The 110,578-nt window shown below is 65.7% G+C and carries 107 protein-coding genes, 1 tRNA gene and 1 pseudogene (2 of these 109 only partly in view); 45 read left to right on the top strand and 64 right to left on the bottom strand.

From position 1 onward, the window contains the following. Window positions 1-1,221: the 5' portion of an ABC transporter substrate-binding protein gene (locus tag AC1ROX_RS01870; RefSeq protein ID WP_493121829.1), read on the bottom strand. It extends 345 nt beyond the left edge of the window; the window shows 1,221 of its 1,566 coding nt (coding positions 1-1,221); the start codon lies at window positions 1,219-1,221; its stop codon lies off the left edge, out of view. An 89-nt stretch (window positions 1,222-1,310) separates the two neighbouring features. On the opposite strand from AC1ROX_RS01870, the gene AC1ROX_RS01875 reads away from it, so the two are divergent. Further along, window positions 1,311-2,759 carry an amidohydrolase family protein gene (locus AC1ROX_RS01875; RefSeq protein WP_493121831.1) on the top strand — a complete coding sequence of 483 codons (1,449 nt, stop codon included), beginning with the start codon at window positions 1,311-1,313 and terminating at the stop codon, window positions 2,757-2,759. A 99-nt stretch (window positions 2,760-2,858) separates the two neighbouring features. Here the strand turns inward: AC1ROX_RS01875 and lon are convergent, their stop codons facing one another. From lon to AC1ROX_RS01900, 5 genes are read right to left on the bottom strand one after another with little or no spacing between them, the layout of a single operon-like run. Further along, on the bottom strand, window positions 2,859-5,237 hold the full coding sequence (gene lon, locus AC1ROX_RS01880) for an endopeptidase La (RefSeq protein WP_493122506.1): 2,379 nt from the start codon (window positions 5,235-5,237) through the stop codon (window positions 2,859-2,861). A gap of 26 nt (window positions 5,238-5,263) precedes the next feature. Next, on the bottom strand, window positions 5,264-5,686 hold the full coding sequence (locus tag AC1ROX_RS01885; RefSeq protein ID WP_493121833.1) for an Hsp20/alpha crystallin family protein: 423 nt from the start codon (window positions 5,684-5,686) through the stop codon (window positions 5,264-5,266). Between the two features lie 54 nt (window positions 5,687-5,740). Then, on the bottom strand, window positions 5,741-6,622 hold the full coding sequence (locus tag AC1ROX_RS01890; protein WP_493121834.1) for a DMT family transporter: 882 nt from the start codon (window positions 6,620-6,622) through the stop codon (window positions 5,741-5,743). A 13-nt stretch (window positions 6,623-6,635) separates the two neighbouring features. After that, window positions 6,636-7,058 (bottom strand): DUF4864 domain-containing protein, encoded by a 423-nt coding sequence (locus AC1ROX_RS01895; RefSeq protein WP_493121835.1) that lies wholly within the window; start codon window positions 7,056-7,058, stop codon window positions 6,636-6,638. A gap of 28 nt (window positions 7,059-7,086) precedes the next feature. Then, on the bottom strand, window positions 7,087-7,785 hold the full coding sequence (locus AC1ROX_RS01900; RefSeq protein WP_493121836.1) for a hypothetical protein: 699 nt from the start codon (window positions 7,783-7,785) through the stop codon (window positions 7,087-7,089). A 339-nt stretch (window positions 7,786-8,124) separates the two neighbouring features. Between AC1ROX_RS01900 and AC1ROX_RS01905 the strand changes: the two genes are divergently transcribed. Beyond that, window positions 8,125-8,201 (top strand) — tRNA-Arg (locus AC1ROX_RS01905). Between the two features lie 915 nt (window positions 8,202-9,116). On the opposite strand, the gene AC1ROX_RS01910 is transcribed toward AC1ROX_RS01905, so the two are convergent. Next, complete coding sequence (locus AC1ROX_RS01910) at window positions 9,117-9,353, bottom strand: hypothetical protein (protein ID WP_493121837.1); 237 nt, start codon at window positions 9,351-9,353, stop codon at window positions 9,117-9,119. Between the two features lie 462 nt (window positions 9,354-9,815). Between AC1ROX_RS01910 and AC1ROX_RS01915 the strand changes: the two genes are divergently transcribed. Further along, a complete protein-coding gene (locus AC1ROX_RS01915) occupies window positions 9,816-10,025 on the top strand; it encodes a hypothetical protein (RefSeq protein ID WP_493122508.1) in 210 nt (69 codons plus the stop codon). A gap of 66 nt (window positions 10,026-10,091) precedes the next feature. Here AC1ROX_RS01915 and AC1ROX_RS01920 read toward each other — a convergent pair whose 3' ends face one another. From AC1ROX_RS01920 to AC1ROX_RS01940, 5 genes are all read right to left on the bottom strand, one after another. Then, window positions 10,092-10,328, bottom strand: coding sequence for a hypothetical protein (locus tag AC1ROX_RS01920; protein WP_493121838.1), 237 nt, complete (start codon window positions 10,326-10,328; stop codon window positions 10,092-10,094). 34 nt (window positions 10,329-10,362) lie between these two features. Further along, on the bottom strand, window positions 10,363-10,689 hold the full coding sequence (locus tag AC1ROX_RS01925; RefSeq protein WP_493121839.1) for a hypothetical protein: 327 nt from the start codon (window positions 10,687-10,689) through the stop codon (window positions 10,363-10,365). Continuing rightward, entirely contained in the window at window positions 10,689-11,012 is a 324-nt protein-coding gene (locus AC1ROX_RS01930; protein WP_493121840.1) for a hypothetical protein, read from the bottom strand. The genes AC1ROX_RS01925 and AC1ROX_RS01930 overlap by 1 nt, the downstream gene beginning before the upstream one ends. 163 nt (window positions 11,013-11,175) lie before the next feature. Continuing rightward, entirely contained in the window at window positions 11,176-11,442 is a 267-nt protein-coding gene (locus AC1ROX_RS01935; RefSeq protein ID WP_493121841.1) for a type II toxin-antitoxin system RelE/ParE family toxin, read from the bottom strand. Beyond that, window positions 11,439-11,708 (bottom strand): CopG family ribbon-helix-helix protein, encoded by a 270-nt coding sequence (locus AC1ROX_RS01940; protein WP_493121844.1) that lies wholly within the window; start codon window positions 11,706-11,708, stop codon window positions 11,439-11,441. The genes AC1ROX_RS01935 and AC1ROX_RS01940 overlap by 4 nt, the downstream gene beginning before the upstream one ends. A gap of 84 nt (window positions 11,709-11,792) precedes the next feature. Here AC1ROX_RS01940 and AC1ROX_RS01945 point away from each other — a divergent pair, with 84 nt between their 5' ends. Genes AC1ROX_RS01945 through AC1ROX_RS01960 form a run of 4 tightly spaced genes read left to right on the top strand, consistent with a single transcriptional unit; the run spans window position 11,793 to window position 16,182 of the window. Then, window positions 11,793-12,917, top strand: coding sequence for a 2OG-Fe(II) oxygenase (locus AC1ROX_RS01945; protein WP_493121846.1), 1,125 nt, complete (start codon window positions 11,793-11,795; stop codon window positions 12,915-12,917). Window position 12,918: 1 nt separating this feature from the next. Then, complete coding sequence (locus AC1ROX_RS01950) at window positions 12,919-14,136, top strand: SGNH/GDSL hydrolase family protein (RefSeq protein ID WP_493121847.1); 1,218 nt, start codon at window positions 12,919-12,921, stop codon at window positions 14,134-14,136. 26 nt (window positions 14,137-14,162) lie between these two features. Next, the gene (locus AC1ROX_RS01955) at window positions 14,163-14,924 is read left to right on the top strand and encodes an SDR family NAD(P)-dependent oxidoreductase (protein WP_493121849.1); all 762 of its coding nucleotides are present in this window, start codon (window positions 14,163-14,165) and stop codon (window positions 14,922-14,924) included. A gap of 16 nt (window positions 14,925-14,940) precedes the next feature. After that, window positions 14,941-16,182: an MFS transporter gene (locus tag AC1ROX_RS01960; protein WP_493121851.1), complete on the top strand. Its 1,242-nt coding sequence runs from the start codon at window positions 14,941-14,943 to the stop codon at window positions 16,180-16,182. On the opposite strand, the gene AC1ROX_RS01965 is transcribed toward AC1ROX_RS01960, so the two are convergent. Continuing rightward, window positions 16,154-17,023 carry a shikimate dehydrogenase family protein gene (locus AC1ROX_RS01965; RefSeq protein WP_493121853.1) on the bottom strand — a complete coding sequence of 290 codons (870 nt, stop codon included), beginning with the start codon at window positions 17,021-17,023 and terminating at the stop codon, window positions 16,154-16,156. The genes AC1ROX_RS01960 and AC1ROX_RS01965 overlap by 29 nt on opposite strands. 67 nt (window positions 17,024-17,090) lie before the next feature. Continuing rightward, on the bottom strand, window positions 17,091-17,573 hold the full coding sequence (locus AC1ROX_RS01970) for a peroxiredoxin (protein ID WP_493121855.1): 483 nt from the start codon (window positions 17,571-17,573) through the stop codon (window positions 17,091-17,093). Between the two features lie 153 nt (window positions 17,574-17,726). On the opposite strand from AC1ROX_RS01970, the gene AC1ROX_RS01975 reads away from it, so the two are divergent. Beyond that, complete coding sequence (locus AC1ROX_RS01975; protein WP_493121856.1) at window positions 17,727-18,323, top strand: YqgE/AlgH family protein; 597 nt, start codon at window positions 17,727-17,729, stop codon at window positions 18,321-18,323. Between the two features lie 65 nt (window positions 18,324-18,388). On the opposite strand, the gene AC1ROX_RS01980 is transcribed toward AC1ROX_RS01975, so the two are convergent. Then, window positions 18,389-18,805 carry a transposase gene (locus AC1ROX_RS01980; RefSeq protein WP_493122510.1) on the bottom strand — a complete coding sequence of 139 codons (417 nt, stop codon included), beginning with the start codon at window positions 18,803-18,805 and terminating at the stop codon, window positions 18,389-18,391. Window positions 18,806-19,270: 465 nt separating this feature from the next. Here AC1ROX_RS01980 and AC1ROX_RS01985 point away from each other — a divergent pair, with 465 nt between their 5' ends. Then, window positions 19,271-19,606, top strand: coding sequence for a hypothetical protein (locus AC1ROX_RS01985; RefSeq protein ID WP_493121859.1), 336 nt, complete (start codon window positions 19,271-19,273; stop codon window positions 19,604-19,606). A 173-nt stretch (window positions 19,607-19,779) separates the two neighbouring features. After that, on the top strand, window positions 19,780-20,907 hold the full coding sequence (locus AC1ROX_RS01990) for a hypothetical protein (protein WP_493121860.1): 1,128 nt from the start codon (window positions 19,780-19,782) through the stop codon (window positions 20,905-20,907). Between the two features lie 103 nt (window positions 20,908-21,010). Here AC1ROX_RS01990 and AC1ROX_RS01995 read toward each other — a convergent pair whose 3' ends face one another. After that, a complete protein-coding gene (locus tag AC1ROX_RS01995) occupies window positions 21,011-21,637 on the bottom strand; it encodes a hypothetical protein (RefSeq protein ID WP_493121862.1) in 627 nt (208 codons plus the stop codon). A gap of 105 nt (window positions 21,638-21,742) precedes the next feature. Between AC1ROX_RS01995 and AC1ROX_RS02000 the strand changes: the two genes are divergently transcribed. The 3 genes from AC1ROX_RS02000 (at window position 21,743) to AC1ROX_RS02010 (ending at window position 25,028) form a co-directional block, all read left to right on the top strand. Beyond that, window positions 21,743-21,991, top strand: a complete 249-nt coding sequence (locus tag AC1ROX_RS02000) for a hypothetical protein (protein ID WP_493121864.1) — start codon at window positions 21,743-21,745, stop codon at window positions 21,989-21,991. Continuing rightward, complete coding sequence (locus AC1ROX_RS02005; RefSeq protein WP_493121866.1) at window positions 21,949-23,910, top strand: transglycosylase SLT domain-containing protein; 1,962 nt, start codon at window positions 21,949-21,951, stop codon at window positions 23,908-23,910. The genes AC1ROX_RS02000 and AC1ROX_RS02005 overlap by 43 nt, the downstream gene beginning before the upstream one ends. A gap of 107 nt (window positions 23,911-24,017) precedes the next feature. Further along, window positions 24,018-25,028: a hypothetical protein gene (locus AC1ROX_RS02010; protein ID WP_493121868.1), complete on the top strand. Its 1,011-nt coding sequence runs from the start codon at window positions 24,018-24,020 to the stop codon at window positions 25,026-25,028. A 462-nt stretch (window positions 25,029-25,490) separates the two neighbouring features. On the opposite strand, the gene AC1ROX_RS02015 is transcribed toward AC1ROX_RS02010, so the two are convergent. The 6 genes from AC1ROX_RS02015 to AC1ROX_RS02040 all read right to left on the bottom strand — a co-directional run bounded on the left by AC1ROX_RS02015 (window position 25,491) and on the right by AC1ROX_RS02040 (window position 33,101). Continuing rightward, window positions 25,491-29,012 carry an indolepyruvate ferredoxin oxidoreductase family protein gene (locus tag AC1ROX_RS02015; RefSeq protein WP_493121870.1) on the bottom strand — a complete coding sequence of 1,174 codons (3,522 nt, stop codon included), beginning with the start codon at window positions 29,010-29,012 and terminating at the stop codon, window positions 25,491-25,493. Window positions 29,013-29,279: 267 nt separating this feature from the next. Next, on the bottom strand, window positions 29,280-29,762 hold the full coding sequence (locus AC1ROX_RS02020) for a tetratricopeptide repeat protein (protein ID WP_493121872.1): 483 nt from the start codon (window positions 29,760-29,762) through the stop codon (window positions 29,280-29,282). Window positions 29,763-29,823: 61 nt separating this feature from the next. Beyond that, entirely contained in the window at window positions 29,824-31,491 is a 1,668-nt protein-coding gene (locus AC1ROX_RS02025) for an adenylate/guanylate cyclase domain-containing protein (protein WP_493121874.1), read from the bottom strand. A gap of 4 nt (window positions 31,492-31,495) precedes the next feature. Continuing rightward, a complete protein-coding gene (gene arsC, locus AC1ROX_RS02030; protein ID WP_493121876.1) occupies window positions 31,496-31,846 on the bottom strand; it encodes an arsenate reductase (glutaredoxin) in 351 nt (116 codons plus the stop codon). 33 nt (window positions 31,847-31,879) lie between these two features. Continuing rightward, on the bottom strand, window positions 31,880-32,431 hold the full coding sequence (locus tag AC1ROX_RS02035; RefSeq protein WP_493121878.1) for a regulatory protein RecX: 552 nt from the start codon (window positions 32,429-32,431) through the stop codon (window positions 31,880-31,882). 4 nt (window positions 32,432-32,435) lie between these two features. Beyond that, the gene (locus AC1ROX_RS02040) at window positions 32,436-33,101 is read right to left on the bottom strand and encodes an HAD-IA family hydrolase (RefSeq protein ID WP_493121880.1); all 666 of its coding nucleotides are present in this window, start codon (window positions 33,099-33,101) and stop codon (window positions 32,436-32,438) included. A 118-nt stretch (window positions 33,102-33,219) separates the two neighbouring features. Here AC1ROX_RS02040 and AC1ROX_RS02045 point away from each other — a divergent pair, with 118 nt between their 5' ends. From AC1ROX_RS02045 to AC1ROX_RS02070, 6 genes are all read left to right on the top strand, one after another. Next, complete coding sequence (locus AC1ROX_RS02045) at window positions 33,220-33,897, top strand: TetR/AcrR family transcriptional regulator (protein WP_493121881.1); 678 nt, start codon at window positions 33,220-33,222, stop codon at window positions 33,895-33,897. Window positions 33,898-33,977: 80 nt separating this feature from the next. Next, a complete protein-coding gene (locus AC1ROX_RS02050; RefSeq protein ID WP_493121883.1) occupies window positions 33,978-34,421 on the top strand; it encodes an SxtJ family membrane protein in 444 nt (147 codons plus the stop codon). Between the two features lie 18 nt (window positions 34,422-34,439). After that, window positions 34,440-34,592 carry a DUF5989 family protein gene (locus tag AC1ROX_RS02055; protein ID WP_216957152.1) on the top strand — a complete coding sequence of 51 codons (153 nt, stop codon included), beginning with the start codon at window positions 34,440-34,442 and terminating at the stop codon, window positions 34,590-34,592. An 18-nt stretch (window positions 34,593-34,610) separates the two neighbouring features. Continuing rightward, complete coding sequence (locus AC1ROX_RS02060) at window positions 34,611-36,446, top strand: carbamoyltransferase family protein (protein ID WP_493121886.1); 1,836 nt, start codon at window positions 34,611-34,613, stop codon at window positions 36,444-36,446. Between the two features lie 9 nt (window positions 36,447-36,455). Beyond that, a complete protein-coding gene (locus AC1ROX_RS02065; RefSeq protein ID WP_493121887.1) occupies window positions 36,456-36,941 on the top strand; it encodes a hypothetical protein in 486 nt (161 codons plus the stop codon). A 4-nt stretch (window positions 36,942-36,945) separates the two neighbouring features. Further along, a complete protein-coding gene (locus AC1ROX_RS02070) occupies window positions 36,946-37,938 on the top strand; it encodes an NADPH:quinone oxidoreductase family protein (RefSeq protein ID WP_493121889.1) in 993 nt (330 codons plus the stop codon). Window positions 37,939-37,982: 44 nt separating this feature from the next. Here the strand turns inward: AC1ROX_RS02070 and AC1ROX_RS02075 are convergent, their stop codons facing one another. From AC1ROX_RS02075 to AC1ROX_RS02105, 7 genes are all read right to left on the bottom strand, one after another. Then, window positions 37,983-38,423 (bottom strand): OmpA family protein, encoded by a 441-nt coding sequence (locus AC1ROX_RS02075; RefSeq protein ID WP_493121891.1) that lies wholly within the window; start codon window positions 38,421-38,423, stop codon window positions 37,983-37,985. Beyond that, window positions 38,420-39,016 carry a 2-hydroxychromene-2-carboxylate isomerase gene (locus tag AC1ROX_RS02080; RefSeq protein ID WP_493121893.1) on the bottom strand — a complete coding sequence of 199 codons (597 nt, stop codon included), beginning with the start codon at window positions 39,014-39,016 and terminating at the stop codon, window positions 38,420-38,422. Before AC1ROX_RS02080 ends, AC1ROX_RS02075 begins: the two co-directional genes overlap by 4 nt. A 219-nt stretch (window positions 39,017-39,235) precedes the next feature. After that, window positions 39,236-39,763, bottom strand: coding sequence for a hypothetical protein (locus AC1ROX_RS02085; RefSeq protein ID WP_493121895.1), 528 nt, complete (start codon window positions 39,761-39,763; stop codon window positions 39,236-39,238). Window positions 39,764-39,819: 56 nt separating this feature from the next. Next, window positions 39,820-40,593: an SDR family NAD(P)-dependent oxidoreductase gene (locus AC1ROX_RS02090; protein ID WP_493108550.1), complete on the bottom strand. Its 774-nt coding sequence runs from the start codon at window positions 40,591-40,593 to the stop codon at window positions 39,820-39,822. A 70-nt stretch (window positions 40,594-40,663) separates the two neighbouring features. After that, window positions 40,664-41,380, bottom strand: a complete 717-nt coding sequence (locus tag AC1ROX_RS02095) for a pirin family protein (protein ID WP_493121897.1) — start codon at window positions 41,378-41,380, stop codon at window positions 40,664-40,666. A gap of 203 nt (window positions 41,381-41,583) precedes the next feature. Next, on the bottom strand, window positions 41,584-42,132 hold the full coding sequence (locus AC1ROX_RS02100) for a VOC family protein (RefSeq protein ID WP_493121899.1): 549 nt from the start codon (window positions 42,130-42,132) through the stop codon (window positions 41,584-41,586). Beyond that, a complete protein-coding gene (locus AC1ROX_RS02105; protein ID WP_493121901.1) occupies window positions 42,129-43,784 on the bottom strand; it encodes a flavin-containing monooxygenase in 1,656 nt (551 codons plus the stop codon). Before AC1ROX_RS02105 ends, AC1ROX_RS02100 begins: the two co-directional genes overlap by 4 nt. 118 nt (window positions 43,785-43,902) lie before the next feature. On the opposite strand from AC1ROX_RS02105, the gene AC1ROX_RS02110 reads away from it, so the two are divergent. From AC1ROX_RS02110 to AC1ROX_RS02120, 3 genes are read left to right on the top strand one after another with little or no spacing between them, the layout of a single operon-like run. Continuing rightward, a complete protein-coding gene (locus AC1ROX_RS02110) occupies window positions 43,903-44,907 on the top strand; it encodes a LacI family DNA-binding transcriptional regulator (protein ID WP_493121902.1) in 1,005 nt (334 codons plus the stop codon). Window positions 44,908-44,930: 23 nt separating this feature from the next. Continuing rightward, a complete protein-coding gene (locus AC1ROX_RS02115; protein WP_493121904.1) occupies window positions 44,931-45,899 on the top strand; it encodes a Bug family tripartite tricarboxylate transporter substrate binding protein in 969 nt (322 codons plus the stop codon). Then, a complete protein-coding gene (locus AC1ROX_RS02120) occupies window positions 45,896-46,633 on the top strand; it encodes an SDR family NAD(P)-dependent oxidoreductase (protein ID WP_493121906.1) in 738 nt (245 codons plus the stop codon). The genes AC1ROX_RS02115 and AC1ROX_RS02120 overlap by 4 nt, the downstream gene beginning before the upstream one ends. A gap of 7 nt (window positions 46,634-46,640) precedes the next feature. Here AC1ROX_RS02120 and AC1ROX_RS02125 read toward each other — a convergent pair whose 3' ends face one another. Then, window positions 46,641-47,552: a LysR family transcriptional regulator gene (locus AC1ROX_RS02125; RefSeq protein WP_493121908.1), complete on the bottom strand. Its 912-nt coding sequence runs from the start codon at window positions 47,550-47,552 to the stop codon at window positions 46,641-46,643. A 146-nt stretch (window positions 47,553-47,698) separates the two neighbouring features. On the opposite strand from AC1ROX_RS02125, the gene AC1ROX_RS02130 reads away from it, so the two are divergent. Next, a complete protein-coding gene (locus AC1ROX_RS02130) occupies window positions 47,699-48,535 on the top strand; it encodes an alpha/beta fold hydrolase (RefSeq protein ID WP_493122512.1) in 837 nt (278 codons plus the stop codon). A gap of 28 nt (window positions 48,536-48,563) precedes the next feature. Continuing rightward, complete coding sequence (locus tag AC1ROX_RS02135) at window positions 48,564-49,304, top strand: 3-oxoacyl-ACP reductase family protein (protein WP_493121910.1); 741 nt, start codon at window positions 48,564-48,566, stop codon at window positions 49,302-49,304. 36 nt (window positions 49,305-49,340) lie between these two features. On the opposite strand, the gene AC1ROX_RS02140 is transcribed toward AC1ROX_RS02135, so the two are convergent. The 4 genes from AC1ROX_RS02140 to AC1ROX_RS02155 are packed head-to-tail and all read right to left on the bottom strand — an operon-like array spanning window position 49,341 to window position 56,162. Next, window positions 49,341-51,419, bottom strand: a complete 2,079-nt coding sequence (locus AC1ROX_RS02140; protein ID WP_493121911.1) for a hypothetical protein — start codon at window positions 51,417-51,419, stop codon at window positions 49,341-49,343. A 2-nt stretch (window positions 51,420-51,421) separates the two neighbouring features. After that, window positions 51,422-54,214, bottom strand: coding sequence for a DUF4159 domain-containing protein (locus AC1ROX_RS02145; protein ID WP_493121913.1), 2,793 nt, complete (start codon window positions 54,212-54,214; stop codon window positions 51,422-51,424). A 4-nt stretch (window positions 54,215-54,218) separates the two neighbouring features. After that, window positions 54,219-55,115, bottom strand: coding sequence for a DUF58 domain-containing protein (locus AC1ROX_RS02150; protein ID WP_493121915.1), 897 nt, complete (start codon window positions 55,113-55,115; stop codon window positions 54,219-54,221). Window positions 55,116-55,148: 33 nt separating this feature from the next. After that, window positions 55,149-56,162, bottom strand: coding sequence for an AAA family ATPase (locus AC1ROX_RS02155; protein WP_493121917.1), 1,014 nt, complete (start codon window positions 56,160-56,162; stop codon window positions 55,149-55,151). 116 nt (window positions 56,163-56,278) lie between these two features. On the opposite strand from AC1ROX_RS02155, the gene AC1ROX_RS02160 reads away from it, so the two are divergent. The 5 genes from AC1ROX_RS02160 to AC1ROX_RS02180 are packed head-to-tail and all read left to right on the top strand — an operon-like array spanning window position 56,279 to window position 59,883. Next, window positions 56,279-56,857 carry a CoA pyrophosphatase gene (locus AC1ROX_RS02160; RefSeq protein WP_493121919.1) on the top strand — a complete coding sequence of 193 codons (579 nt, stop codon included), beginning with the start codon at window positions 56,279-56,281 and terminating at the stop codon, window positions 56,855-56,857. Window positions 56,858-56,875: 18 nt separating this feature from the next. After that, window positions 56,876-57,109: a hypothetical protein gene (locus tag AC1ROX_RS02165; protein ID WP_493121921.1), complete on the top strand. Its 234-nt coding sequence runs from the start codon at window positions 56,876-56,878 to the stop codon at window positions 57,107-57,109. Beyond that, complete coding sequence (locus AC1ROX_RS02170) at window positions 57,106-58,320, top strand: CCA tRNA nucleotidyltransferase (RefSeq protein ID WP_493121923.1); 1,215 nt, start codon at window positions 57,106-57,108, stop codon at window positions 58,318-58,320. Before AC1ROX_RS02165 ends, AC1ROX_RS02170 begins: the two co-directional genes overlap by 4 nt. After that, window positions 58,317-58,721: a hypothetical protein gene (locus tag AC1ROX_RS02175; RefSeq protein WP_493121924.1), complete on the top strand. Its 405-nt coding sequence runs from the start codon at window positions 58,317-58,319 to the stop codon at window positions 58,719-58,721. The genes AC1ROX_RS02170 and AC1ROX_RS02175 overlap by 4 nt, the downstream gene beginning before the upstream one ends. Window positions 58,722-58,734: 13 nt before the next feature. Beyond that, a complete protein-coding gene (locus AC1ROX_RS02180) occupies window positions 58,735-59,883 on the top strand; it encodes an AAA family ATPase (protein WP_493122513.1) in 1,149 nt (382 codons plus the stop codon). Window positions 59,884-60,025: 142 nt separating this feature from the next. On the opposite strand, the gene hemF is transcribed toward AC1ROX_RS02180, so the two are convergent. Together hemF and AC1ROX_RS02190 are read right to left on the bottom strand one after the other, a co-directional pair. Continuing rightward, a complete protein-coding gene (gene hemF / locus AC1ROX_RS02185; protein WP_493121926.1) occupies window positions 60,026-60,952 on the bottom strand; it encodes an oxygen-dependent coproporphyrinogen oxidase in 927 nt (308 codons plus the stop codon). Further along, window positions 60,949-61,407 (bottom strand): annotated as a pseudogene (locus tag AC1ROX_RS02190) (tRNA (cytidine(34)-2'-O)-methyltransferase). The gene hemF and the pseudogene AC1ROX_RS02190 overlap by 4 nt, the downstream one beginning before the upstream one ends. A 161-nt stretch (window positions 61,408-61,568) precedes the next feature. On the opposite strand from AC1ROX_RS02190, the gene petA reads away from it, so the two are divergent. From petA to AC1ROX_RS02205, 3 genes are read left to right on the top strand one after another with little or no spacing between them, the layout of a single operon-like run. Continuing rightward, window positions 61,569-62,135 carry a ubiquinol-cytochrome c reductase iron-sulfur subunit gene (petA, locus tag AC1ROX_RS02195; RefSeq protein ID WP_493121928.1) on the top strand — a complete coding sequence of 189 codons (567 nt, stop codon included), beginning with the start codon at window positions 61,569-61,571 and terminating at the stop codon, window positions 62,133-62,135. Window positions 62,136-62,177: 42 nt separating this feature from the next. Further along, window positions 62,178-63,440 (top strand): cytochrome b, encoded by a 1,263-nt coding sequence (locus tag AC1ROX_RS02200; RefSeq protein WP_493121930.1) that lies wholly within the window; start codon window positions 62,178-62,180, stop codon window positions 63,438-63,440. Between the two features lie 5 nt (window positions 63,441-63,445). Then, window positions 63,446-64,243 carry a cytochrome c1 gene (locus tag AC1ROX_RS02205; protein ID WP_493121932.1) on the top strand — a complete coding sequence of 266 codons (798 nt, stop codon included), beginning with the start codon at window positions 63,446-63,448 and terminating at the stop codon, window positions 64,241-64,243. Between the two features lie 32 nt (window positions 64,244-64,275). Here the strand turns inward: AC1ROX_RS02205 and AC1ROX_RS02210 are convergent, their stop codons facing one another. The 3 genes from AC1ROX_RS02210 to AC1ROX_RS02220 all read right to left on the bottom strand — a co-directional run bounded on the left by AC1ROX_RS02210 (window position 64,276) and on the right by AC1ROX_RS02220 (window position 67,202). Further along, entirely contained in the window at window positions 64,276-65,172 is an 897-nt protein-coding gene (locus AC1ROX_RS02210; RefSeq protein WP_493121934.1) for an HpcH/HpaI aldolase/citrate lyase family protein, read from the bottom strand. After that, window positions 65,169-66,419 carry a CaiB/BaiF CoA transferase family protein gene (locus AC1ROX_RS02215; protein ID WP_493121936.1) on the bottom strand — a complete coding sequence of 417 codons (1,251 nt, stop codon included), beginning with the start codon at window positions 66,417-66,419 and terminating at the stop codon, window positions 65,169-65,171. Before AC1ROX_RS02215 ends, AC1ROX_RS02210 begins: the two co-directional genes overlap by 4 nt. A 111-nt stretch (window positions 66,420-66,530) precedes the next feature. Further along, on the bottom strand, window positions 66,531-67,202 hold the full coding sequence (locus AC1ROX_RS02220) for a dienelactone hydrolase family protein (RefSeq protein ID WP_493121938.1): 672 nt from the start codon (window positions 67,200-67,202) through the stop codon (window positions 66,531-66,533). Between the two features lie 67 nt (window positions 67,203-67,269). Here AC1ROX_RS02220 and AC1ROX_RS02225 point away from each other — a divergent pair, with 67 nt between their 5' ends. Continuing rightward, window positions 67,270-67,893, top strand: coding sequence for an FMN-binding negative transcriptional regulator (locus AC1ROX_RS02225; protein WP_493121940.1), 624 nt, complete (start codon window positions 67,270-67,272; stop codon window positions 67,891-67,893). Here the strand turns inward: AC1ROX_RS02225 and AC1ROX_RS02230 are convergent. Genes AC1ROX_RS02230 through AC1ROX_RS02245 form a run of 4 tightly spaced genes read right to left on the bottom strand, consistent with a single transcriptional unit; the run spans window position 67,890 to window position 70,677 of the window. Continuing rightward, complete coding sequence (locus tag AC1ROX_RS02230; RefSeq protein WP_493121942.1) at window positions 67,890-68,717, bottom strand: ABC transporter ATP-binding protein; 828 nt, start codon at window positions 68,715-68,717, stop codon at window positions 67,890-67,892. The two genes, AC1ROX_RS02225 and AC1ROX_RS02230, sit on opposite strands and share 4 nt — an antisense overlap. Then, entirely contained in the window at window positions 68,701-69,462 is a 762-nt protein-coding gene (locus AC1ROX_RS02235; RefSeq protein ID WP_493121944.1) for an ABC transporter permease, read from the bottom strand. Before AC1ROX_RS02235 ends, AC1ROX_RS02230 begins: the two co-directional genes overlap by 17 nt. A gap of 18 nt (window positions 69,463-69,480) precedes the next feature. Further along, a complete protein-coding gene (locus AC1ROX_RS02240) occupies window positions 69,481-69,894 on the bottom strand; it encodes a VOC family protein (protein ID WP_493121946.1) in 414 nt (137 codons plus the stop codon). 15 nt (window positions 69,895-69,909) lie between these two features. Further along, a complete protein-coding gene (locus tag AC1ROX_RS02245; protein ID WP_493121947.1) occupies window positions 69,910-70,677 on the bottom strand; it encodes an alpha/beta fold hydrolase in 768 nt (255 codons plus the stop codon). 115 nt (window positions 70,678-70,792) lie between these two features. Between AC1ROX_RS02245 and AC1ROX_RS02250 the strand changes: the two genes are divergently transcribed. Further along, window positions 70,793-71,809 carry an ABC transporter substrate-binding protein gene (locus tag AC1ROX_RS02250; protein ID WP_493121949.1) on the top strand — a complete coding sequence of 339 codons (1,017 nt, stop codon included), beginning with the start codon at window positions 70,793-70,795 and terminating at the stop codon, window positions 71,807-71,809. 10 nt (window positions 71,810-71,819) lie between these two features. Next, window positions 71,820-72,584 (top strand): class II aldolase/adducin family protein, encoded by a 765-nt coding sequence (locus AC1ROX_RS02255; RefSeq protein WP_493121951.1) that lies wholly within the window; start codon window positions 71,820-71,822, stop codon window positions 72,582-72,584. Window positions 72,585-72,870: 286 nt separating this feature from the next. On the opposite strand, the gene AC1ROX_RS02260 is transcribed toward AC1ROX_RS02255, so the two are convergent. Then, window positions 72,871-74,241: an esterase-like activity of phytase family protein gene (locus tag AC1ROX_RS02260; RefSeq protein ID WP_493121953.1), complete on the bottom strand. Its 1,371-nt coding sequence runs from the start codon at window positions 74,239-74,241 to the stop codon at window positions 72,871-72,873. 157 nt (window positions 74,242-74,398) lie between these two features. Here AC1ROX_RS02260 and AC1ROX_RS02265 point away from each other — a divergent pair, with 157 nt between their 5' ends. Further along, entirely contained in the window at window positions 74,399-76,333 is a 1,935-nt protein-coding gene (locus AC1ROX_RS02265; protein ID WP_493121955.1) for a PhoX family protein, read from the top strand. 171 nt (window positions 76,334-76,504) lie between these two features. Here the strand turns inward: AC1ROX_RS02265 and ychF are convergent, their stop codons facing one another. The 5 genes from ychF to AC1ROX_RS02290 all read right to left on the bottom strand — a co-directional run bounded on the left by ychF (window position 76,505) and on the right by AC1ROX_RS02290 (window position 81,046). Continuing rightward, complete coding sequence (ychF, locus tag AC1ROX_RS02270) at window positions 76,505-77,602, bottom strand: redox-regulated ATPase YchF (protein WP_493121957.1); 1,098 nt, start codon at window positions 77,600-77,602, stop codon at window positions 76,505-76,507. 20 nt (window positions 77,603-77,622) lie between these two features. Further along, window positions 77,623-78,258 carry an aminoacyl-tRNA hydrolase gene (pth, locus tag AC1ROX_RS02275; RefSeq protein ID WP_493121959.1) on the bottom strand — a complete coding sequence of 212 codons (636 nt, stop codon included), beginning with the start codon at window positions 78,256-78,258 and terminating at the stop codon, window positions 77,623-77,625. Window positions 78,259-78,285: 27 nt separating this feature from the next. Beyond that, entirely contained in the window at window positions 78,286-78,987 is a 702-nt protein-coding gene (locus tag AC1ROX_RS02280) for a 50S ribosomal protein L25/general stress protein Ctc (RefSeq protein WP_493121961.1), read from the bottom strand. An 84-nt stretch (window positions 78,988-79,071) separates the two neighbouring features. Then, window positions 79,072-80,004, bottom strand: coding sequence for a ribose-phosphate pyrophosphokinase (locus tag AC1ROX_RS02285; protein WP_493121963.1), 933 nt, complete (start codon window positions 80,002-80,004; stop codon window positions 79,072-79,074). Between the two features lie 145 nt (window positions 80,005-80,149). After that, window positions 80,150-81,046: a TauD/TfdA dioxygenase family protein gene (locus AC1ROX_RS02290; RefSeq protein WP_493121965.1), complete on the bottom strand. Its 897-nt coding sequence runs from the start codon at window positions 81,044-81,046 to the stop codon at window positions 80,150-80,152. Between the two features lie 129 nt (window positions 81,047-81,175). Here AC1ROX_RS02290 and AC1ROX_RS02295 point away from each other — a divergent pair, with 129 nt between their 5' ends. Together AC1ROX_RS02295 and AC1ROX_RS02300 are read left to right on the top strand one after the other, a co-directional pair. Beyond that, on the top strand, window positions 81,176-82,009 hold the full coding sequence (locus AC1ROX_RS02295) for an ABC transporter substrate-binding protein (RefSeq protein ID WP_493121967.1): 834 nt from the start codon (window positions 81,176-81,178) through the stop codon (window positions 82,007-82,009). Between the two features lie 18 nt (window positions 82,010-82,027). Then, a complete protein-coding gene (locus tag AC1ROX_RS02300; RefSeq protein ID WP_493121970.1) occupies window positions 82,028-82,768 on the top strand; it encodes an amino acid ABC transporter permease in 741 nt (246 codons plus the stop codon). 92 nt (window positions 82,769-82,860) lie between these two features. Here AC1ROX_RS02300 and AC1ROX_RS02305 read toward each other — a convergent pair whose 3' ends face one another. From AC1ROX_RS02305 to AC1ROX_RS02375, 15 genes are all read right to left on the bottom strand, one after another. Next, window positions 82,861-83,295: a RidA family protein gene (locus AC1ROX_RS02305; protein ID WP_493121972.1), complete on the bottom strand. Its 435-nt coding sequence runs from the start codon at window positions 83,293-83,295 to the stop codon at window positions 82,861-82,863. Between the two features lie 23 nt (window positions 83,296-83,318). Continuing rightward, a complete protein-coding gene (locus AC1ROX_RS02310) occupies window positions 83,319-84,788 on the bottom strand; it encodes a M81 family metallopeptidase (RefSeq protein WP_493121974.1) in 1,470 nt (489 codons plus the stop codon). A 93-nt stretch (window positions 84,789-84,881) separates the two neighbouring features. Next, entirely contained in the window at window positions 84,882-85,439 is a 558-nt protein-coding gene (locus AC1ROX_RS02315) for a hypothetical protein (RefSeq protein WP_493121976.1), read from the bottom strand. Window positions 85,440-85,441: 2 nt separating this feature from the next. Beyond that, window positions 85,442-87,067 carry an acyl-CoA dehydrogenase family protein gene (locus tag AC1ROX_RS02320; RefSeq protein WP_493121978.1) on the bottom strand — a complete coding sequence of 542 codons (1,626 nt, stop codon included), beginning with the start codon at window positions 87,065-87,067 and terminating at the stop codon, window positions 85,442-85,444. A gap of 62 nt (window positions 87,068-87,129) precedes the next feature. Further along, entirely contained in the window at window positions 87,130-87,345 is a 216-nt protein-coding gene (locus AC1ROX_RS02325) for a dodecin family protein (RefSeq protein WP_493121980.1), read from the bottom strand. 140 nt (window positions 87,346-87,485) lie between these two features. Then, complete coding sequence (locus AC1ROX_RS02330; RefSeq protein WP_493121982.1) at window positions 87,486-89,117, bottom strand: ABC transporter ATP-binding protein; 1,632 nt, start codon at window positions 89,115-89,117, stop codon at window positions 87,486-87,488. Then, window positions 89,117-90,013 carry an ABC transporter permease gene (locus tag AC1ROX_RS02335; protein WP_493122515.1) on the bottom strand — a complete coding sequence of 299 codons (897 nt, stop codon included), beginning with the start codon at window positions 90,011-90,013 and terminating at the stop codon, window positions 89,117-89,119. The genes AC1ROX_RS02330 and AC1ROX_RS02335 overlap by 1 nt, the downstream gene beginning before the upstream one ends. A 35-nt stretch (window positions 90,014-90,048) precedes the next feature. Next, a complete protein-coding gene (locus tag AC1ROX_RS02340) occupies window positions 90,049-90,990 on the bottom strand; it encodes an ABC transporter permease (protein ID WP_493121984.1) in 942 nt (313 codons plus the stop codon). 75 nt (window positions 90,991-91,065) lie between these two features. Next, window positions 91,066-92,634 carry an ABC transporter substrate-binding protein gene (locus AC1ROX_RS02345; protein WP_493121986.1) on the bottom strand — a complete coding sequence of 523 codons (1,569 nt, stop codon included), beginning with the start codon at window positions 92,632-92,634 and terminating at the stop codon, window positions 91,066-91,068. A gap of 112 nt (window positions 92,635-92,746) precedes the next feature. After that, window positions 92,747-94,333, bottom strand: a complete 1,587-nt coding sequence (locus tag AC1ROX_RS02350) for an ABC transporter substrate-binding protein (protein ID WP_493121988.1) — start codon at window positions 94,331-94,333, stop codon at window positions 92,747-92,749. 128 nt (window positions 94,334-94,461) lie between these two features. After that, entirely contained in the window at window positions 94,462-95,442 is a 981-nt protein-coding gene (locus AC1ROX_RS02355) for a hypothetical protein (protein WP_493121990.1), read from the bottom strand. A 54-nt stretch (window positions 95,443-95,496) separates the two neighbouring features. Beyond that, entirely contained in the window at window positions 95,497-96,264 is a 768-nt protein-coding gene (gene pgeF, locus AC1ROX_RS02360) for a peptidoglycan editing factor PgeF (protein ID WP_493121992.1), read from the bottom strand. Continuing rightward, window positions 96,261-97,340 carry a class I SAM-dependent methyltransferase gene (locus AC1ROX_RS02365; protein WP_493121993.1) on the bottom strand — a complete coding sequence of 360 codons (1,080 nt, stop codon included), beginning with the start codon at window positions 97,338-97,340 and terminating at the stop codon, window positions 96,261-96,263. The genes pgeF and AC1ROX_RS02365 overlap by 4 nt, the downstream gene beginning before the upstream one ends. A 24-nt stretch (window positions 97,341-97,364) precedes the next feature. Next, entirely contained in the window at window positions 97,365-98,186 is an 822-nt protein-coding gene (gene lgt, locus AC1ROX_RS02370; protein ID WP_493121995.1) for a prolipoprotein diacylglyceryl transferase, read from the bottom strand. A gap of 136 nt (window positions 98,187-98,322) precedes the next feature. Then, entirely contained in the window at window positions 98,323-98,832 is a 510-nt protein-coding gene (locus tag AC1ROX_RS02375; protein WP_493121997.1) for a type III secretion system chaperone family protein, read from the bottom strand. Between the two features lie 369 nt (window positions 98,833-99,201). Here AC1ROX_RS02375 and AC1ROX_RS02380 point away from each other — a divergent pair, with 369 nt between their 5' ends. The 7 genes from AC1ROX_RS02380 to AC1ROX_RS02410 form a co-directional block, all read left to right on the top strand. Further along, complete coding sequence (locus AC1ROX_RS02380; protein WP_493121999.1) at window positions 99,202-100,581, top strand: ABC transporter substrate-binding protein; 1,380 nt, start codon at window positions 99,202-99,204, stop codon at window positions 100,579-100,581. 102 nt (window positions 100,582-100,683) lie between these two features. Further along, window positions 100,684-101,529, top strand: coding sequence for a nitrate ABC transporter permease (gene ntrB, locus AC1ROX_RS02385; RefSeq protein ID WP_493122001.1), 846 nt, complete (start codon window positions 100,684-100,686; stop codon window positions 101,527-101,529). Window positions 101,530-101,533: 4 nt separating this feature from the next. Further along, window positions 101,534-102,451, top strand: coding sequence for an ABC transporter ATP-binding protein (locus AC1ROX_RS02390; RefSeq protein WP_493122003.1), 918 nt, complete (start codon window positions 101,534-101,536; stop codon window positions 102,449-102,451). Next, window positions 102,448-102,894, top strand: a complete 447-nt coding sequence (gene cynS, locus AC1ROX_RS02395) for a cyanase (RefSeq protein WP_216957095.1) — start codon at window positions 102,448-102,450, stop codon at window positions 102,892-102,894. The genes AC1ROX_RS02390 and cynS overlap by 4 nt, the downstream gene beginning before the upstream one ends. A gap of 160 nt (window positions 102,895-103,054) precedes the next feature. Further along, the gene (gene proA / locus AC1ROX_RS02400; RefSeq protein WP_493122005.1) at window positions 103,055-109,021 is read left to right on the top strand and encodes an anti-phage protein ProA; all 5,967 of its coding nucleotides are present in this window, start codon (window positions 103,055-103,057) and stop codon (window positions 109,019-109,021) included. A 126-nt stretch (window positions 109,022-109,147) separates the two neighbouring features. After that, window positions 109,148-109,882 (top strand): GntR family transcriptional regulator, encoded by a 735-nt coding sequence (locus tag AC1ROX_RS02405; RefSeq protein WP_493122007.1) that lies wholly within the window; start codon window positions 109,148-109,150, stop codon window positions 109,880-109,882. Further along, window positions 109,879-110,578: the 5' portion of a transporter substrate-binding domain-containing protein gene (locus tag AC1ROX_RS02410; protein ID WP_493122009.1), read on the top strand. The gene runs 134 nt beyond the window's last position; the window shows 700 of its 834 coding nt (coding positions 1-700); its start codon is at window positions 109,879-109,881; its stop codon lies beyond the right edge, outside the window. The genes AC1ROX_RS02405 and AC1ROX_RS02410 overlap by 4 nt, the downstream gene beginning before the upstream one ends.

Here is a 110,578-nt window from a genome sequence, read left to right on the forward strand (position 1 = left end):
GCGCGAGCGGCGCGACAGCACGGTCTGCCAATCCATCGCCTGCATGTCGACGACGAAGCCGCCGCGCTCCAGCAGGGACTTGGCGATCGGCGTCAGGCGGCCGGTGTTGGTGTCGGTCGCGAACAGCAGCACGACCGGCGTGCCGTCATAGCCTTCCTGCTTCAGGATCTCCTTCGACTTGGCGAAGTTGGATTCCAACTTGTCCTCGAAGCCCGCGTTGGTCGCATAGGGCGTGCCGCAGATGAAGAGCGCCTTGCACTCCTTGAAGTATTTCGGATCGTTGATGGCGGCCAGCAGGAAGTCCTTCTGGTTCAGCGCATAGAGGGCGGCCTGGCGGATCTTGGCGTTGTCGAACGGCTTGTGCAGCACGTTGAAGCGCAGGCTGTACTGGCTGCCCAGCGGATTGAGGTCCTTCACCTCGATGTTCTTGTCTTTCTCGATCAGCGGCAGCATCTCGATCAGCGGCTGTTCGAGGATGTCGATCTCGCCGGTCATCAGCGCGTTGGCGGCGGTCTGCGGATCGGGGATGTTCACCCATTCGACCCTGTCGACATAGACGGTCTTGCCGCCGGACAGGGCCGAGGGCGGCTCGGCGCGCGGCTTGTAGTCCTTGAACTTGTCGTAGACGGCCTTCTCGCCCGGCCGCCACAGGTCGGCGCGGAACACGAACGGGCCCGAGCCGATGAATTCCTTGATCTGGGTGTTGCCCGGCGTCTCGGCGACCCTCTTCGGCATGATGAAGGGCACGTTGGACGAGGGCTTGCCGAGCGATTCGATGACCAGGCCGTAGGGCTCGTTGAGGGTGAGCGTGAAGGTCTTGTCGTCGACCGCAGCCAGGCCCTTGGTGAAGCTCATCAGCTTCTGGCCCATCGCATCGCGCGAGGCCCAGCGCTTGATCGAGGCGATGCAGTCCTCGGCCGTCACCGGCGCACCGTCGTGGAACTTCAGCCCGTCGCGCAGGGTGAAGGTGTAGGTGAGCTTGTCATCGCTCACCTTCCAGCCCTCGAGCATCTGCGGCTTGACGTCGAGCTTCTCGTCGACCGCCAGCAGCGTGTCGTAGACCATGTAGCCGTGATTGCGGACGATATAGGCGGTGGTCCAGATCGGATCGACGATCTTCACGTCCGAATGCATCACGACCTTCAAGGTCTGCGCTTCGGCCCCGACCGAAAACAGCGCCGTCGTTGCCGCGGCGAGCGCCAACCATTTCATCTTCCGCATCACCTGCCTCCTTGTTCTCTCGTTTTCCCGATTCTATCGTCCCGTTGCGGTGCCTATGCAACAGGCATGCCTCGCAGGAGCGCAAAATCATGAGTACCCGGCCCGATTCGATCCGAAACGTTTCCTGGGCCGTGGCCCGGGACGGCGCCGAGAATCGGCATGTCTATCGCCGCGACGTCGACCTGCACCTGAAGGACGGGCGCATCGTCGAGATCATGCCGGCCGGCACTCGGCCGTCGGGACCAGGCGAGACCGTGATCGACGGCAGCGGGATGCTGGCCCTGCCGGGCCTGATCAACATTCATTCCCATCCCTCGACCGAGCCCGGCTATCGCGGCGTGCGCGAGGATCATGGCGTCCCCGAACAGCAGATGACCGGGCTGATGGAGCGGCTGCAGGCTTTTCGCCTCGGCGACGACGGCCGCCAGGGTGCCGCGACGATGGCCTATTCCGAAATGCTGCGTGCCGGCACCACGACCGCCTGCGACGTGACCGTGCCGTTCGACGGCTGGCTGGAGACGATGGCGCTGAGTGGCATGCGCTTCTACGCGGCGCCCACTTTCGCGTCGGCGCGCTGGGGCATGGCCGCGCCGCAGACCGTGACCTGGAAATGGGACGAGGCGGCCGGCCTCGCGCAATTCGAGAAGGCCAAGCGGGTCATGGACGAGGCCGAGGCGCACAATTCAGGGCGTCTCGATGCCGTGGTCTTCCCGGCGCAGATCGACACGGTGACGCCGGAACTGTTCGCTGCCGGCCGCAAGCATGCCGACGAGTCGGGCCGCCGCTTCTCGACCCATATCGGCCAGTCGGTCGTCGAGGTGCGCGAGATGATCCGCCGCCACAACATGACGCCGATCCAGTGGGCGGCGGAGAACGGGCTGATGAAGTCGGATACGATCATGGCGCACTGCATCCTGCTCGACGACCATCCGCAGATAAACTGGCACACGCGCAAGGACCTCGACCTGATCGCCGAGGCCGGCGCCTCCGTGGCGCATTGCCCGCAGCCCTTCGCGCGCTACGGCCTCGCCATGGATCATGTCGGCCGCTATCGCGCGCGCGGCGTCAATGTCGGGCTCGGCACCGACTGCGCGCCGCACAATCTGATCGAGGAGATGCGGCTCGCGATCGTCGCCGGCCGCCTGATGAGCGAGGACATTCGCAGCCTCGACACCGCCGGCGCCTTCGAGGCCGCGACCTTCGGCGGTGCGGCGGCGCTCGGCCGCGACGATATCGGCGCGCTGGCACCCGGCATGGCGGCCGACATCGTGCTGGTCGACCTCAACCATCCGCTGATGCAGCCGGCGCGGGACCCGCTGCGCTCCTTCGTCTTCCACGCCGCCGACCGCGCGGTGCGCACAGTGCTGGTCGATGGCGAGGTGGTGCTGAAGGATGGCGATCCCGTGCATCTCGATCCGGTCGCCGCCATGGAGCGCGTGGCCGAGGCGCAGGCCCGCATGCTGCGCGACTCGATCAAGCTCGACTACGCCAACCGCCCCGGCGACGAGATCTCGCCGCTGTCGCTGCGGATTTCTTGACTCTGTCATCCTGAGCGAAGCGAAGGATCTGGCGCAAGCAACGCAGTACTCTGGTCGCTCGGTCAGGTCCTTCGCTGGCGCTCAGGACGACAGTGAGGTCTACCCCTCGTTGCTCTCGTCCGGCGCATCCGGAGTCAGGGCTTGCGCAACGGCGTCGTCGACCTTCTCGAGCCAGATGAACTCGAGCGTGTTGCGCACCTCTTCCGGGATGTCGTCGTAGTCACGCTTGTTGCGGGCCGGCAGCATGACGCGGGTGATGCCCGCCGCCGCGGCGGCCACGACCTTCTCCTTGATGCCGCCGACCGGCAGCACCAGGCCACGCAGGCTGATCTCGCCCGTCATCGCGGTGTCGCTGCGGATGGTGCGGCCGGTCATCAGCGAGGCGAGCGCCATGAACATCGCGACACCGGCGCTCGGCCCGTCCTTGGGCGTCGCCCCGGCCGGCACGTGGACGTGGATGTCGTTCTTCTCGAACAGGGTCGCGTCGATGCCGATCGACTTCGCCTTGTTCTTGATGACGCTCAGCGCCGCCTGCGCGCTCTCCTTCATTACGTCGCCGAGCTGGCCGGTGAGGATCAGCCGGCCGTTGCCGGGCGAGCGAGTCGCCTCGATGAACAGGATGTCACCGCCCACCGGCGTCCAGGCGAGGCCGGTCGCCACACCGGGCACGCTGGTGCGCATGGCCGCCTCGTTCTCGAAGCGGACCGGTCCCAGCAGTTCCTCGATGTCGGCGGTGCCGATCTGCACCTTGGTCGCCGAGCCTTCGGCCACCTGCACCGCGACATGGCGCAGCGCGCGACCGATCTCGCGTTCGAGCCAGCGGACGCCGGCCTCGCGCGTGTACCCTTCGATCATGAGCTTCAGCGCTGCATCGTCGATACCGGCCTGCTCGGCCGTGAGGCCATTGGCCTCGAGCTGGCGGCGCACGAGGTAGCGCTTGGCGATCTGCAGCTTCTCGCCGGCCGTGTAGCCGGTGAGCTGGATGATCTCCATGCGGTCGCGCAGCGGGCCCGGGATCGTGTCGAGCATGTTGGCCGTGGCGATGAACACGACACGGCTCAGGTCGAACGGCACGTCGAGATAATTGTCGCGGAACGTGCCGTTCTGCTCGGGGTCGAGCACTTCGAGCATCGCCGCCGACGGATCGCCGTGCACGCCGCTGCCCATCTTGTCGATCTCGTCGAGCATCATCACGCAGTCGCGCGAGCCCGCCTTGCGGATCGCCTGGATGATCGTGCCGGGCAATGCGCCAATGTAGGTCCGCCGATGGCCGCGGATCTCGGCCTCGTCATGCACGCCGCCCAGGCTCACGCGCGCGAACTTGCGGCCCATCGCCCTGGCGATCGACTGGCCGAGCGAGGTCTTGCCTACGCCCGGCGGTCCGGCGAAGCACAGGATCGGCGCCTTGCCACCGGGCGCCAGCTTGCGCACGGCGAGATATTCGACGATGCGCTTCTTGATCTTCTCCAGGCCGAAATGATCGGCATCGAGCACCCGCCGCGCCTCGGCGATGTCGATCGGCTGCGTCTCGGGCAGGGCCCAGGGCAGCTCGACCAGCGTGTCGAGATAGGTGCGGATCATGCCGTGCTCGGCCGACGCCTCGGGCGTGCGCTGCAGGCGGCGCAGTTCCTTGCGCGCGGCGGTCTCGGCCTCCGGCGGCATCTTTGCCTCGGTGATCGCCTTGTCGAGATCGGCGATCGCCTGCTTGTTCGAATCGTCCTCGCCCAGCTCGCGCTGGATGGCGGCCATCTGCTCGCGCAGCACCATCTCGCGCTGGCGCGCGTCGAGCGAGTTCTTGGTCTTGCTGCCGATCTCGCTGGTGATGCGCAGCACTTCCAGCCGCTTGGTGAGAAGCCCGCTCACCTTGTCGAGACGCGGCACGAGGTCGAGCGCCTCCAGCACCTCCTGCTTCTCGGCCGGCTTGGAATCGAGATACGACGCCGCGAGGTCGGCCAATGCGCCGGCGGCCGTCGTGTTCTCGACGGTCTGGCGCAGCTCCTGTGGCACCTGCGGCAGCAGGTCGAGCGTGTCGCGGATCTGCTGCTTCAGCACGTTGAAGCGCGCCTCGATCTCCGGACCCGTCGTGGTCGGCTCGGCCAGGTGCAGGCCGCGCGCCAGCAGGAACGGATGTCCTTCGACGAAGTCGATGATGCGGAAACGCTGCACGCCCTGGCAGACGATGTGATGGTTGCCGTCGGGCGTCGTGACGTAGCGCAGGATGTTCACGACCGTGCCGACTTCGTGGAGGTCGGCGGGCACCAGCTCGTCCTTCGCGGGGTCGCGCTGCAGCACCAGCAGGATCTGGCGCTGCTCGCGCACGGCCTGCTGGATGGCGGCGATCGACGAGGGACGGCCGACGCTGACCGGGAACACCATCTCGGGGAACAGCACGAGGTCGCGCACCGGCACGACGATCATCGCGTCGGACGGCAAGGGCTTCGCGTCGGGCTTCGGCTGCGTTTCGGGCTTCATGGTCATCGGCTGACCTGCTTCATCCTGCGGACTCATGGCTGCCTCCGCGTGCCGGCCTTGGCCAGGGTCACGGCGAGGCAACCGTTCACCTCGAACCGGCGTACATCGCCATAGAGGCCGGGCGGCAGGCTGATGCGCCGCTCGAAGCGGCCCTGCGGCAGTTCCAGGCGATGGATCTTCGCGGTGCGCAGTTCGGCCGGAACGGTGCGTTCACCGGACAGGATGAGCGTACCGCTCTCGATCACGGCCTCGACCTTCTGCACATCGACACCGGGCAGCGCCGCGAGGATCAGCACCTCGTGGTCGGTCTCGAGCACGTCGACTGGCGGCTCCCAGTTCGCACGCAAGCGACCGGCCGTCTGCGGCTTGAAAACCTGCTGATGCAGCCGCTCGGCCTGCGCCAGCATCTGCAGCGCTTCCGACCACATCCAGTCTCGGGGATCGCCTCTCGTCATACGCCGGGCCTCCAATACCCACCCCAATGTGGGAATTGTGGGCGCGGGAGGCAACTACCGTTGTCGGCCCGGCACCAGGGCGAGCCAGAGGGAGACTGCCGTCGAAGCGATGGCGACCGCCTGCAAAGTCGACAGAGGCTCTTGCAGGATCAGGATGCCGCTCACGATCGCCACGATCGGAATGGCGATGGAAGAGAGTGCCGCGACCTGGGCCGGCAGCAGCTTCACGAGGGTGAACCAGATGATGGTGCCGATCGCCATCGGGATGGCCCCGGTATAGATCGTGGCGGCCAGCACCTCGGGCGATGGCATGTGCGTCGGCAGCCCGTCGAAGATCAGCGCGCCCAGGGCGATCGGCGGCAGCATCAGCACGAGTTGCCAGAAGGTGAGCGACAGGCCCATGCCGGGCCAGCTCGTGCGCTTCACGACGAAGGTGCCGACCGCCCAGCAGAAGCCTGCAAGCAGCCCCCAGAACAGGCCGAGCGGTGCCGTGGCATAGCTCTGGAAGTTGGGGATCATCAGGGCGGCGACGGCGGCGGCGCCGATGGCGAGGGCCACGAGCAGCCGGCCCGTGAGCCGTTGGCCGAACACGACGAAACCCAGCACCGCGACCCAGAGCGGCATCGTGTAGGCCAGCACCGAGGCGTGGCCGGAGGGGATGTAGAGCACGGCCAGCGACGTCGCGATGTTCCAGACGCCGATATTCATGATCGAAGCGAACAGGAGCGCCGGCCACTTGTCCCGGGGGACGGCGAAGTTGTCGCGGCGCACCAGCAGGATCGCCGTCAGGACGGTGATGCCTGCCAGAAGTACGAGCGTGCGAAAGGTCCAGACCGGTAGTTCGCCGAGCGCGATGCGGAACAGCGGCCAGTTGGTGCCCCACATGAGGGTAAGGGTGCCGAGCAGCGCCAGCACCTTGGGCGAAACGCGAGACATGAAGGGGGAGCGATCAGGCCTGGTGTTCTTCAAGCGCCTGCAGGTAGCAGCCTTCGATGCGCCAGCTTCCGTCGGGCAGCTGCGTCATCGGATAGAAGGCGGTGACCGGCCGGCCGTCGGGGCCGATCACATGGACCTTCTGCGTCACCATGCCGTTCAGGGTGACGATCTCGCGGAACTCGAAGGTGCGCGGCCGATACACCGCGCGATAGCCCTGCCGCACCATGTCCATGAAGGTCTCGGCGGTGCCGAACATGCCCTGGATGTTGGGCGAGGCGTAACCGAACGCGGCGGTGCCATCGTCGCGACGGAAGGCTTCGACCTGGCGCTCGATCACTTCGCGGATGGCGGTCTGGTCCGATTCCGACACCTGTGCGTGCGCCGGCAGCGCCAGGGCGAGCATCGCGCCGAGAAGGGTGAAGAAGCGAAGGACCATGGGCGTCATTCTACGCCCAAGCGCGAGGCTACTGAAGCGGGACGGGCCGCCGGGTCGGCTGCGGCGTGACGGCACCGGCTGCTCCACTGACCGGCGCACCCAGGCGGCCGATGTTCACGTTGTAGGACAGGGTGGCCAGGTTGGCGCGCTCGCGGCCCAGGAACGTGTTTTCGCGGGCGATCTCGGCGTTGAGATCGGCGATCAGCCTGTCGATCTGCTGCATCGAGCGCCCTGTCTCGCTCTCGATGGCGCGCAGGCTGCGATGGTCTTCGTCGGTCGCGCCGCCCACCCTGAGGGTCAGTCGCACGTTCTCGAGCAGGTAGCCCGCCACCGAGGCCTGGGTGGTCACCTGGCTGGCCAGCGAATTCAGGGAGCCGGTGCCCAGGGTCACGGCGTCGAGCCTGCCCTGTGCGGCATTCCACTGGTTCACGAGATTGGGGTTGCCCGGTGTCGTGCCGGCCTGCAGGCGCGAGGTGATGCCGCTCACCAGACCGGAATAGGCCTGGGTGTCGCCCGCGATCTGCCCCTTCGTCGCGTTGAACTGGGCCTGCTGGGCGGCGATTCCGTTGTTGAGCGCGGCTTGGTCGCTGCGGAGCTGCTGGATGGTCGTGCGGACCGTCTGCGTGCCGGTCTGGGTGATGGCTGGATTGGACGTCGACGGCGGCGGGCTGGCCGCGGGAGCGAAGACGTTGTTCTCCGCGCATCCGCTCAGGACGATCGTCGCCAAGAGAAGCGCAGATCCTGGAACTCTTGGCGCCATCTTTGGTCTCGAACCTGCCCCGGTAGCATCATCAGGTACTCCGATCCGGCGCCCGATTTCAGGCTGTGCCGAGCCGGGGCACGCGTCCCCAAATCCAGATGGCAGTCATGCTATCTGAAAGCAAGCAAAACCAACAAGGGCGATTTCCAAGGCAATTGAAGCACTTGAGGGGATTTTTCCGCGGTGTTTTGGACGTGCGGCGGCGCCCGGTCGCAGCCCCGAATGTCGTGCCGACTCGGCTTGCATCGCCGGGGCAGTTTCATTAGGGTGCGCCCCTCTTCGCCGGGCCCCTCGGGACTCGGCCGTGCGCCCGTAGCTCAACTGGATAGAGCATCTGACTACGAATCAGAAGGCTGGAGGTTCGACTCCTTCCGGGCGCGCCATTTCTCCTCAGCCTCCGGCGCAAGCGGGCCAGCGTTTCGACGCTGGTGCCGGCCTGTGCGTAACCCGGAACAGACCGGGCGCGATGTCTAACGTCTGCGTCTAACGCCCGAAGCGCGTTAGACTCTGCCCTCGTTTTCTTCGTCGTCGGTTCGTGTCCACTGATCGAGGGCATCAGATCGCGCGGGATTCGGGCATCGTGCATCAGGGTGATGCAGGTGTGTTGCATCGCGCGCATCGTCAACAGCTCGGTCGGCAGCCGTGGCGGATCCTCCTCCATGACGACGACGTAGTAGGGGTCGCGAAGGAGGGATACCGTTCGCCCAAGGTCGTGCGCAGGGCGTTGAAGGCGTCGCGGAAGGCATCGGCATCGCGCCAAGGCCCGGTAAGGCCGTCGCCGATCAGGCTGCGGCGTTTGCCGTTAAAAAGGGTTGGGCAGAGGAAGCCGTACACAGTGTCTGTCTGACCGATGCCGGCCGGCGGCGCGTGACGTGATGGGGCGCCCGAGAGGTCGAATCGGTGACCGTTACCACTCCAGTGGTATGGCGCTTCGGCCTGGCGCGACGTTTATCTGGACGTCAACTTGCGGTGCTTCCCAGCCGTTGGGGCGACGGAGGCGAGGCGGGTCCGCCGTAGTTTCCCCCGGGGACTCGCCTGCCTGCCGTCGACGCGAAGTAATACCGCCCCTTAGCGCACTGAGGCGATTGGCCGAACTCGGACAATGTATCTCTCCGCGTTCGGTACAGCACGGACACATTCGTTGGCTGTGAGAATGGTTGTAGTAGCCGCTCGCCATGCGCACTCATGGCGATCGGTTAGGCCCCGCGTGGGCCGGAGCCTTCTCAAGGCGAGTCATTGCAATTGCCGACGCGCCTCCCACGCTAGGCGGGACGAGCCAGGTGGTGGACAGCCTCGTCTCAATTCAGCGGTTCGTTATCGGGTCGCTGCGCTGCCGCCTCGACAGCGATGCCGGCCAGCAGCTGGGCCATGTCGGCAATCCCTTCAGGTCCCACATTGCTGCGCACCACGCCCGCACCACTTGGCGCGATCGCCAGCATAATGTGGGGGATCTTTAAGCCGATCGCCGCCAACCGCTCGCGCAGCATGGTGTCGACGTCGCTGAGGATGGCCTGAATATCCGTGATGTGGCTCATGCGGGGCAACGCACGCGGGGACCGGGCGTTTCACCGTTGCGGTCACCCGGGACAGCCGACGCCAGCGAAAGCGCGATCAAGGTCACCGTCGACATCCGACCTGCCGACTTCGACGCCGCTCTGCAGCGGCACATTCGAGCGAAGTTTTTTGCTGCACTGCGGCAACTCTTTATCCCTTGCGTTCATTCACTGCCATCGACCACCGCACTCCCATGCTTCGGTCGAGGAGCGGGCCCCGCCGGTATAAAAACTCCCCCGGCTGGGCCCGTCTCCGCATCCTGCGGCAGGGCCTGTTTCCATTTTGGCGCCGTCGTAGAAGGACGGCGTGCCACGGTGGGGACCGGCTAGTCGTCTGGAACTTGCCGAGCGCGTGAACGTTGCGGCTCATCTCAACGGAGTAACCGCATGGCCGCGAAGAAGAAAGTTGCAAAGAAGACGGTGAAGCGAAAGGTCGCGAAGAAGGTGGCCAAGAAGAAGGCCGCCCACAAGTCCGCAGCCAAGCGTGAACTGATCGATACCGGCACCAACAAGCTCTTCGTCCGCCGCACCGCGCGCGGCACGTCCTTCAAGGAAGTGGTCGATGTCAGCAAGTCGCTGGCGTCCGACCGTCGCCAGAAGGCGAAGAAGGTCGCCAAGCCGGGACAGGGCGACAAGGGCGACCGCCGTCTCTAGTCGCTACCGTAATAGTCTCGCTCGTGACGGGCCGTGCCGACCCACCTCGATGACGATCGACCGAGCTCACCGTGGTAAGCGGAGCGGTCTCATCTTCCGCGCCTCGGTAGCCATCGCGCTGAGCAGCTGTGCCACAGCTTCCATCTCTTCCGGGGTCACGAAGCCACAGATGTGCGGGCCACTCTGAGCCATGACCAGGATGAGGTAGGGCGTCGCGTCATGGTTAATGGCAGTGAGCTCGAGGTCGAGGGTGTCGGCCATGTCTTCGAGCAATGCTTGGATCTTTGGATCGGGGGCGGTCATGTGTGCTCAACGGCTAGGTGGCCGGGGCGATCCGTCACCTAACCGTGAGATTCTCCTGGAACGACGGCGTGTGCCACGTCCCCAGCGGCGGCGAGTCTTTCTCGGGCGGTTTCGGCATCGGCGGCTTGGCGGCGATCGGCGTCAGCGATAAGCCTGCAGGCACATCCGTGACGATTTCCGCCCGCGCCCCGCAGCTCGAGCAACGGAAGGGGCAGGGCTCGTAGGGTCGGTCAAGATCCTCGCGCGCGACCTCCATCGGCGCGTACCGGTTGCACGGCCGGCAGATGACGTGCCACGGCCCCTGCAGGATCGTCAGCAACGCCCGCAGGGTGCCGGGCCGGTGCTTCCAGGGACCGACCATCAGGACGGCTTGTCGCCGGCGACCGTGAGCTGCGGGCCGTCGTAGCGGGGCGGAGCCGGCCGGGTCTCGATGCCCGATTCGGCGATCCATCGTTGCATCTCGTCGGCCTGGATCTGAGTGGCGAAGCCGATCAGCAAGCAGTCGTAGTCTTGCTTCCAGCCGGCGCGGGAGTACCAGCGGTCGTCGCCGCCGGCGATGCTGTCGGCTGCAGTGTGCCATTCCGCCACGTCGGCCGGCATTAGCGGATCCTCGCGACGGAGACGCGCGACGAAAGGAAAGGCACGTGTCTTGATCTCGTGACTGTTCGGGCTGCGGCGAGCCATGGCGATCTCCGGTTTGGCCGCGACCCCTGTCACCGCCGCCGGTTCTGTCTCAGCGCGAGTCCTACTGCCGGCCGGATCGCGTGACGATCCCGGTCCTGCGCATGGCGGCGTGAGCGCGGCGCGCGGCTGCTGGCGGTGCCGGCCACGATGGGAGGTGCGAAAGTCAGACCAGACCACGCGTTAGACACAGGATGAAGATCGTCGCATCCGCGATCTCGTAGCGCAGCTCGTAATTGCCGACGATGATCCGCCGAACCTCGCGTTCGTAGGCTTCCAGTTTCTCGCCGATCCGGGGATAGTCGAGCAGGCGATCCGGTGCGCGGGCAAGCTGCTGCACGACATGCGCTGCCGCGTCGGGAGCAACAGGCCGCGGATGCCCGTGCAGCCGCTTGAGATCAGAGGGTGCCTTTCCGGTCCTCTTGATCTTCATTCAGAGGGCGGCGGTAGCGGCTTGTCGGTGCCAAGGCTATCCGCCCAAGCCTGCACGGCTTGATGGTCGATCACACGCCCGGCGTCTACGTCCTCCAGGGCTTCGAGCGTCATCCGGTGACGCTCCTCCTCCTGATCGACCCAGGCGGCGAGTGCCTGCTTCATCACCCAGCCGCGCGAGCATTCGAGACGTGACGCCGCCGCCTCGACTCTCTTCTCCAGCGCAACCGGGACATGAGCGGTCAAAACCTTTGTGTCTGTCGGCATCGTAACGATCCCTATCAGAGCGATTAAAATATAATCTAATGGAAGTTAGGGGCAAACCAGCGCCCCGCCGTAGGGCGCCGATCGATGGAAAATAGCTTCGTCAACTTGATGCGCGGCGATCCCGCGCCGCGGTTCCGGGCCGCGACGGCCGGCAATCCGAACTACATCTTCGACACGGTGGCGGGCCGCTATGTCGTGCTCTGCTTCTTCGTATCGGGCAGCACGCCGGGCGGCGCCGCGGCGCTGCAGACCGTGGCCGCGAACCGGCACCGGTTCGACGACGAGCGGATGTGCTTCTTCGGCATCACCGCCGATCCGAAGGACAGGGACGCCGGCCGAGTCGAGCAGAGCCTGCCGGGCGTGCGCTACTTCCTGGATTTCGACGCGAGCGTCTGCAGGGCCTATGGCGCCGTGCCGCGCGAGGCTGCGGCCGGGGCGACCGTCGACGTGCGGCAGTTCTGGGTTGTGCTCGATCCGACCCTGCGCGTGCTCCAGATCATTCCCTTCAAGCCGGGCGGCGCGGATGCCGCCGAGCTGATTGCCTGTCTCGATGCGCTGCCGCCGCCGCACCTGCATGCCGGCCAAGCCCTGCAGGCGCCGGTGCTGCTGCTGCCCAACGTCTTCGAACCTGCCTTCTGCCGCAGCCTCATCGCCCTGCACGAAGCGGAGGGCGGACGCGACACCGGGTTCATGAGCGAGGTCGGCGGCAAGACCGTCGAGCTGGCCGATCCCGCGCGCAAGCGCCGCCGCGACCACATCGTCGAGGACGAGAAGGTCATCCTGGCGGTGCAGCAGCGCATCAAGCGGCGCATCGTGCCGGAAATCGCCCGCCTGTATTTCTTCGATGCCACCCGCATCGAGCGCTATCTCGTCGGCTGCTACACGGAAGAGGATGGCGGTCACTTCGCGGCGCATCGCGACAACACGACCAAGGGCACGGCGCATCGGCGCTTCGCGATCTCGATCAATCTCAACGACGATTTCGAGGGCGGCGAGGTGAGCTTCCCGGAATACAGCCCGCGCGGCTTCAAGCCGCCGGTCGGTGGCGCCGTGGTCTTCTCCTGCTCGCTGATGCACGCGGTTTCGCCGGTGTCGCGCGGCCGGCGCTACGCCTTCCTGCCGTTCCTCTACGACGATGCCGCGGCGAAGATCCGGGCGGCGAACAACCAGTTCCTCGATCCGTCGGTGGGCACGTACAAGGGCGGCTGACGTGTCGAGATTCCTTCGCGTCGTCGGCTTCGTGGGAATCCTCGCCGTCGCCGGCACTGCGATCTGGCTGTTCCGGATCGATGAGCTGAAGCTTGCGGGGCCACGCACCGACTATTTCCTCTACCTCGCGGCGTTGCTCGCGTTGGCGGTCGTGGTCGCGCGCTGGCCGCGTCTTTCGGTGACTCTGCTGATCCTGGCCTGTATCGAGTTCGGCTGGGGGCTGGGATCGTGGGCCTTGGCATCGGCCGGATCGCCGTCATTGCTGCCCTCCGTCGTCGCCGAACTCGCGCGCTTCCAATGGCATCCGCTGTTGCAGGCGGTGCCTGTGCCGGGGCTTGTCTTCACCAGTGCGACCGGTCTCGCCATTCGCCACTCCACCCAGGGCACGCGCGGCCGCGATCCCGATCCGGCGCGTCTGGCCGACAGCGGCGTCGTGGCTACCTTCGGCGGCTCGGCGACCTACGATATCGGCAACGGCGAGGGCGATACCTGGCCCGAGCGACTGGACGCGCTGCTGCGCGATGATCGGCTGGTCGTCGTCAATCATGGCGTGCCGGGCTACACGACGGCCGAGCATGTGCTGCAGACGGCCTTCTATCCCGAGAAATTCGGCAAGGCGCCGCGTTGCGCGGTCTACTTCGTGGGCTGGAACGATCTGCGCAACGCGCACATCCCCGATCTCGATGCCGGCTATGCCGACTTCCACATGCCGAGCCAGGTCGATTCGCTGAAGGTGCGGCGCATCGGCGGTTCCAACGTGACGATCTCGCCGCTGCTCACGGTGCTGGCCCGTCTCGTTGCCGCCGAGGTCGACACGGTGCGCTACGCCAAGGACCCCTATGCCTTGCCGCCGGCCAGCGGGCCCGATCCGGCGGCGGCGGCGATCTTCGAGCGCAACGTCCGCACGATCTCCGCCCTCAACAGGGCGCGTGGCACGCCGACGATCTGGGTCGGGCAGGTCGTCAATCGCGACCGGCTGAAGGGCGACGGTCTCTACGGCTGGCTGCCGCGGGTGCGCGACCGCGATCTCTGGCAGCTGCTGCAGCAGTCCAACGCGCTGCTGGAACGCACGGCACAGGCGCTCGGCGATGCCTATGTCGCGCTGCCGGACGATGCGTTCGGTCCAGCCGACTTCGTCGACGACGGACATTTCTCCGCCGCGGGTGCGCGCCGCTTTGCCGGCCTGCTGGCACCCGCCGTGCGCGAGGCTTGCCGCTAGGCGTGCGGGATTCTACTCCTGTCGTCATGGCTTCTCCGTCCCGCGTGATCCTCATCACCGGTGCCTCCTCGGGCATCGGCGCCGCAACCGCCCGCGCTCTGGCCGCGCCCGATACGGCGCTGGCCCTGCATGCGCGCCGCAACCGTGCCGGCCTCGAACGGGTGGCGGGTTTCGCCGCCGGCGCTGGCGCGCAGACGCTGATCCTCGAAGGCGATCTCGCCGAGACCGGGACTGCTGCGCGCCTCGTCGACGAGACCACCAAAGCGTTTGGCCATCTCGACGTCATCGTGAGCAACGCAGGCTTCGCCAACCGCACCCCGGTCGGCGAGCTCGACCGCGCGGCCTGGGATGCCAGCCAGAACGCTATGACGGCGGCCTTCTTCGAACTGGCGACGGCGGCCAAGCCGTGGCTGATCAAGGCCGGGGCGGCCGGTCGCCTGGTCGGCGTCTCGTCCTTCGTGGCCCATGCCTTCGCCCGCGGCCTCATGACCTTTCCCGCCTCGGCCGCGGCCAAGGCCGGCGTCGAGGCCTTCGCCAAGGCCTTTGCTGTCGATATCGCCGGTTCGGGCGCCACGGTGAACTGCGTCGCACCGGGCTTCATCGAGAAGGATCCCGACGCGCACGCCGCCGTGCCGCGCGCCGGCATGGAGAAGGTGACCCAGTCGATCCCGATGGGCCGCTACGGCAAGCCTGCCGAAGTGGCAGCCCTGATCGCCTTCCTGTGCTCGCCGGCCGCCAGCTACATCACCGGCCAGACGGTGCACGTGAACGGCGGCGTCACACTTTAAGGTCCGGTAGCGCGCGATGGAAAAGACGACCTCATATCGCGACCTGCTCCGCATTGCCGACGTGCCCATGTTGATGCTGGCGACCATTCTGTCGCGCCTCGCCAGCCGCATGTTCATTCTCACGCTCGTCCTGCTGGCGCTGGCCCAGTTCTCCTCGCCGGCCCTGGCCGGATGGCTGAGTTTCTCGGCCATGGCGCCCGGCTTGCTGTTCAGTCCCATCGCGGGCGCGCTGCTCGACCGTGTCGGGCCGACGGTCGCGATCCGGATCGACATGATCGCCAGCGCGGTTTTTGTCGGCGGCATCGGGATCGCCTGCGCCCTTGGCTGGGCCAGCCCGCTTGTTCTCGTGATCCTGGTGGTGTGCTACTCGCTCGCCATGCCGCTGGGCGCGGCGGGAACGCGGACGCTGCTGCCGCGTCTGATCCCCGCCCATGCGCATGACCGGGCCAATGCGGTGGATACCGCAATCTGGGCCGTCGTCGACATCGTCGGGCCGCTGTCCGCGGGCCTGATCGTCGCCTGGCGGGGCGCGGAAACCGCGATGTCGGGCATCGCCGTGCTCTATGCCGGTGCCGCGATCTGCTTCTTCGGCGTCCGGCGTTTGCCGGGACTGGCCCAGGCGGGAACGTCGCTTCTGCGCCAGACGCTCGAGGGGATCCAGATCGTCGCGCAACAAGCGACCCTGCGCGGCCTGGCGATTTCCTATTCCCTCTATCAGATCACCTGGGGCGCCCTCTATGTCGTGGTCCCGGTCTTCGTGGTCGAGCACTATGCGATCGAGGACGGCAGCTCCCTGACGGGACTGCTGTGGGCAGGGATGGGCCTCGCCGGTGGCGTCGGCGCCCTTCTGGCGGGTCATCTGCGGACGGCGCGGCGGGAAAGAAACGTCATGGCCATCGGGATGATCGTCACGGCCCTGGCGGCCTGGCCGGTGGCGGCGGAGTTCGGCTTCGGCGGCCTGGCCATCGGCCTGATGCTGGCCGGCCTGGTGTCCGGTCCGATCGACGTCGCGCTGCTGACCCTGCGTCAGCGCCGGACCGACCCCGGGCAACTGGGCCGCGTGATGTCGATCTCGATGAGCCTCAATCTTTCGGGGTTTCCCCTGGGCTCGGCCCTGGCCGGAATGGTGATCACCTCGTCGCTGTCGGCCACCTTCATCCTGGCGGGCGTAGCCTCCGTCGTTGCCGCGATCGCGACGGTGACCATTCCTGCCGACGCGGCGCCCGCGATCAGCCGATCGAACGCACCAGGCGGATGATGTCGATGCCCCGGGCGTCGATGCCGAACCAGTCGAGATAGAGCGGCACCTGGTGGTCGAGCATGTGGCGGCCATGGTGGATGCGCCGTCCGTGGGTGCGAGCGCGTTTGAGCAGCGGCGTCTCGACGGGACTCATGATCACGTCGGCCACGATGACGTCGGCGTCGAGCGTCATCGGATCGAAGGATTGCGGATCGCCGGGACGCAGGCCGAGCGGCGTCGCATTGATCGCGATGTGGATGCCCTTGGGCGGCGACTGCACCTCGGCGACCGGCACGTCGGGATAATGATTGAGCAGCCGGTCGATCGCCTTGCCGGCGCGGGCTTCCTGGATCTCGGTGACGAGCAGGCGGCCGACCCCGGCTTCGCAGAGCGCCGCAGCGATGGCGCCGCCGGCGCCGCCCAGGCCGACCAGCCAGACGCTGGCGCCCTTCACGCGATGGCCCTGCGCCTCGAGGCCGCGCACGAAGCCGACGCCATCGACATTGTCGCCCGCCAGGGCCCCGTCGGGATCGCGGCGCACCAGGTTGACGCTGCCGGCGGCCAAAGCGCGCGGCGTGGCGCGGCTCAGCATGTCGAGCATGGTCGTCTTGTGCGGAATGGTGACGGTGAAGCCGCCGAGGTTGCGCATCTTGGTCAGTGCATCGAGCATCAGCGGCAGCAGCTCGGGGCCGCCCTCGAACGGCAGCCAGACGGCGTTGACGCCGGTGGCGGCGAAGACCTGCGGCATGACGCCGGTCATGCGCAGCTGGCGGATGGGATCGCCGATCGTGCCGTAGAGGCGCGTGGCGCCGTTGACCTGGAACAAGCCGTTGAAGAGCTGCGGATCTGTCGGGTTCATCAAGTCCCCAAAAGAAAACGGCGGAGCCTGCGCTCCGCCGTATCTTGGCCGGCCGTAATGCGCGGCGCTAGAGATTCTTCAGCACGTTTTCGGCCGTGGACACTTCGAAGGCGCCCGGCTTCTCGACGAACAAGTGCTTGATGGTGCCGTCCTCGACGACCATGGCATAGCGCTGGCTGCGCGTGCCGAGGCCGAACTTCGAGCCGTCCATCGTCAGGCCCATCGCCTGGGTGAACTCGGCATTGCCGTCGCCCAGCATCATGACCTTGTCATCGGCCTTCTGGTCCTTGCCCCAGGCGCCCATCACGAAGGCGTCGTTGACCGAGATGCAGGCGATCGTGTCGACGCCCTTGGCCTTCAGCTTGTCGAACTCGGTCACGAAGCCCGGAACGTGCTTGGCCGAGCAGGTCGGGGTGAAGGCACCCGGCAGCGCGAAGGCGACAACCTTCTTGCCCGGCGCGAAAAGTTCTTCCGTGGTGACGGCCTTGGGGCCTTCCGGGCCCATCGTGCGCAGCGTGGCGCTGGGGACTTTGTCTCCGACTTTCGCCATTTTTAGCTCCTCCAATACGCCGCCCAACCGCGGCCTTTACGAACCGGCGGACCCTAGGCCGGGGTGGGGTTTTTGTCCATGGAAGGGGTGTCATGTGGTCCAGCCCTTGCGTTTAGACCGGACAATCCCCATGGATTTAGGAGATGATTGATCATGCCCGGGTCTAGCTCTCCCGCCGCCACATTGGTTGGCCGCTTCCTGGTCGCCGCGCCGTCCATGCCGGACGAGCGCTTCCAGAAGAGCGTCGTGTTCATCTGCAAGCACGATGACGACGGCGCTCTGGGAATCATCGTGAACAACAAGGTCGACGACCTGCCGCTCGGTCAGGTCTACAAGCAGCTCGGTATCGAGGTGCCCAAGACGGCCGCCGACTGGCCGGTCCTGTTCGGCGGCCCGGTCGAGACCTCGCGCGGGCTGGTGCTGCACTCGGCCGACTACAAGCGCGACGAGACCCTGCTGATCGAGGGTGGCATGGCGCTCACCGCCTCGCTCGAGATCCTGAAGGACATGGCCGTGGGCACCGGACCCAAGAATGCCTGGCTGGCGCTCGGCCATTCCGGCTGGGCGCCCGGCCAGCTCGACCGCGAGATGCAGGACAATGCCTGGCTGGTGGTCGACGGCGACGCCGAGCTGGTGTTCGACGCCGACTTCGCCGCCAAGTGGCAGCGCGCGCTCGACCGGCTGGGCCGCGGCCTGCCCGGCGGCAAATTCGACCTCGCTTCCTTCTCTCCGCAGTCGGGCCGCGCCTGATTCCGGCTCGGCCGGCCGTATGCACTTGCGTGTATCAGGTGTGCATTCTCGCGCCTGGATTGTACTTACCTTCCCCAGGCGAACGGGCCTATAGCGGCAGGTACGTCGGCCGCCTGCCTCCCTTCGCGGCCGGCGTTGCGTAACCGGGACGTCCGCTTTCCTTCCCCAACCCCAATAGGAATGTGGACGTCCCGTCCTCGCCGGCCGACGTGAGTATCTGAAATCGCCCGTGACGCCCCTCCACGATGCAGCTTCGAGATGCGCAGCTCGACCGTGTCGGCTCGCGTCTCCCAGTCCCGGTCGCGATAGCCATTGCGCTGAGTTAGCCAGGCCGCGCTCTTCTCGCCATGGGCTGCACGTTTAAGCGCCCCGACCTCGATCTCCATCAGCCGCTCCGCCGCAAACGCGATCGTCTCATGCAACACGCTGGTGACCGCCGAAAGGCCGCTTCCTCTCTGCAGGTGTTGAGCGCCACGCTCGATGGCCCGCGAGATCGGTACGCCCGGTCTCGCCGTTAGCGCACCTTTCGCAGGTCACCCGTTCGAGGTTCTGCCGCGCTGCTCACTAGGCCGGAATGGCCGAACTTTTTCAGGCCTTTTCAAACGATCCGCTTGCAAATTCAAAGTCCGGTTCGCCAGGAACTCAGGGCTTGCTTCTTACAGGAGAGACGCCGTCGGGATTGCTCGGTGGCAGTGACGATGGTGCTGCCTATCCTCCGATGCCTCGCATGCGCGGCGTCGATATGTAGGCCAGCGGCTTCCACCATCTCGTCATCATCGTTTCCCGTCGGGAAAGCGTCCGACACGACCGGGAAAATAGCCCGCACACTGGAGACCGACAAGCCAAGCATCAGCATAGAAGAGTCGCCCTCGGCAGCGCCGGCCGCGGAGTCATGGCCGTTCGACGGCCTCGGGGAGGACAATCCGCTGGGCTTGCAGGCCGACGAGATGTACCTGAGGCAGGACGCGGCGCTGTCCTGGCAGGACCCGGCGCATCTGCGCACGCTGGGCCGCACCGCGGTGGGCGAGCTGCGCTACCAGGGCGAACGAAAAGGCTGGGACGCGAGCCGGACCGACACCGCGGTGCGCACCGGCCTGAGCGATCTCTATGCCGGGGCGGTCGAGGCCGCCCTCGGCCAGGATCCCGAGCGCGCGGCGAAGCTTTTCGACCACGCGCGCGACGTGATCCAGCCGGAGCGGCAGGCGGCGGTCGAGCGGCGCCCGGACCCCGACGACTACCAGGCGCGTGCCGCCGAGGCGACGCCGCCGGACGCCTCGCCGTAGGTTCGGTCGCAGGTGTCGAGGATGGTGCGGATCGAGCAGGCGCGCGCCGACCGTGCGTGGCAGGCGGCGCGGGGCCGCGCGGCGACAAGCGCGCTCGACTGGCTCGGTGCGAACCCCGGGGCGCCGCTGATGGCGATGCCGGTAGAGATGCGCGACGGATTGAGCCGGAGCAGATGCAGGCGCTCGACAAGACCGCCATGAACGGCGGTCGCGTTGTCACGGATCGCGACCTCTACGACAGGCTCGACGACCAGACCGTGAGCGAACCGGAGAGTTTTGCGGCGATCGATCTCACGCAACACCGCCTGTCGCTCGGCGACATCGAGTACAACCGCCTGACCAAGCTCCAGCAGGCTCTCGCCGAAGGCAAACCCGATCCGGCCTTCGAGCGCCACCGTCTCGGCCGCCTGTTCCTGGGCGAGGGGTTGCGGGCTGCCAAAGTCGATCCAAACGGCGAGGAGGCCCGGGCCACACGGCTGCAGCTCGACAGGCTTCTAGGCGCCTTCGAGCCAGTCGAAGGCAAGCCACTGACGATTGCGGACATCCGTGGGCTCGTCGGTGATGTCGTGGGTGGCGTGCTGCCGCGCGGCGAAGGCGATCCGAACATCGTCCGGGTCTCGGGCGGCGAGCCGGTCAAAGCGAACGCCAATACGGAAATAGCGCAGCAGCAAGAGCCAGCCAAGGCCGGCCAAGAGACTGCGCCGCCAACGAAGTCGGTTCTCGGCAGTTCCAAGTTGCAAGCCGCGACGACAAATTCGGGCACAGACCCAGGAAAGCGCGTGGTCCTACCGAACGGTAAGAGCGTGCCAAGCTTTGAAGAGCAGAAAACGGAGTTCCTGATGTCGCCGGTCGAGGACCTTAGAGAGGTTGCTGCGGCCGGTCGGGAAACGGGCAGGAAGTTCTGGGGGAAAGTCTTCACGGACCCCTTAGAAGCAGAGGCATACGTCCGTGAGTTGGGCCGCAAGGACCTCGCCCAGGGAGGACGGTTCGATTATCAGAGGCTCTGGAGTCCCGATGACGACGCTCCAGGCTACTTGCAGTTGCGCCAATTTCGCGATGTCTCGAATTTCAATGTTGGACTGTACATGCAACAGGCCGGCATTCCCAAGTGGAAGACTCTGAAGATTGCGGGCCAATACGCAAAGGAAAATTCGAGCAACTACATGCCGAACGAACCATACGGCCTGGATCCGCGAGTCAAACGGTGGATCGATCGTGGCTATGCAGCAGGAGAAAGTGGCGCCTTCAATGAGCCGTTTTTATTGAAAAAGAACAAAGCACGGCCGAGGACGGCAGATTGATTAGTGTGTACTTGCAACTACACGCCGAACAAGCCCTATGGCCTGGATTTGCGATTCAAACGGTGGATCAAGCGCGGCTATGCAGCAGGAGAAAGTAGCGCCTTCATTCCTGTCGTCTCTGGTGATCCTTCCAAGCCCAGATAATCATGACAATGGCCGCAACCCCGATGGCAGGAAAATAATGCCATGCGAGGGCGGGAAGGACACCTAAATCCCCAACGAAGAAGTTGTCTGGGGATTTAAAGTTGGTGAAGCGTTCAAAGTAGTTAAAGAAGCAGGTAGGAGCGGTCTCCGGCATAATCGGTGGCCTTGGATCAAAGCAATAGCTCAACGGTATGGAAAAATCGTAGGCGGCCAGGACGAACAATAGAACCGCGGAGCGCAAGGCCAGGCGAGGCAAGAGCGGCAAGGGCGCCCTGTTCATGTGGGCCTTTCGCCGAAAATCACTCAGGGCCCAGGCGATAGCGATCGACAAGGACACGACGATCGCCGGCAAATAATGCCACAGGAGGCTGGCAAGGTTGCCTTCCTTTAAGCGTCCAATCAGCGTGTCGACGCCAAGAGGGAGGCAATCGAAAAGGGGCATGTTCATGAAACCCCATGTCAGAATTGAGCAAAGGGAGATCTGTCCGATCAGGTCGAACAGAATGGACAGGGCGACCAGAAGAACGACGAAGTGCGCGACTAGGCGCAACCCATAGAGTGCCACAACTGAAAGTTGTATCTTCATAAGATAAAACTATCATGCCTCGTGGAAACTGACCACACCTTCGCGCAAACCTTCGCATCTTGATCGAGCAGACAAGTTCCAAAAGGACTTAGTCCGGAGACGAACATGGCAAGCATCGAGATGGAGGAGCTGCCGTCGGCAGCACCGGCCGCGGAGTCATGGCCGCGCAACGGCCTCGGCGACGACAGCGCACTCGGCCTTCAGGCCGACGAGATGTTCGCGCGCCAGCTCGACACCGGGTTCGCGGGCGAGGTCCGCGGGCTGGTGAACGACCCGGCGACGGGTCTCGCGGGCCGGGACCCGGAGGCGATGTGGCCGGGATCGCCGGGACCATCCCGCTGCTGGGCGAGCTGAAGGACCGGTACCTGGCGCAGGCGATCGGGGCCCGCCAGAAGGCCCTGCTCGAGCCGCTGTTCGACCGGCGTCTCGACCGCGCCGGCGGCGACCTCGGGCGGATCGCGGAGCAGGCGACGTCGGTGCTGGACGACCGCATCGTGGCCGAACGCCTCGCCGACCTGCGGCAGGACGCGGCGCTGTCCTGGCAGGACCCGGCGCATCTGCGCACGCTGGGCCGCACCGCGGTGGGCGAGCTGCGCTACCAGGGCGAACGAAAAGGCTGGGACGCGGGCCGGACCGATAGGGCGGTGCGCACCGGCCTGAGCGATCTCTATGCCGGCGCGGTCGAGGCCGCGATCGGCCAGGATCCCGACCGCGCGGCGAAGCTCTACGACCACGCGCGCGATGTGATCCAGCCGGAGCGGCAGGCGGCGGTCGAGCGCAGGATCGAACGGGGGCGCGAGGAGCGTCGCGTGACGGAGATCGTGGGCGGTCTCGCCGACACACCGGACGATCCGACACGGCGCCTCGACCTCGATGACTACCAGGCGCGGGCCGCCGATGCGACGCCCGCGGACGCCTCGCCCGAGGTGCAAGCGCAAGTGTTGGCCAGCATCGCAAAGGCGCGCGCTGACCGGGCCTGGCAGGCGGCGCGGGGCCGCGCGGCGACGGGCGCGCTCGAGTGGCTCGGCGCCAATCCCGCGGCGCCGCTGATGGCGATGCCGGTGGAGCTGCGCGATGGGTTGAGCCCGGAGCAGAGGGAAGCGCTCGACCGGAGGGCCATGAACGGCGGCCGCGTTGTCACCGATCGCGACCTCTACGACAGGCTCGACGACCAGACCGTGAGCGAACCAGAGAGTTTTGCGGCGATCGATCTCACGCAACACCGCCTGTCGCTCGGCGATGGCGACTACAACCGCCTGACTAAAGTCCAACAGGCTCTCGCCGAAGGCAAATCCGATCCGGCCTTCGAGCGCCACCGTCTCGGCCGCTTGTTCCTGGGAGAGGGATTGCGCAACGCCAACCTCGAGCCCGACGGAGAGGAGGCCCGAACCGCGCGGCAACGGCTCGACAGGCTTTTAGGCGCCTTCGAGGCGGTCGAGGGCAAGCCAGCAACGATGGCGGACATTCGTGGCCTCGTCGGTGACGTGCTGCCACGAGGCGACGGCGATCCGAATATCGTACGGACCTCGGGCGGCGAGCCTGTAGAAGCCAACGGCAATACGCAAATCTCGCAGCAGCAAGAGCCAGCGAGCGTCGATGAGAGCGAGCCACTGCAGGAGGCTCAGAATCCCCAGCCGAAGCCGACGCAATCCGCGAAGCCCCAGCAGGCGAAGCCGTTGACGTCGACACAACCCTCTAAGCTTTCACCGTCAGAGAGGCTGCAGCTAAGGGAAGAGAATTGGAAAGAAACCATTCGGAAAGATTTGCCCAACCCCCTCCCCGCTGGATGGCAAGATCCACTGCCTGACGATTGGGAGCAGGCTTTGACGCGAATAAATCCTGACTACCTGAAATGGACAAAGGCTGCGGCAGAAAAGAATGGGATCGACCCGCTGCTGCTCGCCCGACTGTTCTACAAAGAATCGAGCTACAACAAGGATAAGGGGTGCAACAAAGGGGCAAAGGGCATCGCCCAGCTTACGGAGACTGCGATCAAAGACCTGAAGCTCGATCCGAAAACCTTCAAATACGATGATCCGAAAGCGTCGATAGATGCCGGAGCAGCTCTTCTGAGCCGGTACTATCGCTATTTCAAAGATTGGCCTAAGGCAGTAGGAGCCTACAACAGGGGTATTGGAAACATACACTATTTCTTTATTCCGACAGAATCGGCGGACACAAACGATCAGAAGTCAGGATTGCCCCTCGAAACGAGTATCTTGCTCAGGTACGTTTTTCGCGGCCAGCCCGAAGCATTCGATAAGAGTAAATAGAAGGTTTGTGTTGATCAATATACAACCTTTGGTTGGTGGCTGGAAATGCCCGCGAAGCGCATCGTGGAGACCATAGCTCGATCTGTAAATGCGGGAGAGGTCTCGCGATGCGAATGGTCTTTCCCTTTTTGGTTGTGTTAGCCGTTCTCGGCGCTTTCGTCGGATCGATGCAAATGCCGGCACGCGCCGACGGTAGCTCGAGCTATTCCAGTTACATGGAAATGCTGAGCGAAGGGGCACTCTTCAACGAGGCCAGCCACCGGAGGTCGTTGGCTGATTTCTATGCAGAAAATGTGAGAGTTCGGCTCGGGCGGGAACAGCGTTTGCCGAACGGCGTGAGCTGGCGGCTGCTGATCGATCAGCAAACGGGAATTGCCACGCCACGGATCACCTGGATGCCCGATCGGAAGAGTATGGCCGTCGCCAACAGGATGCTCGAGGCTCTGCAGAGCCAGGCAGTGGGGGCTGCCCAAGAGGCGGCAGAGAAGAACTTCGAATTTTCCCAGGAAGTCCTCAAGGAAAAGCCATATCTGACCCTTTTGATTCACCCCCCTTTCACCATCGATCGGTCCGTGATGCAGACCGATATCGCCTTGACCTATGCGACTGCTAATTATGTAAGTCTCATAGAACTCTCGAACAGCTTGGCGCCCGAAGCGAATTTCAATCCCAGGCATATGCAGGGACTAATCCTCGATCTTCGACGTGATCGCGTGCAGACGACTGGGGCTTGTCCGGGAAAGAAGGAATATAGGGGCTTGATCCTGGGGGATGGCTTCTTTCAATTCGGCGATCTTTTGCAAATCTGCGACGAAACCAGTCGCGACGCTTTTCTGAAGTTTATTCACGAAAAGGCCAAGCCGCCTCTGGCGGCGGCGGCCAGCAGCAAGAATGCCTTCATCAAGAGATGCCGGAAGCCCTATCTTGCGATCGATCAAATGTTCGTTTTCTTTCTGACGCCGGGCGGATTGGCCGTTCACGCTACGGATTATTGGGTGCACGCGGACATAGATTGTGCGTTGCGACGCAGTTCCGTAGGCACTTTCATCATTCCCTACCGCGAACTTGAGCCCTTCATGCAGCCCGGTCCATTGCGCGATGAACTTTTGCGTCAGTGACGGCCTCTTGGAGAAAAGCGTCAGAAGGCGCAGCCAAACCGTACCATCGAACTTACGAACCGCTCTTAAGCGGGCTACTCGGAGAACAGATCGCGGCAATGGTTATCTACCCGGCTCTGCCAGTGGGCGTAGCCGACGGGCCGCTGAACGGAGACGAACATGGCAAGCATCGAGATGGAGGAGCTGCTCTCGGCAGCGCCGGCCGCAGAATCATGCCCGCTCGATGGCCTCGGGGGATGACACCCCGTCCGGACCGACACAGCGGTGCGCATCGGCCTCAGCGATCTCTATGCCGGCGCGGTCGAGGCCGCCCTCGGCCAGGATCCCGAGCGCGCCGCGAACCAGCCGGAGCGGCAGGCGGCGGTCGTTACTCTCGCAGCTATCGTCCTCTGGACGAGGCAAGTGGCAACACGACCTGGCGGACTGCGCCCTACGAATGCGGCCGGCATTCCTATCGGAACGTTACTCGGCGGCGATCGACTGCGCCGCGGGGCTCTTGTAGGCGGCGAGCAGCGAGGCTTCCCGCTCCTTCGCGACCTTCACGTTCTTCTCCTTCACGTGGCCGAAGCCGCGCATCGTTTCCGGCACGCCGGCAATCTGCACCGCGACGGCGTGGTTGTCCTGGCTGAGTGTCGCCAGCAGCGTGTCGATCGTCGCTTCGTACTCGCCGATGAGGCGACGCTCCATGCGCCGCTCCTCGCTGTAGCCGAAGATGTCGAACGTGCCGCCGCGCAGCCGCTTCAACGAGGCGAGGATGCGGAAGGCCGGCATCATCCACGCGCCGAACTCGCTCTTCTTCAGCTCGCCCGTCACCGGATCGCGGTCGGAGAACAGCGGCGGCGCGAGATGGAAGCTGATCTTGTAGTCGCCGTCGAACTGTTGGCGCAGCTTCTTGTGGAACTCGCCGTCGCTGTAGAGGCGGGCGACTTCGTACTCGTCCTTGTAGGCCATCAGCTTGTAGAGCGACTTGGCGACCGCTTCGGCAAGGCCGCGGCGGCCGGGCGCCTTGTCCTTCTCGACCGTGGCGACTCTGTCGACCAGCGCGCGATAGCGCTCGGCATAGGCCTTGTCCTGATAGGCGGTCAGCAGCTCGACCCGCTTGGAAACGATCTCCGCGAGCGTGCGCGCCACCGGCTTCTCGATGCGGAGTGCGGGCTTGGCGGCGGCCTGCACGGCGGCGAGGTTGTGCGCGGCGAGGCGGCCCCAGTTGAAGGTTCGCTTGCTGCTCTCGACCGCAACGCCGTTCAGCTCGATGGCGCGCATCAGCGCCTCGAACGACAGCGGCACCAGACCCAGCTGCCAGGCATGGCCCAGCATGAAGAGGTTGGTCGCGATCGAATCGCCCAGGATCGCCGTGGCGAGGCCGGTGCCGTCGATGAACGAGGTGGCCTCGTCGCCGGCGGCGTCGCGGATCGCCTTCATCATCGACTCGGCGCCGAGATCCATGTCGCCGTTCATGACGAAGGCGGCGACCGGCTGGACGTAGCCGTTGATCACGGCCTTGGTCACGCCCTGCTCGATGCGCGACAGGGCGGCCGGCGAGGCGGCGACGACCATGTCGCAGCCCAGCACCAGGTTGGCGCCGCCGGCGGCGATGCGCACGGCGTGGAGATCCTCCGGCTTCGGCGCAAGCCGCACATGGCTCATCACCGCGCCGTTCTTTTGCGCGAGGCCCGTGAAGTCGAGGACGGTGCAGCCCTTGCCTTCGAGATGCGCGGCCATGCCGATCAGCGCGCCGACGGTGATCACGCCGGTGCCGCCGATGCCGGTCACCAGGATGCCGTAGGCTTCGCTCAGCGGCCGCAAGGTCGGCATCGGCAGCGAGGCGAAGGGATCCTCGGCCACGACCGCGAGCTTCGGACGGCGGGCCTTGGCGGGAATGCCGCCGCGCACCGACACGAAGCTGGGGCAGAAGCCGTTCACGCAGGAGAAGTCCTTGTTGCAATTGCTCTGGTCGATCTGGCGCTTGCGGCCGAGTTCGGTTTCGAGCGGCTTCACGGACACGCAGTTGCTCTTCTCCGAGCAGTCGCCGCAGCCCTCGCAGACCGCGTCGTTGATGAAGACGCGTCGGTCCGGATCGGGGAAGGTGCCGCGCTTGCGGCGGCGGCGCTTCTCGGCGGCGCAGGTCTGGTCGTAGACCAGCACGGTGAGGCCCGGGATCTCGCGCAGCTCGCGCTGCACGGCGTCGAGTTCGTCGCGATGGCGGATCGTGACGCCGTGCGCGAAGCCGGCATTCATCGGGTACTTGTCCGGCTCGTCGGTGACGACGATCACCTTCTTCGCGCCCTCGGCCTCGACCTGCCGCGTGATCTCGGGAACCGTCAGCGGCCCGTCATGCGGCTGGCCGCCGGTCATCGCGACCGCGTCGTTGAACAGGATCTTGTAGGTGATGTTGACGCCGGCGGCGGCCGACTGGCGGATCGCCATCAGGCCCGAATGGTAATAGGTGCCGTCGCCAAGATTTTGGAAGATGTGGTTGTCGGAATGGAACGGCGCCTGGCCGACCCAGCCCACGCCCTCGCCGCCCATGTGGCTGATCAGCGAAGTGCGCCGCTCCGGCATCCAGATCGCCATGCCGTGGCAGCCGATGCCGGCCATGGCGCGGCTGCCTTCGGGCACCTTGGTCGAGGTGTTGTGCGGGCAGCCCGAGCAGAAGAACGGCGTGCGCGCGACCTTGGGCGGGGGTGCCGACAGCAGCTTCTCCTTCGCCTCGAGGCGGGCGAGGCGCTGGCGCAGCTCGGGCGATTCGCCCTCATGCTTCATCAGGCGGCCGGCGATCACCATGGCGACGCCGGTCGGCGTAAGCTCGCCCTCGCTCGGCAGGATGATGCGGCCGGTCTCGTCGGCCTTGCCGATCACTGTCGGGCGGCGGTCGGCCGGCAGGTGATAGAGGATGCGCAGCAGCTGGTCCTCGAGGTTCGAGCGCTTCTCCTCGACGACGATCACTTCCTGAAGCCCTTCGGCAAAGCGGCGCGCACCTTCGGCTTCGAGCGGCCAGGTGACGCCCACCTTGTAGAGACGGATGCCGAGCGCCCGGGCGCGCGCATCGTCGATGCCGAGATCCTCCAGCGCCTGGCGCGTGTCGAGATAGGCCTTGCCGGTCGTCATGATGCCGATGCGGGCCTTGGTGCCCGTCTCCGTCGGCTCGATGACGGTGCGGTCGAAGCCGTTGGCGCGTACGAAGGCGCGCACGGCGGCCATCTTCGGCCCATGCAGGCGCTTCTCGGCCTCCAGCGGCGGGTCGGGATTGCGGATACCGAGTCCACCCGGCGGCAGCTGGAAGTCGGTCGGCATCACGATCTGGATGCGCTCGGGGTCGACCCAGACCGAGGCGCCGCTCTCGACCGTTTCGGAGATCGCCTTGAAGCCGACCCAGCAACCGGAATAGCGCGACAGCGCGAAGCCCAGGATGCCGAAGTCGAGATACTCCTGGACGGTCGCCGGATTGACGACCGGGATCATGGCGGCGGCAAAGACCTGCTCGCTCTGGTGCGGCAGGGTCGAGGACTGGCAGCCATGATCGTCGCCGGCCAGCGCGATCACGCCGCCATGCGGCGAGGTGCCGGCGGCGTTGCCGTGCTTCAGCACGTCCATCGAGCGGTCGACGCCGGGCCCCTTGCCGTACCAGATCGAGAAGACGCCATCGACCTTGGCGCCGGGGAACAGGTTGGTCTGCTGGCTGCCCCACACCGACGTCGCCGCGAGATCCTCGTTGAGGCCGGGCTGGAAGTGGATGTTGTTCTCTTTCAGGTACCGCTTCGCGCCCCACAGCGCGTTGTCGTACATGCCGAGCGGCGAGCCGCGGTAGCCGGAGATGAAACCGCCGGTATTCAGGCCGGCCGCGAGATCGCGCTGGCGCTGCATCATCGGCAGGCGCACCAGCGCCTGGATGCCGGTCATGTAGACGCGGCCCTTGCCGAGCCGGTAGCGATCCTCGAGGGCGTAGTCGCCGAATACGAGTGGAACGGGGGTGACGGTGCTCATCGCGGGAGCCCTCCGATGCGGCGGCGTGAACGGGCGTTTATTTTGCCGCAGCATAGCGGGCGAAGCGGCGGGCGCAAAAGCCCGTTGGGCCTTTCGCCACCCCGAATTTCGCTAGAACACGGGTTCATATCCTCCCCCGTCAAACGGGGAGGTTGCCCGAAGGGCCGGAGGGGGAAGGACACAGGTCTGAACTCTTCCCGACTCGAAATCTTCGCGTTGCTTTCCCCCACCCGGCCTCCCCCGTAAGACGGGGGAGGTGATGAGGTGTCAGTTCGTCGGCCGCTTGCCGGCCTTGTAGTCGGCGACGGCGGCCTTGAGCTGGCGGTATTCGGCGCAACCGAAGGTGCAGAGGGAGTCGAGGCGGGCGAGCTGCTGTTCGGCCTCGGGCAGGCGGCCCAGCATCAGGTAGGCCTCGCCGAGATATTCATAGGCGCCGATGTGGCGGGGATCGATGGAAAGCGCCTGCTGGTAGTATTGCAGCGAGGCCGTGGGATCGCCCGACTTGCGCGTGGCGAAGCCCATCAGGTTGTAGGCGTCGGCGTTCTTCGGGTCCTTCGCCACGACCTGCTGCAGAAGCGGCAGGGCGCCCTTGTAGTCCTTCGCTTCGATCATCGCCTTGGCGCGCGTGAAGTTGGCGTCGACCGGCTTGGCCGGTGTCGATTCCACGGACCCGCCGCCGGCGGCCTGAGCGGGCAGGGACAGGCCGAGAGACGTCACGGCGAGCGCAGCGGCAAGGAAAAGGGAACGCATGGGATCACCTCCTGAAGGTGGCGGGATTCTCGCCTCACCCGACCGCCGGACAACGAAAATCTTATGACATTGCCGTGAGATCGGCGGCGTTTGCGAGGGCGCGCACGGCGAGCCTTCCCTGGCGGCCGCGGATTTCGACCTCATGGCGCGGCGCCTCGCCGAGATCGATGCCGGCGCGGTCGAGCAGCTCCTGCGACACGACCAGCTCGACGCCGAACTCCTTGGTGAGCGATTCGAGCCGGCTCGCCGTGTTCACCGTATCGCCGATCGCGGTGATCTGGGCGGCACGCGCATAGCCCATCTCGCCCACGATCGCGGGGCCGGCATGGATGCCGATGCCGATGCGCAGCGGCAGGTCGAGATCGCCGGACATGGCTTCGTTGAGATCGTCGAGCGCCAGCGCCATGCGCCGCGCCGCATCGAGCGCCTGCCGGCACGCGACCTGCGGCTCCTGGTCGAGGCCGAAGATCGCCATCACGCCGTCGCCGATGAACTTGTCGAGTCGTCCGCCGGCGGCTTCGACGGCCTGGCCCGTGGCCCGGAAGTAACGATTGAGCAGGAACACGACGTCGTAGGGAAGCTTGCCTTCGGAGATCGTCGTGAAGCCGCGGATATCGGCGAACAGCACGGCGACATACTGCTCGCTGCCATGGGCCTGCGGCTGCGGGCGATAGGCTTCGGCCGGTCCGACGGTGGCCGGCAACAGGGGCGTCACCCGGTAATGGCCGGGCAGCGGGCGCAGCTGGCAGGCGAGCCGGACGTTTGCCGGCGCTCCGATGCGGGCCAGCACCTTCGCTTCCTCGGACGATGCCGGAGGTAGCCGGTGGCGCTCGTCGCCGGTGATGCGGACGCGGCAGGTCGAACAGCGTCCGCGTCCGCCGCAGACCGAGGCATGGGGAATGCCGGCGATGCGACTCATTTCGAGGATCGTGTGGCCGGCGGGCAGCGACACGCTGCGTCGCTCCCCGTAGTCGAGACGCACGACGCCGACACGCCGTTCCCAGAGGTTGCGCAAGGGCCGCGCGGCGATCGCGGCGACCAGCAGCGCGAGCGCCGCATATTCCAGGCCGGCCGAGATCGAATAGAGATTGGCGATCTGCGCGGGCGACGGGATGTGCGCCCGCTCGAACAACTGCTCGAGAAAGCCGGGACGTTGCGCCAGCTCGGCGACGTCGCGCAACGCGACGGCGGCGCCCGCCAGGCTGGCGGCCGGGATCAGCAGAGCCAGGCCGTAGAGAAGCGGCAGCCAGTCGCGATACCAGGGCTTCAGGCGCAGCGCCAGGTGCAGGCCGATGCAGCCATGCATCCAGACGACCAGCGGCAGCGAGAATTGCCGCAGGATGCCCGGCCAGCTGCCGGCGACGAGCGAGCCCAGCACCCAGGGATAGCCCGACTGCACGTCGTAGAGCGTCTCCGCGAGTCGCGTGCCCGCGACATGAACCACGCCCAGCGGAATGATCGTCGCGCCGAGGATCCATTGCGTCCATTCCCAGCGCGACAGCTTCAGGGCGCGCCGGCGGTACAGCGACCACAGCGCCAGGAAGAAGTGCGCGAACAGCGCGCCGTAGAGCACCGTCAGCCCGACGGGGTTGCTCCATATTGTTGCGAACCAGTGCCGTCCTTCTTCGAGGACGCGCAGCGAGATCAGCCCGAGCGCGTGATTGAGAAGATGGGTGACGACATAGAAGAAGAGGACGTAGCCCGACCAGAGGCGAAGCCGTCCGGTCATGGCGTCATTTCAGGAGAGACAGGACCGCTTCCGGCGGTCGGCCGATCGCGGCGTGCGTGCCCTTAACGACGATCGGACGCTGCAGCAGGATCGGATGCTTGGCGATCGCCTGGGCGATGTCGGCCTTGGTGAGGTCCGCCTTCTTGAGCTTCAGCGCCTTGAACTCGGCCTCGCCGTCGCGGATCAGCTCGCGTGGATCGCCGCCGACCTGGGCGATGAGCTTCTCGACCTCGGCCTTGCTGGGCGGCTCCTTGAGATACTCGCGGATCGTCGGCTCGACGCCGTTGCTCTTCAGCAGGTCGAGAGTCTGCCGTGACTTGCTGCAGCGCGGATTGTGCCAGATCGTGACGGTCATGATTTCCTCGTTGGCCGAACCATGGCGAGCCGTTCAGCCTTCGTCCAGAGTGTCGGGATCGCTCGACTCGATGACCTTGCGGGCGAGCTCGTAGGCGAAGCCGGCCCGCGCCATCGAGGCGAGGTCGCGCGCCTTGTTTTCCTCGCGATCCTTCATGCGATAGGGGCCGAGGCGGCGGCGACGGGCGAAGGCCACGGCAGCCTGAATCTCGCGCTTGGCGGGATCGGTGCCGAGTTCCTCGTCGAGGCCGGCCATCGCCTTGTCGACATCCTCGCGACCGACGCCCGCCACCTGCAGGCGTTGCCGCGTCAGCCGGCCGGACATGCCGCGGCGGTGCAGTGAACGCGCTTTGGTCTGTGCGAAGGCCTTGTCGTCGAGCAGGCCGGCCGCCACGAATTTCTGCACGACCGCCTCGATCGCCTCGTCGACATTGTCCATCACCGGCGCCTCGAGCATCCGGGCCTTGGAGACCCGCCGCCGCAGCACGCGGCGCAACCCCTCGGCCGAACTGGCGTATCGCTCGAGATAGAACACGGCGGCGTTCTGGAGATACTTCGCCGTGATCGGAGAGGCCGTCCGCTTCACCGGATCAGTCTCGCAGAGGGATACCCACCATGGCCTGCAGCTCGTCGATCGCGACGTCGGGATCGACGACCTTGATGGTGCGCATGCCGAGTGCCCGCGCCGGCTTCAGGTTGATGCCGAGATCGTCGAGATAGATGCAGCGGTCCGGCGGCACGCCCAGCAGCTCGCAGGCATGCTGGTAGATGCGGGGATCGGGCTTGCGCATCCCGATTCTGCTCGATTCGACGACATGCTCGAAAAGAGACAGGATTTCGGCCACGGCTTTTGCCTTGTCGGCGCTGCGCGCCATGCCGGCCCCTTCGCCGGCCTTCATGTTGTTGGTGATGCAGGCTACGCGGAAGGACGCCTTGCAGCGGCGCAGGGCCTCGACCATCTGCGGCCGAATGTCGCCGCTCAGTGCCTGCAGAATCTTCCAGCCCTCGACGCGGTACCCTTGGAGGCGGGCCTCCTCCTCGAACAGGGTGACGAAGTCTTCCCGCGAAACTTCGCTTCGTTCCATTTTCGCCCAGGCGTTGGTGTCAGGATTGCGCGCATTCAGCCCGCGCAGGAAATCTTTGGGAAGTCCGGCCTCGGCCTCGTAGCGATTGAAGGCCTCGAAGGGGCTGGAGAGGATCACGCCGCCGAAGTCCCAGAGTACCGCGAGCGGGGTTTTTGCATGGCTCGTATTCATCGTGGTGCGACCGTGTTTACCTTGTTGCTGCCGCAGTCGGCCCTTATCTCACGCCCTCCATAGGCGACTGGTCGTACGTTGACCATTCAAGCCTTAACTCCGGATTAGGAATGTGCACATGAGCGAAGCAGCGGTGATGCCGCGCGGCAACGCAGTGGCGGCAGTGGCAGCAGCAGACGCGAGCAACACGAACACGGCTCGTCCCGACGGGCGCAATCGTCGCGCCGCCGAGACCCGTCGCAAGATCATCGAGGCCGCCAAGGTCATGATCGCCGAGACCAGCACGGCGCCGACCGTCGTGGCCGTCGCTCGCCGGGCCGATGTCTCGGTCCGCTCGGTTTTCCAGCATTTCGGCGACGTCGAGTCACTTTTCGTAACTGTCTTGGACGCCATCGGGCAGGACATCGTCGTCCCGCAGCAGGCTTCCGACTCCCGCCCGCTGGCAGAGCGGGTCGCCTCGGTGGTCCAGGGACTGGCCGAGGTGTTCGACAAGATCGTCCCGCTTCGGGTCGCCGCCGGGCAGTTCGTCGACCATCCAGCGCTGATCGAGCGCGGCCAAGCCTTCAAGCTGGAGTTGCGGAAGTCGACTTTCGAGGCTTTTGCCCCGGAATTCGCCAGCCTGGGCGAGCCGGCCCGCGAAGAGCTGGCGGATGCCATCGGTGCGGCCCTCTCGCTCGACGCCTGGATCGTGCTGCGTCGCCGGGACGGGTTGAGCTTCGAGCGGGCGGCGGCCGTCTGGCGCATGACCCTACTGGCGCTGCTGACCCATCGTTTCGCCTCGGTTGCGGCGGAATAGCAAATTGGCGGTCGCCGATTGACTTGGCGTTTGGGATCAGAGAGTTAAGAGCCCCAAATCAACTAAAGAACGCTCGGTAAATGGCGACCAGCCAGCTTCATGAGGACTTTTCCCGCGAGGAGCACGTCAAGGCGGGCACCGATCGCGGCTTCGGGTTCGTTTTCGCCGGATTCTTCGGAATCCTGAGCGCGATCAACCTGTGGAACCACGGCACGGAGCACGGTGCGGCGTGGAAATGGATGCTGCCGGTTGCGGCGGCATTCCTGGTTGTGGCGCTCGTCTATCCCAAGGCGCTCGGGCCGCTGAACCGGTTGTGGCTGAAGTTCGGCCTGCTCCTCTACAAGGTGATGAACCCGCTGGTCCTCGGCATGCTGTTCTTCGTCACCATCATGCCGATCGGCCTCATCATGCGTGCCTTCGGCAAGGACTTCCTGCGGCTGAAGCTCGACCGGAATGCCAAGAGCTACTGGATCGACCGCTCGCCGCCGGGTCCGCCGCCGCAATCGATGAAAAACCAGTTCTGATTCCGAAAGGACCGATCCATGGGCTCCATCCTCGTCGAACTCTGGGCCTTCATGCGCGAGCGCAAGAAGTTCTGGCTGCTGCCGATCCTGGTCATGATGGTGATCTTCGGCGGCCTGATCGTTCTCACCAAGGGTTCGGCGATCGCGCCCTTCATCTACACGCTGTTCTAGGCGGGTAAGGACACTGCCATGCGGGTGCTCGGCGTCTCGGCCTTCTATCACGACAGCGCGGCCGCGCTCATCGAGGACGGTCATCTCGTCAGCGCCGCGCAGGAAGAGCGCTTCACCCGCAAGAAGCACGATGCGGGATTCCCGCAGAACGCGGTCCAGTTCTGCCTGGACCGCGCCGGCATCAAGCTTCAGGACGTCGACTACGTCGCCTTCTACGACAAGCCGTTCCTGAAGTTCGAGCGCCTGCTCGAGACCTACCTCGCCTATGCGCCGCGCGGCTTCAATTCCTTCCGCATGGCCATGCCGCTGTGGCTGAAGGAAAAGCTGTTCCAGAAGACGCTGCTGCGCGACGAGATGAAGAAGTGGCAGCCCGACTTCGACTGGCAGAAGCGCCTGCTGTTCGGCGAGCATCACCAGAGCCACGCCGCCTCGGCCTTCTTCCCCTCGCCCTATGAAGAGGCCGCCGTGCTCTGCATGGACGGCGTCGGCGAATGGGCGACGACGTCGCTGGCGATGGGCAGCGGCAACAAGCTCGAGATGCTGCGCGAGATCCACTTCCCGCACTCGATCGGCCTGCTCTATTCGGCGTTCACCTACTACACCGGCTTCAAGGTCAACTCGGGCGAATACAAGGTCATGGGCCTCGCGCCCTATGGCGAGCCCAAGTTCAAGAGCCTGATCCTCGACAAGATCGTCGACCTCAAGGAAGACGGCACTTTCCGCCTCGACCAGAGCTACTTCGACTATTGCACCGGCCTGCGCATGACGAACGACAAGTTCGGCGCGCTGTTCGGCGGCGCGCGGCGCACGCCTGAGGAGATGCTGACCCAGCATCACATGGACCTCGCGGCGTCGATCCAGGCCGTCACCGAGGAGATCGTGATCCGCCTCGGCCGGTCGGTGAAGAAGGAAACCGGCGTCAAGAACATCTGCCTCGCGGGCGGCGTCGCGCTGAACTGCGTCGCCAACGGCAAGCTGCTGCGCGAGAACATCTTCGACGGCATCTGGGTGCAGCCGGCGGCCGGCGATGCCGGCGGCGCGGTCGGCGCGGCCTACGCTGCCTATCACGGCTTCCTCGGCCAGCCGCGCAAGCTGAACGGCCACATGGACGGCATGGCCGGCTCGTATCTCGGCCCGGACTACACCGACGACGAGATCGCCGAGCGCCTCACCGCGGTGGGCGCCAAGTTCTCGCGCCTCTCTCGCGACGAGATGATCGACCAGACCGCGCAGGCCCTGGCCGACGACAAGGCGGTCGGCTGGATGCAGGGCCGCATGGAGTTCGGCCCGCGCTCGCTCGGCGCCCGCTCGATCCTGGGCGACGCGCGCTCGCCCTCGATGCAGAAGACGCTGAACCTCAAGGTGAAGTACCGCGAGTCGTTCCGCCCCTTCGCGCCGGCGGTGCTGCGCGAGGACGTCGACAAGTATTTCGACTTCCACACCGACAGCCCCTACATGCTGATGGTCGCGCCGGTCGTCGAGGGGCGCCGCCGCAAGATGACCGAAGAGGAAGACAAGCTGTTCGGCATCGACAAGCTGAACGTGCCGCGCTCCGACATCCCGGCCGTGACGCATGTCGACTATTCGGGCCGCATCCAGACCGTCCACGAAGAGACCAACAAGCCGTTCTACGACCTGATCTCGTCCTTCAAGGCGAAGACCGGCAGCTCGGTGATCGTGAACACTTCGTTCAACGTGCGCGGCGAGCCGATCGTCTGCACGCCCGAGGATGCGTGGCGCTGCTTCATGGGCAGCGAGATCGAGGTGCTGGTCGTCGGCAACTGCCTGCTGCGCAAGGAAGACCAGGATCCGGCGCTGAAGCTCGACTACAAGAACGCCTTCGAGCTCGACTAGGCGAGCGGCGTGGCGGATCTCTCGCCACCCCGGCGATACCGACTTCGCCGTGTTGCCCTCAGGATCGGTTTTGGTATCGGGCTTGCCCTCTTCTATGCAGGGGTTGCCGTTCCGTTGTTGGGCGCCACGTGCGGACGGCACAAAATCGAGAATTATTGCGCCTTCTTCGGTGGGCTTTGGTTGATCGTTCACGTGCCATGCCTCGCGCTGGGCGCCATGGCGGCTTATGGCCTGCGGCGCGAGTTCGGCTCCCTGGCGCGCCGCGCGGCGGGACTTGGCGGATGGGCTGCGGTTTTCTCGTTCGCGATCATCTCGATCATCTCGATCTGCGCGGCAGGCGTCGCGGTGTTCGGCTTTCGGATCGATTTCCTTGGCGTTAGTCTCCTTGGTCTCTTGCTGCCGGGTTTCTTAATCCTCGGTATTCCCGTTTTCGTGCTCGCCGCCCTGTGGTCCGGCTTGTACCTCGCTTTGTCAGACCGCTGGTCCTTGAGCTGACACCATGCGCGCGCTCGTTTGCGATCGCCTCGGCGATCCCTCCGTTCTCCACATTGAAGAACGCCCGATCCCCGATGCGGGGCCGGGCGAGATCGTCGTCAGGGTCGGCGCGGGATCGGTCAATTTCCCCGACGTGCTGATGGTGGCCGGTGGCTACCAGCACAAGCCCGAACTGCCTTTCATACCGGGCATGGAAGGGGCGGGGACGATTCATGCGATCGGCGTAGACGTCACCGGCTGGAAGGTTGGCGATCGCGTGATCTTTGGCGTGCGCCCCGGCGCCTTCGCCGAATACGTGAAGGTGAAGGCGAGCGGGCATCTGATGCGGCTGCCGGCTGACTGGTCCTTCGCCGAGGGCGCGGGCTTCCGGGTCGCCGCGCAGACGGCCTTCCATTCGCTGGTCCATCGCGCGGCCTTGAAGAAGGGCGAGACGCTGCTGGTTCATGGCGCCTCCGGGGGTGTCGGTTTCGCGGCCGTGCAACTGGGCAAGCATCTCGGCGCACGCGTGATCGCCACCGGCAGCGACGACGCCCGCCTCGCGATCGTGCGTCAGGGCGGTGCCGACGAGGTCGTGAACTACCGGACAGGCGACTTCGTCGCTGCGGTGAAGGAGATGACGGACGGCAAGGGCTGCGACGTGATCTACGACCCGGTCGGCGGCGAGGTGCTGGAGAAGTCGGTACGGGCCGCCGCCTACGGCGCGCGCCTGCTGATCGTGGGCTTCACCTCGGGCGGGCCGAGCAAGCTCATGTCCAACCACATCCTGATCAAGGGCTTGTCGGTCCTGGGCGTGCGCGCCGGCGAGACCATCCTGCGCCTCTCGCCCGAACTCGGCCGCGACTATGTCGAGGAGCTGCCGCGGCTCGCGGCGCTGGGCGTGATGCGCCCGCACGTCTCGCACCGCTTCCCGATGGAACGGGCCGCCGACGCCTTCCGCGTCCTGATGGACCGCAAGGTCGTCGGCAAGGTCGCGATCGAGATGAACTCAGGATCGTAACGCCGCAATGGAGCGCGCCACTCCAGTGGCGCTCTCAAATGAGACTAACGCGCGTAGAAGATCGTCACCTTGCGGTCGATCTCGGAAGCATTGTCGCTGCCGAAGCTCATGTTCCCGAAGGCCTCGGGGTCAGCCACGATGGTGATGTCCTTGGCGGGATAGCCGTCGCGGATCATCTCGGCGGCAACCGCCTGGGCGCGCGCCCGCGAGAGCTTCTGGTTGTAGGCCTTGTCTCCCAATTTGTCGGTATGGCCGATCAGACAGATGGCCGACACCTGACGATCCTTTGCTGTCTTCACCGCCTGGGCGATTCCGGGTTTCTCGGCCGGTGGCACCACCGAGCTGTTGAGAGCGAACAGGACGCGCACCGGCGGCGGCTGGTTGGCACCGCCGCCGCGCGGGCAGGTGCCGACGGTCTGCGCGAAGGACGGCGCCGCGGCGAACAGCGTGCCGGCGACGACGAGGATGCCGATTTTTCTTTTCATTTGAGCTCTCCCTTGAGGGCCATTTCGACGAAGGGGAGGCGATCGTTGCCGAAGAACATCATCTTGTCCACGAAGCAGGTCGGTGCGCCGAAGACGCCGCGCGCAACGGCTTCGTCGGTCGTGGCCTTGAGGCGATCCTTCACGTCCTGGTCCTGGATGCGCGCGCCGACCTTCGCCGGATCGAGTCCGGCCGCGCTCAGCACGGCGGCAATCTCCTTCATGTCGTTCAGGTTGCGGCCGTCGACCCACATCGCCTTGTAGATCGCCGGATGGTAGCGTTCGAACGTGCCGTCGATCTGCGCCGCCGCGGCGCCGCGCATCAGCGCCAGCGTGTTGATCGGAAAGAATGGATTGCGCTGGAACGGCACGCCGTAGTGCTTGGCCCACATCGGCATGTCGACGCCGCTCCAGGCGGATTTCTGCGGCAGCTCGGCCGGCGAATGGTTGCCCGTCGCCTTGAACACGCCGCCCAGCAGCATCGGCTTGCGCACCAAGGTAGCGCCGGCGCGCTGTGCGATCGCCTCGACCTGCGTGTCGGCGAGATAGCTGTAGGGGCTGCCATAGTCGAAGTAGAATTCCAGCGTGCGGGCCATGTGTTCCTCCTTGCTTGTGGCAAGCCTGCGCTGCTTCTGGCGCTGCGACAAGAAAGTTTGGAAGCGAGCGCGCGGCGTCCAACGAAAAAGCACGCCGGAGGCTGTTGCCTGCGGCGTGCTCTAGTTGATCGAGGATCTGTGATCGCTCTTCCTTCGGCGCTCCCGGACATTGCCAAAGGCAATGTCCTGCCGCTTGCGGGCTGAGCTTCGCTCAGCCTCTTACTTGATGATCACCTGATGCGTGAACTTGTCGCCGTCGCTGATCGTGATCTGCTGGAAGCCGAGCAGCTTCAGCAGGTCGAAGAAGTTCGCGTCCTCGGCGATCGTGCGCTCCTGGAAGAACGGCGAGAGGCGCGACATGGTCGTCATGTTCGCGAGGATCGCGCGGGCGCGGTAGATCGTGCTCATCTCGCCCGGCTGCAGGCCGACGATGATCATCTTGTCGGCCTTCTCGCCCTTCACGAAGACCGAGTAGGGAACACGGTAGGCCGACTGGATCGTACCCTGCGACACGACCGTGGCGAACTGCACGCGCTGGGCGCGCTCGGCGCCGGCGATCGTCTGCATCGGCGAGGTGTAGGTCTCGGTCGCGGTCGGCTTCGGATAGTAGTAGCCGACATAGCGGTCCTCATCGGTCTTCGGGGTCGCCGCGGCGGCCGCCGGCTTGGGCTGCTGCTGCTGCGCGAGCGCCGGCAGGGCAGCGAAAGCGACAAGGACGGCCAGGCTGGCTGCGAACCGATTCATCATGAGTGTTCCCCCAGAGAGTCTGATGCTGAAGTGGCGACGAGTTAAAAAATAACGGGCTAGAACAACGTATAGCCGCCATCGATGACGAAGTCGCGTCCCGTCGTATAGCCGGAGGCGCTGCTCGCCAGGTAGACGGCGATCGGGCCGAAATCGGCGCCGGTGCCCCAGCGGCGGGTCGGAATGCGCGGCAGGACGTTGCCCGCGAACTTCGGATTGGCGACGGCATTGGCCGTCATCTCGGTCTCGATCCAGCCCGGCAGGATCGAGTTCACGGTGATCTTGTAGCGCGCCAGTTCGACCGCCAGCGCCCGCACCATCGCCGTGACGCCGCCCTTGCTGGCGCCGTAGTGGCTGGAGCGGGCCGCGCCCTCGATGGCTGCGGTGCTGGCCATCGCCACCAGCGAGCCGCCCTGGCCGCGCTCGACCATGTGCTTGGCGGCTGCACGGAACGTGAAGAAAACGCCGTCGAGGTTGATCTGCAGCACGCGGCGCCATTCCGCATAGTCCATCTCGAGGATCGAGCCCTTGCCGCGTCCCGAGACGCCGGCATTGGCGACGCAATTGTCGACATGGCCCATCACCTTCACCGTCTCGGCAAAGGCGTCCGCGACCTGCTTCTCGTCGCCGACATCGACGATCTGGGCGTGGACCTTGCCGCCATGCTTCTTGAGCTGCTCGACGGCCGCGTCGTTCTTCTCCTTGCGCGTACCCCAGATGCAGACGCCCGCACCCGCCTGGGCCATCGCGTCGGCCATGCCGAGGCCGATGCCGCCATTGCCGCCGGTCACCAGCGCCACCTTGCCCGTCAGATCGAAGCCCTTGTAGGCCATGCGTCTCTCCCAAACGAAAACCGGGCGGGATCAAAGCCCGCCCGGTCCATAGCGTCAATCTGAGGAGAGGTCAGTTCAGCCGGTCCGTTTCGACCAGCACAATCTCGGCATCCTCGAGAGCCACGATCTCGATCTCGTCCTGGTCGACCACCGCCACGCCATCGCGCGCCTTGGCGGTGATCGGCTGGCCGTCGCTGCCGCGCACCTCGATCTTGCCCTTGGCCGGCACGAGATAGGCGGGCTTGCCGCCCAGCGTCTGGCGGATCGTCTGGCCCGCCTTCAGCGTGCCGGCCAGCAGCGAGCCGTCGGCGTAGAGCGGGATCGCCCCGTCATCGCCGCGCCCGGAGGCCAGCGGCACCAGTCTGCCCTCGCGGCCGTCGGCCGGGAACTGCACGGTCTCCCAGCGTGCCGGCACACCCTGCTTGTTGGGCAGGATCCAGATCTGGAACAGCTCGGTCTCCTCGTCCTCGCGGTTGTACTCGGCGTGCTGGATACCGTTGCCGGCGCTCATCACCTGGATCTGACCCGCCTCGGTCCGGCCCTCGTTGCCGAGATGGTCCTTGTGCGTGATCGCGCCCTTGATGACGTAGGTCACGATTTCCATGTCACGGTGGGGATGCGGCGGAAAGCCGGAATCCGGCGCGATGCGGTCGTTGTTCCAGACCCGCAGGGCACCCCAATGGACACGGTCCTGGTTGCGGTAGTCGGCGAAGCTGAAATGGAAGTTTGCCTTGAGCCAGCCGTGGTCCGACTTGCCCAATTTATCGAAGGGTCTGAGCTCGATCATGGTTGATCTCCTTTGCCTGCAAAAATGGCCTTGTAAGCAGGGGGATCAAGTTTCTGGTTGGTAACGGGCCGAGCTACGCTCGGCCGCAAAGGTCCCTCGCTTACGCTCGGGATGACAATTTTGTTGGGGTTTGCGCAGTGCGCCGATCAAACAAACGGTGTCATCCCGAGCGTAAGCGAGGGACCTTTGCCTCCCGGCCCGAGCTACGCTCGGGCCTGCGGTCGACGAATCGGCTCCGACCCATCCCAGGTCCGGGCACGCTCGCGGATGTGCTCGAAGAAACGGCCCTTGTTGCCGCTGATGTCGGAGATCTCGACGACGGTGCCGGCGTGGGGATCGGCCGGGGCGCCGGTGTCGAAGTAGGCGAAGCGGCCCTGCTCGCCGCCGATCTGGCCTTCGTGGCCGAGCTTGTAGCCCTGAGCGAGCGCGCGGTCGTAGAGCGACTGGTAGTCGGTCGACCAGAAGGCCACGTGCTGCAATCCCTCGCGGCCGCTGTCGATGAACTCCTTGTACATCGACGGCGCGTCGTTGCGCTGCTGGATCAGCTCGATCTGCAGGTCGCCGGCATTGGCCAGCGCGATGCTCATCTCGACGGAAGAGTCCTGGCCGCGATGGCGGAACCAGTCGGTCTGCACGCGGTCGATGTAGAACCACGGGCCGACCTGCAGCACGTCGATCCAGTGCGCCATGGCCGCCTCGATGTCGCGCACGACGTAGCCGTTCTGGCGGATCGGGCCGAACAGCCGGCTCATTCGGCCGCTGCCTGTTCACGCCCAGCCGCTTGGCCGAACGTGAAGCCGCGATAATTGTCGGCCACGATCTCCTTGCAGGTCGTGCGATAGCCCTCGCCGATATACGGCATGAACACGCGCGGCTTGCCGGGGATGTTGACGCCCAGGTACCAGGAGTTGGCCTTGGGAAAGAGCGTGCGCTCGGCGACCTCGGCGACATGCCTGCCCCAGGCGACCTGTGCCTCGCCGTCGGGTTCGATCGTCGAGAGGTTGTGCCGGCGCATATGCGTCAGGCACTCGTCGATCAGGTCGACATGATACTCGCAATTGGTGATCACGTTGCCGATGACCGACGGGCTGCCCGGGCCTGTGATGGTGAAAAGGTTTGGGAAACCCGCGACGGTCAGGCCAAGATAGGTCTGCGGTCCTTCCGACCAGGCGTCCTTGAGCGTGGCGCCGTTGCGACCCTGGATATCGACCGCGAGCAGGGCGCCGGTCACCGCATCGAAGCCGGTCGCGAAGACCAGCGCATCGAGTTCGAAGTGCCGCGACTTCGTGTCGACGGCATCTTCCGTGATCTTTTCGATCGGCTCCTCGCGCAGGTTCACGAGCTCGACGTTCGAACGGTTGTAGGTGTCGAAGTAGTCGGTATCGACGCACAGGCGCTTCACGCCGAACGGATAGCCTTGGGGCGACAGTGCCGCGGCCGTCTTGGGATCCTTCACCGTCTCGCGGATCTTCTGGCGCACGAAGTCGGCGCAGACATCGTTGACCTCGGGATGAACCAGGATGTTGGGGAAGGCCTTCAGGAAGCCGCCGCTGCCGCCCTCGTTCCAGAGCTTCTCATAGTGCTTCCACTGCACGTCGCGCGGCGGGACCTCGGCGGTGAACGCGGTGGGCGGCACGCGGCCGAAATCGGATTGCTCGAGGCTGGCGAGATAGGCGTCGAGGCCGTCGTCGAAGCTCGTGTGGTCCTCGTCGGTCAGCGGGCGATTGCGCGCCGGCACCGAGAAATTGGGCGTACGCTGGAACACGACGAGCTGCTTGGCCGTCTGGGCGATCATCGGGATCGCCTGGACGCCGGAGGAGCCGGTTCCGATGATGCCGATGCGCTTGCCCGCGAAGTCGACCGGTTCCTGCGGCCAGCGCGCGGTGTGGTAGATCGCACCCTTGAAGTCGGCGACGCCGGGAATGTCGGGCGTATTCGGCACCGACAGGCCGCCGGTCGCCATGATGACGAAGCGGGCGGAGAGGCGGGTGCCGCGATCGGTCTCGACGATCCAGCGCTCGCTCTTTTCGTCGAAGGTGGCGCCCGCGACTCTTGTGTCGAACTGGATCAGCTTGCGCAGGTCGAGGCGGTCGGCGGCGAACCGGGCGTAGCTCAGGATTTCTTCCTGGCCGGCGTAGCGGTTGGTCCAGCGCCATTCGCGGCGCAGCTCCGGCGACCAGCTGTAGGAGTAGAACAGGCTCGGCACGTCGCAGCGCGCGCCGGGGTACCGGTTCCAGTACCAGGTGCCGCCGACATCCGGCGCCGCTTCCAGCCCCCGCACCGAGAAGCCGCTCTCGCGCAGCTTGTGCAGGGCATAGAGGCCGCCGAAGCCGGCACCCACCACGACGACATCGCACTCGGTGTCGGCCTCGACGGCTTTCACGCGTTCCTGGACGGCTGGCATGGCGTCACGAACTCCTAAAATTGGAAACGTTTCCAAATTAATCTTGCAAGCACTGCCATTGATGTCAAATATGCGGCTTCGTATGGCAGAAATCGGTTCCAAAGCGACCATTCGAGACGTGGCCCGCACGGCCGGCGTCTCGGTCGGGTCGGTGTCGCGGGCGCTGAACGGCGGCAAGAACGTCAGCGCCCGGGTGGCGCGCGACGTCGCCGCGGCGGCGGAGAAGCTCGGCTATCAGCCGGACCTGCTGGCGCGCAGCCTGCGGACGCGCACGACCGGGATGGTCGGCTGCCTGGTCTCCGATGTCGCCAATCCGCTCTACGCCAGCATCGTGCAGGCGGCCGAGGCAAGGCTGCGCGAAGCCGCCCTGCTGATGGTGGTCGCCAACACGGCGAACGATCCGGCGCGCGAACGGGCGATGGTCGCGGCATTCCGCAGCCGGCGTCTCGACGGGATGCTCGTGGCCCCCGGCAGCGACGAGAACGACCGCACGTGGCGCGAACTCGCCGCCGACGGCGCGCCGGTCGTCATCCTCGACCGTGACGTGCCGGAAGAAGATGAGATGCCGTGGCCCGCCGTGCTGGTCGATCATCGCGAAGGCGCGCGGACGGCCACGCGCTACCTGATCGGGCTCGGCCATCGCCGCATCGCGCTGCTGACGCCGGGTGCGCGCATGCGGCCGGGGCGCGAGCGAATCGCCGGTTTCAAGGCGGCCTTCGCCGAGGCCGATATCGATCCGGCGGGTGCGCTCGTGTGTTTGCAGGAATCGTCGATGGATTTTGCGCAGGGCGATGCGCTCGCGCTGTTGCGCCGCGAGCAACGGCCGACGGCGATCATCGCGCTCGGAACCCGCATCCTGGCCGGCGCGCTGCGCGCCGCACGCGATCTCGGGCTTTCCATCCCGGGCGATCTGTCGGTGATTGCCGTCGGCGACACAGATCTCGCCGCCGTGTATTCGCCGGCGATCACGGCGCTGCGCTGGAGCCTGGAAGATGTCGGCCGGGCGGCGGCCGAGCTGCTGCTGCAGCGGCTGAGAGGGAATTCAGGTGAGGGTCAATCGCGGGCGCTGTTGCCCGTCGATCTCGTGCTGCGCGAATCGTGCGCGCCGCCGGCCAGGACGTAATCAAGAACCACGTGGAGGAAAGAATGAGATTGTTCCGGAGGGCATTCGCCCTGGCTTTGGCTTTGGGCGTGACGGCGCCGGCGTTTGCACAGACGACCGACAAGTGGCCGAGCAAGCCGATCCGCATGATCGTGCCGTTCGCCGCGGGCGGCGGCACCGACCTGGTGGCGCGCTCGCTGGCGGAGAAGCTCGGCACCGCACTCGGTGTGGTCGTCGTCGTCGACAACAAGCCGGGTGCTTCGGGTTTCATTGCGATGGAAGCGGCCAAGACAGCGCCGGCGGATGGCTACACGCTGGTCCTCGGATCGGCCAGCACCGTCGTCGTCAACCCGGCCGTGATGCCGGACCTGCCGTATGATCCCGTGAAGGACTTCGAGCATCTGGCCGACATCGGTTCGGCGACGGTCGTGATGGTGGCCCATCCCGACTATCCGGTGAAGGACCTGCGCGACGTGATCGCGCTCGCCAAGGCCAAGCCCGGCGAAGTGAACTACGGCACCTGGGGCAACGGCTCCACCGGCCATCTCTGCGCCGAGATCATCCGCGCCGGCACCGGCATCAACATGACCCACGTGCCCTACAAGGGCGCGGCGCCGGTGCTGAACGACGTCGCGGCGGGCCACATCAAGCTCGGCTTCTCCGACGTGCAGTCGGCCGTGCCGATGGTGAAGTCGGGCAAGGTCAAGGTGGTGGTGTCGTGTACGCGCCGCTCGATCAACTTCCCCGACGTGCCGGGCTTCGTCGAGCAGGGCGTCGATTTCGACTTCGTGTGGCGCTACGACCTGATGGCGCCGGTCAACACGCCCAAGCCGATCGTCGAGCGCCTGCACGCCGAGCTGATGAAGATCCTGGCGATGCCTGACATCAAGGAGCGCTGGGCCGAGTTCGGCATGACCGCCTCGACCATCAGCCCCGACGATCTCAAGGCGCAGACGGCCAAGGACATCGCCACCCTGCGCAAGATCGCGCAGCAGGCCAACGTCAAGCCATGAGCCCCGTCACGCAGGCCGCCGTCGTCACCGGCGCGGCCAGCGGCCTCGGTCGCGCCATCGCGCAGCGCTTCGTGAAGGAAGGTATCAAGGTCGCGCTGTGGGACCTCGATCTTGCCGGGGCGAAGCGTGCCGCCGAGGAGATCGGCGAACTCGCCACGCCGTTCGCCGTCGACATCACGGACACGGCGGCGGTGAGAGCGGCCTGGTCGGCGACCAAGTCCGCGTTGGGCACGCCGTCGATCCTGGTGAACAGCGCCGGCATCCTCGGCCCCTCGGCCGGTATCGCCTCGTATCCCGAGGACCAGTGGCACCGGGTGCTCGACATCAACCTCAACGGCACGTTCCGTTGCTGCCAGGCGGCGGTGCCCGACATGGTGGCGAGCGGCTATGGCCGCATCGTCAACATCGCCTCGATCGCGGGCAAGGACGGCAATCCGAACGTCGCGGCCTATGTCGCGTCCAAGGCCGCCGTCATCGCGCTCACCAAGTCGATGGGCAAGGAACTCGCGACCTCGGGCGTGCTGGTCAATGCCATCTCGCCCTCGGCCTCCGAGACCGCGATCTTCGGAGAACTCACCGACGAGCGGCGCGCGAAGCTGCTGGCCAACGTGCCGATGGCGCGCATGGTCCGGCCCGAGGAAGTTGCCGAGCTGGCCTACTGGCTGTCGTCGCCGGCCTGCTCCTTCTCGACCGGCGCCACGTTCGACATCTCCGGCGGCCGCGCCACTTATTGAGGCTGCTTCATCGCCGCCGCAGGGCTGGCCCAGGTCCCATCCGGGCGAGCAGTTCGTCGAGTTTGCCCAGGAATGCGCGCAGGAGGGGCGAGTCGTTGTCCCGCCGGTAGCCGATCATCAGGTCGATCGTCGGTTGCTCGCCGTCCAACGGGCGGCTGACCACGCCTGGTGGCAGTACGTCTTCGATGGAGGCAGGGAGAAGTCCCACGCCGCGCGTCGAGGCAACCAGCGAAATCGCCATGGCGAAGTTGTCGATCTCCAGGTGGGGAACGGTCGTGACGCCGCTTCGCCGCAGGTAGTCGTTGACCGCCGCTCGCAGTACGCGCGGGACCTCGGATATCCCGATAAAGGTTTCGCCCTCGAAGTCGCGCGGATGCACCGTCTTCTTCGCCGCCAGCGCGTGATCGCTCGGGAGGATGGCGACCAGCGGCTCGGTTTCCACCAGCCTGAAGACGAGGTCGGTGTCGGCCTCGTGGCGCAGGAAAGCGACATCCAGAGTTCCATCTACGAGATCGTGCGCCAGCGTCGTCGAGAATCCGCTCGAGACCTTGATCTCGGCACCGAACAACTCGTCGCGCAGCAGCGCGGTGGAGCGGGGAAGCCAATCGGTTTCGTGCCCCACCAGGACGCCGATGGCGAGGCTGGGCTTGGGAGGAGAAGCTGCCTTGCGCGCGGCCTCGGCAGCTGCCCGCGTCTGCGCAAGGATGAGTTTCGCATGTTCGAGAAATGCCTGCCCCGCGGCGGTCAGGACTACGCCCCGGACACCCCGGATCATCAGGAGCACGCCGACTTCCTCTTCGAGCGCGCGGATCTGCCGGCTCAGCGAGGGCTGGGCGGTGTGCAGGCGCTTGTGTGCGGCCAGCGTCACGCTGCCCGCCTCGGCGACGGCGACGAAGTAGCGGAGATGCCGGAGTTCCATCTTCGACGACCATGCCTGCTGGGCATGACTTAGCGACCTATAAAGTCTTTTTGCAACAAGCTTCCGCCCGTTACACCCGCTTCTGCGCGCCACTCCGGTCGCAAATATGCCTTCGGAGCATGGCGAATGCAGTGAGGCATGGCGTGATGAGTCCCTTTACCCACGACACCGCACCCACCCAGTTCGTAGACGCCAACGGCATCCGCTTCGGTTATCGCCGCTTCGGCAAGCCGCAGGGCATGCCGATCGTCCTCAACCAGCATTTCCGGGGCACCATGGATTACTGGGATCCGGCCGTGACCGACGGCCTGGCCCGGACCCGGGAAGTGATCCTGTTCGACAATGCCGGCGTCGCATCGAGCTCCGGCGAGGTGCCGGCCAGCTTTCCTCGCATGGGCATGAATGCGATCGCGTTTATCCGCGCGCTGGGCCTGTCCCAAGTCGATGTCCTGGGCTTTTCGATCGGCGGCATGGTCTCGCAAGAGATCGCGCTGCAGGCGCCCGAACTGGTCCGCAAGATGATCCTCGTCGGTACAGGACCGCGCGGTGCGGATATGGCGGCCAGCCGCTCGGCCGAGATCTTCGCCGGGACCTACGACCCGCTGGAGCATCTGTGGCTCGCCGTGCACTTCAGCCCGTCAGCCGCGGGCCGCGCGGCGGGGCTCGCCTTTCTCGAGCGCAAGCTTCGGCGAAAAGATCGTGATCCCGAGGTGAGCGAAGCGGCTTCCATCCGACAGCGCGAAGCGATCGGTGACTACATCGTCGGTGGCTCAGGTGCCCAGGGCCGCCTCCACGATATCCGCGCTTCGACGCTGATCGTGCAGGGCAGCAACGACGTCATCATTCCGACGATCAACTCCTATGTCCTGCAGCAGAAGCTGCCGGATGCGCAGCTCATCCTGTACCCGGACGCCAATCATGGCTCCTTCTACCAGTATCCAGACCTGTTCCTGGAACACGCGACGCTTTTCCTCGACGCGTGAGATCGCTCAACACGAAAGGACGTTCCTCATGGCCATGCTCTCAGGGAAAGCCGCCTTGGTCACCGGTGCGTCGCGCGGAATCGGCGCCGCGATCGCCAAACGGCTGGCAGCCGACGGTGCCCATGTCGCGATCACCTACAGCAAGGGCGCCGAGGCGGCCGCCAAGGTGGTCAGCGACATCGAACGCGCCGGCGGGAAGGCTGTCGCCATCCAGGCTGACGCCACCGATGCAGAGGCGGTCACGGCTGCGGTCGCAAAGACCGTCGCGACCTTCGGCCGGCTCGATGTCCTGGTGAACAATGCCGGCACCGCCATTCCCAAGCCGTTCGAGGAGACCACGCTGGACGAGATGGACCGGGTGATCGACCTCAACCTGCGCGGCGTGCTCATCGCTACCCACGCGGCGCTACGGCAGATGCAGGAGGGCGGCCGCATCATCACCATCGGCTCCTGCGTCGGCGAGCGGATGATGACGCCGGGCCTCGCGGCCTATGCCGCCACCAAGGGCGCCGTGAAGATGTTCACCCAGGGACTGTCGCGCGAGGTCGGTTCCCGACGCATTACCGTCAACACCGTCCAGCCGGGTCCCATCGACACCGATCTCAATCCCGCGGCCGGCGACTGGGCGGCACCGCAGATCGCCAACACCGCGCTGAAGCGCTACGGCAAGGTCGAGGACATCGCAGCGATGGTGGCGTTCGTGGCCGGTCCCGAGGCGGACTATATCACCGGCGCGAGCCTCACGGTCGACGGCGGCACCAACGCGTGACGACCTGCGTGTGATGCTCGCGACAGGCTGCTCTCGTCAGCGGCCTTCACGCCACCAGGCGCTGGCGATGGCCATCAGGAAGGCGAGCGCCACCAGGATGCCAGGTAGCAGCGGGAGCTGGTTGATGCCGGCGACAGTGTAGCCCTCGTTGCGGCGCAGGCCGATCCAGTCGGAGCCGCCGGCGGCGCGGCCGGGGCGGACGGTGCGGATGTCGGGCTCGGACTGGTCGGCGATCCACATCAGGCCGCCGCCGGTTGCTTCGACCAGCGGCTTCAGCTTCGCGTCGGTCGCGCGCACGTCGGAGAATTCCAGCGGGTCGGGGCTGCCGACCGCGGCGACGGTGCGCAGGGTGCCGTCGTCGAAGCGGTAGAGGCCGGGCTTGTCGACATCGACCACCGCGAGGCCGAGGCCGGGCGCGGTCTGGCGCAGGTCCAGCGTGCGCGTGGCGCCGCCGGGCGAGGTCATGGTGACCTGCGGGAAGGTGGCGGCGAGCGTGCGGCGGGTGATCTCGATGCGGCCGCCGACGGCCGTGGCGCGCAGCGCCTCTTCCTCGAGGTCGGGCTCCTTCATCAGCCAGTGGGCGACCCGGCGAACGAGTTCAGGCTGCGGGCCGCCGCCGTCGATGCCGCGGTTCCACAGCCACAGGTGATCGGACAACAGCTGCGCCACGCGGCCCTCGCCGACGCGGTCGAGGACGACCAGAGGCTTTTCGTCGGCACCGGCCAGCACGGCATTGCCGCGCTCGGTGCGCGAGGTGATCAGGCGGAACCAGCGGCCCCACTCCGGTTCCTTGTTGGGATCGCCGGCCTGCGGCAGGTTCGCGGTGACCGGGTGACGCTGGCCGATCTCGGTGACCTTGGGCTTGAAGCCGGTCTCGACCACGTCGCCGGTCGGCGCGGCCGGCAGGATGGCGCCGAGCGGCGTGCGATAGAGCGAGCGCTGGGTCGCGAACACCGGCCCCACCGAGACGAGCAGCGCGCCGCCGCCCTTCACATATTCGGAGATGTTGCGGAAGTAATCGCGCGTGATCAGGTTCCCCGACTCGTAGCGGTCGAAGATGATCAGGTCGAATTCCTTCAGCTTCTGCTCGAACAGCTCGCGCATCGGGAAGACGATCAGCGAGAGTTCGCGGACCGGCGTGAAATCGTCCTTCTGCGGCGTGCGCAGGATGGTGAAGTGCACGAGATCGACCGCCGGGTCGCTCTTCAGCAGGTTCCGCCACGCCCGCTCGCCCTGGTAGGGCTCGCCGGAGACCAGCAGCACGCGCAGACGGTCGCGCACGCCGTTGATGGTGAAGAGGGCGCGGTTGTTGTCGAGCGTGAGCTCGCTGGTACCCGGACCGACTTCCAGCTCGACGACGTTGGCGCCGGGATTGCCGACGGTGATCGGCAGCTCGACCGAGCGGCCGACCGGCACGTCGATGCGCTTCACGACCTCACCGCCGACCGACAGGGTCACCGGCGCGGTGCCGCCTGCGGGATCCTCGATCTTGAACTTGGCCGTCACTTCGCGGCCGACCACGCCGAAGCGCGGCGACTGTTCCAGCACGATCAGCCGGTCGCGCTCGTTCTTCTTGCCGGCGATCAGCGCATGAACCGGTGCGCCGCCCAGTTCCGGCGGCACGCCGGCCGGCACGTCGTGGACCTGGCCGTCGCTCAGCAGCACCACGCCGGCGAGCCGCTCCTGTGGAATCTCGATCAGCGCCGAGCGCATCGTATCGATCAGGCGCGTGCCGCCCGGCCGCTCGCTGCCGAGCTGGATCTGCGACGGCGGCAGCACGACCTCGCGGACCTCGAGGCCTTCCTGCTGGCCGAGCTTGCGCTTCAGCGATTCGCGCGCGGCCTGGACCTGCTGGCGCCGCTCGCCGATCGCCATGGAATCGCTGTCGTCGACCACGACCAGCGCCACGTCGGCGATGGGCTTGCGCTGCTCCTCGATCAGGGACGGATTGGCCAGCGCCGCCAGCACGACGACGAGCGAGCCCAGACGCCAGATCGTGCCGCGCGCGCCGGCACGCAGGCCGAGCAGCACCAGCACGAGGCCGATCGCGCCCAGCACGGCCAGCACCGTCCACGGCAGCAGCGGATCGAAGGCGACCGAGACGGCCGATGTCATGTTCATCGCCTCAACCTTTGCATGATGTCCGGCAGGTGAACCTGGTCATCCTTGTAGTTGCCCGTCAGCGCATGCATCACGAGGTTGACGCCGAAGCGGTAGGACATCTCGCGCTGCGTCTCGCCGCCCGGCGTCACCGGCATCAGGCCGCGCCCGCGCGGATCGGTCGCCCAGGCGCCGGCATAGTCGTTGGAACCGATCAGGACCGTGGTGACGCCGTCATTGACGCGTCCGCCGCCCGATTCGATCCAGAGCTTTCCGCCCTGCCAGCGGCCCGGCATGTCGGAGAGAAGATAGAACGCCCGGCTCAGCACATGGTCCGGCGGCATGGCGACCAGGGGCGGCGTCTCGACGCCGGCCAGCAGGCGCTTGAGGTCGGGATTGCCGCCGGCGGGGCGGTCGAAGCTCATCTGCTGGTCGCGCGTGTCGATGAAGATGATGCCGCCCGTCCGCAGGTAGCGGTCGAGGGCTGCCTGCGCGCGCGGCGACAGAGCCGGCTGGGTCGAGGTCACCGGCCAGTAGATCAGCGGATAGAGGCGCGGCTCGTCGCGTTCGAGATCGAGGCCGACCGGATCGGCGGGCTCGACCGAAGTGCGGCTGCGCAGGATCTCGCTCAATCCTTCGAGGCCGGCCTTGCTGATATCGTCGACTTCCTTGTCGCCCGTGATGATGTAGGCCAGCCGAATGTCGAGCGAGCCCTTGAGCGCCTGCTCGTCGGTGAGCGGCGGCGGACCAGGCTTGGCCGCCGGCTGCGTCGCCGCGGTGCCCGGACGCTGGGGCGGGGCAGGCTGCTGTGCCTGAACGTCGGGCGAGCCGGTGAAGACGAGAGCGGCGAGGAGCAAAGCGGCCGGTGCGGCGCGGCCGAACCGGACGGCCTTCGGCAACAGGCCGCGCAGCCACAGCGAGATCAGCAGGTCGGCCAGCAGCAGCACGAGGGCAGCCAGCAGGAACCACTTCGAGAGATCGGTCTCGCCGCCTTCGGAGAGCTTGTCGGTCGAGACGCCGCTTGGCAGCGCCAGCGGCTTCGGCGCGGGAATGCGGCCGCCGATGTTGAAGGCGACCTGCGCGTTCTCGTCGCCATAGAGGCCCGGCGGCGAGGAGGGCTTGGGCTGGAACGTCTCGCCGGCATCGGCCGGCAGTATCTGGATGCCCGCCGGCGGCGCGCCGAGGCGGCCGAACCCGTCGAGCGTGCGCCACGGCTTCAGGGCCTTGTTGACGCCGTCGCCCGCGACGCCGCGCGAGAGGGTGACCAGGCGTTGCAGCATGTTCACGAACAGGCCCGACAGCGACATGTTGCTCCAGCCGGTGTTCGCGGTGGTGTGGATCAGCACGAGATAGCCCTGGCCGCGCTTCTCGGCGGTGACCAGCGGCGTGCCGTCGGCGAGGCGGGCCCAGGTCTTGTCGGCGAGGTCGGGCGTCGGCTCGGCCAGCACCTGCTGGGAAATGCGCACGTCCTTCGGGATCGGAATGCCGAGGAACGGGCTGTTGGGCGGGAATTCGGCCAGCGAACTGGGCTGGCCCCAGCTCATGATGCCGCCCAAAGCGCGATCACCAAGGCGCAGCGGTGTCGGCACCAGATTGTCGGCGCCAGCCGCGAGATTCGGGCCGGCGAAGCGCACGGCAACGCCGCCGCGCTCGATCCACTTGGCGATCTCCTCGCGGTCGTTGGCCGACGGGGTGGAGCCGTCCGGAATCAGCAGCACGGCGGTATTGCGCGTCAGTACCGATTCGCGATCGCCGATGCTCAGGCTCACATAGGGATCGAGCGCGCGTTCGAGGAAGTAGATCTCCTGCAGCAGCGGCTGGTTACCCGCGGTGGCGCGCTCGCCCAGGATGGCGACGGGACGGCGGCGATGGCGCTCGTCGAGCAGGATCGCGCTGCCGGCGCCGCCTTGGGCCTCGATGTCGAGGCGGGCCATGCGGTTGCGCAGCTCGGGCGGCACGGCCAGCACGCCTTCGCCCTGCGTCGCGGTCGCGGCAAAGTCGAGGTCCATGCGGGCCACCACGCGGCCCTGTTCGTCGGAGGCCTGGACGGCCGCCTTGCGCGGCCCGTCGGCGACGGCGCGCTGCGCCCGCACCTTGAGGTCGCGGCCTTCGGCGGCCGGCGGCAGAAGCAGCAGTGGCGTGGTGGCTTGATCGGGCAACAGCACCTGCAAACCGTCGAAGCGGCGCAGGCGCTCGGCGAGGCGCGTCGCGCCCTCGTCCTCGAGACCGTCGCTCAGCCATACGGCATAGGCGCCGGGATCGATCTGCATCTGGTCGATGGCGGTCGTCGCGGCGGCGCGATCGGTCGGCCAGGGCTTGGGCCGGAAAGCGCGCAGCAGCGTACGCGCCTCGTCGGGCCGCATGGCGCCGCGACGCACGGCGGGCGCATCGAGCGGCGCGGGGGCGGTGCCCACCAGAACGACCGGGCGGTTGGCGCGCTCGGCGCGCTGGATCAGGCGTTCGGCATGGGCGGTGCGCGTGGCCCAGCCCGGCGCGCTCGACCAGCCATCGTCCATCACCAGAAGGAGCGGACCACGACCCGGCAGCTCGGCCTGCGGGTTCAGCAGCGGGCGCGCCACGGCCAGGATCAGCGCCGTCGCCAGCAGGAGGCGCAGCAGCAGCAGCCACCACGGCATCTTCATCGGCGTCTGTTCGGCGGGCTCCAGCCCGACCAGCAGGCGGATCGCCGGGAAGCGCACGAGCTTGGGCAGCGGCGGGATCAGCCGCAGCAGGAAATAGATCGCCGGCAGGGCCACCAGCAGGGCCAGCATGCCGGGGGCAGCGAAGGCGAAAGCGCCGAGACTGAGCATGCGGTCAGGCCAGGTTCAGCCGACCCATGTCGGCCATGGCGAGGTAAAGCGACAGGAGCACGGTCTGGGGCGAGCGGTCGGTGCGATGCAGATGCACCGTCCAGTTGGCCGGGCGCGTCAGGCGCTGCAGCCCTTCCTTCTGCGCGGTGAGGCGGGCGCCATAGGCGGCACGCACGGCCTCGACCCGGCGGATCGTGTGCTGGCCCTCGGCTTCGAGGCCCTCGAACTTCACATGGCCGTCGAACGGCAGCTCTTCTTCGGCGGGATCGAGGATCTGCACGAGATGACCGCGCACGCCGACGCTGGCGTAGTAGCGGATGATCTCCTCGATCTTTTCCAGCGGATCGAGCCAGTCGGAGACGAGCACGACCGAGCCATGCGCCGGCAGCGGCACCATCGGCGGCAGGCTGGCGGGCGTGCGGGTCGTGTCGCGGCTTTCGTCGAACAGGGTCTCGGCGACGCGGCGCACGGCAACGCGACCGGAGGTCGGCCGCATGCCGCCGCCCAGGACGGAAACCCGCTCGCCGGCATCGGCCAGCAGGCTCGCCACCGCGAGCGTGATCAGCTCGCCGCGAACGGCCTTGGTGTCGATGTTCTTCAGCGAGGCGTACTGCATCGAGGGCGACGCGTCGCGCCACAGCCAGATGCTGGCGGCGGCTTCCCATTCGGTCTCGCGCACGAACAGGTTGCGGCTGCGCGCACTCTGGCGCCAGTCGATCTGGCTCGCGCTGTCGCCATCGCGAAACGGCCGGTACTGCCAGAAGGCGTCACCCTGGCCGACGCGGCGACGGCCATGCACGCCCTGGATGACGGTCGCGGCAACGCGATCCGCCGCCACCATCAGGGCGGGCAGCGTTCCGGCAAGTTCCAGGGACCGATGAAGGGTTGAAGGCGAAGCCATGAATTCCAGAAGTGCAAGGCCCAGGCCAGACGATTACCCGAGGCGGGCGCACATCTGGGCTATGACGGACTCGACGGTTACGCCTTCGGCGCGGGCAGAGAAGTTGACGGCCATACGATGGCGCAGGATCGGACCCGCGAGCGCCACGACGTCGTCGACCGACGGGGCGAGGCGGCCCTGGATGATCGCGCGGGCGCGGCAGGCCAGCATGAAGGCCTGGCTGGCGCGGGGGCCGGGGCCCCAGGCGACCCTCTGGCGCACGATGTCGAGGTCGGTGTGCTCGGGCCGGCCCGCGCGCACCAGCTTCAGGATGGCATCGACCACGCTCTCGCCGATCGGCATCCGACGGACCAGCGACTGGGCGGCCATCAGGTCGCCCGGCGACAGCGCCTGCGTGGCGACGGCCTGGTCGGCGCCGGTGGTGCCGATCATGATCTGGCGCTCGGCTTCCTCATCGGGATAGCCGACATCGACCTGCAGCAGGAAGCGGTCGAGCTGGGCTTCGGGCAGCGGATAGGTGCCTTCCTGTTCCAGCGGGTTCTGGGTCGCCAGCACATGGAAGGGCGCCGGCAGGTCGTAGCGCTTGCCGGCCACCGTCACGTGCCGCTCCTGCATCGACTGCAGCAGGGCGGACTGGGTGCGCGGGCTGGCGCGGTTGATTTCGTCGGCCATCAGGAGCTGCGCGAAGACCGGACCCTGAAGAAAGCGGAAGGAGCGGCGGCCGCCGTCGCTCTCCTCGAGCACTTCCGAGCCCAGGATGTCGGCCGGCATCAGGTCGGGCGTGAACTGGATGCGCTTGGCTTCCATGCCGAGCACGACACCCAGCGTGTCGACCAACTTGGTCTTGGCGAGACCCGGAACGCCGATCAGAAGAAGGTGGCCGCCCGAGAGAAGGGCGATCAGCGTTTGATCGATGACGTCCTGCTGGCCATAAATGACCTTGCCGATGGAGGTGCGGGCGGCGCGCAGTTGTCCACCCAGCCTCTCGATGTCGGCGAGGGCGGCCTGGGCGTCGGCGTCGGTAGCAGTCGATGTATCGGGGGCCACCAGGGCGCTCCTGTCGTCGAATGGAAATATGATTGAGGGAAGCCCAGAATTGAGGCCGGAACAAGGGCATGACGGTTGACGAAATTGTGCGGCGGATCAGTGAGCGTAGCAGGCGTTTGGCATCAGGATTGCCCGTCGCCCAGCCACCGATCGGCAGCGACTTCTCCCTGAGCGGTGTCGTGCCGATGCCGGAGACGTGGCGTGCAGCCTCCGTGCTGGTGCCGCTCGTGCGGCGCGAGCCCGGGATTACCGTGCTGCTGACCCAGCGCACCGAGGACATGCCGAGCCATGCCGGGCAGATCGCCTTTCCCGGCGGCCGCCGGCAAGCCGAGGATATCGACGCCACGGCGACGGCGTTGCGCGAAACCGAGGAAGAAGTGGGTCTTACCCGCGATTTCATCGACGTCATCGGGCCGGTCGACCAATACCGGACGGGCACGGGCTACGAGATCACGCCGATCGTCGGCATCATCAGGCCGGGATTCACGCCGCGTGCAGACCCGCGCGAGGTCGCCGACGTCTTCGAGGTGCCGCTCGATCATTTCCTCGACGAACGCAATCATCGCATCGACAGCAGGGTCTGGCAGGGCCGCGAGCGACGCTACTATGCGATGCCGTACGGCGAACGCTACATCTGGGGCGCCACGGCGGGTATGCTGAAGAACCTGCATTTCATCCTGACCGCCGGCGGCTGACGCAGGCCCGGAGCCTTCATGCGCGTCGTTCTCTTGATCCTCGCCCTGGTGCTGGCGCCGTTCTGCGCCTTCTTCCTCTGGGCGTGGGCGGTGAAGATCAAGCAGGAGCGCAAGCTCTCCGGCACCTTGCCGGAGTGGCAGGACATGCCCATGACCTGGCTCGGCATTGCCGGCTTCGCCTGTGCCATCGCGGGCTTCATCGTCATGTTCTTCACCCAGAACCAGGGTTACGGCGGGCTCTTCGCATCATGAAGCCTGTTGGTTGTCTGGAGACGGCGCCGTGGTCGGACGACACGGCGGTCCATACCCTGTTCGATGCGCTGGGCCGCGCCGGCATCGCCGCGCGCTTCGTCGGCGGCTGGGTGCGCGATGCCGTGCGCGGCGTGACGCTGACGAACGAACCCGACCTTGCCGTCGACAAGCCACCGGAGACGGTGATGCTCGCCCTCAAGGCGGCCCGCATCAAGGTGGTGCCGACGGGGCTGAAGCACGGGACAGTGACGGCGGTCATTGCCGGAGCGCCCTACGAACTCACGACCCTGCGCCGCGACGTCGAGACGGATGGTCGGCACGCGGTCGTGGCCTTTACCGACGACTGGCTGGAGGATGCGAGCCGGCGCGACTTCACCTTCAACGCGCTCTACGCCGATCTCGACGGCACGCTCTACGACCCGTTCGACGGCCGCGCCGATCTTGCCCAAGCGCGCGTGCGCTTCATCGGCGATCCCGACCAGCGCATCGCCGAGGACCGTCTGCGCATCCTGCGCTTCTTCCGCTTCCATGCCTGGTACGGCCGCGCGCCGTTCGATGCGGTGGGCTTCGCGGCCTGCCGGCGCAATGCCGGCAGCCTGCGCGGCCTCTCCGGCGAACGCGTGCGCAAGGAATTCCTGCGCCTGCTCGAAGCGCCCGCACCGGCCGACACGGTCGGCGCCATGCACGAAGCCGCCATCCTCGATCACTGGCTGCCCGAATGCGACGGCACGAAGCGACTGCGGGCATTGATCGCGCGCGAGGACAGGCCCGACGCGATACGCCGCCTCGCGTCCATCCTGTCGGCCGATGCCGATGCCACGGTGATCGGCAAGCGGCTGAAGCTTTCGACCCAGGAGTCGCTGCGGCTCGAAGTCATGTTGGCCGCCGATCCCGTCATCGACGTGGCGGGCGGGGCGAAGGCGTGGCGCGTGCAGATCTATGCGCTGGGCGGCAATCTCTACGCCGACCGTCTGCTGCTCGCGGTCGATGCCCCCGGTGACTGGCGCGGGGCGCTGGCGATGGCGCGCACCTGGACGCCGCCGGAACTGCCGGTGAGCGGCGGCGATGCGCTGAAGCTCGGCCTCAAGCCGGGACCGAAGGTCGGCGCGTTGATCGAGGCGGTCGAACGCTGGTGGATCGACGGCGACTTCACGGCCGACCGGACCGCCTGCCTCGCCGAACTCGAGCGGCTTGCGCAGATGTCGCCATGATCCGTCCCGCCGTCACCTTTTCGCTCTGGCTGGCGATTGCCGTCCTCGTCGTCCTGAACGATTTCGTGGGCGACACCTGGATCGCGTCGACGCTCTCGGTGCGGGCGGTCGAATGGTACAAGGCGCTGGTGCCGATACCCTATGTCGCGATGATGGCGATCTTCCACGCAGGCCGCACGACGGGTCGCAACTGGTTCGAAGCGGCGTTGCTGGCGGCGCTGCTGTGGCCGACCTCGACGGTGCTGATCGATTTCCTCTATGCGCGCGTGACCTACGAGGAGGGTGCCGAGGCGTTCCTCGACCGGTTCGGCATCTGGTGGGGCGCACCCTATCCGCTGCTGGTGCTCGTGCTGTTCGCGGCGCCGCTGCTGGCGGGTTGGGCGCTGGCTAAGCGTCGATGAGTCCAGGATGAGCATCGTCTCGCGGCTCTGCATCTCGGGCTATCGCTCGCTGCGCGACGTGCGGCTCGAGGTCGAGCCGCTGACCGTCGTGACGGGCGCCAACGGCAGCGGCAAGTCGAGTCTCTACCGCGCGTTGCGGCTGCTGGCCGATGTCGCGCAGGGCCGGATCATCCAGTCGTTGGCCATCGAAGGCGGCATCTCCTCCGTGCTGTGGGCGGGACCCGAGCAGTTCTCGCGCGGCATGAAACGCGGCGAGCAGGCGGTGCAGGGCACGGTGCGCAAGGGACCGATCAGCTTGAAGCTGGGCTTCTCCTCGGACTCCTACGGCTATGCAATCGATCTCGGCCTGCCGATCCCGGGTGGTCTGTTCGGCCGCGACCCGGTGATCAAGACCGAATCGCTGTGGACTGGCTTGGTCCTGCAGCGCGCCAACGCCTTCGCGGAACGACTCGGTCCCTCGGTCACCTTGCGCGACCGCAAAGGCCAGCGTCGGCAGGCCTATACGCATCTCCAGCCGTTCGACAGCATGCTGACCCATTGCGCCAATCCCGAGGATGGTGCCGAACTCCTGTCGTTGCGCGAGCAGCTACGCGACTGGCGCTTCTACGATCACTTCCGCACCGACAGCGAGGCGCCGGCGCGTCGCCGCCAGGTCGGCACGCGCACGCCCGTGCTCGCGGGCGATGGCGCCGATCTCGCGGCGGCCCTCGCGACGATCCAGGAGATCGGCATCGAGGGCGAGCTCGACGCCGCCGTCGCCGATGCCTTTCCCGGCGGCTCGGTCGATGTCGCGGTGAGCGACGGCTATTTCGAGGTCGAGATGCTGCAGCACGGCCTGCTGCGGCCGCTGAAGGCCACGGAGCTGTCCGACGGAACGTTGCGCTACCTGCTGCTGGTGGCGGCGCTTCTGTCGCCGCGCCCGCCGTCGCTGATGATCCTGAACGAGCCCGAGACCAGCCTGCATCCCGACCTGCTGGCCCCGCTCGCGCGTCTCATCGCGGGTGCGGCGAAGCGATCGCAGGTCATCGTGGTGTCTCATGCGGAACGCCTCGTATCAGCGCTGACGAAAGCCGGCGGACGGCGCATCACGCTCGCGAAGGAACTCGGCGAGACGGTCGCCGAGGGCGAGGAACGCCCGATGTGGAATTGGCCGTCGCGGTAAAAAAACTCCGTCGTCTCGACCGAAGCCTCGCGCAGCGAGGCGTAGCGGAGAGACCTTCTCTCCACAATTTGATGGCTTTTGGTGGAAAGAAGGTCTCTCCGCTTCGCGCCTTCGGCGCTTCGGTCGAGACGACGGTTTGTGTTTACGGCCAGTGCACTTCCGGCGGCAGCGACATCAGGATCGCTTCGACATTGCCGCCGGTCATCAAACCGAACCGCGTGCCGCGATCGTGCAGCAGGTTGAACTCGACGTAACGGCCGCGGCGCGTGAGTTGGTGGGCGCGCTCGGCCTCGGTCCACGGCTCGTTCATGTGACGACGCACCAGCTTCGGATAGATGTCGAGAAAGGTCTCGCCGACGGCGCGCGTGAAGGCGAAGTCGCGCGCATGGTCGCCGCTGTCGAGATAGTCGTAGAAGATGCCGCCGACGCCGCGCGGTTCGCTACGATGCGGCAGGAAGAAGTACTCGTCGCACCATTCCTTGAAGTTGGAATGGCAAGCGGGATCGTGCGCATCGCAGGTCGCGCGGAGCGCGGCGTGGAAATCACGCGTGTCCGGCTCGTGCGGCACCATCGGCGTGAGATCGGCGCCGCCGCCGAACCAGCTGCGTGTCGTCACGATGTAGCGCGTGTTCATGTGCACCGCCGGCACCCTGGGCGACTGCATGTGCGCGACGAGGGAGATGCCGGCCGCGAAAAAGCGCGGGTCCTGCGCGGCGCCGGGAATCTGGCCGCGGAACTCGGGGCTGAACTCGCCGAACACGGTCGAGATGTTGACGCCCACCTTCTCGAACACGCGGCCGCGCATCAGCGACATGGTCCCGCCGCCGCGATCCTCGCCATTCGGACCCTTCTCGCGCTCCCAGACCTTGCGCTCGAAGCGGCCGGGCGCTCGGTCGCGATGCGTGCCCGTCAGCTCGTCCTCGATCCGCTCGAACTCGTCGCAGATGCGGTCGCGCAGGCCGGCGAACCAGGTCGCGGCCTCTTCCTTCTGACGGATGATCGTCGCCTCATCGGGCAGCGGCGAGGGGCCGTTGGGGCCGGTGGCGGTGCGGGTGGACTTGGCGGTCATGCGAGTCTTTCGAATCCCGAGGTCTGGCGAAGGGCCTCGCTCAATACCATCGCGCCCGCCAGGGCGACATTGAGCGACCTCGCCCCCGCCTGCAGGGGAATGCGGACCCGAAGGTCGGCCGCCGCGTGAACCTCGGGCGGCACCCCGGCGCTTTCCCGGCCCATCAGCAGGATGTCGTCGGGCCGGAAAGCCGCCTCCGGCAGGCGTTCGGCGCCGGTCGTGGTCAGCAGAACCAGCCGTCCCGGCGGCCTGTCCCGGCAAAAAGCCGCCCATGAGGCGTGCCGGACCAGAGTGGCCAGGTCGTAATAGTCCATGGCCGCCCGGCGGATCCGTTTGTCGTCCACCGGGAAGCCGCAGGGCTCGATGACGTCCAGCGGGACGCCCAGTCAGGCCGACAGGCGGATAAAAGCTCCCAGATTCTGAGGAATATCGGGCTCGAACAGGGCCAGACGCATGAACTCTCTCAATTTCCAGTCCGCGGCGCGGAATGTCTCTTCTGCGGCACGCCGTCACAGAATGCCGCGCATCGGCCCTGCGACCAACAGAGCCTTGAAACAAAAGGGGCTTTCCCGGCTATATACCCGCCATCTCCTCGGGGGGACGGAAGAGAGTAATCATGGCTGCTTCAAGCACTTCGGCCCACGGGCACAGCGAACCGACACGGCGCGACTTCCTCATGGTCGCGACGGGCGCTCTTGGCGCCGTTGGTGCCGCGGCCGTCGCGTGGCCCTTCATCAATAACCTCAATCCCGCCGCGGATACGCTGGCTCTGTCGACCATCGAGGTGAACGTGACGCCGATCGCGGTCGGCCAGGCGGTCACCGTGAAGTGGCGCGGCAAGCCGATCTTCATCCGTCACCGCACCGAGACCGAGATCAAGGAAGCCGAGGCCGTGCCGATGGCGCAGCTCCCGGATCCCCAGACCGACAATGCGCGTGTCACCGACACCGCCAAGAAGGTCCGGCCGGAATGGCTGATCATGATCGGTATCTGCACCCATCTGGGCTGCGTGCCGCTCGGCAACAAGCCGGGCGACCCGAAGGGCGAGTTCGGCGGCTGGTTCTGCCCCTGCCACGGCTCGAGCTACGACACGTCGGGCCGCATCCGCAAAGGACCGGCGCCGAAGAATCTCGTGATTCCGGACTACCTGTTCACTTCCGACTCGCTCGTTCGCATCGGCTGATCGACCCAGGTCGTCCGCCTCAGATCTCGCTGGAGTTCCAGAATGGCCTCGTCACACGGCACGCCGCCGGTCTTCAATAACAAGGTGATCGCCTGGATCGATTACCGCCTGCCGATTTTCTCGTATATCGAGAAGGAATATCACACCTTCCCGACGCCGCGGAATTTCAACTATTTCTGGAACTTCGGCGCGATCGCCACGGTGATGCTGGTCCTCATGATCGCCACCGGCATCGTGCTCGCGACCAACTACACGCCGCATGTGCTGATGGCCTTCGACTCGGTCGAGCGCATCGACCGCGACGTGCCGCAGGGCTGGCTGATCCGCGACCTGCACATGAACGGCGCCTCGTTCTTCTTCATCGCCGTCTACATCCACATCTTCCGCGGCATGTACTACGGCTCCTACAAGGCGCCGCGCGAACTGCTGTGGATCCTGGGCGTCGTCATCTTCCTGCTGATGATGGCCACCGCCTTCATGGGCTACGTGCTGCCGTGGGGCCAGATGAGCTTCTGGGGCGCCACCGTCATCACCAACCTGTTCTCGGCGATCCCGATCGTCGGTGAATCGATCGTCACCTGGCTGTGGGGCGGCTTCGCCGTCGACAACCCGACGCTCAACCGCTTCTTCGCGCTGCACTACCTGCTGCCGTTCGTCATCGTGGCCGTCGTGGCGCTGCACGTGGTGGCACTTCACATCCACGGCTCGAACAACCCGACCGGCATCGACCCGAAGGGCCCGCAGGACACCGTCCCGTTCCATCCGTACTACACGATGAAGGACGGCTTCGGCGTCGTCTGCTTCCTGATCGTCTACGCCGCGTTCGTCTTCTTCGCGCCCGACTATATGGGCCATGCCGACAACTATATTCCGGCCAACCCGCTGGTGACGCCGCCGCACATCGTGCCTGAATGGTACTTCCTGCCGTTCTACGCGATCCTGCGCGCCATCCCCGACAAGCTGGGCGGCGTGCTGGCGATGTTCGGCGCCATCGCGGTGCTGTTCATCCTGCCGTGGCTCGACACCTCGCGCGTCCGGTCGTGCACGTTCCGGCCGATCTACAAATGGTTCATGATGGTATTGGTCGTTGACGTGATCTTCCTGGGTTACTGCGGCGCGAAATCGCCCGATGCAGTTTTGGACCTGTGGCTTGTCCACATCCCGCTGCTGCCGCTGTCGCAGCTCGCGACCCTCTACTACTTCGCGCACTTCCTCGTTCTGCTGCCGATCCTGGGCAAGATCGAACGGCCATTGCCATTGCCTCCCAGCATCGCCGACTCGGTGCTCAAGAAGAAGGCGGTTTAAGAGTCATGCGCAAGCCGTTCGCCCGCACTCTCCTGGTCTCTGGCGCCATCGCGCTCGCTGCCTTCGCCACCGGCGCGGTCGCCATCGCGGCCGGCACGGAACAACATCCGCCGCACAAGCACTGGCACTTCCAGGGCCCGTTCGGCACCTATGACCGCGCCGCAGCCCAGCGCGGCTTCCAGGTCTACCAGGAAGTCTGCGCGGCCTGTCATTCGCTGTCGCTGATGTCCTACCGCAACCTGACCGAGCTCGGTCTGACCGAGAACCAGGTGAAGGGCCTGATCAAGGACATCTCCGTCCCCGATCTCAACGACGATGGCGCGCCGGTCGATCGCCCGGCCCGTCCCTCGGATCGCTTCAAAAAGCCGTTCCCGAACGAGGCCGCTGCCGCCGCCGCCAACAACGGCAAGGCGCCGCCCGACCTCAGCGTCATCGTCAAGGCGCGCGAGGAAGGCCCAGACTACATCTACGGCATCCTCACGGGCTACGTGCCCTACGACAAGCTGACGCCGGAGCAGATCAAGGAGTTCGACGTCAAGAAGGACGACAACTTCAACAAGTACTTCCCGGGCCACAAGATCGCCATGGCGCCGCCGCTCAGCGACGACAAGGTGACCTACGCCGACGGCACCAAGGCCACGCTCGACCAGGAAGCCTCCGACGTCGTCGAGTTCCTGGCCTGGGCGTCCGAGCCGCACATGGAAGACCGCAAGCGCACCGGCGTCCGGGTCATCCTGTTCCTGATCGCTCTCGCGGGCATGATGTACGCCGTGAAGCGCATGGTGTGGGCCGACAAGCACTGATCAAGGGAGCGCGCCACTCCAGTGGCGCGCTCCTATGACGGTCTGATCCTCTTCCCGATCGCTTCGTATCGCTGGATCAGCCGGCGGGCGCGATCGATCACCGGGATGTCGATCATCTTGCCATCCACCGAGAACGAGCCGCGGCCCTCAGCCGCGGCTTTTTCGTCGGCCGCGATCAGCTTCCTCGCATAGGCGACGTCGTCTTCCGTCGGCGTGAAAGCCTCGTTCAGCGTGGCCACCAGGCCGGGATGGATGCAGGTGCCGCCGGAGAAGCCGAAGAGCCGCGCCCGCTCGGCGCTCTTCCTGTAGGCGGCGGGATCGGAATAGTCGGCGACCGTTCCCAGGATGCCGATCATCGACAGGCCATGCGCCTGCGCCGCGAAGGACACCATGCGCTTGGGCAGTTCGAGCGTCTCGTCGGTCGGCACCGAACCGGTCTCCAGCGCGAAATCCTCGCCACCCAGCATCATGGCGACGACCCTCGGCCCGCGCTCGGCGATGTCGTTCAGTTCGGCAAGCGCCCGCGGATGCTCGATCATGGCGGCGAAGCCGATGCCGCCCACCGTCATGCCGCGCTCGCGCTCCAGCTCGCTCACCACCTCGTCGAGCAGGCGCAGATGCTGCACGCCCTCGGTCTTGGTGACGAACAGGGCCGACAGGCCGGGACGCACCGCCGCCTCGATGTCGGGGATCGCCAGCCGCAGCGGCCGGTTGATGCGCACCGCGACGTCGGCGCCGCCGCGTGTCACCTTCTTCATGGTCTCCGGCAGCATCGCCCTTGCCTCGGGCTTCTGCGCCGGCTGCACGCTGTCCTCGAGATCGACCAGCACGCAATCGGCGCCGCGTTCGTGCGCTCTGTCGATGAACTTCGGGACGTTGCCCGGGACGTAGAGGATCGAGCGCCAGACGGGCGGAACGGGGCGGTTCACTTCTTCTTTCCCCCGCTCTTCCCGTCCGAGATCGCACCCGACGCGCAGAGCTTGTCGTATTCGGCGTCGCCCAGCATCGGCTTCAGCAGCGCTTCGTTGTGTTCGCCGACCTTGGGCGCGGCGCTCTTCAGCGCGCCGGGCGTGCCGGACATACGCGGCACCACGGGATGGGTCGGAATCTCGCCCATGTCCGCATCGTCGATCTCGATCAGCGATTCGCGCTCCAGCACATAGTCGTCCTGCACGATCTGCGAGATGTCGTAGACCGGGCCGATGGTGACGCCAGCCTCGTCGAAATAGCGCAGGTTCTCGTCGAGATCGCGGGCGCCGATGAACTCGCCGATGATCTGGTCGAGCTCGACCCCGTTGCGCACCCGCTCGATGTTGGTCGAGAAGCGTGGATCTTCCATCAGCTCCGGCCGGCCGATCTTGGCCAGCACGCGCATCGCCATGCCCTGCGTCGAGGCCGAGAGGCAGACCCAGCTCCCGTCCCTGGTCTGATAGACGTTGCGCGGCGCCGCATTGGTCGAGCGGCTGCCGGTGCGGACCTTCACGTCGCCGGTCAGCTTGTGGTTGGCCGCCTGCGGACCCAGCATCGAGAAGAGCGGATCGAACAATGGCAGGTCGAGGACCTGGCCGTTGCCGCCGTTCATCTCGACCTCGCGCAGCGCCACCATCACGGCGCCGTAGCCGTTGAGGGCGGCCATGCAGTCGGCCAGGTACATCGGCGGCAGCACCGGCTCGCGGTCGGCGAAGCCGTTCATCGAGGCGAAGCCACTGTAACCCTCGATCAGCGTGCCGAAGCCCGGCTTGTGACGATAGCGCCCGTCCTGGCCCCAGCCGGAGATGCGCACGATCACCAGCTTCGGATTGATGGCGTGCAGCTCGGTGGGCGACAGGCCCATGTCTTCCATAACGCCCGGCCGGAAACTCTCGACCAGGATGGCGGCGGTCTTCGTGAGCTCGCGCACGATGGTGCGGCCGGCATCGGAACGCAAGTCGAGGGCGACGCTCTTCTTGTTGCGGCTATAAACCTTCCACGCCGTCTCGACGCCCTTCACCCGCCAGGAGCGCAAGGTGTCGCCCTCGGGCGGCTCGATCTTGATGACCTCGGCGCCGAAGTCGGCGAGCTGCAGGGTCAGCACGTTGCCGGCAACGAGTCGGGACAGGTCGACGACGCGGACCCCGTTCAGGGGACCGCGCGCATCGGGGGTGAATGATTTCTTGGCGGGACGTTTGGCGGGCATCTTGGAACGAAAATCCTGTCATCCCGCGCGCAGCGAAGGACCCTTGGCGATGCCGGGAAAGGTCCCTCGCTGCGCTCGGGATGACAATGGTGGTTGGAAAGGCGTCGTGCGTCAGCCGACGTGTTTGGCCATGAATTCGAGCGTGCGGGCATAGGCCTGCTGGGAGGCCGCCGCGTCGTAGCTGCCGCGCTCGTCGCAGTGGAAGCCGTGGTCGGCGGGATAGTCGTAGATCGGCACGTTCGGATGGAGCTGGCGCAGCTCGTTCACGTGCGTCATCGGGATGTGCATGTCCTTGTCGCCGAAATGCATCATCGTCGGCACCGTCGGCTTCTCGTCCTTGGCGCCGTGGATGCCGCCGCCGTAATAGGCGATGGCGGCGTCGGGCTTGAGGCGCGTGGCCGCCAGCCAGGTGATGGTGCCGCCCCAGCAGAAGCCGGTGACCGCAACCTTCGTCACGCCGCGCTTCTTCAGCTCGGCGATGGCGGCGTCGACATCCTGCACGGCCTTGTCGGTGAAGCCTGGCGTCATGACGTAGCCGCGGCCCTCGGCGACGGTGTCCGGCGTATAGCCGAGCTCGATACCGGGCTTGATATGGTCGAAGAAGCGCGGCGCGAGAGCCAGGTAGCCTTCGGCGGCGAACTTGTCGGTCACCGCCTTGATGTGGTGGTTGACGCCGAAAATCTCCTGGATGACCACGATGCCGCCCTTCGGCGTGCCCGACGGGGTGGCCAGGTACGCGCCGATTTCGCCGGCGGCAGACTTAAGACGGATATCTTCGCCCATGAATAATCCTCCCTGTGTGGCGGGTATTGGACCATGGTAAGCCCGCGCCGTTCAAGGAATCCAAGCCATGTATCTTCCGAAGCATTTCGCAGGCGATGAATCGATTGGCCGGGAGGTCATGCAGGCCCATAGCTGGGCGCTGCTGATGACGACCGACGAGGCCGATGCGCCCTTCGCCACCCACCTGTCGCTGCTCTGGCAGGACGATGGCAGCGAGCATGGTTCGCTGATCGGCCACATGGCACGCGCCAACCCGCACTGGAAGCTGTTCGAGCGGCCGGCGGACTCGCTGGCGCTGTTCTGGGGCCCGCATGCCTATGTCTCGCCGACCTGGTACGCACCCGGACCGAAGGTGCCGACCTGGAACTACGTCACGGTCCACGCCTACGGCCGGCCGCAAGTCATCGAGGAAACGCCAGCCGTGCTCGACGTGCTGACGAAGCTTTCGACGGCCTACGAGGGCGCGGATCCATCGTCGTGGAACCTCGACCGCCTGCCGCCGGGCAATGCCGAGGCCCAGACGCGCGGCATCGTCGCCTTCCGGATGCCGATCGTGCGCACCCAGACCAAGATCAAGCTCAGCCAGAACCGCGATCTCGAAGACCGGCAGCGCGTGATCGAAAAGCTCGAGGCCAGCGATGGCCAGGACGCGCAGGCCACGGCGACCTGGATGAAGCGCGTCCTGCCTTAGACTGACGGCTGCCGCTTGGGCGGCGTTGCGGCACCGAGGCCGAGCAGGCCGTAGATGCGGCGGGTGTAGGCGCCGAAGGTCTCGTGGGTGCGGATGTCGAGCCCGCGCTCGGCCGGCAGGTCGATCGGGATGTTCTCGGCCATGCGGGCCGGCCCGGCGGTCAGCACGATCGTGCGGCTGCCGAGGAACACCGCCTCGGCGATGTCGTGGGTGATGAAGACGATGGTCTTGCCGCTCTCGCGCCAGATGCGCAGCAGCTCCAGGTTCAGCCGGTCGCGCGTCAGCGCATCGAGGGCGCCGAACGGCTCGTCCATCAGCAGCAGCTTGGGATCGTGCACCAGCGCCCGGGCGATCGCGGCGCGCTGCTGCATGCCGCCCGACAGCTCGTAGGGGTACTTGTCCTCGTAGCCGGCGAGCCCGACCAGCGCCAGCAGCTCGCGCGCGCGCGTCCGGCTCGCCGCCACCGGCAGGCCGAGGATCTCGGCCGGCAGCATCACGTTGTCCAGGATGCGGCGCCATTTGAGCAGCAGGGCCTGCTGGAAGACCATGCCGACATCGCGCCCCGCATCGAACGGGACCGTGGCATTGCCGATGCTCACGGTGCCGCCGGTCGCGTCCTGCAGGCCCGCCAGGATGCGCAGGATCGTGGTCTTGCCGCAGCCCGAGGGGCCGACCAGCGTGACCAGCTCGCCGGCGCCGACATCGAAGGTGACGTCGGATACCGCGACCTGCTCGCGCCCGCGGCCGCGATAGCTCTTGCGGACGTTGGCGAGCCGGATGAACAGCTCGCGCTCAGGCAAGTTGGGCTCAGGCAAGTCGGGCATCGCGCGGCACCACCAGGTACTCCAGCAGCAGCACCAGCCCGTAGAGCACGACACCGAGCAGGGTGATCAGCAGCAGCGCCATGAACATCGCCGCCGTGTCGAGATTGACCTGCACCTGCATCATCAGATAGCCGAGGCCGCGGTCGGAGCCGAGGAACTCGCCGACGACGGCGCCCGCGACGGCAAGCACCGCGCCGACCTTCATGCCCGAGAAGACATAGGGCAGCGCGTTGGGAAGCTGGATCTTGCTGAAGGCCTGCCAGCGCGAGCCCTTGAGCGATCGCACCAGGTCGAGCAGCTCGGGCTCGACCTCCCGCAGGCCGCGCGACGTCGTGAGCACGATGGGAAAGAAGCAGATCGAGAAGGTGATCAGGATGTTCGGCCCGATGCCGTACTTGAACCAGACGATGATCAGCGGCCCCAGGGCCACCTTGGGGATCATGTTGAGGCTGACCAGAACCGGCATCAGCAGCATCTCGAGATGCCGGAACCAGGAGAACAGCATCGCCAGCAGAAGCGCAGCCACGACGGCGATGAGATAGCCGCCGAAGATCTCGCTGGCCGTCGCCAGCACGTTCTCGGTCCAGCGATAGTTCGGTTCGATCAGGGCGGCCAGCGTGGCGGCCGGGCTCGGCAGCACGAAGCTCGGCACCTTGCCGATGACGACCGTGGCCTGCCAGGCGACGAGCAGCAGCAGATGACCCAGGATCGCGTAGCCGTAGCGCGTCCAGTTCGTCGAGCTCATCGGGTGCGCCGCCGCCGCTCAGTCCGCCTTGGTGACCCAGCCCTGCTTGGAGATGTCGAAGATGACGCCGTTGGGGTCACGGAACTTTTCCTCGTAGTAGAGCGTGTCCTTGAGGTTGGGCAGGTCCATGAAGAACTTGCCGCCGTTGCTCTCGATCTTCTCCTTGGCCGCGGTCGCGTCGGGCACCTGGAAGCCGATGTGATGGACGCCGACGAAGTCCTTGCCCTCCTTGATGCCGGCCATCTCGTCGCTGTGGTACTTCAGCAGCGCGATGTTGATGTAGCCGTCGGTGACGTAGACGCCGCTGGCCAGCGGCGATTCCGTGCTGCCGACACGCGTGAGGCCGAACACCTTCTCGTAGAACTCCGCGGCCTTGTCGGGATCGGGAACGGAAAAGGCGATGTGCCTGATCTGCGCCTTGCCTTGCGCCATGTGCCGTCTCCTTGCTTAGAGAAAATCGTCCAGGATCGCGTTGAGCGCGGCGGGCTGCTCGATGGGATGCCAATGGCCGCATTTCTCGATCGCGCGGTAGCTGCCGTTCGGCAGCTCGGCGGCGAAGCCCGAGCCGTTGGCCGGCGGGCTGATGGCGTCGTCCTCGCCCGCGATCACCATGACCGGACAGGTGATCCTGGCGATATCCGCGGCCTGCGAGGCGGCCATCGCCTCGCAGCAGGCCGCATATCCCTCCGCGCTCTGGCGCAGCAGCAGCTCGCGCACGAAGGCCACGACCTCGGGCTTGGTGGCGAAGGTGTGGGGCGACAGCCCGCCCTTGACGATGCCGGGCGCGATCGGGTCGATGCCCCCGGCCCGCACCTTGGCCACGCGCTCGCGCACCGCCACGCGCCGCGCCTCCGGCGGCGCGCGGTTGACGCCGATCAGCGCGAGGCTCACGACCCGCTCGGGATGGAGCACGGTGAAATGCTGCAGGATCAGCGTGCCCAGCGAATGACCAACGAAGCGCGCCCTGGCGATGCCGTGCTTGTCGAGCAGGGCTGCGAGATCGGCCACCCAGCCCTCGATCGACAAGGATCCCGCGAGCGGCGAACGGCCGGCGCCTTCCAGGTCGTAGCGGATGATCGTGAAGCGGTCCCGCAGGTGCATGGCCTGCGGCTCCCAGACGTTCGAGGTGCTGCCAAGCCCATGCAGGAAGACGACGGGCTCGCCGTTTCCTTCGACATCCACGGCCAGTGTCTTGTGACCAAGCGTTTCCAGCATCTTCTTTTCACTTTTCCATTCGGTGATGCGGTGACACGCAACTTGCGTACCAGAAGATATTCGGCATGTGATTTGCTGACCTCAATCCCAGGGACCTTCGGGCAGGGAGAGGGCAATGCGGGCGAGAAACTGGATGGGGCTCGGCGCGATCGCCGCGCTGGTCTTTGGGGCGGGCGGCGCCGCGGCGGCGGACAAGGTGTCGGTGGCGCTCAATTGGGTGCCGGGCGGCGACCACGCCGCGATGTACTACGCCAAGAAGCTCGGCTGGTACGAGAAGGAGGGCCTCGATGTTGCCCTCGAACCGGGCAAGGGCTCGATCGGTGCGATGCAGCAGACCGCCAACGGCCTGTCGACCTTCGGCCTGATCGACATGGGCGTGGCGATGACGGGGCGCGGCAAGGGCGCCGATGTCGTGGCCGTGTTCAATATCTACTCAAACACCGCGCTCGGCATGTACTGGCTGAAGAGTTCGGGCATCTCGAGCGTCAAGGATTTCGCCGGCAAGAAGATCGGTGTTCCACCAGGCGATGCGCAGCGCGCCCTGTGGCCGGCGCTTGCCGCCAAGAACGGCGTCGATCCGAACTCCGTCACCTGGGTGAATGTCGATCCCAACGGCAAGTTGCCGGCCCTCAAGTCGAAGGCCATCGACATCACGACCAACTTCTACAATCTGCACAGCATCATGTCGCGCGAGCTGGGCCCCGACATGGGCTACCTCGCCTGGTCGAAGGCGGGGATCAATCCCTACGGCCTGACCCTGTTCGTCGGCGGCAAGTATCTCGCCGAGCGCGGGCCGGTGGTGGAGCGCTTCGTCAAGGTCACGCAGCGTGCCTATGCCGAGTGCGTCAAGTCGCCCGAGCCCTGCGTGCAGGCGCTGGTCGATTCCGTGGGGGCGTTGCGCTTCGATGCCGAGATGGTCAACTGGAAGCTCACCATGCAGCTCATGAGCGACAAGGTCTCGCGCACGGTCGGCCTCGGCTTCATGGATGAAAGCCGCCTGCGCGACGACTACGAGCTGGTGAAGACCCATCTCGGCATCGGCACGCCGTACGAGCTCAGCTCATTCTACACCAACAAGTATCTCGACCCGTCGATCAAGATGGTCGAGGTGCCGGACAGCCCGTTCAACTGAGGAGGAAACGATGGCGACGAAGGCCGCGGAGCGCATCAACGCACCGACCGAGGGCGAACAGGAGACTCGTCGGCTGCTCGCGGCCTGCTACCGCATCTTTGCCCGGCGCACCATGGACGACATGATCTACACGCACCTGTCGGCCCGCCTGCCGGACGATCCCGACCGCTTCCTGTTCATCCCGTTCGGCATGCTGTTCGAGGAGGTGACGGCCTCCAACCTGATGGTGGTCGACATCGAGGGCAAGGACGTCGCCAACTCCGGCAAGGCGGTCAATCCGGCCGGCTGGATCGTCCATCGCGTCGTCTACGAGGCGGCGCCCGAGGCGCAGGCGGTGATGCATCTCCACACGATCTGCGGCACGGCGGTGTCGGCGCAGCAGTCGGGGTTGCTGCCGATCAACCAGTTCGGCGTCACCTATAGCGGCCGGATCAGCTACCACGATTACGACGGGCCGGGCCTGCGGCCGGAGGAGCAGAAGAAGTTCGTCGCCAATCTCGGCGCCAACCGCATGATGTTCCTGCGCAATCACGGCACGCTGACGCATGGCCGCAGCATCGCCGAGGCCTTCACCCTGATGCACAATCTCGAACGGACCTGCGAGATCCAGGTCATGGCCCAGTCGGGCGGCGCGCCCCTCGCCCTGCCGAGCCCGGAGGTCATCGCCTCCACGGCGAAGATCGGCCAGGGCGTGGGCGACCGCCATTTCGGCGATGTCGGCTTCGAGGCGATGCTGCGCAAGATCGACCGCGACGACCCGTCCTACCGTCTCTGAGCGGTAGCGTATCGGGGGCAATCGGACATGAGGTAAGGGTCCCTCGCTTACGCTCGGGATGACACCGTTTGTTTGATCGGCGCACTGCGCAAATCCCAGCAAACTTGTCATCCCGAGCGTAAGCGAGGGACCTTTCGCCTTCTTCAGAACGCCAACAACCATGGCCCTTTGAGGCATATGCGATTGCCCTGCAGGGTATCGGGGGCGGCGCCCGTTGTTTCCCTTCGCCTGGCCTCTCCCCCGGCGGGGGAGAGGGACGTGAGAGGAAGTCGAAGAAGCGAGAGAGCTACTTCGCCTTCAGGAGGTCGGTGACCTTCAGGAGGATCAGCTCGTTGTCGTCGGACTTGCCGAGCGCGCGGCCCGACGAGAAGGGCAGGTTGTTGTCGTTGCCGACGATGATGTGGTCGGCGTCGATCAGGTCGACATTCTCGATGGTGAAGAACGGGAAGGTGAGCTTGCCGTCCTTGGCGCCGGCGCGCGCGACCTTGTTCGGGTCCTGGATGTCCATCAGGTCGATGTAGCCGACCTTCTTCACGAAGCCGTCGGCATCGGCCTGGCCGAGGTCGATCTTGTAGATGCGCTTGAACTTGGCCGGCACGTTGAAGCAGTCGGCCTTCACGGCGCCGTCCTTGCAGGCCTGGGCCGCGTCGCCCTCGGTGTCGTCACGCTCGATGATCAGGCCGGTACTGGCGTCGATCATGTTGAAGTCGCCGATGGCGTTGGCCGGCGCTTCGAGCGTGTACTTGAAGCTCTTGCCGGTGTACTCGCCCTTGGCCACATCGAACTCGAGGATGCGCAGGAAGCGCTTGCCGTCCTTGGCTTCCATCTCGCCCGACTCGGTCACCAGCGGACCTTCGAGCAGCGGATAGAGGAACTTGCCGTCGGGCGACTGGGCCATGCCCTCGAAGCCCTTGCTGCGCCGGACCTCGAACTTCACCGGACCGGGCGCGCCCGGCATGGTCATCGCGGGATGGTCGGGCGAGCGCACGACCTTGCCGTCGACCTTGGTCTCGAAGATCTGCAGGACCTTGCCGCTCTTGTCGGTCTTGATCAGGTAGGGGCCGAACTCTTCGCCGAAGTACAGGAAGTCGCCGACCGGCTGCACCGATTCGAGATCGAAGTCGCCGCCGGTCAGGTAGCGCTTGGGGGTGTTCTCGTTGACGATGCGGAACGGCACCTTGCGGTCCGGGTCGCTGAGGAAGCTGGTCGAGACGCGCTCGACGGCGCCGCTCTTCCAGTCGGGCTTCAGCACGTGGAACATCAGCATCGAGTCCGGCGAATTGGCCTTTGAGCCGAAGCCGTTGTCGGTCAGCGTCAGGAAGGTGCCGTCCTTCATGTTCTTGATGCCGGACAGGCCCTGCACGGCCTGGCCCTTCAGCGGCAGGCTGAGGCCGGTGGGACGCGGCGCCGCCTTGTCGGAGAGGGCGGAGAAGGCCTGCACGCTCTCGGGCGTGTCGACCCGCTGGCCGGTCGGGCCGGCATAGCGGCCGGAGATCTGCAGCTCCTGCGGCGCATCGGCCGGGGCGGGAACCAGCGTCATCGCCGGCAGGATCGCGTGGCCTTCGAGGGTGGCCGGATATTTGGTCTGGGCCGACGCGGGGAAGGCAGCCAGCAGGAGCGCGGTCGCGGAGGCGGCAAGCAGCAGACGTGTTTTCATGGTTGTCTCTTCATGAGGTGTGACGTCTGCCTGCTACAGGCTTAGCGCTACGGTTTGCTGACGGTCGCTTGTGGACGGCGATGCGGCGCGCGCAAAATCGTAACGGAAACGACATTTTTGCCCGCTACCCAAGGCGGACCGTTTCGAGGAGCTCACCATGGCCGCCGCACAGAGTGACGATTACACGGACCCCGACGATATCGGCGTGAACGCCAGCACCGAACCGTCGATCGGCGAGCTGATCGAACGCCGCCTCAGCCGCCGCGATGCACTGCGCGGGCTGGCGGGGATCGGCGCCGCGGCGGCGCTCGGCAGCCCGTTCGCGGCGACGGATGCGGAGGCCCAGACGGCCGGTCCGTCGACGCTCACCTTCAAGGAGCTGGCGCACACGCTCGACAAGACGCAGCACGTCGCCGACGGCTACGAGATGCAGGTGCTGATCCGCTGGGGTGATCCGATCCTGGGCGGCGCTTCGGAGTTCGATCCGGCCAAGCTGACGGCCGCCGAGCAGGAGAAGCGCTTCGGCTACAACAACGACTATCTCGGCCTCTATCCGCAGCCGGCCGGCAATCGCAGCGGCGACCGTTTCCTCATGGTCGCCAACCACGAATATACCAATCCCAACCTGATGTTCGCCGGCCTCGGAAGCGGACGCGACGCCGCGCTGAAGGCAACCAAGGACCAGGTCGCGGTCGAGATGGCATCGGTCGGCGGCGCGATCATCGAGATCGTGCGCGACGGTGCCGGCTGGAAGGTCGTGCCGGACAGCAAGTTCGCGCGACGCCTCACCGCCACGACGCCGATGGAGATTTCGGGCCCGGCGGCCGGCCATGACAAGCTCAAGACCTCGGCCGATCCGACCGGCACCAAGGTGCTGGGTACCTTCGGCAACTGCGCCGGCGGCAGCACGCCGTGGGGCACGTGGCTGACCTGCGAGGAGAATTTCCACTTCTACTTCGACGGCGATGCGGCGCGTGCGGCGGATACCGAACTCGGCAAGCGTTACGGCGTGGCGCGCGCGACCAATGCCTGGGGCCAGCATGTCGATCGCTTCAACTTCGACAAGGAGCCCAACGAACCCAATCGGTTCGGATGGGTGGTCGAGACCGATCCGTATGAACCCAACTCACCGCCCATCAAGCGCACGGCGCTCGGCCGCTTCAAGCATGAAGGTTGCACCTATGCGATGGCCAAGGATGGCCGCGTGGTGCTCTACAGCGGCGACGACGAGCGCTTCGAGTATGTCTACCGCTTCGTCACCGCGAAGCCGTGGAACCCGAACGATCGCGCCGCCAACAAGAACCTGCTGGACGAGGGCACGCTCTCGGTCGCGCGCTTCAATGCCGACGGCAAGGTCGAGTGGCTGCCGCTGGTGCAGGGCCAGGGCCCGCTGACCGCCGAGAACGGCTTTGCGACGCAGGGCGACGTGCTGGTGAAGACGCGGATGGCCGCCGATCTCCTGAAGCCCACGCCGATGGACCGGCCGGAGGACATCGAGACCAATCCGGTCAACGGCCGCGTCTATGTCGTGCTGACCAACAACGGCCTGCGCAAGGCCGACCAGGTCGATCGCGCCAATCCGCGGGCGACCAACGATCACGGCCATATCCTCGAGATCACTCCGAAGGACGGCGACCATGCGTCGAACGAAGGCGCCTGGTCGATCTTCCTGCTGGCCGGCAAGCCCGGCCAGGATGCCGGCGCACGCTATCATCGTGCGACGTCGGACAATGGCTGGCTGAGCTGCCCCGACAACATCGCCTTCGACAGCAAGGGCCGCATCTGGATCGTGACCGACGGCGCGCCGTCGGCGGCGGGTGTCGCCGACGGCGTCTATGGCGCCGACACGATGGGCTTCGGTCGCGCGCTGACGCGCTGCTTCTACCAGGCGCCGACCGGCGCCGAAGTGTGCGGACCGATCTTCTCGCCGGACGACAACACGCTGTTTCTCGCCATCCAGCATCCGGGCGAGGATAGCGGCTCGACCTTCGAGAAGCCCTCGACCCGGTGGCCGGATTTCAAGGACGGCATGCCGCCGCGGCCTTCGGTGGTCGCGATCACGAAGAAGGGCGGCGGTATCATAGGCTCATAAGAGAAAGGTCCCTCGCTACGCTCGGGATGACACCGTTTTAGCGGTAATTGTCATCCCGAGCGTAGCGAGGGACCTTTCGGCTTTCTTATCTATTCTGCGCCGAGTGAGCTCTCGCGCTTGATTACAAGCGCTGCCGCTCACCGGTTCAATGTCTGAAGCGCCGTAGGCGCTTCAGACATTGAACCTGAAGTGAAACACATCCCCGTCCTTGACGGCGTATTCCTTGCCCTCGAGCCGCAGCTTGCCGGCATCGCGCGCACCCGCCTCGCCGTTCAGGGTGACGTAGTCGTCATAGGCGATGGTCTCGGCGCGGATGAAGCCCTTCTCGAAATCCGTGTGGATAACGCCGGCGGCTTCCGGCGCCTTGGCGTCGCGGTGCACCGTCCAGGCGCGGGCTTCCTTCGGGCCGACCGTGAAGAAGGTCACGAGGTCGAGCAGCGCATAGCCCGCGCGCACGACGCGGGCGAGGCCGGTCTCTTCCAGGCCGAGCGACGAGAGATAGTCGGCCTGATCCTCGGCCGGGAGCTGCGCCACCTCGGCCTCGATGGCGGCCGAGATCACGACCGACGGCATGCCGCGCGACTTGGCGAAGGCCTCGGCCTTGGCGCTGTGCTCGTTGCCGGTCGCCGCCGAGCTCTCCTCGACGTTCAGCACGTACATCATCGGCTTGGCGGTGATGAGCTGCAGGCGGCCGAAGATCGCGCGCTCGTCGTCGCTGAGCTTGGCCTCGCGGGCCGGCTTGCCGTCGCGCAGCGCGTCGAGCGCCTTCTTCACGACGGGAACTTCGGCGGCAGAGTCCTTGTCGCCGCCCTTGGCCTTCTTCTCCAGATTGGGCAGGCGCTTCTCGAGGCTGTCCATGTCGGCCAGCATCAGCTCGGTCTCGACGACCTCGGCGTCGCTCACCGGATCGACCTTGCCGCTCACATGCGTGACGTCGCCATCCTCGAAGCAGCGCAGCACATGGGCGATCGCATCGACCTCGCGGATGTTGCCGAGGAACTGGTTGCCCAGTCCTTCGCCACGCGACGCGCCCTTCACGAGACCGGCGATGTCGACGAATTCGAGCTGGGTGTTGATGATCTTGGCCGAGGTCGCGATGGCCGCGAGCTTGTCGAGCCGAGGATCGGGCACGGCGACCCGGCCGACATTGGGCTCGATGGTGCAGAACGGATAGTTGGCCGCCTGCGCCGCCTGGGTGGCGGTCAGCGCGTTGAACAGGGTCGACTTGCCGACATTGGGCAGGCCGACGATTCCGCAATTGAAGCCCATGGGTCTACTCTTTGCTGTTCTTAGCTGTCCTGGGCGCCCTTGATGTCGAGGCGGGCCGGAAGATCGGGAGGCGGCGCGAGATGCGCCACCCGGCTCATATATTTTTCGTCGGCCTTGGCGCCGCCTTCGACCAGCAGCGCCGATTCCTCGGCCAGCGCGTTCAGCACCTTCGGGACCCAGCCGTCCTTCGGATCGCGCTCGTCGCGTTCGAAGTCGCGCAGCACCCAGTGCAGCACCAGGTCCTTGTGGCCGGGATGGCCGATGCCGATGCGGACCCGGCGGTAGTCCTTGCCGACATGGGCGTCGATGTCGCGCAGGCCGTTATGCCCGCCGGCGCCGCCGCCCTTCTTCATGCGCACCCGTCCGGGGGCGATGTCGAGTTCGTCGTGGAAGACGACCAGCCGGTCGAGCGGAACCTTGAGGAAGCGCACGGCTTCGCCCACGGCCTTGCTCGACTCGTTCATGAACGTCATGGGTTTCAGGGCGATGACGCGTTCGCCGCCCAGATGGCCTTCGGCCACCTCGCCGTTGAAGCGCGCACGCCAGGGGGAGAAGACACGGCGGCGGACGATCTCGTCCACCGCCATGAATCCAACGTTGTGCCGGTGCCCCGCGTAGCGCGGCCCGGGATTGCCGAGCCCAACCAGCAGAAGCATCGACCGAGCGGAGCCTTCGCTTGCTCGTTACTTCTTCGCCGGAGCGGGGGCCTTGGCCGGAGCGGCGGCCTTGCCGCCCGCTGCCGGAGCCGCCGCACCCGCCGCCGGAGCCGCCGCCGCAGCGCCGTCGGCCGGAGCATCCGTCGCGGCCGCTTCGCGCGCCACGGTCGGCGCGGCGATCGACGCCACGGTCGCGTTCTTGTCGCGGCTCACCACGCGCGCGCTCTCGGGAATGTTGAGCGTCGACATGTGGATCGAGTGGCCGATCTCGAGACCGGTCAGGTCGACCTCGAAATACTCCGGAATGGAGTCGGCCTTGGTGCGGATGGTGATCTCGTGCAGCACGACGTTCAGAACGCCGCCGCGCTTGAGGCCGGGCGAGGCCAGCTCGTTGCGGAAATGCACGGGCACCTGCACGGTGATGACCGACTCAGGCCCGATGCGCAGGAAGTCGAGATGCAGAGGACGGTCCGTCACCGGATCGACCTGCACGTCGCGCGGCAGGACGTCGTAGTCCGTGCCATCGACGGCGATCTTCATGCGGTGATTGAAGTAGCCTTCCTTGTGAATCTCGCGCTCGATCGTCTTCGGCTCGACGGCGATCATCACCGGGGCTTGCTTGTCGCCGTAGATCACGGCGGGAATCAGTCCTTCGCGACGACTGGAGCGGGCGCCCCCTTTACCGGCCCGGTCCCTCATCTTCGCGACGACTTTGGTCGTCTCTGCCATTTCAACTTCTCCTTGGGTTGCTCTCTTATCGCGGCGTGGCCTCCAGGGGTGCCCATCGCCGGATCTCTTGAATTCCTTTGACGTCTATTCGAACAGGCTCGACACCGAGGTCTCGTCGGTGATGCGCCGCATCGCCTCGGCCATCAGCGTGGCGATGCTGAGCGGCCGGATGTTCGGCGACACGCGCACCGCCTCGGTCGGCATGATCGAGTCGGTGATGACCATCTTCTCGATCGGCGAGGCCGCGACGCGGGCGACCGCGCCGCCCGACAGCACGCCGTGCGTGATATAGGCCGAGACCGAGGTGGCGCCCTGATCCATCAGGGCGACCGCGGCGTTGCACAGCGTGCCGCCCGAATCGACGATGTCGTCGATCAGGATGCAGTCGCGGTTCTTCACGTCGCCGATGACGTTCATGACTTCGCTGACACCGGCCGCCTCGCGGCGCTTGTCGATGATGGCCAGGTCGGCATCGATGCGCTTGGCGATGGCGCGGGCGCGGACCACGCCGCCGGTGTCGGGCGACACGACGGTCAGGCTGCGGTTGGAGAAGGTCTCCTTGATGTCCTTGGAGAAGACCGGGCCGGCATAGAGATTGTCGAGCGGGATGTCGAAGAAGCCCTGGATCTGGCCGGCATGCAGGTCGAGCGTCAGCACGCGATTGGCGCCGGCATGGGTGATCAGGTTGGCGACCAGCTTGGCCGAGATCGGCGTGCGCGAGCCGGTCCGGCGATCCTGGCGGGCGTAGCCGAAATAGGGGATCACCGCCGTGATGCGGCGGGCCGAGCTGCGGCGCAGCGCATCGATGGTGATCAGCAATTCCATCAGATGGTCGTTGGCCGGAAAGCTCGTCGACTGGATGACGAACACGTCCTCGCCGCGGACATTCTCCAGGATCTCGACGAAGATCTCGTTGTCGGAGAACCGGCGGATATTGGCCTTGACCAGCGGCAGGGCCAGTTTGGCGGAAATGGCTTCGGCCAGCGGTTTATTGCTGTTGCCGGTGATAATCTTCATGGATCGCGTTCCTCGCGCCGGGGCGGGAAATCGTTAAGCCGTTGATCTAAAACGACAAAACGGCCATCCCGGGCCGCGACGGGGCGGAACATACCAATGAGTCGATGGTCTGTAAACGCCCTGAAATACAGGACTTTTCGTCGCTTCAGTAAGGCACCTTGTCGTCGATCATGATGATGCGGTGCAAGCGCCTGATCTGGGTCGCTTCGTCCCATTCGCTGGCCCGGTGCAGGCTGCAGCGATTGTCCGACATCAGCACGTCGCCCGGCTGCCAGCGGTGCTGGTAGGAGAAGCGGTCCTGGATCATGTGCTGCAGCAGCTCGTCGTAGAGCGCCTGCGCCTCGTCGGCCGGCAGGCCGTCGATGCACGACCCCCATTCGCCGCCGAGATAGAGGCCGCGCTTGCCGATCTCGGGATGGGTGCGGACCAGCGGGTGCACCACGTCGGGGATTTTCAGGCGCTCGGCTTCCGCCTCCTCCTCGGTCGCCTCGGGGAACAGGTTGCGGAACAGGCGGGCGCGGCTGTGCAGGACCTTCAGCCCGTCGATCTCGGCGCGCTTGGCATCGGGCAGGGCCTCGTAGGCGGCGATGCCGTTGGCGTAGCGCGTGTCGCCCTGGCCCTCCGGCACCTGGATGGCGTGCAGGTAGGTGAACAGGCCGGGCTCGGGCAGGTGATAGTGGTCGGTGTGCCAGTTGAGGCCGACCTTGGGCGAGCCGACCTTCGCCTGGTCCTCGTGCACGTTGCCGACGACGAAGATCTCGTGGTGATCGGCCAGGCAATAGTGGCGGAGCGAGTGCAGGTCCGGGCGGCCGCCGAAGCGGTTGGCGAAGGCGAGATAGCCGGCGGGTGAAAGCTTCTCCTGGCCGCGGAACAGCAGCAGGGTCCGTGCAACGCAGGCGGCGCGGATGATGGCGATCATCTCCTCGTCGTGGTCGTCGCCGAGGTCGATGCCTTCGATCGACGTCGCGACATTCTCGGCGAGGTCGCTCACCTTCAGTCCGCGCGCCGACGCGGCGCTGCGCCAATCGAACTGCTCGGACATCGTCGTCTCCTTCGGTGGCACCGTTATTGCAGTTTCAGGTGCGAGTTCGGGTGCGAGGTTTCGCCCGGAACCGCTGCAAGCCCTGTGCCGTCCCCTTGCCGACGGCACCCCCAAGCAAGGATGGATGTCATGCGCGCTCGTCGGCTCTCCGCACTCGTTCTGTCGCTCGGCCTCGCCGCCGCGCCGGCCCTGGCGCAAGACTGCAAGCCGGCCATCGCCAATGCCGACCTGGTGTCACCGGGCAAGCTGCAGATGTCGATCAATCCGACCCTGCCGCCACAGCAGTTCGTCGACGAGAAGGGTGAACTACAGGGGCTGAACGTGGATCTCATGCGCGAGATCGCCAAGAAGCTCTGCATCCCGCTCGAGCTGATCCGCATGGACTTCCCGCCGATGATCCCGGCGATGCAGAGCGGCCGGTTCGACGGCGTGAACACCGGCATGTTCTGGACCGAGGAGCGCTCGAAGATCGCCTACACCGTTCCCTATGCGCAGCAGACCATTGCGCTCACGGTCACCGCGAACTCGCCGCTGAAACTCACCGACGCCGAGTCGCTGGCCGGCCGCAAGGCGGGCGTCGAGGTCAATTCCTACCAGGAGCGCTGGCTGCGCGGCGTCGACAAGGAGCAGGTCGCCAAGGGCGCCAAGCCGATCGAGGTCCTGACCTTCAAGACCGCCACCGACGTGCTGGCCGCCTTGCGCGCGGGCCAGGTCGAGACGGCGATCCTGATCGACGTGACGGCGGTCGAGATCAAGCGCCGCGGCCTGATCGAGATCACTGCGACCGGGCTGGGCAGCGCGCCGACGACGCAGATGTATCGCAACAAGAACGTCGCGGAGAAGGTCGCGGCCGCGCTCACGGAGCTCAAGAAGGACGGCTATTACGACAAGCTGTTCGACAAGTACGGTCTCACCAAGCTGCCGGTCGAGACCTTCGCGATCCGCGGTCCCGGCCCGACCTGATATCGCAACGGCCGTAGCATGAGAGGCTTCGACCTCGGCGACTTCTACGCGGCGCTGACGAACCAGTTCCTGATCGTCGGCGTCTTCGTTACCGCCGGCCTCACCGTGGCGGGGCTGGCGGGCGGGCTGATCCTTGGCCTCACCATCGCGTTGATGCGCGCCTCGCGTCACGGTCCGGTCAGCAAGATCGCGCAGGGCTACATCTGGTTCTTCCGCGGCACGCCGCTCCTGATCCAGATGGTGATGATCTATTCGGGCCTGCCGCAACTCGGCATCAAGTTCGGCGTGATCACCTCGGTGATCGTGACCCTGATACTGAACGAGGCGGCCTACATGGCCGAGATCATCCGCGGCGGGTTCCTGGCCATCCCGGCCGGCCAGCACGACGCGGCCAAGGCGCTGGGCCTCTCGCGGTCGCTGGCGCTGCGCAAGGTGCTGCTGCCGCAGGCGACGCGGATCATCCTGCCGGCGCTGGGCAATTCGGTGAACGGCCTCCTGAAGGCCACGTCGATCGCCTCGGTGATCTCGATGGAGGAGCTGATGCGGCGCGCCGAGATGATCATGCAGATCAAGTTCGACGTGCTCGAAGTCTTCGCCGCCGCCGCTGTCTACTACCTGGTCCTGACGACGCTCTGGGACCGCGCGCAACGCTGGCTCGAACGCCGCTACGATCCCACGCGGACGGCGCAGGCGACGGAGAAGGAAAAGGGCGCGACCACCGTCATGCCCGCCGTGGAGCAGGCGGCCCTGCCGAGGTAGAGGCGTAGTAATGGAGCGCGCCACTCCAGTGGCGCAATCAAGCTCATGAGCGCCACTGGAGTGGCGCGCTCCATTGAGGCAGCTCGGTCAAATCACTTCTTCAGCGGCGCGTAGAAGACGCTATCGATCTCGATGATGTCGCCGTCGAACAGCTTCTTCGCCTCGAACATGGTGCGCGGCGGGTAGGGCGGCTTGCCCCAGAGTTCGGCCTGCACCTTGTCGACCAGCGGCGCGATGGTGGCGAGATCGCTCACATAGATCGTGAGGCGCACGCAATCCTGCAGCGTCGCGCCTTCCGACTGGGCGATCAGTTTGATGTTGAGGAAAGCCTGGCGGATGCGCGCTTCGTTGCCTTCGACCAGTCTGTTGGTCGCGGGATCGACGCCCTGCATGCCGGCGACGAAGACGAAATCACCGGCCCGGGCGCCGAGGCTCCAGGTGCCCTCGGCCTTGAGGGCGCCGGGTGGATCGAGCGTCCTGACACCGTTGGGAGATTGAGCGATGGCCGCGCTCGAAAGCACCGCCATCGCGCAGACAAGAGCCAGCCGCCTCACGCGTGCGGGTTGGCGACGAAGGGCCACTGGGTCTTGTCGGCCTTGGTGTAGGGCAACAGCGACCAGTCCGGCACCAGCGCGCCGGGGGCGGCGACATAGACCACCTCGCTGGCGATCGGCGCGTAGGCGGCATGGAAGTGCTGCATCGACTTCACCACGACGACCTTCTTGGTCGAGGGATCGATGCCGAGCTTGGTGAAGCAGTCGAGGCTGTGGCACTGCGAGCGCGTGGAGTTGACGATCACCGTCACGCCCTCGATCTGCAGCGCCGCGGCATCGCCGATCGGGCTGGTGCCCTTGCGGGTGCCGCCGAACTGGATGAACACGTTCTTCTCGAGCTTCAGCACCTTGGCGCGCGCATCGACCGGCGCGCCCGATTGCGGACCAAGCTTGCCGCCGAGGCGGATGTCGAGTTCGGCGCCTTCACCGACCTCGAAGGCGAGCTTCACGGCGCCCGGATCCCAGAACATGGCGACGGCCGCGTCCTTCACCTTGCCGTCGAGCAGCGCCTTCAGGATGAAGGTCGAATCCGACGCTGCACCACCGCCGGCATTGTCCGACACGTCGGCCAGCACCATCGGCTTGGGCAGGTTATGCGAAGAGACACGTGCCATGGCGGCGTCGAGCGTGACATAGGGGGGCTGGGTGGCCTGGCGCATGGCGAAGAACTCCTGGCCCAGCTCCCTGGCGAGCGTCTCGGCCTTCGCCTTGTCGCCGTCGGTGACGGCGATGATGCGGCTGCTCATCTCCTTGATATCGGACCACGGGAAGCCGTGGGCGACGGAGAGGGAGAGCACGCCGTCCTTGCCTTCCATCGCCATCAGCTTGTCGACGAAGCCGCGCATCGGCTCGCGCGTGGTGTGGAACACGCCGATCATGCGGCAGTCCCAGGTCGCCATCACCGGCCTGGTGCGGCCCTCGATGGCGCCTTCCATGACGTTGAACAGGTCCTCGGCCCGGTCCGACACGTCGACATGCGGGTATTCCTTGAACAGGACCAGCGCCGTGGCGTCGCGCATCGTGCCTGCGCCGATGTTGCAATGGAGATCGAGCTCGACGCCGACCGGCAGGTCCGGACCGACGACCTTGCGCACATGGGCGAGCAGGTCGCTTTCGCAGTCGTCGTAGCCCTCGGCCACCATGGCGCCGTGCATGGACAGGAACACCGCGTCGACCGGCATCGCGGCCTTCAGGTCCGCGATGATCTCGTCGCGGAACGCCTCATAGACCTTCTTCACCGTCTTGCCGGCCGGCTGGGCGAAGGCGCAGAGGCTCTCGACCACCTGCCAGCCCTTGGCCTCGGACCGCTTGCGCCACACATCGAGCGGCGCCCCGAACATCGGGACCTTGTCGCCGTAGCTGCCCTTGCGGAACAGGCAGGTCTCCTCGAACAGGCCGTGCCCCGTCGGGATCGAGGCAAAGGTATTGGTCTCCGTGCCGAGGCACGCCGTGAAGATCTTTTTCATTGGGATCGGTGACTCACTGGGAAAATGTTCCGGAACGCCAAGGCCAAAATCTCATGTCGCACCTCGCGGCGGCAAGGACTTGTTCCATGGCCGCTATTGCCAGAATTTCCACCGAGATTTCGGCTCCTGCCAACGGAGAAGCTCGAAGTCCATGAATTGCGTTTCGTCGTGCTTGAAGCCCGTGATCGACCGAGCCAGCACTAACGGAACTTCAAAAATGTAATCGGCCTCGGCGCTCGTTTCGTCCTCGAGCAATTGTTTCGAACGGTATTGCTTTTCGATGGTCGCGAAATCGGCGGGCAATTCACCGAGCGTCTTCAAGCCGGGACTGTCCGAATCTCCTTGGTGCTCCACATGCCAAAGGCACTTGCCGTCCTTCCAATATGCCGACGAGCTGTACATCGCGTGTTCTTCAACATTGCAGGCGACGATCACACAATCGGCGGACAGTTTCTGCAATTCCGATTCGGCTACGAGTGGATGTTCCACTTGGTCCAGAGCCAGCAATATCCAGCCGTCGGAGAGCATGCGCGAGCCGATATTGCCTCCGGCGTAGTCACCTGTGGCTCCGGTCGGCGAAAGACGAAGGCGGCTGCAGACGGTCTCCCTGTCGAGACCCTTGATCGCGATCCACGATAGAGATTCGCCCATCTCTACGCCGCCAGCGCGCGGTCCATCAGCGCGGTTTCGCTGCCGCCAAGGTCGGCGCTGCCGAACTGCGCGAAGGGCGAGCCGCCGAGGCGCGTCTCGGCATAGAGCGCGGCGAAGGGCGAACCCGCTTCGACCAGCGCTGCGACGGCCGCGATCTTCGCCAGGCCCTCGCACAGGAAACGCGCCCGCCGCTCGGCCTCACCCGACTTCAGGATTTGCTCAAGGGAATGCGCCAGCGGACCGGCCCTGAAAGCCTGGTCGGCGGTGCGCACGAGGCGCGAGAGCGTGTCGGTCGCGGCCTCGGGATGGCGGCCGGCGGCGCGCAGCACGTCGAGCGCCATGACGTTGCCGGAGCCTTCCCAGATGGCGTTGAGCGGCGACTCGCGAAAGTAGCGGGCGAGCGGCAGATCCTCGGTGTAGCCGTTGCCGCCCAGGCATTCGAGCGACTCGTAGACGAGCTGCGGCGTGCTCTTGCACACCAGGAACTTCACGGCGGGCGTCAGTAGCCGCGCATAGGCCGCCTCGCGCGGATCGTGGTCGGCATGCTCGGCGGCGCGGAGCAGGCGGAACACCAGCGCGACCTGCGCCTCGAGTTCCAACGCCATGTCGGCGGCGACGGCGCGCATCGCCGGCTGGTCGGCCAGGCGGCGCTGGAAGACCGAGCGGTTGCGGATGTGGTGCAGGGCCTGGCTGAGCGCGATGCGCGACTGCCCGGCCGAGGCAATGGCGCAGTCGAGCCGCGTCAGGTTCACCATCTCGATGATGGTGCGCACGCCCGCGCCCTCTGCACCGATGCGCTCGGCCCAGGCGCCGTGGAACTCGACCTCGGAGGAGGCATTCGACTTGTTGCCGAGCTTGTCCTTCAGCCGCTGGAAGCGGATCGCGTTCTGCGAGCCGTCGGGCCGGTAGCGCGGCATCAGGTAACAGGTGAGGCCGCCTTCTGATTGGGCGAGCACGAGGAAGGCATCGCACATCGGTGCCGACATGAACCATTTGTGGCCGGTGATCTCGACATGGTCGCCGTGCGCGATGGCGGTCGTGATGTTGGCGCGCACGTCGGTGCCGCCCTGGCGCTCGGTCATACCCATGCCCAGCGTGACGCCGTTCTTCTCCCGCCACGGCAGCGGCCGCGGATCGTAGGTGCGGGTCCGGATCTTCGGCAGCCACTTCGCGAGCAGCGCCGGCTCGGAGCGGAGCGCGCCCACGCAGGCATGCGTCATGGTGATCGGGCACATGTGCCCGCTCTCGGCTTGCGTCGCGAGATAGAGCCGGACGGCGCGTGCCGACATCGGCGCCGGCTTGTCGCTGCCGTCATGGGCCGAGGCATGGATGCCGTGGCCGATGCTCTTCCGCATCAGCGCGTGATAGGCGGGATGGAATTCGACCAGGTCGAGCCGGTTCCCCTTGCCGTCCATGGTGCGCAGCTTGGGTAGGTTCTCGTTGGCGAGCCGGCCGAGATCGAGCGTCTCGGCCGCGCCGTAATCCCTGCCGCAGGACGACAGCGCCGCGAGATCCAGTCCCGCACGCTGCGCCGCGTCCGCCAGTGGTCGGTCGGTGTTGAAGAGGTCCACGTCGCCGAAAGAAGGCGACTGGTTGAAGGATGCGTCTTCGAGGAAACCGGAGGACATGGAGCGACTTTAGCTCATGCCCGGGTGCGCGCCACAGGAGTGGAGCGCACCCAGCGACGAGCTCAGCTGCCGCCTTCGTACTTGAAGGAGAGCTTCACCTTGCTGCGGTAGGCGGTGACCTTGCCCTTCTCGATCACCATGTCCTGCTCGACGATCTCCGCGACACGCAGGTCGCGCAGCGACTTGGCTGCGCGGTCGACGGCCGCCTTGGCGGCCTTTTCCCAGGATTCGCTGCTGGTACCGACCAGCTCGACCACTTTGTAGACGCTCTCCGCCATCTGAACCTCCCTGAACACGGTTGTGCCGTTTGGTCCGGCGCCGGGTCAGGGGGAGGCTCGGCAGCGGCTGCCTTGGGGGCCTTTTCCTTGGTCGCGGGACGAGCCTAGCACGGCTTCCAGGGAGGGCCCAAATCAGAGGATCAAGCGGCGAACTTGCCGAATTCCCAGTGGCGGCCGGGGGCGGCGGCGAACAGGGCCTTGGTGTAGTCGGCCTTGGGCGAGCCGAAGACCTGTTCGGCCGAGCCGTATTCGACGACGCGGCCCTTGCTCATCACCGCGACGTAGTCGCAGATCTGCGCGGCGACGCGCAGGTCGTGGGTGATGAACAGCACGGCGAGGTTCAGGCGGACGCGGATCTCGTCCAGCAGCTCCAGCACCTGCTTCTGCACCGACACGTCGAGCGCCGACACGGCCTCGTCGGCGATCAGCAGCTCGGGCTCCATGGCGAGCGCCCGGGCGATGCAGATGCGCTGGCGCTGGCCGCCCGAGAACTGGTGCGGGTAGCGGTCGAGCGCGTTGGGATCGAGCCGCACGGTTTCCATCAGCTTGCGCGCGCGGGCCATCGCCTCGTCGCGCTTGATGCCGAAGTTCATCGGCCCCTCGATGATGAAGTCGCCCACGGTGATGCGCGGGTTCATCGAGCGGTAGGGGTCCTGGAAGACGATCTGCACGCGGCGGCGATGTGGCCTCAGCTTGCTCGCCGACATGGTCGCGATCTCGGTGTCGCCGATATAGACCTTGCCTTCGGTCGGATCGATCAGACGGGCGATGCAGCGCGCCACTGTCGACTTGCCCGAGCCGGATTCGCCCACGATGCCCAGGGTCTCGCCCTTGCGGATGTCGAGGTCGACATCGACGGCCGCCTTCACGACCCGCGCCTTCTGGAAGAAGGAGTTGCCCGTATAGATCTTGCCGAGCTTCTCGGTGCGCAGGATGGTGGTGCCGTCGCGCCGCACGCCGCGATGGACGGGCGTGATCGACGGCACCGACGAGATCAGCATCTTGGTGTAGCTCTGAACCGGCCGCGACAGTATCTGCTCGGTCGGACCCATCTCCACCAGCTCGCCCCAGCGCAGCACGGCCACGCGATGGGCGATTTCGGCCACGACGCCGAAATCGTGGGTGATGAACAGCACGCCGGTGCCCTGGCCCGCCTGCAGCTCGGCGACGAGCTTCAGGATCTCGGCCTGGGTGGTGACGTCGAGCGCGGTGGTCGGCTCGTCGGCGATCAGCAGGACGGGATCGAGCACCAGCGCCATGGCGATCATGATGCGCTGGCGCTGGCCGCCCGAGAGCTGGTGCGGGAAGGAGGCGTAGATGCGCTCCGGCTCCGGCAACTTCACCCTGTCCAGGATGGCGATGATCTTGGCCTTGCGCGTCGCCGCGTCGAGGTCGGTGTGCGTGTTCAGCACTTCGTCGATCTGCTGGCCGCAGGTCATGACGGGATTGAGCGCCGTCATCGGCTCCTGGAAGATCATCGACATGCGCGTGCACCGAAGCTCGCGCAGCCGGCTCTCGCTGGCCGCCAGGATATTCTCGCCCTCGAGCAGGATCTCGCCCGAGGTCGGCTTCAGCGCCTTGGCGAGCAGGCCCATCACCGTGAAGGCGATGACCGACTTGCCCGAGCCCGATTCGCCCACGAGGCAGACGATCTCGCCGGGATTGACGGTGAAACTCACCTTCTCGACGGCATGGACGCGGTCGCCGCCCCTGGGCAGGGCGACGCTGAGGTTGCGGACTTCGAGGACGGGCTTCTTTGCTTCGGTCGACATCAGACTTTCTTGCTCATTTTCGGGTCAAGCGTGTCGCGCAGACCGTCGCCCATGATGTTGATGGCCAGCACCGTCAAGGCAAGGAAGATGCCGGGATAGAGGATGTTGTGCGGGAACACGCGGAACAGCGTGCGGCCCTCGGCCATGATGTTGCCCCAGCTCGGGATTTCCGGCGGGATGCCGATGCCGAGGAACGACAGCGCGGCCTCGGTCAGGATCGCGGCGGCGGCGAGGAAGGTGCCCTGCACGATCAGCGGCGCCACGGTGTTGGGCAGGATGTGGCGGAACATCAGGATCCAGGTCGGCGTGCCGACCGAGATCGCGCCCTCGACATAGGGCTCCTCGCGCACCGTCAGCACGATCGAGCGCACGAGGCGCACGACACGGGGCACGTCGGGCACGACGATGGCGAACACCACGGTGATCAGGCCGGCGCGCCAGATCGAGACGAGGGCGATCGCGAGCAATATGCCCGGGATCGCCATCAACCCATCCATGACGCGCATGATGATCCCGTCGGCCCAGCGGATGTAGCCGGACACCAGGCCGATCACCATGCCGATGGCGACCGCGATGATGGAGACGGCGACGCCGACGGCCAGCGAGACACGTGCCCCGTAGAGCACGCGGCTGTAGACGTCGCGGCCCAGGCTGTCGGTGCCCATGATGGCGACGCGCTTGGCCGTCGTCCCGTCGTCGAGGCGATAGGTGATCTCGGTGCCCGGCTTCTTGTTGCGGGCCGCCGGGTCGATGCGCGTCGGGTCCACGGTGCCGAGGAACGGCGCCAGGATGGCGATCACCAGCATGGTCAGCAGGATGAGGCCGCCGAAGATCACGTTCGGGTTGCGGAGAGCAACGAGCCAGAGGCTCTTGCGCTTGGTCGACGCCGCCGCAATGGAGGCGGAATCGACGGCTTCTGGGGTGATCGCGCTCAATACCGGATCCTCGGGTCGAACAGGGTGTAGCTGATGTCGATGAGCAGGTTGATCACGACATAGACGACGGAGAAGAGAAGAATGACGGTCTGGATGGTCGGGAAGTCGCGGCTCAGCACCGCCTCGACCGTGAGACGGCCGAGACCGGGCAGGCCGAACACGCTCTCCGTCACCACGGCGCCGCCGATCAGGATGGCGATGCCGAGGCCGATCACGGTGAGGATCGGCACGGCGGCATTGCGCAGCGCATGGCGCATCAGCACCACGCGGTTGGACAGGCCCTTGGCGCGGGCGGTGCGGATGTAATCCTCGTTCAGCACTTCGAGCACCGAGGCGCGGGTGATGCGCGAGATCAGGGCGATGAAGCCGACCGAGAGGGTGAGCGACGGCAGGACCATGCGTTCGAGGAACTGCCAGAAATTGACGCCGATGCGGACGTAGCCCTGCACCGGCAGCCAGCCGAGCTCGATGGCGAAGACGTAAATCAAACAGTAGCCGATGACGAAGCCGGGCACGGAGAAGCCCAGCACCGAGAAGCCCATCACCGCACGGTCGAGCAGCGAGCCCTGGCGGTAGGCCGCCATCACGCCGATCGGCACCGAGACGGTGACGGCGAAGAGCAGCGTGCAGATCGCGAGGGCGAGCGTCGGCTCGACGCGCTGGGCGATCAGCTCCGCGACGGTCTTCTTGAAGAAGAAGCTCTCGCCGAAATTGCCCTGCAGCACATTGCCGATCCAGATGGCGAACTGCGTCCAGATCGGCTCGTCGAGGCCGAGCTTGTTGCGGATGTCGGCGATCTGGTCCGAGGTGGCGTTGTCGCCGGCAATGACCGCCGCGGGATCGCCCGGCGTCAATCGCAGCATGAGGAAGACGAAGACAGCCACCACCGCCAGGACGGGGATGATGGCTATGAGACGACGGGCAATAAAGTCGAGCATTTTCCCTCTACGTGTCACCCCGAGCGAGGCTGGCTGCTCCGCTCGGGATCACAGCTAGGCCAGATGGCCCCGCTGTTATTTCTTTTCGATGTTCCACATCACCGGCACCGGCGCTTTCAGCCAGCCCGAGATGTTGGAGCGCATGGCGCCCGGTCCGTACCACTGACCGATCCAGCCATACTGCGCCGTTTGCAAGGCCCGGGCCTGAACGGCGGCGGCGAGCGCCTTGTTCTTCACCGGGTCGGTTTCCTTGGCGTAGTCGTCGCGCAACTTCTCCATTTCCGGATCGGTCGGCCAGCCGAACCACGCCTTGTCGCCGTTCGCGACCATGTAGGAGGTCGAGATCGGGTTCAGGATGTCGGCCGCCACCGAGAAGGTATGGAAGATGTTCCAGCCGCCCTGACTCACGGGACCCTTGTTGGTTCGACGCGTGACGACGGTCTGCCAGTCCATCGACTGCATGTCGACCTTGAAACCGCCTTGTTCGAGCAGCGCCTTTGTCACAGGGGCGACGTTGGTGAGCACCGGCAGGGTCGTCGACTGCAGCAGCACGATCGGCGTGCCGTCGTAGCCCGCTTCCTTGAGCAGCGCCTTCGACTTCTCGAAGTTCGGCTTCACCAGCAGGTCACCCGGCGCATCGACGGCGTTGGGCGTGCCGCAGATGAAGGCGGCGGTGCAGACCTTGTAGAACTCGGGCTCGCCGACGGTCGCCTTGAGGTAATCTTCCTGGCGGATGGTCAGCAGCGCGGCCTCGCGGATCTTCGGATTATTGAACGGCGGCTGCAGCCAGTTCATGCGGTAGATGAACTGGTGGCCGAGCGGGTTCCAGTTATAGAGCGTGACGCTCTTTTCCTTCTTGAGGATCGGGATCAGGTCGTGCGGCGGCTGCTCGATGACGTCGATCTCGCCCGCGGCGATGGCGTTCACCTGCTGCTGCGGATCGGGCATCTCGATGATCTCGACCCGGTCGACCTTGACGACCTTGCCGCCGGCCAGGCCCGAGGCCGGCTCGGCGCGCGGCTTGTACTTGAGATTCTTGTTGTAGACGTGCTTCTCGCCGGGCTTGGACTCGGCGTTCATGTAGATGAACGGGCCGGAGCCGATCTGGCTGTCGATCTGCTTGAAGGGATCGGTATCGGCGATCCGCTTCGGCATCATGAACGGAACCTGCGACGACGGTTTGCCGAGCGAGTCGAGGACCAGGCCGTACGGCTCCTTCAGCACCATCTGGAAGGTCTTGGGATCGACTTCCTTGAATTCCTTCACGAAGTCCATGAGCTTCTGGCCCATCGCGTCGCGCGCACCCCAGCGCTTGATCGAGGCGATGCAGTCCTCGGACGTCACCGGCTTGCCGTCATGCCATTCGAGGCCGTCGCGCAGGGTGAAGGTCCAGACCGTCTTGTCGGCGGAGACGTCGTACTTGTCGACCATCTGCGGCTTGACGGCGTTGTTCTCGTCGGAGGCGAAGAGCGTGTCGTAGATGAAGTAGCCGTGGTTGCGCGTGACGTAGGCCGTCGTCCAGATCGGATCGAGGATGGTCAGGTTGCCGTTCTGGACGAACTTGACGACTTTCCCCTGGGCCAGCACCGGCCCCGCACTCGATAAAATCGCACCGGCCACCATGGCCGCAAGCGTACGCTTCATTACTTTTTTCATAACGCTCCCTCCGGGTGTTTCTTCCCCATCGAGAAAGGCGGACCCCCCGCCCGCCTTCGTCGATGGGCGCGCGGGACCGAAGCCCCGCGCGCGGATCGGGCTACTTCTTGGTCACGTTCCAGAACACCGGCGCCGGGGCCGTCAGGTTGCCGTCGATGTTGTTGCGGCGCGCCAGCGGCGCATACCACTGGCCGACGTTGATGTGGGTCGGATAGTCGACCCAGCGCTTCTGCAGGGCCTCGACGATCTGCAGCTGCTTGGCCGGATCGGTCTCCTTCGAGAACTGGTCGCGCAGCTTCTCGATCTCGGCGTCGCACGGCCAGCCGAACATCGCCTTGTCGCAGGAAGCGTTGAAGTAGCCGGCCATCACCGGATTGAGGATGTCGGCGGCCACCCACGAGGTGAGGAAGGCGTGCCAGCCACCCTGCTGCGGCGGGTCCTTCTTGACGCGGCGGGCGACCAGCGTCTGCCAGTCCATCGAGACCATGTCGACCTTGAAGCCGGCCCGTTCCATCTGCGCCTTGGCGACCGGCGCGAGGTTGGTCAGGACCTGCAGGTCGGTCGACTGCATCAGCACGATCGGCGTGCCGTCATAGCCGGCCTCGGTGAGGAGCTGCTTGGCCTTGGCGGCGTTGCCGTTCAGCACGTCGGCCATGCCGGCGTCGGTGGCGAGCGGCGTGCCGCACACGAACGGCGCCTTGCAGACCTTGTACCACTGCGGATCGCCGATCGTGGCCTTGAGGAAGTCCTCCTGGGCGAAGGCCACGAAGACGGCGTGGCGGATCTTGGGATTGTCGAACGGCTTGGCAATCGAGTTGAAGCGGAAGGAATACTGGTTGCCGGTCGGGTTGAAGTTCAAGAGCTTGATGTTCTTGTCCTTCGCCAGCAGCGGCAGCAGGTCATGACCCGGCGATTCGAGCATGTCGATCTCGCCGTTCTGCAGCGCCGCGACCTGCGTCTGGATGTCGGAGATCCAGAGCCATTCGACGCGGTCGACCTTGACGACCTTGCCGCCGGACAGGCCCGAGGGCGGCTCGGCGCGCGGCTTGTACTTGGTGTTCTTGACGTAGACCGTCTTCTCGCCGGGCTTCCATTCATCGGCCTTGAAGATGAACGGGCCGGAGCCGATCACGTCTTCCAGCTTGATCTGCGTGTTGGGATCGGTCTCCGCAACGCGCTTGGGCATCATGAAGGGCACGTTGGACGACGGCTTGCCCAGCGACTGCAGCACGAGGCCGTAGGGCTCCTTCATCGTCATCGTGAAGGTCTTGGCGTCGACCGGCTTGAGGTCGGCGACCGAGGCCATCATCTTCTGGCCCATGGAATCCTTGGCCGCCCAGCGCTTGATCGAGGCGATGCAGTCCTCGGCGGTGACGGGCTTGCCATCGTGCCACTCGAGACCGTCGCGCAAGGTGAAGGTCCAGGTGAGCTTGTCGGCCGACACGTCGTACTTGTCGACCATCTGCGGCTTCACGTCGAACTTTTCGTCCATCGCGAAGAGCGTGTCCCACACCATGTAGCCGTGGTTGCGCTGGATGTAGGCCGTGGTCCAGATCGGATCGAGAATCTTCACGTCCGAATGCATCACGACCTTGAGCGTCTGCGCTTCGGCGGGGGCAGCGGTCATCAGTCCGCCCATGCTCGCCGCGGCGATGATCGCCAATGCCGATTTCTTCAATGACAACATGCTTCTTATGCTCCCTGTATCGAGCTTCTTTCCTGCGTTGTGAAGTCTTGCAAGAATCGAGCCGACCCTCGGGACAGTAGCAGCCGAAAGCCCCCCTCTGACAAGCCGATTCACGCACTGCGCAGACGTCAGCGCGGCTTGTTGATCGCCTGTTCGAGAAGCTGGAGCACGCCTTCCGACGCGGCGGAGGCGACGATGTCGCCGAATCCCGCCCACGAGCCCTTCGCCGCGGCGAGCGGCACCGGGTTGGACTGTTCGATATCGCCGACATTCTTGCCGGCCGGATCCTTGACGATCCATTTGACGACGAGCTTGGCCATGCGGTCGTCGATGGGCGTCATGTTGACGGTGCCGACGACGGCGAAGGCGCCTTCCTCTGCCTGGTCGACGATCACGAGCTTGCTCGATCCCAGCGCACGCCGCATGCCGGAGGTCAGTTGCCGATTGCCGTCGGACGGCGCGCCGGTGACCTGCGCCACCAGCACCTTGACCTGCGGTTCGGCGGGCTTGGCGGCGGCCGGCGTCGGCACCGTCGTCTTCGTGGGCGGCCCGTCGGTTGGCGCCGGCGGCGAGGCCACGGGATCGGGCGGGAATTCGTAAGGAATGGTGACGCCGGCCGCGACCTGGCCCGGCGCTTTCGGGATGAAGTTGGGCGGCTTGCCGATCAGGGTGGCGACGCGAGGCGCGGCCTGTTGCGCAATGCGCGAGACCAGGCGCTCGGCCTGCTCGGCATAATCCTCGGGCGGCGCGCGGGTCTTGACGGTGGCGGGCTCGTCGGTGCGCGGCTTGCCGCGGATGCGCCAGTCGACCTGGACCTCGATCGACATGCCGGCGTCGCGCGTGCTCATCACGCCATCGACCTGGATCGGCGCTTCGGCCGGCGCCGTGGCGGCGACGATGCCGTAGGACTGGAGTTCCATGGCGAGGGAGGCGGCGACGCGCTCGCCCATCTCCGGCGGCATGTTGCGCGGCGGGCTGATCGCGACCTCGACCTTGTCGCGGATCTGGCGGCCGTAGGAGATCTGCGAGGAATCGTGCTCAAAGGGCCTCGGCGTTCCGCCGCACGCCGCGAGGGCGAGCAGGCAGAGCAGCATCACAACATGGCGCATGTCGCGACGACCCCGAGCAGGCAGCAGATCATCAGGAAGTAGAAATAGGGCACGTCAGGCCGCGAGGGCGATCGCCGACAGGCCGCGCCCATAGTCGCGCACGCCCTGGAGCGTGTTGCGGCGATAGCTGAAGAAATCGTCGGTGCCGCTCAGCGTGTCGTGGCCGGTGGCGCTCACGTTGACGCCGTTGCGCGCGATGCGGTGCACCAGATAGCCCGGCAGGTCGAACATGAAATGGCCGGCGCGCGCGGCGGTCCGGAAGAAGACTTCGTTCGCCTCGTCCTGCGCCAGGAACGGCGCGGGAAACTCCGGCCCGACCTCGTAGGAGGCCGGCCCGATGCAGGGGCCGACCGCGACCTGGATGCGCTCGCGCCTTGCGCCGAGCTTCTCCATCGCCGCGATGGTGGCGTCGACGACACCGCCCAGCGCGCCCTTCCAGCCGGCATGCGCGGCACCGATCACCGAGGCCTCGCCGTCGGCCAGCAGGACCGGCGCGCAATCGGCCGCCATCACGCCCAGGGCAACGCCCGGCCGGTCGGTCACGAGACCGTCAGCCTTGGGCGCGCCCGGTGACGTCCAGCGTTCCGCCGCGACCGTCAGCACGTCGGCCGAATGGATCTGGTGCACGGTCTGCAGGTCGGGTTCATCGAGGCCGAACTGCCCGGCTGCGCGGCGACGGTTCTCGCGCACGTTCTCCGGCGCATCGGCCGAGCCATAGCCGCAGTTGAGCGACGAAAAGAGACCCGTGCTCACCCCGCCCCGGCGGGTGAAGAAGCGGTGTTGGACCCCGTCGAGGGCGGCGAGCGTCTTTGCCTGGATCATGTGTCGTCCGAGGGGGTGTCCGTAAAGCCGGCGGGCGGGGCGTTCTTACCGTCGCCGAGGGCCAGCACGCGAAAGAGGGTGCCCATTTGGTCGGGCGCGATCAAGCGGGCGGATGCCGCATCGATGGCATTGGCCTGCGCCACTTTTGCATTGCGCTTCAGTACCTGCGCACGCTCGAGCAGGCCGAGCCGGCGCAGGAACGCGCCCTGCCCCACGGGCCCGTAGGCGGCAACGCCGGCGGCGGCGGCAAGAGCCGAGAAATCGACATGGGCACTGAGGTCGGTCTCGCCGGGACGGTCGAGGATGCTCGCACCCTGATGACCGCGCACCGCCTGCAGCGAGGAGGCGCGGCCGGCGCTCTCCAGCCCGTAGTCGACGATGAGCGCCCAGCCGCCGTCACGGCCGATGCGCCCGCCGATGGCGGCAGCGAGCGCGCGGCCTGCTTCGCTGAGTTCGGCCTCGGCGCCTTCCTCGGCGTCGGGCAGAAGCGGGGCGAAGGGCGTGTTGCCCGGTGCGAGAGCCAGCCGCAGCGCGCCCTGCTCGTCGAGACCGACCATGCGCTCGCGCCAGCCCTGGGGCGTGCGATGGAACTGGCGCACCGGCAACGCATCGAAGAATTCGTTGGCGACCAGCAGCAGCGGTCCCTCGGGCACTTCTTCGAAGCGTTCGTGCCATGTCGGGCGATAGGCCTGCAGCGCCGCGCGCTGGGCCTCGCGCATCGGGGCGTTGGTGTCGACCAGATGCAGGTCGAGTGCGGCATGGAAGCCCGGCACGCCGCGCGTCGCACGCAGCGCGTCGGCCATCAGCGTGCCGCGGCCGGGACCGAGTTCGACCAGCCGCACGGGGGACGGCCGGCCCATCGCCAGCCAGCGCTCGGCCAGCCAGGCGCCAATCAGCTCGCCGAACATCTGGGAGATTTCGGGCGCGGTGGTGAAGTCGCCGGCGGCGCCCACGGGCACGGCGCGGCGGTAGTAGCCGAGCCGCGGATGGCCCAGCGCCTCGGCCATGAAGTCGGCCAGCGAGATCGGGCCGGTGAGCGCGATGCGGCGCGCGATCAGCCCGCCCAACTCGTTCATGAGGGCCCTGTCACGCAAGCCCGGTCACGGCAACGCGGGCTTCCGATAGGCCCGCAGGATCACCCAGATGCCGAACAGCAGCACCGGCAGCGACAGCAGCATGCCCATGGTGATCGGTCCCCAGAGGTAGCCGAGATGCGCGTCGGGTTCGCGGAAGAGCTCGCCCACGATGCGCGCGAGGCCGTAGCCCGCACAGAACACGCCGGTCAGCAGGCCGGGGCGGCGGCGTCCCTCGGTGAGCTTCCACACCGCGAGCACGACGAGGGTCAGCAGCACGCCCTCGAAGAAGGCCTGGTAGAGCTGGCTGGGATGGCGCGGCAGCGGGCCGCCGCGCGGAAAGACCATCGCCCAGGGCACGTCGCTGACCCTGCCCCACAGTTCGCCGTTGATGAAGTTGGCGAGGCGGCCGAAGAAGAGGCCGAGCGGCGCCACGATGGCCACCAGGTCCGACAGCATGAAGGGATCGGCCTTGTTGCGCATCGCGAAGAGCAGGATCGCGGCGATCACGCCCAGCAGCCCGCCATGGAAGGACATGCCGCCTTCCCACAAAGTGAGCGCCGACAGCGGATGCTCGATGTAGAAACCCGGCTTGTAGAACAGCACGTAGCCTATCCGCCCGCCCAGGATGACGCCGAGCGCGGCCCATAGCAGGAAGTCGTCGATCTTGAGCGGCGACAGCACCTTGGGCGGCTGGTCGCAGACGCGGCGCATGACCTGCCAGCCGATCACCAGGCCCGCGATATAGGCCAGCGCATACCAGCGGATGGCGAAGGGCCCCAGCTGGACCAGGACGGGGTCGATCTCCGGATAGGGGATCGCCAGGAGAAGCGCGGGAACGGTGCTCATGAAGGCGCCCCTTATAGCGGGGGAATCGTTTCCCTAAAACGTCACGGCGCCGATCCGGGGGGATCGGCGCCGCTGGGACACTCCGAACATGTTGTTGTTTTTAGCGAGAGGGGGCGTCGGAAGGTCCTTTGTCGGCTCAGGCTTCGCCGACCGTCTCCAGGATCGAGGCGGTCAACGCGTCGGCGGGGCTCTTGCCGGCCCACACGACGTACTGAAAGGCGGGGTAGAAGCGCTCGCTCTCGGTGATCGCCACCTCGACGAGATCGTTCAGTTGCTCTGCCATCAGGCCATTGGTCCCGCGCAGCGGGATGGCGTGGCGGAACATCGGCAGGCCTTCCTCGGTCCAGAGATCGAAGTGACCCAGCCACATCTTCTCGTTGATCATGGCCAGCAGGCTATGGATGTCGGTGTGACGCTCGACCGGGATGCGGACGTCGTAGGCGCAGGTGAAGTGCAGCGCTTCGACGTCGTCGCGCCAGCTGAAGAACATGCGGTAGTCGCACCAGCGGCCGGCGACCTCGACGGCGATCTCCCGGTCCGACGTCCGGTCGAACGGCCAGTCGTTGGCGGAAACCACTTTCTCGATCATTTCGAGCGGGTTCAGGTCGGCTTTCCGTCTGGTCCGCTCATGCCGCGATAACGCCATCGACCCGCTCCCCAACCATTTCCGCCGTGCGGTTCCCGTGGAACCATTCTTGAGGCGGTGGTCGACATATCGTGGTGAGTACCCAACAACCCACTAGCTGTAGCCTGCCAAAGGATACCCCGCGGCGCAATAACAAATGGCCGTGTAAAACGGGGAAAGAGTCAGGGATTCCATGAATTTAATCCCCAACGTTAAGATTCGAGTCCGGCGTTTCCGCAGGACGAATCGGAGAAAATTGCTGAAAAATTGCGCAAATATCGGATCGACCGGCAGATAAACCTGCATTTCCGCACGGTCTGAGCGATTGGCGCAGGCCTTGCTTCCCGAGCCTCCAAGCACGTCAGCACCAAGACGTGGAGGAGGCTCTCGATGTTCAAGGACCCGTTCGACCCCAAGGCCCTGCTCGGCCGCGGGGGCTGTAGCTGCGGCGGCAACCATGCCCAGGCCGACCATCCCCGCCTGACGGCGACTGCGGTGCCGACCGGGGAAGAAGATCGCTGGAACCGGGTCGTCGACGCGGCCGTCCTGCGCGCCGTGTTCCCGGTCGATGCCCAGCGCCGCCAGTTCCTGAAGACGGTCGGCGCCGCCACGGCAATGGCCGCCATCTCCTCCGTCCTGCCGCTCGGCGCCGCCCGCGAGGCCTTCGCGCAGGGAGGGCCGGGGGGAGGAGCGCCGGAGAAGAAGGACCTCAAGGTCGGCTTCATCCCGATCACCTGCGCCACGCCGATCATCATGGCCCATCCGATGGGCTTCTATTCCAAGCAGGGCCTGAACGTCGAAGTCGTGAAGACGGCCGGCTGGGCGGTGATCCGCGACAAGTCGCTGGCCAAGGAATACGACGCCTCGCACATGCTCTCGCCGATGCCGATTGCCATCTCGCTGGGTGTCGGCTCGAACCCGGTGCCGTGGACGATGCCGGCGATCGAGAACATCAACGGCCAGGCCATCACCTTGGCCAACAAGCACAAGGACAAGCGCAATCCGAAGGACTGGAAGGGCTTCCGCTTCGCCGTGCCGTTCGACTACTCGATGCACAACTACCTGCTGCGATACTACGTGGCGGAAGCGGGGCTCGATCCCGACAAGGACATCTCGATCCGCTCGGTGCCGCCGCCGGAGATGGTCGCCAACCTGCGCGCCGACAATATCGACGGCTATCTCGGTCCCGATCCGTTCAACCAGCGCGCCGTGTTCGACGGCATCGGCTTCATCCACCTGCTGACCAAGGAACTGTGGAACGGCCATCCTTGCTGCGCTTTCACGGTGAGCAAGGAATTCGCGATCCAGAACCCGAACTCCTATCGCGCGCTCTTGAAGTCGATCATCGACGCGACGGCCTATGCCCACAAGCAGGAGAACCGCAAGGAGATCGCCAAGGCGATCGCGCCGGCCAACTACCTGAACCAGCCCGAGACGGTGCTGGAGCAGATCCTGACCGGCACCTATGCCGACGGGCTGGGCGGCGTGAAGAAGGATCCGGAGCGCATCGACTTCGATCCGTTCCCGTGGAACCAGTTCGCCATCTGGATCATGACCCAGATGAAGCGCTGGGGGCAGCTCAAGGCCGACGTCGACTACGCCAAGGTCGCGTCCGAGGTCTATCTCGCCACCGACACCGCCAACATGATGAAGGAGATGGGCCTCACCCCGCCCGATCCGTCGAAGAAGACGATCGTGGTCATGGGCAAGCCCTTCGATCCGGCCAAGCCCGACGAGTACGTCAACAGCTTCGCCATCAAGCGGACCTGAGATGATGAAGCGGTATCAGGTGCCGGGGGCGCGCGACTCCAGTCGCGCGTCATGCTTGGTGGTCAAAGAAGATCGCGCCACTGGAGTGGCGCGCCCCCGGCGATGAAAACCTCGCTCGGGCTGTGGGCAGGCCTGCTGTCGGTGCTGATCTTCCTGGCCATCGTCGCCATCTGGCAGGTCGCCACCATGCCGACGGCGGCCAGCGGCCCGGCAATGGATCCCGAATATGCCAAGCTGGTGGGCGCCGCGGCGGCGACGGGGCAGAAGTCGGCGATGCCGACGCCGGCCGATATCGGCGCCACGATCTGGAAGCATCTCTCTGATCCCTTCTACGTGCGCGGCAGCAACGACAAGGGCATCGGCATCCAGCTCGCTTATTCGCTGGGCCGCGTGCTGCTGGGCTTCGGACTGGCGGCACTGTTCGCCATTCCGCTCGGCTTCCTGATCGGCATGTCGCCTTTGGTCTATCGCGCGCTCGATCCCTTCATCCAGATCCTGAAGCCGGTCTCGCCGCTCGCCTGGATGCCGCTCGCGCTCTACACGATCAAGGACAGCGCCATTTCCTCGATCTTCGTGATCTTCATCTGCTCGGTCTGGCCGATGCTGATCAACACCGCCTTCGGCGTCGGCAGCGTGCGCAAGGAATGGCTGAACGTGGCGCGCACCCTCGAGGTCGGCTCGTTCCGCACCGCCTTCAAGGTGATCCTGCCGGCCGCCGCGCCGACCATCATGACCGGCATGCGCATCTCCGTCGGCATCGCCTGGCTGGTGATCGTGGCGGCCGAGATGCTCGTGGGCGGCACGGGCATCGGCTACTTCGTGTGGAACGAGTGGAACAACCTCTCGATCGCCAACATCGTGACCGCGATCCTGCTGATCGGCCTGGTCGGTCTCCTCCTCGACCAGGGCCTGGCCTATCTCGCCAGGCTCGTCACCTATCCGGAGTAGGGGCATGGAAAACCGTCCCCTGATCAGCGTCGAAGGGCTCGGGCGCCGCTTCGGCGAGGGCCAGCCGGCCGTATTCGAGGACATCTGGTTCGGCGTCGACAAGGGCGAGTTCTGCTGCCTGATCGGCCATTCCGGCTGCGGCAAGACCACGATCCTGAACGTACTGGCCGGGCTCGACAGTCCGAGCGAAGGCGCCGTCATCGTCGACAATCGCGAGATCGACGGGCCGAGCCTCGACCGCGCCGTGATCTTCCAGGGCCATGCGCTGCTGCCGTGGATGACGGTGATGGGCAACATCGCCTTCGCCGTCTCCTCGCGTTGGCCGAGCTGGGATCGCGCCAAGGTGCAGGAGCATGCGCGCCGCTTCATCGAGTTGGTGGGGCTCAAGGGCGCGGAGAACAAGAAGCCGGCGCAGCTTTCCGGCGGCATGAAGCAGCGGGTCGGCATCGCCCGCGCTCTGTCGATCCAGCCCAAGATGCTCTTGATGGACGAGCCGTTCAGCGCGCTCGACGCGCTGACGCGCGGCATGCTGCAGGACGAGGTGCTGCGCATCTGCGCCGACACGCAGCAGACCGTGTTCATGATCACCCACGATGTCGACGAGGCGATCCTGCTCGCCGACAAGATCGTGCTGATGACCAACGGCCCCGGCGCCAGGATCGCCGAGATCGTGGTCAACACCATGCCGAAGAACGAGCGGCACCGGAACGACCTGCATCGCCATCCGCAGTACTACGCCATCCGCAATCACCTCGTGGAGTTCCTGGTCAATCGCTCGAAGGCGTTCGACCAGGAGATCGCCGGGCAGGGCTACGATCCGCGGCGGCTGAAGCTGGTGAAACCTGGCCTCATGTCCATGAAATTGTCGGCGGTCAATCCGCCGGCCGAGATCGTGCCTTTAACAACCGGGAGACGGCAATGAAGCGGGCTGAAGTCACCGAGAAGATCCTGACGGCCAAGCGCATGAAGGAGCTCAGCTGGGAAGAGATCGCCAAGAAGATCGGCGGCGCCTCGAAGATCATCGTGACCGCGGCCTGCATGGGCCAGATGAAGATGACCAAGGAGCAGGCGACCAAGGCCGGCAAGCTGTTCGGGCTGGGCAAGGAAGAAGTCCTGCTGCTGCAGGAGGTCCCTTACCGCGGCTCGCTGCCCCAGATCCCGCCGACCGACCCGCTGATCTACCGCTTCTACGAGCTGGTGCAGGTCTACGGCACGACCTGGAAGGAACTGATCCAGGAAGAATTCGGCGACGGCATCATGAGCGCCATCGACTTCGACATGACCATGGAGCGCCAGCCCGACCAGAAGGGCGACCGGGTGAAGATCGCCATGTCGGGCAAGTTCCTAGGCTACAAGAGCTACTGAGGCTCATCGCCCGACGCTTCCTCCTTGTCTGAGCGGGGAGGAAGCCGTCCGGCATGCTGGTCATGCTGGACTCCTGGAAGCATGAGGTGCAACCGGTGAGACACGTATTCCCCTCGTAAAAGCAACCGTGCCATAACTATGCGTCTCGTGGGAGGGGCGCGTGGGAGAACAACAAACTGGAGCCGACGGAGGCGATGGCCCCGTCCAAGGCTCTGTCGTGACTATTTTGGCGGAAACAGCGGCAAAGCTGAACTTCGCGGCGCATCAGAGCTCTTTCGCATTTTTGCGAGATTTACGGGTCGTCAATAACGACCCGGCTGCGGCATTGTCAGATGTCGTTGTGACGATGTCGGCCAGCCCCGCGTTTCTTAAGCCAAAAAGCTGGCATCTGGATCACCTTGCGCCGACAAGTACGACGACCGTCAAGAATCGGGATGTCGATCTCGATGGCGGCTTCCTGCTCGATCTGACCGAATCCATCCGGGGCACAGTGACGATCGTTGCGAAAGCTGGCGATCGAGTACTGGGGCAGGAACAAAAAGTCGTCGAGTTGCTCGCCTATAATGAGTGGGGCGGTGGCGGTTACATGCCCGAATTGTTGGCAGCGTTCGCGATGCCGAACGATCCGGCAATCGACCGTGTTCTTCGCGACGCCAGCACGTGCCTGCGCAAGGCTGGAAAGCCTGATGGTATCGATGGATACAAATCCGGCAGCCGCCAGAGAGTCTGGGAGATCGCGTCTGCTGTCTACACAGCGGTCGGCAATCTGGGGATTGCGTATGCCCTGCCGCCAGCAAGCTTCGAAAGAAATGGCCAGAAGATTCGTCTCCCTGGTCAGATTCTTGAAGGGCGGCTCGCTACGTGCCTGGATACGACGATGCTCTTTGCGTCGGCTTTGGAGCAGGCAGGGCTAAATCCGATCATCGCGCTTCCCCAAGGGCATGCGATTGTCGGGGTTTGGCTCCAGCCGGAGGAGTTGGCTTCGATCGTCGTCGATGAAGCCGAGACGTTAAGGAAGCGCGTTCAACTCAATGAACTCGTTCTGATCGAAACGACCTTCGCGACCGCCCATCCGGCGCCTCCGTTCTCGAAGGCGGTTGCCGTTGCCAATGACTGCATTTCGCCAGACAAGGACGAGACGTTTCTTGCCGGCATAGATATCCGTCGCGCTCGCGCCCATCGCATTACACCCTTGGGGCGCAAGCTCGGAGGAGCAAGTGCCTCTGCCGGCGGTGAGCAGCACACTCAGCTTGAGCAGTCGTTGGAAGAGGCGCCTCCGTTGCCCGATTTCGATGGGCAGGTCGAGGAAGAGGGTCTGCCGGAGACGCCAGCCGGCCGACTGGAGCGCTGGCAGCGCAAGCTGCTCGATCTTTCGGCGCGGAATCCACTGCTGAATCACAAGTCTTCGAAAACCAGCCTTCGTCTTATCTGCCCGAATCCGGCACTGCTGGAGGATGGGCTTGCCGCAGGCGCGCGATTTGCCATCCAGGCCGTCCCGAGGCCGTCCAGCGTCGGGCAGGACGAGGAAGTTCATCGGCAGCGCACCGGCGAGGTCATCGCTGATGAGTATGCGCGAGCGGCTCTTGAGAAGAAGCAGGTGCTCGTAGACCTCGCTGAGGAGGAACTGAACCGTCGGGCCGTCGAGATTTACCGCAAGGCCCAGACTGCGCTCCAGGAAGGCGGAGCGAATACTCTCTATCTCGCGATTGGCTTTCTCCTGTGGAAGCAGGATGCGAAAAGCGACCGGCGCTTTCGTGCACCCTTGATCCTGCTGCCGGTGACGCTGGAGCGAAAGTCGGTTCGCAGTGGCGTCCGCATGCTGGCTCATGATGACGAACCGCGCTTCAACACGACCCTGCTTGAAATGCTCCGGAAAGATTTCCGTATCGACATACGAGATTTCGATGGCCCACTCCCCGCGGACGGGAACGGGATCGACGTCTCGTCCATCTGGGAGCGGATGCGCCGAGCAGTGAAGGACGCGCCGGGGTTCGAGGTCGTCGAGGATGTGGTGCTGGGACACTTCTCCTTCGCGAAGTACCTCATGTGGAAGGATCTTGTGGATCGCACAGATGCGCTCCGCAGGAATCCAGTGGTCAAGCACCTGCTCGATACTCCGCGTGACCGCTACGGAAACGAGATCGAGTTCGTCGAGAACGCCGATATCGACCGCAAATATCATCCATCGGAGCTGCTGGCACCCCTGCCCGCAGATGCATCTCAGATGGCTGCGATCGCCACAGCAGATCGAGGCAAGGACTTCATTGTCATTGGTCCGCCTGGCACCGGTAAGAGCCAGACGATCAGCAATCTGATCGCTCACATTCTTGGACAAGGCAAAACCGTCCTGTTCGTCTCGGAAAAGACAGCGGCACTGGATGTTGTCCAAAGGCGCCTGAAGGCCGTGGGCCTCGGGCGATTCTGCCTTGAGCTTCACTCGAACAAAGCCAGTAAGGCCGATGTGCTGAGCCAGCTGCGCGATGCCTGGAGTTATGCCCAGAATATTGCGCCCAGCGACTGGGAGAGAGAAGGCGAAAGGCTCCGGGATTTGCGAGATCGGCTGAACCGGATCGTAGATCGACTCCATTTGCGACGCCGGAATGGCCTAACAGCGCACCATGCCATTGGCCTGAAGGTCCGTGATGCCTCACTGACGACGCGCGTTTCGCTTGCGTGGCCGTCGGCAGATCATCACGATGAAGCTGGTCTCCGCTCGATGCGTGATGCGGTAGAGAAGCTGCGCATTCAGGTCGCAGCCGTTGGCAATATTTCTGAAAGTCCGTTCCAACTGGTGACCCACGATGACTGGTCGCCCCAGTGGGAAGTCGCCGTGGCGGAGCGTGCCGCGCGGCTTTCCGCGTCCATGATCGCGCTGGAGCGGTCATGCGAGGATTTCCTGCGCGCTGTGGGGATCGGTGGAAGTTACAGGAACACGTCTGGACTGCAGGCGCTGGCCGATCTGGCCTCCCTATTGGTTGAATGCTGGCAGAAGCAGGCCGGATACGCCCTCGACCCGAATGGTGGAGAGAAGATTGATGGGTTGACGGAAGCGGCATCGCGCTTGCGGGCGTTTAGTGAGGCTGAGGCCTCCTTGAGTTGCCCTTACGAGGCTTTGGCTTGGCGCAAGCTCAATGGTGACGAAGTGGGGCGGCGCTGGCAGGCGGCGACCTCCGCTTGGTGGCCCAAGAGCTTCTTTGCACGCCGAGGCGTGCTTAGAGAACTGAAGGAAGGTGGCGCAAGAGGAATGCCGGTTCCGACGACGGATGCGCCACTGCTTATGCGCTTGCGGCAAGAGGGCGACGCCATCGACCGGCTTGGTGAGATACTATCTGGCATCAAGGGATGGCGAGGCCACACGACAGATCCCGATGCCATGTTGGCGCTGAAAGAACTGGGGGTGCGGATCCGGGCTGTGATCGGGCGTCTGGCCAGTAATTCGACGATTCTAATTGAAGTCCGCACCAAAATACGGAGCCTTCTCCAGGAGGGTGACGATTTGCTCGCACCTGAAGCTGCAGTGGGCCGGGCGGCGACTGACCTGACGACTGCCTACGCAACCTTCCTATCAGCGCATGAAGCGTTCGCTGTTTCGGTGGGTGTGTCCATCCGGGAACGCTTGGCAGAGGCAGAAGACATGCTTTCGGCGGTCAAGCAGGCGACGCTGGCTATTGAAACGCGCCATGCCGAATTGCGTGACTGGTGTCATTGGCGCCGGAGAAGGACAGAGGCGGTCGACCTTGGACTTGAGCGTCTGGTGGAAAGTATCGAGCGCGGCTTGATTCCCGTCGAGGAGATCGAGGCGACATTCTATGCGTCCTACTGTGCTTGGTGGTCGGCTGCGGTCATCGGTGAAGACGACGTCTTGCGGACCTTCTCTAGCGATGAACATGTCGATGCGATCGAGAAGTTCCGGCAGGTCGATGCTGAATATCAAAAGCTGACCGCCGCCGAGATCGCGGCGCGTTTGTCGGGCAAGGTGCCAGGAGCCGGCCAGCAGAATCAGACACCCTCTTGGGGAACACTGCGAAAGGAGATGCAGAAGAAGACCCGGCACAAACCTGTGCGTCAACTCGTCCAAGAGGCACCCGATGCCCTTACGGCGCTGAAACCTTGTCTGATGATGTCTCCGCTGTCGGTCGCGCAGTACTTGCCGGCCGATCATGCGCCGTTCGATGTCGTTATCTTCGATGAGGCGTCGCAAATTACTGTTTGGGACGCCGTCGGGGCGCTGGCGCGAGGAAAGCAAGTCATCGTGGCGGGCGATCCCAAGCAGATGCCTCCGTCGAATTTTTTTGCGCGCAGCGACGATGATCCAGACGGCGACATCGACGTTGAGGGAGATCTCGAAAGCATTTTGGACGAAATGCTGGGGGCGAGTATTCCGCAGCGAAGCCTCAATTTGCATTACCGCTCTCGCCGGGAAAGCCTGATCGCATTCTCGAACAGCCGGTACTACGACAATTCGCTGGTGACCTTTCCGGCGCCCGTCAATCCCGACCTGGGTATTCGTCTGGTCCGGCCGACGGGTTTTTATGCGCGAGGTGGAGCGCGACACAATGAAGGTGAAGCCAAAGCAGTTGTCGCGGAAATCGTGCGGCGCTTGACGCACCACGATCCTGCGGTTTCCAAGGCCTCGATTGGTGTCGTGACCTTCAATTCAGAGCAACAGACGCTTATCGAGAACCTTCTGGACGATGCCCGCGCCAAGCGGCCGGATATCGAGTGGGCCTTCTCTCAGGATGCGTCGCTCGAGCCGGTTTTCGTCAAGAATCTCGAGACCGTACAGGGAGACGAGCGCGACATCATCCTGTTCAGCGTCACTTACGGGCCAGACCAGAGCGGCCATGTGACGATGAATTTCGGGCCTCTCAATCGATCCGGTGGCGAGCGCCGGCTTAACGTTGCGTTGACGCGCGCGCGCTCCGAGCTCGTTGTGTTCTCTACACTGGACCCGAAGAGGATTGACCTATCGCGCACACAGGCCCGCGCTGTGGCGGACCTGAAGCACTTCCTGGAATACGCAGAGCAGGGGGCAGCTGCTCTTGGGGCGGCGGTGTACGGTTCCAAAGGAGATTTCGAGTCGCCATTTGAAATGGCGGTGGCAAGGGCGCTGCGGGGTAAGGGATGGACCGTCCACACCCAGGTCGGGGTATCTGCCTATCGTGTCGATCTGGGTATCGTGCATCCGGATTTTCCAGGCGTGTATCTGGCTGGCGTCGAATGCGACGGTGCCATGTATCACAGCTCTGCATTTGCCCGGGAACGCGACAAGATTCGGCAATCGGTTCTGGAAGGGCTTGGATGGACGTTGTTTCGGGTCTGGTCGACGGATTGGTGGACGCATTCCGCCAAGGCTTTCGACAAGCTCCATCAAGCTCTTGCCAATCACCTCGAAGCAGCGCGCACGAAAAGCACGTTGCAAAATGCTGCAGTCGATGTGTCGGCGTCTTCTACGTCTGTCGTCATGCCGCCTGAAGACACGGTCGATGATGATCCTCCAGATGAGGGCGAGAGAGTGGAAGTGCCGCCGGCGGCAACGACCCAATCTCTCGAAGCTGGAAGCTTTCATGATCGCGCGCTGCCGCGTACGCATTCATCAGCTTCTGCCGAGCGTAATGGCTCGAATCTCGATTCGGCAACTGATGTCCGTTACGTCTTCGCCAATCTCGATCAAGAACGCTATTCCGCCGATTTCGATCAGTTCTATTCCGAAGGCTATGAGAAGCGCCTTGCCGCAATGATTGATCACGTCATCGATACGGAAGGTCCTGTGCACGAAGACGTGCTCATCAAGCGTATTGCCCGACATCACGGGGTTCAGCGTATCAGCAATCAATTTCGGGAAGCCGTCGCCGCATTGGCACAACGCCGACGGGGGCGGACGCAGGAAGATGTCGGCCGGTTCTTTTGGAGGAAGGGCACCGTCAAAGATAAACTCGCGCCTGCCCGTTACGAGGGGCGGGACGACGGCCTCAACGATCTCGAATTGATCTGCAAAGAGGAGTTGCGATCAATTCGCGATGCGCTGGCGCTGGGTGATGATCCGCTTCTGCTCGCGCGTCGACTTGGGGCGGTCCGCCCCAGTCAGGTGGTAAAGAGTCGTCTCGAAAGGGTTTTGCGCCGATAGGTCAATTGGTTGATGCACGGCCAGGTCGGATAGGCCAACTCTCCAAGTCTCCGTAATTTCCTTGCCTCTGCATTGACCAGACGCCACATTGTCAACAATCGACGATCTGGGTTTCCAAGAGGCTGTTTGTCCGTTACCGACCTCTCGACGCGGGACGTAGGCGCGCTTTTCGAGCGGGTGCCGAAGGCGACGTTGCGCGCGCATATCGTCGAGCGGCTGCGGCTCGCGATCCTGGCGGGCGACATCCCGCCGGGGGCGCCGCTGGTCGAGACCGCTTTGTCGGAGCGCTTCGACGTGAGCCGCGGGCCGCTGCGCGAGGCGTTGCGGCAGCTGATCGAGGAGGGGCTGGTCGTGACCGTGCCCTATACCGGCACGCGCGTCGCCGAGCTCTCGGTCGAGGATGTCCACGAGATCTATTCGCTGCGCACGGTGCTGGAGACCTTCGCCTTCGAGCAGGTCTGGCCGCGTCGCGACGATCGCTTTCGCACCGAGCTGAAGCGCCGCAACGACATGCTGATCGCCTCGATCGATGCCGGCGACGATCGCGCCAGCATCCTCAACGAGCTCGAATTCCATGGCCTCGTCTACGAGGCGAGCGGCCACAAGCTGCTGCAGCGCGCCTGGCACGGTCTGCGCGGGCGGCTGCAACTCTACTGGGCGGCGCATCATCGCGCGCACGGACGGCGCGGGCCCAAGCGCGACAGCCACGACAGCTACATCAAGGCGGCCTTCGGTCCGGATTTCGAGGCGATGAAGGCCGAGATCGCCGATCACATGCGCCGCGGCGTGGAGACCACCGAGAAGTTCCTGCGCTCGCTGCCGACTTCGTCCGGGAAGCCAAAAAGGGGAGACAATTCATGACCATCAATCGACGTTCGTTGCTGACTGTCGTGGCCGCCAGTGGCGCGGCCCTGGCCATTCCGTTCGCCGCCCGTGCCGAGGGCACGCTGGAAGCGATCAAGAAGCGCGGCACCTTCCGTGTCGGCGTCACGCAGGCGCCGCCCTGGTTCTCCAAGGATCCCAAGTCGGGCGAGTGGGCCTCGGGCCTCGGCATCTCGATGGGCAAGGCAATGGCCCAGACCCTGGGCGTGAAGATGGAAACCGTCGAAGTGAGCTGGGGCAATTCGATCGCCGCGCTCCAGGGCGACAAGATCGACATCATGTTCACCATCGACGCCACGGCCGAGCGCAAGCAGGCGGTGGACTTCCCGACCGCGCCGCTTCTCTATTATTCGCTGGCCGTGCTGGCGAAGGACGATCTCGTCGTGAAGGCTTGGGCGGATCTCGACAAGCCGGGTGTCCGCATCGCCGTGCCGCAGGCCTCGTCGATGGATCGCTTCGTCACCGAGCATGCCTCCAAGGCCGACATCCAGCGCTTTCCGGACAATGCCGCGGCAATCGCGGCGTTCCAGTCCGGCCGCGTCGACGCCGTGTGCCTGTTCCATCCGCCGCTGCTGGCGGCGCGCCAGCGGCTGGGGAAGGGCAAGATCGTGGTGCCGACGCCGGCGCAGATCCAGGAATCGAGCACGGCGCTGCGCAAGGGCGATGCCGAGTTCG

This window comes from Reyranella sp. GW821-FHT14A01 (genome assembly GCF_058803965.1).

What these genes read in the sequence shown, in the direction of transcription:
- AC1ROX_RS02130 (WP_493122512.1), top strand. Translation starts at nt 47,699, where the DNA reads ATGAGTCCCTTTACCCACGACACCGCACCCACCCAGTTCGTAGACGCC.
- AC1ROX_RS02285 (WP_493121963.1), bottom strand. Translation starts at nt 80,004, where the DNA reads ATGAAGATTATCACCGGCAACAGCAATAAACCGCTGGCCGAAGCCATT.
- AC1ROX_RS02235 (WP_493121944.1), bottom strand. Translation starts at nt 69,462, where the DNA reads ATGAGCTCGACGAACTGGACGCGCTACGGCTACGCGATCCTGGGTCAT.
- AC1ROX_RS02250 (WP_493121949.1), top strand. Translation starts at nt 70,793, where the DNA reads ATGCGGGCGAGAAACTGGATGGGGCTCGGCGCGATCGCCGCGCTGGTC.
- AC1ROX_RS01970 (WP_493121855.1), bottom strand. Translation starts at nt 17,573, where the DNA reads ATGGCGAAAGTCGGAGACAAAGTCCCCAGCGCCACGCTGCGCACGATG.
- AC1ROX_RS02050 (WP_493121883.1), top strand. Translation starts at nt 33,978, where the DNA reads ATGGCGACCAGCCAGCTTCATGAGGACTTTTCCCGCGAGGAGCACGTC.
- arsC (WP_493121876.1), bottom strand. Translation starts at nt 31,846, where the DNA reads ATGACCGTCACGATCTGGCACAATCCGCGCTGCAGCAAGTCACGGCAG.
- AC1ROX_RS01965 (WP_493121853.1), bottom strand. Translation starts at nt 17,023, where the DNA reads ATGAACCCGACAGATCCGCAGCTCTTCAACGGCTTGTTCCAGGTCAAC.
- AC1ROX_RS02095 (WP_493121897.1), bottom strand. Translation starts at nt 41,380, where the DNA reads ATGATCGAGCTCAGACCCTTCGATAAATTGGGCAAGTCGGACCACGGC.
- AC1ROX_RS02075 (WP_493121891.1), bottom strand. Translation starts at nt 38,423, where the DNA reads ATGAAAAGAAAAATCGGCATCCTCGTCGTCGCCGGCACGCTGTTCGCC.
- AC1ROX_RS02290 (WP_493121965.1), bottom strand. Translation starts at nt 81,046, where the DNA reads ATGTCCGAGCAGTTCGATTGGCGCAGCGCCGCGTCGGCGCGCGGACTG.
- hemF (WP_493121926.1), bottom strand. Translation starts at nt 60,952, where the DNA reads ATGACCGCCAAGTCCACCCGCACCGCCACCGGCCCCAACGGCCCCTCG.
- AC1ROX_RS02020 (WP_493121872.1), bottom strand. Translation starts at nt 29,762, where the DNA reads ATGCGTTCCCTTTTCCTTGCCGCTGCGCTCGCCGTGACGTCTCTCGGC.
- AC1ROX_RS01945 (WP_493121846.1), top strand. Translation starts at nt 11,793, where the DNA reads ATGGAAAATAGCTTCGTCAACTTGATGCGCGGCGATCCCGCGCCGCGG.
- AC1ROX_RS02220 (WP_493121938.1), bottom strand. Translation starts at nt 67,202, where the DNA reads ATGGGCGAAGATATCCGTCTTAAGTCTGCCGCCGGCGAAATCGGCGCG.
- AC1ROX_RS02330 (WP_493121982.1), bottom strand. Translation starts at nt 89,117, where the DNA reads ATGTCGACCGAAGCAAAGAAGCCCGTCCTCGAAGTCCGCAACCTCAGC.
- AC1ROX_RS02345 (WP_493121986.1), bottom strand. Translation starts at nt 92,634, where the DNA reads ATGAAGCGTACGCTTGCGGCCATGGTGGCCGGTGCGATTTTATCGAGT.
- AC1ROX_RS02260 (WP_493121953.1), bottom strand. Translation starts at nt 74,241, where the DNA reads ATGAAAACACGTCTGCTGCTTGCCGCCTCCGCGACCGCGCTCCTGCTG.
- AC1ROX_RS02125 (WP_493121908.1), bottom strand. Translation starts at nt 47,552, where the DNA reads ATGGAACTCCGGCATCTCCGCTACTTCGTCGCCGTCGCCGAGGCGGGC.
- AC1ROX_RS01875 (WP_493121831.1), top strand. Translation starts at nt 1,311, where the DNA reads ATGAGTACCCGGCCCGATTCGATCCGAAACGTTTCCTGGGCCGTGGCC.
- AC1ROX_RS02080 (WP_493121893.1), bottom strand. Translation starts at nt 39,016, where the DNA reads ATGGCCCGCACGCTGGAATTCTACTTCGACTATGGCAGCCCCTACAGC.
- AC1ROX_RS02070 (WP_493121889.1), top strand. Translation starts at nt 36,946, where the DNA reads ATGCGCGCGCTCGTTTGCGATCGCCTCGGCGATCCCTCCGTTCTCCAC.
- AC1ROX_RS01885 (WP_493121833.1), bottom strand. Translation starts at nt 5,686, where the DNA reads ATGACGAGAGGCGATCCCCGAGACTGGATGTGGTCGGAAGCGCTGCAG.
- AC1ROX_RS02380 (WP_493121999.1), top strand. Translation starts at nt 99,202, where the DNA reads ATGTTCAAGGACCCGTTCGACCCCAAGGCCCTGCTCGGCCGCGGGGGC.
- pgeF (WP_493121992.1), bottom strand. Translation starts at nt 96,264, where the DNA reads ATGATCCAGGCAAAGACGCTCGCCGCCCTCGACGGGGTCCAACACCGC.
- AC1ROX_RS02225 (WP_493121940.1), top strand. Translation starts at nt 67,270, where the DNA reads ATGTATCTTCCGAAGCATTTCGCAGGCGATGAATCGATTGGCCGGGAG.
- AC1ROX_RS02245 (WP_493121947.1), bottom strand. Translation starts at nt 70,677, where the DNA reads ATGCTGGAAACGCTTGGTCACAAGACACTGGCCGTGGATGTCGAAGGA.
- AC1ROX_RS02150 (WP_493121915.1), bottom strand. Translation starts at nt 55,115, where the DNA reads ATGGCTTCGCCTTCAACCCTTCATCGGTCCCTGGAACTTGCCGGAACG.
- AC1ROX_RS02265 (WP_493121955.1), top strand. Translation starts at nt 74,399, where the DNA reads ATGGCCGCCGCACAGAGTGACGATTACACGGACCCCGACGATATCGGC.
- AC1ROX_RS02045 (WP_493121881.1), top strand. Translation starts at nt 33,220, where the DNA reads ATGAGCGAAGCAGCGGTGATGCCGCGCGGCAACGCAGTGGCGGCAGTG.
- AC1ROX_RS02060 (WP_493121886.1), top strand. Translation starts at nt 34,611, where the DNA reads ATGCGGGTGCTCGGCGTCTCGGCCTTCTATCACGACAGCGCGGCCGCG.
- AC1ROX_RS02240 (WP_493121946.1), bottom strand. Translation starts at nt 69,894, where the DNA reads ATGGCGCAAGGCAAGGCGCAGATCAGGCACATCGCCTTTTCCGTTCCC.
- AC1ROX_RS02200 (WP_493121930.1), top strand. Translation starts at nt 62,178, where the DNA reads ATGGCCTCGTCACACGGCACGCCGCCGGTCTTCAATAACAAGGTGATC.
- AC1ROX_RS02025 (WP_493121874.1), bottom strand. Translation starts at nt 31,491, where the DNA reads ATGACCGGACGGCTTCGCCTCTGGTCGGGCTACGTCCTCTTCTTCTAT.
- AC1ROX_RS01960 (WP_493121851.1), top strand. Translation starts at nt 14,941, where the DNA reads ATGGAAAAGACGACCTCATATCGCGACCTGCTCCGCATTGCCGACGTG.
- AC1ROX_RS02090 (WP_493108550.1), bottom strand. Translation starts at nt 40,593, where the DNA reads ATGGCCTACAAGGGCTTCGATCTGACGGGCAAGGTGGCGCTGGTGACC.
- AC1ROX_RS02280 (WP_493121961.1), bottom strand. Translation starts at nt 78,987, where the DNA reads ATGGCAGAGACGACCAAAGTCGTCGCGAAGATGAGGGACCGGGCCGGT.
- AC1ROX_RS02300 (WP_493121970.1), top strand. Translation starts at nt 82,028, where the DNA reads ATGAGAGGCTTCGACCTCGGCGACTTCTACGCGGCGCTGACGAACCAG.
- AC1ROX_RS02320 (WP_493121978.1), bottom strand. Translation starts at nt 87,067, where the DNA reads ATGTCCTCCGGTTTCCTCGAAGACGCATCCTTCAACCAGTCGCCTTCT.
- AC1ROX_RS02325 (WP_493121980.1), bottom strand. Translation starts at nt 87,345, where the DNA reads ATGGCGGAGAGCGTCTACAAAGTGGTCGAGCTGGTCGGTACCAGCAGC.
- AC1ROX_RS02215 (WP_493121936.1), bottom strand. Translation starts at nt 66,419, where the DNA reads ATGCCCGCCAAACGTCCCGCCAAGAAATCATTCACCCCCGATGCGCGC.
- ntrB (WP_493122001.1), top strand. Translation starts at nt 100,684, where the DNA reads ATGAAAACCTCGCTCGGGCTGTGGGCAGGCCTGCTGTCGGTGCTGATC.
- lon (WP_493122506.1), bottom strand. Translation starts at nt 5,237, where the DNA reads ATGACCATGAAGCCCGAAACGCAGCCGAAGCCCGACGCGAAGCCCTTG.
- AC1ROX_RS02305 (WP_493121972.1), bottom strand. Translation starts at nt 83,295, where the DNA reads ATGGCGGTGCTTTCGAGCGCGGCCATCGCTCAATCTCCCAACGGTGTC.
- AC1ROX_RS02120 (WP_493121906.1), top strand. Translation starts at nt 45,896, where the DNA reads ATGAGCCCCGTCACGCAGGCCGCCGTCGTCACCGGCGCGGCCAGCGGC.
- cynS (WP_216957095.1), top strand. Translation starts at nt 102,448, where the DNA reads ATGAAGCGGGCTGAAGTCACCGAGAAGATCCTGACGGCCAAGCGCATG.
- AC1ROX_RS01910 (WP_493121837.1), bottom strand. Translation starts at nt 9,353, where the DNA reads ATGAGCCACATCACGGATATTCAGGCCATCCTCAGCGACGTCGACACC.
- AC1ROX_RS02145 (WP_493121913.1), bottom strand. Translation starts at nt 54,214, where the DNA reads ATGCTCAGTCTCGGCGCTTTCGCCTTCGCTGCCCCCGGCATGCTGGCC.
- AC1ROX_RS02310 (WP_493121974.1), bottom strand. Translation starts at nt 84,788, where the DNA reads ATGAAAAAGATCTTCACGGCGTGCCTCGGCACGGAGACCAATACCTTT.
- petA (WP_493121928.1), top strand. Translation starts at nt 61,569, where the DNA reads ATGGCTGCTTCAAGCACTTCGGCCCACGGGCACAGCGAACCGACACGG.
- AC1ROX_RS02115 (WP_493121904.1), top strand. Translation starts at nt 44,931, where the DNA reads ATGAGATTGTTCCGGAGGGCATTCGCCCTGGCTTTGGCTTTGGGCGTG.
- AC1ROX_RS02040 (WP_493121880.1), bottom strand. Translation starts at nt 33,101, where the DNA reads ATGAATACGAGCCATGCAAAAACCCCGCTCGCGGTACTCTGGGACTTC.
- AC1ROX_RS02390 (WP_493122003.1), top strand. Translation starts at nt 101,534, where the DNA reads ATGGAAAACCGTCCCCTGATCAGCGTCGAAGGGCTCGGGCGCCGCTTC.
- AC1ROX_RS02350 (WP_493121988.1), bottom strand. Translation starts at nt 94,333, where the DNA reads ATGTTGTCATTGAAGAAATCGGCATTGGCGATCATCGCCGCGGCGAGC.
- AC1ROX_RS02100 (WP_493121899.1), bottom strand. Translation starts at nt 42,132, where the DNA reads ATGAGCCGGCTGTTCGGCCCGATCCGCCAGAACGGCTACGTCGTGCGC.
- AC1ROX_RS02010 (WP_493121868.1), top strand. Translation starts at nt 24,018, where the DNA reads ATGCGAATGGTCTTTCCCTTTTTGGTTGTGTTAGCCGTTCTCGGCGCT.
- AC1ROX_RS01895 (WP_493121835.1), bottom strand. Translation starts at nt 7,058, where the DNA reads ATGGTCCTTCGCTTCTTCACCCTTCTCGGCGCGATGCTCGCCCTGGCG.
- AC1ROX_RS02340 (WP_493121984.1), bottom strand. Translation starts at nt 90,990, where the DNA reads ATGCTCGACTTTATTGCCCGTCGTCTCATAGCCATCATCCCCGTCCTG.
- AC1ROX_RS02295 (WP_493121967.1), top strand. Translation starts at nt 81,176, where the DNA reads ATGCGCGCTCGTCGGCTCTCCGCACTCGTTCTGTCGCTCGGCCTCGCC.
- AC1ROX_RS01920 (WP_493121838.1), bottom strand. Translation starts at nt 10,328, where the DNA reads ATGACCGCCCCCGATCCAAAGATCCAAGCATTGCTCGAAGACATGGCC.
- AC1ROX_RS02315 (WP_493121976.1), bottom strand. Translation starts at nt 85,439, where the DNA reads ATGGGCGAATCTCTATCGTGGATCGCGATCAAGGGTCTCGACAGGGAG.
- AC1ROX_RS02085 (WP_493121895.1), bottom strand. Translation starts at nt 39,763, where the DNA reads ATGATGAATCGGTTCGCAGCCAGCCTGGCCGTCCTTGTCGCTTTCGCT.
- AC1ROX_RS01940 (WP_493121844.1), bottom strand. Translation starts at nt 11,708, where the DNA reads ATGCCGACAGACACAAAGGTTTTGACCGCTCATGTCCCGGTTGCGCTG.
- AC1ROX_RS01890 (WP_493121834.1), bottom strand. Translation starts at nt 6,622, where the DNA reads ATGTCTCGCGTTTCGCCCAAGGTGCTGGCGCTGCTCGGCACCCTTACC.
- AC1ROX_RS02135 (WP_493121910.1), top strand. Translation starts at nt 48,564, where the DNA reads ATGGCCATGCTCTCAGGGAAAGCCGCCTTGGTCACCGGTGCGTCGCGC.
- AC1ROX_RS02230 (WP_493121942.1), bottom strand. Translation starts at nt 68,717, where the DNA reads ATGCCCGACTTGCCTGAGCCCAACTTGCCTGAGCGCGAGCTGTTCATC.
- AC1ROX_RS02255 (WP_493121951.1), top strand. Translation starts at nt 71,820, where the DNA reads ATGGCGACGAAGGCCGCGGAGCGCATCAACGCACCGACCGAGGGCGAA.
- AC1ROX_RS02140 (WP_493121911.1), bottom strand. Translation starts at nt 51,419, where the DNA reads ATGACATCGGCCGTCTCGGTCGCCTTCGATCCGCTGCTGCCGTGGACG.
- AC1ROX_RS01995 (WP_493121862.1), bottom strand. Translation starts at nt 21,637, where the DNA reads ATGAAGATACAACTTTCAGTTGTGGCACTCTATGGGTTGCGCCTAGTC.
- AC1ROX_RS01930 (WP_493121840.1), bottom strand. Translation starts at nt 11,012, where the DNA reads ATGGCTCGCCGCAGCCCGAACAGTCACGAGATCAAGACACGTGCCTTT.
- AC1ROX_RS02365 (WP_493121993.1), bottom strand. Translation starts at nt 97,340, where the DNA reads ATGAACGAGTTGGGCGGGCTGATCGCGCGCCGCATCGCGCTCACCGGC.
- AC1ROX_RS02055 (WP_216957152.1), top strand. Translation starts at nt 34,440, where the DNA reads ATGGGCTCCATCCTCGTCGAACTCTGGGCCTTCATGCGCGAGCGCAAG.
- AC1ROX_RS02375 (WP_493121997.1), bottom strand. Translation starts at nt 98,832, where the DNA reads ATGGCGTTATCGCGGCATGAGCGGACCAGACGGAAAGCCGACCTGAAC.
- AC1ROX_RS02355 (WP_493121990.1), bottom strand. Translation starts at nt 95,442, where the DNA reads ATGCGCCATGTTGTGATGCTGCTCTGCCTGCTCGCCCTCGCGGCGTGC.
- AC1ROX_RS01955 (WP_493121849.1), top strand. Translation starts at nt 14,163, where the DNA reads ATGGCTTCTCCGTCCCGCGTGATCCTCATCACCGGTGCCTCCTCGGGC.
- lgt (WP_493121995.1), bottom strand. Translation starts at nt 98,186, where the DNA reads ATGAGCACCGTTCCCGCGCTTCTCCTGGCGATCCCCTATCCGGAGATC.
- AC1ROX_RS01990 (WP_493121860.1), top strand. Translation starts at nt 19,780, where the DNA reads ATGCAGGCGCTCGACAAGACCGCCATGAACGGCGGTCGCGTTGTCACG.
- AC1ROX_RS02205 (WP_493121932.1), top strand. Translation starts at nt 63,446, where the DNA reads ATGCGCAAGCCGTTCGCCCGCACTCTCCTGGTCTCTGGCGCCATCGCG.
- AC1ROX_RS02170 (WP_493121923.1), top strand. Translation starts at nt 57,106, where the DNA reads ATGAAGCCTGTTGGTTGTCTGGAGACGGCGCCGTGGTCGGACGACACG.
- AC1ROX_RS02015 (WP_493121870.1), bottom strand. Translation starts at nt 29,012, where the DNA reads ATGAGCACCGTCACCCCCGTTCCACTCGTATTCGGCGACTACGCCCTC.
- AC1ROX_RS01935 (WP_493121841.1), bottom strand. Translation starts at nt 11,442, where the DNA reads ATGAAGATCAAGAGGACCGGAAAGGCACCCTCTGATCTCAAGCGGCTG.
- AC1ROX_RS02175 (WP_493121924.1), top strand. Translation starts at nt 58,317, where the DNA reads ATGATCCGTCCCGCCGTCACCTTTTCGCTCTGGCTGGCGATTGCCGTC.
- AC1ROX_RS02165 (WP_493121921.1), top strand. Translation starts at nt 56,876, where the DNA reads ATGCGCGTCGTTCTCTTGATCCTCGCCCTGGTGCTGGCGCCGTTCTGC.
- ychF (WP_493121957.1), bottom strand. Translation starts at nt 77,602, where the DNA reads ATGGGCTTCAATTGCGGAATCGTCGGCCTGCCCAATGTCGGCAAGTCG.
- AC1ROX_RS01925 (WP_493121839.1), bottom strand. Translation starts at nt 10,689, where the DNA reads ATGGTCGGTCCCTGGAAGCACCGGCCCGGCACCCTGCGGGCGTTGCTG.
- pth (WP_493121959.1), bottom strand. Translation starts at nt 78,258, where the DNA reads ATGCTTCTGCTGGTTGGGCTCGGCAATCCCGGGCCGCGCTACGCGGGG.
- AC1ROX_RS01985 (WP_493121859.1), top strand. Translation starts at nt 19,271, where the DNA reads ATGTACCTGAGGCAGGACGCGGCGCTGTCCTGGCAGGACCCGGCGCAT.
- AC1ROX_RS02000 (WP_493121864.1), top strand. Translation starts at nt 21,743, where the DNA reads ATGGCAAGCATCGAGATGGAGGAGCTGCCGTCGGCAGCACCGGCCGCG.
- AC1ROX_RS01975 (WP_493121856.1), top strand. Translation starts at nt 17,727, where the DNA reads ATGCCCGGGTCTAGCTCTCCCGCCGCCACATTGGTTGGCCGCTTCCTG.
- AC1ROX_RS02105 (WP_493121901.1), bottom strand. Translation starts at nt 43,784, where the DNA reads ATGCCAGCCGTCCAGGAACGCGTGAAAGCCGTCGAGGCCGACACCGAG.